At 66.9% G+C, this 112294-nt stretch carries 105 protein-coding genes, 4 tRNA genes and 1 pseudogene (1 of these 110 cut by a window edge); 69 read left to right on the forward strand and 41 right to left on the reverse strand.

Features of this window, described 5'->3' with window-relative positions; genetic code table 11:
- The 5 genes from AC3WVS_RS22870 to AC3WVS_RS22890 all read right to left on the reverse strand — a co-directional run.
- Positions 1-128: SDR family NAD(P)-dependent oxidoreductase (locus AC3WVS_RS22870; protein ID WP_492320552.1), on the reverse strand; the 128-nt coding region annotated here is incomplete at its 3' end.
- 56 nt (positions 129-184) lie between these two features.
- The gene (locus tag AC3WVS_RS22875) at positions 185-1147 is read right to left on the reverse strand and encodes a Bug family tripartite tricarboxylate transporter substrate binding protein (protein WP_492320451.1); all 963 of its coding nucleotides are present in this window, start codon (positions 1145-1147) and stop codon (positions 185-187) included.
- A gap of 31 nt (positions 1148-1178) precedes the next feature.
- Positions 1179-2420: a CaiB/BaiF CoA transferase family protein gene (locus tag AC3WVS_RS22880; RefSeq protein ID WP_492320452.1), complete on the reverse strand. Its 1242-nt coding sequence runs from the start codon at positions 2418-2420 to the stop codon at positions 1179-1181.
- Between the two features lie 20 nt (positions 2421-2440).
- Entirely contained in the window at positions 2441-3817 is a 1377-nt protein-coding gene (locus AC3WVS_RS22885) for an MmgE/PrpD family protein (RefSeq protein WP_492320453.1), read from the reverse strand.
- Between the two features lie 16 nt (positions 3818-3833).
- Entirely contained in the window at positions 3834-5000 is a 1167-nt protein-coding gene (locus AC3WVS_RS22890) for an acyl-CoA dehydrogenase family protein (RefSeq protein ID WP_492320454.1), read from the reverse strand.
- A 255-nt stretch (positions 5001-5255) separates the two neighbouring features.
- Between AC3WVS_RS22890 and AC3WVS_RS22895 the strand changes: the two genes are divergently transcribed.
- The 11 genes from AC3WVS_RS22895 (at position 5256) to AC3WVS_RS22945 (ending at position 17146) form a co-directional block, all read left to right on the forward strand.
- Positions 5256-6317: a MaoC family dehydratase gene (locus AC3WVS_RS22895; protein ID WP_492320455.1), complete on the forward strand. Its 1062-nt coding sequence runs from the start codon at positions 5256-5258 to the stop codon at positions 6315-6317.
- A gap of 45 nt (positions 6318-6362) precedes the next feature.
- Positions 6363-7355 carry an HpcH/HpaI aldolase/citrate lyase family protein gene (locus AC3WVS_RS22900; protein ID WP_492320456.1) on the forward strand — a complete coding sequence of 331 codons (993 nt, stop codon included), beginning with the start codon at positions 6363-6365 and terminating at the stop codon, positions 7353-7355.
- An 83-nt stretch (positions 7356-7438) separates the two neighbouring features.
- The gene (locus AC3WVS_RS22905) at positions 7439-8230 is read left to right on the forward strand and encodes a GntR family transcriptional regulator (RefSeq protein WP_492320457.1); all 792 of its coding nucleotides are present in this window, start codon (positions 7439-7441) and stop codon (positions 8228-8230) included.
- A 343-nt stretch (positions 8231-8573) separates the two neighbouring features.
- Positions 8574-9332, forward strand: coding sequence for an IclR family transcriptional regulator (locus tag AC3WVS_RS22910; protein ID WP_492320458.1), 759 nt, complete (start codon positions 8574-8576; stop codon positions 9330-9332).
- A gap of 192 nt (positions 9333-9524) precedes the next feature.
- Positions 9525-11150, forward strand: coding sequence for an ABC transporter substrate-binding protein (locus AC3WVS_RS22915; RefSeq protein WP_492320459.1), 1626 nt, complete (start codon positions 9525-9527; stop codon positions 11148-11150).
- Positions 11151-11183: 33 nt separating this feature from the next.
- A complete protein-coding gene (locus AC3WVS_RS22920; protein ID WP_492320460.1) occupies positions 11184-12155 on the forward strand; it encodes an ABC transporter permease in 972 nt (323 codons plus the stop codon).
- 51 nt (positions 12156-12206) lie between these two features.
- Positions 12207-13163, forward strand: coding sequence for an ABC transporter permease (locus tag AC3WVS_RS22925; RefSeq protein ID WP_492320461.1), 957 nt, complete (start codon positions 12207-12209; stop codon positions 13161-13163).
- Positions 13164-13173: 10 nt separating this feature from the next.
- Entirely contained in the window at positions 13174-14136 is a 963-nt protein-coding gene (locus AC3WVS_RS22930; protein ID WP_492320462.1) for an ABC transporter ATP-binding protein, read from the forward strand.
- On the forward strand, positions 14133-15092 hold the full coding sequence (locus AC3WVS_RS22935) for an ABC transporter ATP-binding protein (protein WP_492320463.1): 960 nt from the start codon (positions 14133-14135) through the stop codon (positions 15090-15092). Before AC3WVS_RS22930 ends, AC3WVS_RS22935 begins: the two co-directional genes overlap by 4 nt.
- Before the next feature lie 165 nt (positions 15093-15257).
- Entirely contained in the window at positions 15258-16295 is a 1038-nt protein-coding gene (locus tag AC3WVS_RS22940; RefSeq protein ID WP_492320464.1) for a porin, read from the forward strand.
- A gap of 2 nt (positions 16296-16297) precedes the next feature.
- Complete coding sequence (locus tag AC3WVS_RS22945) at positions 16298-17146, forward strand: N-formylglutamate amidohydrolase (protein WP_492320465.1); 849 nt, start codon at positions 16298-16300, stop codon at positions 17144-17146.
- A gap of 13 nt (positions 17147-17159) precedes the next feature.
- Here AC3WVS_RS22945 and AC3WVS_RS22950 read toward each other — a convergent pair whose 3' ends face one another.
- Genes AC3WVS_RS22950 through wrbA form a run of 3 tightly spaced genes read right to left on the reverse strand, consistent with a single transcriptional unit; the run spans position 17160 to position 19604 of the window.
- Positions 17160-18578, reverse strand: a complete 1419-nt coding sequence (locus AC3WVS_RS22950; RefSeq protein ID WP_492320466.1) for an FAD-binding oxidoreductase — start codon at positions 18576-18578, stop codon at positions 17160-17162.
- A 19-nt stretch (positions 18579-18597) separates the two neighbouring features.
- The gene (locus AC3WVS_RS22955) at positions 18598-19005 is read right to left on the reverse strand and encodes a DUF2069 domain-containing protein (RefSeq protein WP_035817523.1); all 408 of its coding nucleotides are present in this window, start codon (positions 19003-19005) and stop codon (positions 18598-18600) included.
- Complete coding sequence (gene wrbA / locus AC3WVS_RS22960; protein ID WP_340529997.1) at positions 19002-19604, reverse strand: NAD(P)H:quinone oxidoreductase; 603 nt, start codon at positions 19602-19604, stop codon at positions 19002-19004. The genes AC3WVS_RS22955 and wrbA overlap by 4 nt, the downstream gene beginning before the upstream one ends.
- Positions 19605-19770: 166 nt before the next feature.
- Here wrbA and AC3WVS_RS22965 point away from each other — a divergent pair, with 166 nt between their 5' ends.
- The gene (locus tag AC3WVS_RS22965) at positions 19771-21117 is read left to right on the forward strand and encodes a YihY family inner membrane protein (RefSeq protein WP_492320467.1); all 1347 of its coding nucleotides are present in this window, start codon (positions 19771-19773) and stop codon (positions 21115-21117) included.
- A gap of 29 nt (positions 21118-21146) precedes the next feature.
- Here AC3WVS_RS22965 and AC3WVS_RS22970 read toward each other — a convergent pair whose 3' ends face one another.
- From AC3WVS_RS22970 to AC3WVS_RS22980, 3 genes are all read right to left on the reverse strand, one after another.
- A complete protein-coding gene (locus AC3WVS_RS22970) occupies positions 21147-21464 on the reverse strand; it encodes an Mpo1-like protein (protein WP_492320468.1) in 318 nt (105 codons plus the stop codon).
- A 102-nt stretch (positions 21465-21566) separates the two neighbouring features.
- The gene (locus AC3WVS_RS22975) at positions 21567-22391 is read right to left on the reverse strand and encodes an alpha/beta fold hydrolase (RefSeq protein WP_492320469.1); all 825 of its coding nucleotides are present in this window, start codon (positions 22389-22391) and stop codon (positions 21567-21569) included.
- Complete coding sequence (locus AC3WVS_RS22980; protein WP_013956298.1) at positions 22391-23701, reverse strand: O-acetylhomoserine aminocarboxypropyltransferase; 1311 nt, start codon at positions 23699-23701, stop codon at positions 22391-22393. Before AC3WVS_RS22980 ends, AC3WVS_RS22975 begins: the two co-directional genes overlap by 1 nt.
- 239 nt (positions 23702-23940) lie before the next feature.
- Here AC3WVS_RS22980 and AC3WVS_RS22985 point away from each other — a divergent pair, with 239 nt between their 5' ends.
- The 5 genes from AC3WVS_RS22985 to AC3WVS_RS23005 all read left to right on the forward strand — a co-directional run bounded on the left by AC3WVS_RS22985 (position 23941) and on the right by AC3WVS_RS23005 (position 29668).
- Positions 23941-24387: a CBS domain-containing protein gene (locus tag AC3WVS_RS22985; RefSeq protein WP_013956299.1), complete on the forward strand. Its 447-nt coding sequence runs from the start codon at positions 23941-23943 to the stop codon at positions 24385-24387.
- Positions 24388-24537: 150 nt separating this feature from the next.
- Positions 24538-26436, forward strand: a complete 1899-nt coding sequence (locus AC3WVS_RS22990; RefSeq protein WP_492320470.1) for an MFS transporter — start codon at positions 24538-24540, stop codon at positions 26434-26436.
- A 27-nt stretch (positions 26437-26463) separates the two neighbouring features.
- Positions 26464-27186, forward strand: a complete 723-nt coding sequence (locus tag AC3WVS_RS22995; RefSeq protein WP_492320471.1) for a glutathione S-transferase C-terminal domain-containing protein — start codon at positions 26464-26466, stop codon at positions 27184-27186.
- A gap of 85 nt (positions 27187-27271) precedes the next feature.
- Positions 27272-28381 carry a chorismate synthase gene (aroC, locus tag AC3WVS_RS23000; protein ID WP_010813124.1) on the forward strand — a complete coding sequence of 370 codons (1110 nt, stop codon included), beginning with the start codon at positions 27272-27274 and terminating at the stop codon, positions 28379-28381.
- A gap of 12 nt (positions 28382-28393) precedes the next feature.
- A complete protein-coding gene (locus tag AC3WVS_RS23005; protein WP_492320472.1) occupies positions 28394-29668 on the forward strand; it encodes an MFS transporter in 1275 nt (424 codons plus the stop codon).
- Here AC3WVS_RS23005 and AC3WVS_RS23010 read toward each other — a convergent pair.
- Positions 29590-30696: an NAD(P)/FAD-dependent oxidoreductase gene (locus AC3WVS_RS23010; protein WP_492320473.1), complete on the reverse strand. Its 1107-nt coding sequence runs from the start codon at positions 30694-30696 to the stop codon at positions 29590-29592. The genes AC3WVS_RS23005 and AC3WVS_RS23010 overlap by 79 nt on opposite strands.
- Before the next feature lie 37 nt (positions 30697-30733).
- Positions 30734-31447, reverse strand: a complete 714-nt coding sequence (locus tag AC3WVS_RS23015) for a FadR/GntR family transcriptional regulator (RefSeq protein WP_492320474.1) — start codon at positions 31445-31447, stop codon at positions 30734-30736.
- A gap of 242 nt (positions 31448-31689) precedes the next feature.
- On the opposite strand from AC3WVS_RS23015, the gene AC3WVS_RS23020 reads away from it, so the two are divergent.
- From AC3WVS_RS23020 to AC3WVS_RS23030, 3 genes are all read left to right on the forward strand, one after another.
- A complete protein-coding gene (locus AC3WVS_RS23020) occupies positions 31690-32577 on the forward strand; it encodes a flagellar brake protein (RefSeq protein WP_492320475.1) in 888 nt (295 codons plus the stop codon).
- Between the two features lie 89 nt (positions 32578-32666).
- Positions 32667-33776 carry an esterase/lipase family protein gene (locus AC3WVS_RS23025; RefSeq protein ID WP_492320476.1) on the forward strand — a complete coding sequence of 370 codons (1110 nt, stop codon included), beginning with the start codon at positions 32667-32669 and terminating at the stop codon, positions 33774-33776.
- Complete coding sequence (locus AC3WVS_RS23030; protein ID WP_492320477.1) at positions 33763-34812, forward strand: lipase secretion chaperone; 1050 nt, start codon at positions 33763-33765, stop codon at positions 34810-34812. Before AC3WVS_RS23025 ends, AC3WVS_RS23030 begins: the two co-directional genes overlap by 14 nt.
- 74 nt (positions 34813-34886) lie before the next feature.
- Here the strand turns inward: AC3WVS_RS23030 and AC3WVS_RS23035 are convergent, their stop codons facing one another.
- Positions 34887-36575 carry an electron transfer flavoprotein-ubiquinone oxidoreductase gene (locus AC3WVS_RS23035; protein WP_492320478.1) on the reverse strand — a complete coding sequence of 563 codons (1689 nt, stop codon included), beginning with the start codon at positions 36573-36575 and terminating at the stop codon, positions 34887-34889.
- A 311-nt stretch (positions 36576-36886) separates the two neighbouring features.
- Between AC3WVS_RS23035 and AC3WVS_RS23040 the strand changes: the two genes are divergently transcribed.
- The 5 genes from AC3WVS_RS23040 to AC3WVS_RS23060 all read left to right on the forward strand — a co-directional run bounded on the left by AC3WVS_RS23040 (position 36887) and on the right by AC3WVS_RS23060 (position 41378).
- Positions 36887-37672 carry an SDR family oxidoreductase gene (locus AC3WVS_RS23040; protein WP_010813116.1) on the forward strand — a complete coding sequence of 262 codons (786 nt, stop codon included), beginning with the start codon at positions 36887-36889 and terminating at the stop codon, positions 37670-37672.
- Between the two features lie 270 nt (positions 37673-37942).
- Entirely contained in the window at positions 37943-38545 is a 603-nt protein-coding gene (locus AC3WVS_RS23045; protein ID WP_492320479.1) for a TRAP transporter small permease, read from the forward strand.
- On the forward strand, positions 38542-39846 hold the full coding sequence (locus AC3WVS_RS23050; RefSeq protein WP_492320480.1) for a TRAP transporter large permease: 1305 nt from the start codon (positions 38542-38544) through the stop codon (positions 39844-39846). Before AC3WVS_RS23045 ends, AC3WVS_RS23050 begins: the two co-directional genes overlap by 4 nt.
- 49 nt (positions 39847-39895) lie before the next feature.
- Positions 39896-40924: a DctP family TRAP transporter solute-binding subunit gene (locus AC3WVS_RS23055; RefSeq protein WP_492320481.1), complete on the forward strand. Its 1029-nt coding sequence runs from the start codon at positions 39896-39898 to the stop codon at positions 40922-40924.
- A gap of 52 nt (positions 40925-40976) precedes the next feature.
- Positions 40977-41378 carry an acyl-CoA thioesterase gene (locus AC3WVS_RS23060; protein ID WP_340529975.1) on the forward strand — a complete coding sequence of 134 codons (402 nt, stop codon included), beginning with the start codon at positions 40977-40979 and terminating at the stop codon, positions 41376-41378.
- A 15-nt stretch (positions 41379-41393) separates the two neighbouring features.
- Here AC3WVS_RS23060 and AC3WVS_RS23065 read toward each other — a convergent pair whose 3' ends face one another.
- Positions 41394-41939, reverse strand: a complete 546-nt coding sequence (locus AC3WVS_RS23065) for a LuxR C-terminal-related transcriptional regulator (protein WP_018310311.1) — start codon at positions 41937-41939, stop codon at positions 41394-41396.
- Between the two features lie 182 nt (positions 41940-42121).
- On the opposite strand from AC3WVS_RS23065, the gene AC3WVS_RS23070 reads away from it, so the two are divergent.
- The 3 genes from AC3WVS_RS23070 to AC3WVS_RS23080 all read left to right on the forward strand — a co-directional run bounded on the left by AC3WVS_RS23070 (position 42122) and on the right by AC3WVS_RS23080 (position 44081).
- A complete protein-coding gene (locus AC3WVS_RS23070) occupies positions 42122-42823 on the forward strand; it encodes a CoA transferase subunit A (RefSeq protein WP_492320482.1) in 702 nt (233 codons plus the stop codon).
- An 11-nt stretch (positions 42824-42834) separates the two neighbouring features.
- The gene (locus AC3WVS_RS23075) at positions 42835-43473 is read left to right on the forward strand and encodes a CoA transferase subunit B (RefSeq protein ID WP_010813109.1); all 639 of its coding nucleotides are present in this window, start codon (positions 42835-42837) and stop codon (positions 43471-43473) included.
- A gap of 224 nt (positions 43474-43697) precedes the next feature.
- Positions 43698-44081 (forward strand): putative zinc-binding protein, encoded by a 384-nt coding sequence (locus AC3WVS_RS23080; protein ID WP_492320483.1) that lies wholly within the window; start codon positions 43698-43700, stop codon positions 44079-44081.
- A 37-nt stretch (positions 44082-44118) separates the two neighbouring features.
- On the opposite strand, the gene AC3WVS_RS23085 is transcribed toward AC3WVS_RS23080, so the two are convergent.
- Together AC3WVS_RS23085 and AC3WVS_RS23090 are read right to left on the reverse strand one after the other, a co-directional pair.
- Complete coding sequence (locus AC3WVS_RS23085; protein ID WP_010813108.1) at positions 44119-44601, reverse strand: DUF411 domain-containing protein; 483 nt, start codon at positions 44599-44601, stop codon at positions 44119-44121.
- A gap of 10 nt (positions 44602-44611) precedes the next feature.
- The gene (locus AC3WVS_RS23090) at positions 44612-45388 is read right to left on the reverse strand and encodes a 3-hydroxybutyrate dehydrogenase (RefSeq protein WP_492320484.1); all 777 of its coding nucleotides are present in this window, start codon (positions 45386-45388) and stop codon (positions 44612-44614) included.
- Between the two features lie 205 nt (positions 45389-45593).
- Here AC3WVS_RS23090 and phaZc point away from each other — a divergent pair, with 205 nt between their 5' ends.
- From phaZc to AC3WVS_RS23160, 14 genes are all read left to right on the forward strand, one after another.
- Positions 45594-46475, forward strand: coding sequence for a 3-hydroxybutyrate-oligomer hydrolase PhaZc (phaZc, locus tag AC3WVS_RS23095; RefSeq protein WP_492320485.1), 882 nt, complete (start codon positions 45594-45596; stop codon positions 46473-46475).
- Between the two features lie 44 nt (positions 46476-46519).
- Complete coding sequence (locus tag AC3WVS_RS23100; protein ID WP_010813105.1) at positions 46520-46882, forward strand: RidA family protein; 363 nt, start codon at positions 46520-46522, stop codon at positions 46880-46882.
- Between the two features lie 15 nt (positions 46883-46897).
- Positions 46898-49117 (forward strand): RelA/SpoT family protein, encoded by a 2220-nt coding sequence (locus AC3WVS_RS23105; RefSeq protein WP_492320486.1) that lies wholly within the window; start codon positions 46898-46900, stop codon positions 49115-49117.
- 21 nt (positions 49118-49138) lie between these two features.
- Positions 49139-49215, forward strand: a tRNA-Val gene (locus tag AC3WVS_RS23110).
- Between the two features lie 361 nt (positions 49216-49576).
- Entirely contained in the window at positions 49577-51484 is a 1908-nt protein-coding gene (thrS, locus tag AC3WVS_RS23115) for a threonine--tRNA ligase (RefSeq protein ID WP_454749836.1), read from the forward strand.
- 48 nt (positions 51485-51532) lie between these two features.
- Positions 51533-52054, forward strand: coding sequence for a translation initiation factor IF-3 (gene infC, locus AC3WVS_RS23120; protein WP_078195944.1), 522 nt, complete (start codon positions 51533-51535; stop codon positions 52052-52054).
- A gap of 167 nt (positions 52055-52221) precedes the next feature.
- On the forward strand, positions 52222-52419 hold the full coding sequence (rpmI, locus tag AC3WVS_RS23125; RefSeq protein ID WP_006575466.1) for a 50S ribosomal protein L35: 198 nt from the start codon (positions 52222-52224) through the stop codon (positions 52417-52419).
- Positions 52420-52447: 28 nt separating this feature from the next.
- Complete coding sequence (rplT, locus tag AC3WVS_RS23130; RefSeq protein ID WP_008650487.1) at positions 52448-52804, forward strand: 50S ribosomal protein L20; 357 nt, start codon at positions 52448-52450, stop codon at positions 52802-52804.
- A gap of 238 nt (positions 52805-53042) precedes the next feature.
- On the forward strand, positions 53043-54074 hold the full coding sequence (gene pheS, locus AC3WVS_RS23135) for a phenylalanine--tRNA ligase subunit alpha (protein ID WP_010813101.1): 1032 nt from the start codon (positions 53043-53045) through the stop codon (positions 54072-54074).
- A 57-nt stretch (positions 54075-54131) separates the two neighbouring features.
- Positions 54132-56579, forward strand: coding sequence for a phenylalanine--tRNA ligase subunit beta (pheT, locus tag AC3WVS_RS23140; RefSeq protein ID WP_492320487.1), 2448 nt, complete (start codon positions 54132-54134; stop codon positions 56577-56579).
- Between the two features lie 101 nt (positions 56580-56680).
- Positions 56681-57091, forward strand: a complete 411-nt coding sequence (locus AC3WVS_RS23145; RefSeq protein ID WP_037024300.1) for an integration host factor subunit alpha — start codon at positions 56681-56683, stop codon at positions 57089-57091.
- A gap of 116 nt (positions 57092-57207) precedes the next feature.
- Positions 57208-57633 (forward strand): MerR family transcriptional regulator, encoded by a 426-nt coding sequence (locus tag AC3WVS_RS23150; RefSeq protein ID WP_492320488.1) that lies wholly within the window; start codon positions 57208-57210, stop codon positions 57631-57633.
- 55 nt (positions 57634-57688) lie between these two features.
- A tRNA-Pro gene (locus AC3WVS_RS23155) sits at positions 57689-57765 on the forward strand.
- 141 nt (positions 57766-57906) lie between these two features.
- Positions 57907-58218: a hypothetical protein gene (locus AC3WVS_RS23160; protein ID WP_492320489.1), complete on the forward strand. Its 312-nt coding sequence runs from the start codon at positions 57907-57909 to the stop codon at positions 58216-58218.
- Positions 58219-58769: 551 nt separating this feature from the next.
- Here the strand turns inward: AC3WVS_RS23160 and AC3WVS_RS23165 are convergent.
- The 4 genes and pseudogenes from AC3WVS_RS23165 to AC3WVS_RS23180 all read right to left on the reverse strand — a co-directional run.
- A pseudogene (locus AC3WVS_RS23165) lies at positions 58770-59045 on the reverse strand (BrnA antitoxin family protein); the annotation flags it as partial.
- The gene (locus AC3WVS_RS23170; protein ID WP_492320490.1) at positions 59029-59199 is read right to left on the reverse strand and encodes a BrnT family toxin; all 171 of its coding nucleotides are present in this window, start codon (positions 59197-59199) and stop codon (positions 59029-59031) included. The pseudogene AC3WVS_RS23165 and the gene AC3WVS_RS23170, both read right to left, overlap by 17 nt.
- Positions 59200-59398: 199 nt before the next feature.
- The gene (locus tag AC3WVS_RS23175) at positions 59399-59905 is read right to left on the reverse strand and encodes a cupin domain-containing protein (RefSeq protein ID WP_492320491.1); all 507 of its coding nucleotides are present in this window, start codon (positions 59903-59905) and stop codon (positions 59399-59401) included.
- Positions 59906-59948: 43 nt separating this feature from the next.
- Positions 59949-60209 carry a hypothetical protein gene (locus tag AC3WVS_RS23180; protein WP_492320492.1) on the reverse strand — a complete coding sequence of 87 codons (261 nt, stop codon included), beginning with the start codon at positions 60207-60209 and terminating at the stop codon, positions 59949-59951.
- A gap of 304 nt (positions 60210-60513) precedes the next feature.
- On the opposite strand from AC3WVS_RS23180, the gene AC3WVS_RS23185 reads away from it, so the two are divergent.
- The 4 genes from AC3WVS_RS23185 (at position 60514) to AC3WVS_RS23200 (ending at position 61838) form a co-directional block, all read left to right on the forward strand.
- A complete protein-coding gene (locus tag AC3WVS_RS23185; RefSeq protein ID WP_234788122.1) occupies positions 60514-60822 on the forward strand; it encodes a DUF6566 family protein in 309 nt (102 codons plus the stop codon).
- Between the two features lie 40 nt (positions 60823-60862).
- Positions 60863-61096: a hypothetical protein gene (locus AC3WVS_RS23190; protein ID WP_492320493.1), complete on the forward strand. Its 234-nt coding sequence runs from the start codon at positions 60863-60865 to the stop codon at positions 61094-61096.
- A 91-nt stretch (positions 61097-61187) separates the two neighbouring features.
- The gene (locus tag AC3WVS_RS23195) at positions 61188-61376 is read left to right on the forward strand and encodes a hypothetical protein (RefSeq protein ID WP_492320494.1); all 189 of its coding nucleotides are present in this window, start codon (positions 61188-61190) and stop codon (positions 61374-61376) included.
- A 102-nt stretch (positions 61377-61478) separates the two neighbouring features.
- Positions 61479-61838, forward strand: coding sequence for a hypothetical protein (locus tag AC3WVS_RS23200; RefSeq protein WP_492320495.1), 360 nt, complete (start codon positions 61479-61481; stop codon positions 61836-61838).
- 17 nt (positions 61839-61855) lie between these two features.
- On the opposite strand, the gene AC3WVS_RS23205 is transcribed toward AC3WVS_RS23200, so the two are convergent.
- Together AC3WVS_RS23205 and AC3WVS_RS23210 are read right to left on the reverse strand one after the other, a co-directional pair.
- On the reverse strand, positions 61856-66712 hold the full coding sequence (locus tag AC3WVS_RS23205; RefSeq protein ID WP_492320496.1) for an NAD-glutamate dehydrogenase: 4857 nt from the start codon (positions 66710-66712) through the stop codon (positions 61856-61858).
- Between the two features lie 168 nt (positions 66713-66880).
- Positions 66881-67435, reverse strand: a complete 555-nt coding sequence (locus AC3WVS_RS23210; protein ID WP_492320497.1) for a MarR family transcriptional regulator — start codon at positions 67433-67435, stop codon at positions 66881-66883.
- Between the two features lie 394 nt (positions 67436-67829).
- On the opposite strand from AC3WVS_RS23210, the gene scpC reads away from it, so the two are divergent.
- The gene (gene scpC, locus AC3WVS_RS23215; protein ID WP_492320498.1) at positions 67830-69347 is read left to right on the forward strand and encodes a succinyl-CoA:acetate CoA-transferase ScpC; all 1518 of its coding nucleotides are present in this window, start codon (positions 67830-67832) and stop codon (positions 69345-69347) included.
- Positions 69348-69428: 81 nt separating this feature from the next.
- Here scpC and AC3WVS_RS23220 read toward each other — a convergent pair whose 3' ends face one another.
- From AC3WVS_RS23220 to AC3WVS_RS23230, 3 genes are all read right to left on the reverse strand, one after another.
- Positions 69429-69788 carry a hypothetical protein gene (locus AC3WVS_RS23220; protein WP_479941575.1) on the reverse strand — a complete coding sequence of 120 codons (360 nt, stop codon included), beginning with the start codon at positions 69786-69788 and terminating at the stop codon, positions 69429-69431.
- Positions 69789-70107: 319 nt separating this feature from the next.
- Complete coding sequence (locus AC3WVS_RS23225) at positions 70108-71085, reverse strand: tripartite tricarboxylate transporter substrate binding protein BugE (protein ID WP_492320499.1); 978 nt, start codon at positions 71083-71085, stop codon at positions 70108-70110.
- A 341-nt stretch (positions 71086-71426) separates the two neighbouring features.
- Positions 71427-71502 (reverse strand) — tRNA-Lys (locus tag AC3WVS_RS23230).
- A gap of 150 nt (positions 71503-71652) precedes the next feature.
- Here AC3WVS_RS23230 and AC3WVS_RS23235 point away from each other — a divergent pair.
- Positions 71653-72561, forward strand: coding sequence for a LysR family transcriptional regulator (locus AC3WVS_RS23235; protein WP_492320500.1), 909 nt, complete (start codon positions 71653-71655; stop codon positions 72559-72561).
- A 133-nt stretch (positions 72562-72694) separates the two neighbouring features.
- The gene (locus tag AC3WVS_RS23240) at positions 72695-74083 is read left to right on the forward strand and encodes an 8-oxoguanine deaminase (protein WP_492320501.1); all 1389 of its coding nucleotides are present in this window, start codon (positions 72695-72697) and stop codon (positions 74081-74083) included.
- Between the two features lie 115 nt (positions 74084-74198).
- Here AC3WVS_RS23240 and AC3WVS_RS23245 read toward each other — a convergent pair.
- Positions 74199-74274, reverse strand: a tRNA-Lys gene (locus AC3WVS_RS23245).
- Positions 74275-74500: 226 nt separating this feature from the next.
- Here AC3WVS_RS23245 and AC3WVS_RS23250 point away from each other — a divergent pair.
- Positions 74501-74764 carry a DUF1488 family protein gene (locus AC3WVS_RS23250; protein ID WP_010813081.1) on the forward strand — a complete coding sequence of 88 codons (264 nt, stop codon included), beginning with the start codon at positions 74501-74503 and terminating at the stop codon, positions 74762-74764.
- A gap of 220 nt (positions 74765-74984) precedes the next feature.
- Here the strand turns inward: AC3WVS_RS23250 and AC3WVS_RS23255 are convergent, their stop codons facing one another.
- From AC3WVS_RS23255 to folD, 5 genes are all read right to left on the reverse strand, one after another.
- The gene (locus AC3WVS_RS23255; RefSeq protein ID WP_492320502.1) at positions 74985-76775 is read right to left on the reverse strand and encodes a SulP family inorganic anion transporter; all 1791 of its coding nucleotides are present in this window, start codon (positions 76773-76775) and stop codon (positions 74985-74987) included.
- Between the two features lie 19 nt (positions 76776-76794).
- The gene (gene hpaR, locus AC3WVS_RS23260) at positions 76795-77313 is read right to left on the reverse strand and encodes a homoprotocatechuate degradation operon regulator HpaR (protein WP_340529922.1); all 519 of its coding nucleotides are present in this window, start codon (positions 77311-77313) and stop codon (positions 76795-76797) included.
- Positions 77314-77399: 86 nt separating this feature from the next.
- Entirely contained in the window at positions 77400-78230 is an 831-nt protein-coding gene (gene xth, locus AC3WVS_RS23265) for an exodeoxyribonuclease III (protein ID WP_492320503.1), read from the reverse strand.
- Positions 78227-80311 carry a M3 family metallopeptidase gene (locus AC3WVS_RS23270; protein WP_492320504.1) on the reverse strand — a complete coding sequence of 695 codons (2085 nt, stop codon included), beginning with the start codon at positions 80309-80311 and terminating at the stop codon, positions 78227-78229. The genes xth and AC3WVS_RS23270 overlap by 4 nt, the downstream gene beginning before the upstream one ends.
- Positions 80312-80414: 103 nt before the next feature.
- Positions 80415-81266, reverse strand: a complete 852-nt coding sequence (gene folD, locus AC3WVS_RS23275; RefSeq protein WP_492320505.1) for a bifunctional methylenetetrahydrofolate dehydrogenase/methenyltetrahydrofolate cyclohydrolase FolD — start codon at positions 81264-81266, stop codon at positions 80415-80417.
- Between the two features lie 159 nt (positions 81267-81425).
- Between folD and AC3WVS_RS23280 the strand changes: the two genes are divergently transcribed.
- Positions 81426-82106: a hypothetical protein gene (locus tag AC3WVS_RS23280; RefSeq protein ID WP_492320506.1), complete on the forward strand. Its 681-nt coding sequence runs from the start codon at positions 81426-81428 to the stop codon at positions 82104-82106.
- Positions 82107-82209: 103 nt separating this feature from the next.
- Here AC3WVS_RS23280 and AC3WVS_RS23285 read toward each other — a convergent pair whose 3' ends face one another.
- Both AC3WVS_RS23285 and AC3WVS_RS23290 read right to left on the reverse strand, forming a co-directional pair.
- Positions 82210-82842 (reverse strand): response regulator transcription factor, encoded by a 633-nt coding sequence (locus AC3WVS_RS23285; RefSeq protein WP_010813074.1) that lies wholly within the window; start codon positions 82840-82842, stop codon positions 82210-82212.
- 170 nt (positions 82843-83012) lie between these two features.
- Positions 83013-85598: a PAS domain S-box protein gene (locus tag AC3WVS_RS23290; protein ID WP_492320507.1), complete on the reverse strand. Its 2586-nt coding sequence runs from the start codon at positions 85596-85598 to the stop codon at positions 83013-83015.
- Positions 85599-86021: 423 nt separating this feature from the next.
- On the opposite strand from AC3WVS_RS23290, the gene aceE reads away from it, so the two are divergent.
- From aceE to amrS, 7 genes are all read left to right on the forward strand, one after another.
- Complete coding sequence (aceE, locus tag AC3WVS_RS23295; protein WP_492320508.1) at positions 86022-88709, forward strand: pyruvate dehydrogenase (acetyl-transferring), homodimeric type; 2688 nt, start codon at positions 86022-86024, stop codon at positions 88707-88709.
- Between the two features lie 167 nt (positions 88710-88876).
- Positions 88877-90541: a dihydrolipoyllysine-residue acetyltransferase gene (gene aceF, locus AC3WVS_RS23300; RefSeq protein ID WP_492320509.1), complete on the forward strand. Its 1665-nt coding sequence runs from the start codon at positions 88877-88879 to the stop codon at positions 90539-90541.
- A gap of 73 nt (positions 90542-90614) precedes the next feature.
- On the forward strand, positions 90615-91292 hold the full coding sequence (locus AC3WVS_RS23305) for an MFS transporter (RefSeq protein ID WP_492320510.1): 678 nt from the start codon (positions 90615-90617) through the stop codon (positions 91290-91292).
- 33 nt (positions 91293-91325) lie between these two features.
- Positions 91326-93104, forward strand: coding sequence for a dihydrolipoyl dehydrogenase (lpdA, locus tag AC3WVS_RS23310; RefSeq protein ID WP_492320511.1), 1779 nt, complete (start codon positions 91326-91328; stop codon positions 93102-93104).
- Positions 93105-93417: 313 nt separating this feature from the next.
- Positions 93418-93855 (forward strand): universal stress protein, encoded by a 438-nt coding sequence (locus AC3WVS_RS23315; RefSeq protein ID WP_492320512.1) that lies wholly within the window; start codon positions 93418-93420, stop codon positions 93853-93855.
- Between the two features lie 93 nt (positions 93856-93948).
- Positions 93949-94143: a hypothetical protein gene (locus AC3WVS_RS23320; protein WP_492320513.1), complete on the forward strand. Its 195-nt coding sequence runs from the start codon at positions 93949-93951 to the stop codon at positions 94141-94143.
- The gene (amrS, locus tag AC3WVS_RS23325; RefSeq protein ID WP_492320514.1) at positions 94140-95228 is read left to right on the forward strand and encodes an AmmeMemoRadiSam system radical SAM enzyme; all 1089 of its coding nucleotides are present in this window, start codon (positions 94140-94142) and stop codon (positions 95226-95228) included. The genes AC3WVS_RS23320 and amrS overlap by 4 nt, the downstream gene beginning before the upstream one ends.
- 241 nt (positions 95229-95469) lie before the next feature.
- Here the strand turns inward: amrS and phaP1 are convergent, their stop codons facing one another.
- Positions 95470-96048 (reverse strand): TIGR01841 family phasin PhaP1, encoded by a 579-nt coding sequence (phaP1, locus tag AC3WVS_RS23330; protein ID WP_011615034.1) that lies wholly within the window; start codon positions 96046-96048, stop codon positions 95470-95472.
- A gap of 340 nt (positions 96049-96388) precedes the next feature.
- Here phaP1 and AC3WVS_RS23335 point away from each other — a divergent pair, with 340 nt between their 5' ends.
- The 5 genes from AC3WVS_RS23335 (at position 96389) to pbpG (ending at position 100994) form a co-directional block, all read left to right on the forward strand.
- Positions 96389-97309: a histone deacetylase family protein gene (locus AC3WVS_RS23335; protein WP_492320515.1), complete on the forward strand. Its 921-nt coding sequence runs from the start codon at positions 96389-96391 to the stop codon at positions 97307-97309.
- Complete coding sequence (locus AC3WVS_RS23340) at positions 97306-98232, forward strand: DMT family transporter (RefSeq protein ID WP_492320516.1); 927 nt, start codon at positions 97306-97308, stop codon at positions 98230-98232. The genes AC3WVS_RS23335 and AC3WVS_RS23340 overlap by 4 nt, the downstream gene beginning before the upstream one ends.
- A gap of 56 nt (positions 98233-98288) precedes the next feature.
- Positions 98289-98768, forward strand: coding sequence for an acyl-CoA thioesterase (locus tag AC3WVS_RS23345; RefSeq protein WP_492320517.1), 480 nt, complete (start codon positions 98289-98291; stop codon positions 98766-98768).
- Positions 98765-99487: a nitroreductase gene (locus AC3WVS_RS23350; protein WP_492320518.1), complete on the forward strand. Its 723-nt coding sequence runs from the start codon at positions 98765-98767 to the stop codon at positions 99485-99487. Before AC3WVS_RS23345 ends, AC3WVS_RS23350 begins: the two co-directional genes overlap by 4 nt.
- Before the next feature lie 283 nt (positions 99488-99770).
- Positions 99771-100994: a D-alanyl-D-alanine endopeptidase gene (gene pbpG / locus AC3WVS_RS23355; RefSeq protein WP_492320519.1), complete on the forward strand. Its 1224-nt coding sequence runs from the start codon at positions 99771-99773 to the stop codon at positions 100992-100994.
- Positions 100995-101063: 69 nt separating this feature from the next.
- On the opposite strand, the gene AC3WVS_RS23360 is transcribed toward pbpG, so the two are convergent.
- The 3 genes from AC3WVS_RS23360 to AC3WVS_RS23370 form a co-directional block, all read right to left on the reverse strand.
- Positions 101064-102476 (reverse strand): FAD-binding oxidoreductase, encoded by a 1413-nt coding sequence (locus AC3WVS_RS23360; protein ID WP_492320520.1) that lies wholly within the window; start codon positions 102474-102476, stop codon positions 101064-101066.
- Positions 102477-102491: 15 nt separating this feature from the next.
- Positions 102492-103241 carry a FadR/GntR family transcriptional regulator gene (locus AC3WVS_RS23365; RefSeq protein ID WP_492320521.1) on the reverse strand — a complete coding sequence of 250 codons (750 nt, stop codon included), beginning with the start codon at positions 103239-103241 and terminating at the stop codon, positions 102492-102494.
- 139 nt (positions 103242-103380) lie between these two features.
- On the reverse strand, positions 103381-104166 hold the full coding sequence (locus tag AC3WVS_RS23370) for an IclR family transcriptional regulator (RefSeq protein ID WP_013956405.1): 786 nt from the start codon (positions 104164-104166) through the stop codon (positions 103381-103383).
- A 235-nt stretch (positions 104167-104401) separates the two neighbouring features.
- Between AC3WVS_RS23370 and AC3WVS_RS23375 the strand changes: the two genes are divergently transcribed.
- The 3 genes from AC3WVS_RS23375 to AC3WVS_RS23385 are packed head-to-tail and all read left to right on the forward strand — an operon-like array spanning position 104402 to position 106835.
- Positions 104402-105127 carry a (Fe-S)-binding protein gene (locus AC3WVS_RS23375; protein ID WP_492320522.1) on the forward strand — a complete coding sequence of 242 codons (726 nt, stop codon included), beginning with the start codon at positions 104402-104404 and terminating at the stop codon, positions 105125-105127.
- Positions 105128-105156: 29 nt separating this feature from the next.
- Positions 105157-106569, forward strand: coding sequence for a LutB/LldF family L-lactate oxidation iron-sulfur protein (locus AC3WVS_RS23380; RefSeq protein WP_492320523.1), 1413 nt, complete (start codon positions 105157-105159; stop codon positions 106567-106569).
- Positions 106566-106835 carry a hypothetical protein gene (locus tag AC3WVS_RS23385; protein WP_492320524.1) on the forward strand — a complete coding sequence of 90 codons (270 nt, stop codon included), beginning with the start codon at positions 106566-106568 and terminating at the stop codon, positions 106833-106835. Before AC3WVS_RS23380 ends, AC3WVS_RS23385 begins: the two co-directional genes overlap by 4 nt.
- A gap of 18 nt (positions 106836-106853) precedes the next feature.
- Here the strand turns inward: AC3WVS_RS23385 and AC3WVS_RS23390 are convergent, their stop codons facing one another.
- On the reverse strand, positions 106854-107741 hold the full coding sequence (locus tag AC3WVS_RS23390; RefSeq protein WP_492320525.1) for a LysR family transcriptional regulator: 888 nt from the start codon (positions 107739-107741) through the stop codon (positions 106854-106856).
- Between the two features lie 194 nt (positions 107742-107935).
- On the opposite strand from AC3WVS_RS23390, the gene AC3WVS_RS23395 reads away from it, so the two are divergent.
- The 3 genes from AC3WVS_RS23395 (at position 107936) to AC3WVS_RS23405 (ending at position 110879) form a co-directional block, all read left to right on the forward strand.
- Positions 107936-108937 (forward strand): ornithine cyclodeaminase family protein, encoded by a 1002-nt coding sequence (locus AC3WVS_RS23395; protein ID WP_492320526.1) that lies wholly within the window; start codon positions 107936-107938, stop codon positions 108935-108937.
- Positions 108934-109758, forward strand: coding sequence for a phosphate/phosphite/phosphonate ABC transporter substrate-binding protein (locus tag AC3WVS_RS23400; RefSeq protein ID WP_492320527.1), 825 nt, complete (start codon positions 108934-108936; stop codon positions 109756-109758). Before AC3WVS_RS23395 ends, AC3WVS_RS23400 begins: the two co-directional genes overlap by 4 nt.
- Before the next feature lie 143 nt (positions 109759-109901).
- Positions 109902-110879 carry a Bug family tripartite tricarboxylate transporter substrate binding protein gene (locus AC3WVS_RS23405; protein ID WP_492320528.1) on the forward strand — a complete coding sequence of 326 codons (978 nt, stop codon included), beginning with the start codon at positions 109902-109904 and terminating at the stop codon, positions 110877-110879.
- A 94-nt stretch (positions 110880-110973) separates the two neighbouring features.
- On the opposite strand, the gene AC3WVS_RS23410 is transcribed toward AC3WVS_RS23405, so the two are convergent.
- A complete protein-coding gene (locus AC3WVS_RS23410) occupies positions 110974-111768 on the reverse strand; it encodes an ABC transporter ATP-binding protein (protein ID WP_011615050.1) in 795 nt (264 codons plus the stop codon).
- Between the two features lies 1 nt (position 111769).
- Positions 111770-112294: the 3' portion of an ABC transporter permease gene (locus AC3WVS_RS23415; RefSeq protein ID WP_492320529.1), read on the reverse strand. It continues 372 nt past the right edge of the window; 525 of the gene's 897 nt are visible here — the last part of the coding sequence; its start codon lies beyond the right edge, outside the window; the stop codon is at positions 111770-111772.

Consider the following 112294-nt stretch of genomic DNA (forward strand, 5'->3'; position numbering starts at 1 on the left):
ATCGACACGCCGAGGTCATTGACCACCACCTTGGCGCCGGCGGCGGCCAGTGCCAGCGCGATGCCGCGCCCGATTCCGCCACCGGCGCCCGTTACCAGCGCCACCTTGCCTTGCATGGATCCACTCATTTTGCTGCTCCTGAACATAAGAATTGATGGTTTCACGCGCTGCGAGCGCCGCGGGCCTATTCCGGCCGGATCCCGGCTTTGGCGGCCACGCCGCGCCACAGCGCGAGGTCGCGCGTGATGTGCTCGGTCAGCTCCGCGGGCCCGGTCAGCATGGGCTCATAGCCGGCCTTGCGGATGCTTTCTTCGTAGGCCTTGTCGCGGCCGAGCGCAAGGTTGGCCCGGGTGAGTGTGTCCACCACCGTGCGCGGCAGGTTGGGCGGCCCCAGCACGGCAAACCAGCCACTCATGCTGTAGTGCCTGATGCCGGCTTCGGCCATGGTCGGCACGTCGGGCAGCGCCGGGCTGCGGCGGGCCGACGTCACGGCCAGCGCCCTTACGGTGCCGCCGCGGATCTGTCCCACCGCGGTGCCGGTAGCGTCGAACATGAAGTCGATCTTGCCGCCGAGCAGGTCGGTGGTCGCCTGCGCGCTGCCCTTGTAGGGCACATGCAGCATGGTGGTGCCGGACATCTGCGCCAGCAGTTCGGCACACAGATGGTTGGACGCGCCGATGCCGGCGGAGCCGTAGGTAATGCCGTTGCGCTTCGCTGCGGTGCGTGTCAGGTCGGCAACGCTGCGCACCGGTGAGCCGGCTTTCACCAGCAGGACGTTGGCATAGTCGCTGACCAGACCGATCGGGGTGAAGCTCTTCACGGGATCATAGCCAACCGCCTTTTGCACCACTGGCACCATCGTCATCATCGGACTGGTGACAAAGATCAGCGTATAGCCGTCGGGATCCGCATGCGTGACCATGTTGGCAGCGATGCCGCCGGTGGCGCCGGCGCGGTTATCGACGATCACCGGCTGCTTGAGGATCTCGCCCAGGCGCGCGGCGTAGCTGCGGGCGGCTACGTCGGTGGGGCCGCCGGCGCCAAAGCCGACCATCAGGCGGATCGGGCGTGAGGGGTAGGCTTGCGCGTGGCTGGCCGTCGCCGCCGCGGCGAGCATCAGCCCGGTGAAGAGTGCTTTCAGTTTCATTGTGTCTCCTGTTGACGGGTGTGTGGTGACGTCAGCGGATTGCCCCCGCCGCGCGCATGCCCCCGATCTCTTCCTGCGCATAGCCCACCGCCAGCAGGATCGCGTCGGTGTGCTCGCCAAGCATGGGCGCGCGCTGGCGCACCGCGCCGGGGGTGGCGCTGAGCTTGATCGGCACGCCGGCGATCTTGACCGGCGTGGCCGAGCCCGGCTGCTCAACGTCGACCAGCATTTCGCGCACACGGTAGTGCGGGTCCGAGAAGATCTCCGCCGAGGTGTAGACCGGACCGAACGGCACCTTGCCGCCCAGGCACTGTGCGATCTCCTCCTTGGTGCGCGCCGTGCTGAAGGCCTCGATGGCGTCAATCACTTGCTGCGCGTTGCGCACGCGCGCGGCGTTGGTGGCGAAGCACTCGTCGGTGGCCATGTCGGGCCGGCCGATGGCATGGGCCAGCCTGGCCCAGAAGGCGTCGGTGGCGCAGGCGATCGAGACATGGCCATCGCGGGCGCGGAACAGGCCGAACGGGCACAGCAGGGGGTGGCGGTTGCCTTCCGGCGCAGGCACGGTGCCGGTGTAGGAGGTCTGGTAGACGATGCGCTCGCACATGGCCAGCACGGCGTCCGTCATGGCCACGTCGACGAACTGGCCTGCGCCGGACTCGCGGGCGCGATGCACCGCGGCCAGGATGCCGATGCACAGCATCAGCGCCGGCACGGTGTCACCCACGCCGGGGCCGATCTTGGTGGGCGTATCGCGGTCCGGGCCGGTGATTCCCATCATGCCGCCCATGGCCTGCGAGACCACGTCATAGGCCGGCCATTGCGCATAGGGGCTTGCGCCGCTGCGCGGATCGCCGAAGCCGCGCACGGTGCCGTAGACCAGGCGCGGATTGGTCTCGCGCAGGGTCTCATAGGCCAGCCCTAGGCGCTCCATCACGCCGGCGCGGAAGTTCTCGACCACGATGTCGGCGCGGTCGATCAGCTTGCGCACGATCTCGCGGCCCGCCTCGGTCTTCAGGTCGACGGCGATCGATTGCTTGTTGCGGTTCACGCTCTGGAAATAGCCGCCAAAGTCGCGCAGCGTGTCGTCGGCGCAGAAGGGGCCGGTGACGCGCGTGCCGTCGCCGGTCATGGCTTCGACCTTGATGACTTCGGCACCGTGGTCGGCCAGCACCTGCGTGCAGAACGGGCCGGCCAGCATCTGGGTGAGGTCTACCACGCGCAGGCCGGCGAGGGCGCCAGCGGGCTTGGAAGCGGACGGTTGTGATTGCTGCATGCTTGACTCCGAGGGGTGGCTCAGGCGGAGGCGCCGGCCATGAAAGCGTGGATGCGGGGATACAGCGCGGCAGCCGGCAGCGCATCGAGTTCCTCGACGAAGGTCCACAGCGCTTCCGCTTGTGCCGCGCCGACCAGGGCCGCGGCCTTGGTCCTGAGCTTGGCGGCCTTGTGCGCGAAAGGCATCGGATCGCTCAGTTCGACGTGTGTGGTGTGGACGTTGCTGGCGCGCGTGTCGACGCGCGCGTGGCAGGCCGTGTCGGCAATCGCCGGATCGGCTTCGATGATCACGCGGCGGGCGAGGCCGAGCAGCATGGGGTCTTCGCAGCGCGCGTCGGCAAATGAATCGAGCGCAGCGGTGTCGATGCCGGCCAGTATCATCGCCGCGGTCAGCGACAGGCTGAACTTGGCTTCCAGGCCGGTGCGCGGCCGTTCGATGCAGCAGACCGGCAGCCACTGCGGGTCGATGCGCAGCGTGACCCGTTCGATGTCCTGCGCATGCAAGGCGTGGTCCGCGCGCAGCGCCAGCAGCGCCTCCAGGGCAGGGTGGGTGCCGTGGCAACAGGCGTGGAACTTGTATTGCACATCGGCAAAACGGAAGACGTCCGGCAATCCGTCGAAGGGGGCAGCCACGTTGCCTTCGCGCGCGCCGTGCGTGGCCGCAAAGCCGCCGGCGCACTCGATTGCGTCGGGACGCGAAATGAAGCCGAGGGCCGCAAGCGTGGCCGCCTCGACCCCACTGGATGCAGCCATGCCGGCATGGAAGGGCTTGCTCATGGTGCCGAACTGGCATTTGAGGCCGCTCGCCCGGGTGGCGGCCAGGCCAAATGCGTAGCCAGCCTGCGCCGCATCGAGCCCGAGCAGGCGCGCGCTTGCCGCCATGGCGCCAAAGGCGCCCGAGGTGGCGGTCTGGTGGAAGCCGGCGTTGTAGTGCGGCCGGCCCAGCCACCCGCCCACGCGGCAGGTCACCTCGACGCCGGTCAGGAAGGCTTCCAGCACGGCCTTGCCGTCAGCCTGCTGTTGCTCGCCGAGCGCCAGCGCGGCGGGCAACACGGCGACGGTCGGGTGCCCGACAAAGTCGAAGTGGGTGTCGTCGTAGTCCAGTGCATGCGAGACCGCGCCATTGAGCAGCGCCGCTGCGCGCGCCGGCACACGTTCGGCCATGCCGAAGGCGCTGGCCCGCGGGGCGCCGGCTTCGCCCCGGACCAGCCCGCGCACCGCCTGACTGACGGGCTCGCTGGCGCCGGCCAGCGCCACCGCGAAGAAGTCATAGACTGACAGGCGGGCAATGCCGAGCGCCTGCTCGGGAAAGCGCAATGCGCGGTCGACCGCGAAACGCGCCGCCTGCCGGCTGATGCCGGCGCCGGCAAGATCCGTCGATGGCGTGGAGGCGTGCATGGTCAGGCTCCGGCGTTCAGGCTTCGACCTTGCCCAGCATCGCATCGGAGATGATGCGCATCTGGATCTCGGAGGTCCCCTCGAAGATCTTGGTCAGGCGTGCATCGCGCCAGTAGCGCTCGGCCGCGAAGTGCGTGGTGTAGCCGGCGCCGCCGTGGACCTGCAGGCCTTCGCTGGTGACGCGCTCCGACATCTCGCTGGCGAACAGCTTGACCATGGCCGCTTCGGTGGAGCAGCGCTGGCCGTCGTCGATCTGCTCGCACACGGCGTAGAGCAGCGCGCGCGAGGCTTCGATCTGCGTGGCCATGTCCGCCAGCTTGAAGCGGATCGCCTGGAAGTTGCCGATGGGGTTGCCGAACTGGGCGCGCTCGCGTGCGTACAGGATGGCATCTTCCAGGCTGCCCTGGGCCAGCCCGATCGAGCGCGCGGCGGTGTGGGCGCGGGCGGTTTCCAGGCCGGCTGTGGTCAGGTAGAAGGCTTTGCCTTCCTCGCCGACCATCTTGTCGGCCGGCACGCGGCAGTTGTCGAAAGCCAGCTCCCAGGTGCTCCAGCCGTAGTAGCCGATCTTGGGGATGGGGCTGCCCTTGACACCCTCGGGCAGCTGGCCGCGCGGCTTTTCGATCATGAAGGCGGACAGGCCACGGTGGCGGGCCTTGGGGTCGATCACGGGGTCGGTGCGGCAGACCACCAAGATGAAGTCGGCCTCGTCGGCGAAGGTGCACCAGTACTTGCTGCCGGTAATGACCCAGTCGTCGCCGTCGCGCACGGCGCGGCACGAGATATTGGCCACGTCGGAGCCGGCGTTGGGCTCCGACAGCGAGAATGCGCCGAGGAATTCGCCGCGCGCCATGCGCGGCAGGTAGTCCGCCTTCTTCTCGGGCGACAGGCCCTTGAGCGCGCCGATCAGGCCGTTGCCGCGCGCGATCATGCTGCCCACGCTCATCCAGCCGCGCGACAGCTGCTCGGCCACCAGGCAGTACTCATAGGCGCCCAGGCCCAGGCCGCCGTATTCCTCGGGAATCAGGATGCCGAAGTAGCCCAGTTCGGCCATTTCATCGATCAGCTCGCGCGGGATCTGGCCTTTCTCGGGGTCCAGCTTGTTGGCGATTGGCAGGACGCGGTCCATGGTGAATTGCCTCGCGGCGTCCTGGATCATGCGCCGCTCGTCGGTCAGTTTTTGCACGTTGCGCTCCTTTGGTCGGTTCCTGCGATGTCCGGTATCCGGCTTTATGTACGTACATAGTAAGAGATAAGAGCGCTTGGGTGACAAGTCAAATCGGCCGGGCCACCCGTATTGGGTGGGATAATTTCCCCTAATTTTCCCGGATACCTTCAACCTTCTCCCGATCATTGACAGACGTAGTCGCTCCGTCCATTATGTACGGACATAGTGATAGTGGGAGACGAGATCTTCCGCCAGTCGAGGAGAGAAGGAGCCATGCAGAAGAACCGGAGCGGCAATTTTTTTGAAGACTTCCGCGTGGGCATGCGCATGCGCCACGCCACGCCGCGCACGCTGACCGAAGGCGACCGCAGCCTGTACATCGGCCTGACCGGCAGCCGCGCGGCGCCGGGCACTGCCGACACCAATGCGGCGCAACTCGGGCTGGCGCGCCGGCCGCTGGAAGACCTGCTGGTGTTCAACACTGCGTTCGGCAAGACCGTGCCGGACATCTCGCTCAATGCCGTGGCCAACCTGGGCTATGCCGATGTGCGCTTCCTGGCCCACGTTTATCCGGGCGATACGCTGTCGGTGGAGAGCGAGGTGATCGGCCTGAAGGAGAACTCGAACCGCAAGAGCGGCGTGGTCTATGTGCGCTCTACCGCGCACAACCAGCACGGTGAAGCGGTGCTGACCTGGATTCGCTGGGTCATGGTGCACAAGCGCGACCACGCCGCCGCCTGCGGCGAGGCCGTGTTGCCCGCGACGGGGCCGGTGGTGCCGGCAGCGCGGCTCTGGCATGGCGGCTACGGCCCCGGCGTGCGCGAGATCTGCGCCATGACCGGCGTGCAGGACCTGTGGGAAGACTACGCGGCGGGCGAGCGCCTTGACCACCCCGGCGCGATGACGGTCAACGACAGTGACCATAGCATTGCCACCCGGCTCTACCAGAACACGGCCCGGGCGCATTTCGACGGCTTTGCGATGGCGGCCAGGGGCGGCCAGCGCCTGGTATATGGCGGCCACATCATCTCGCTGTGCAAGGCGCTCTCCTATGACGGCCTGGAGAACGGCCTGTCGATGCTGGCGATCAACGGCGGCAGCCACGTCAATCCCACCTATGCCGGCGACACCATCGCCTGCGCCACCCAGGTGGTGGAAAAGCTCGACCTCGGGCTGGCGCATGTCGGCGCGCTGCGCCTGCGCACCATCGGCATCAAGAACGCAGCAGCCGGCACGGTGGTGTTTCCGCCCGCCGCCGACGGCAAGCCCGCCCATCCGGCCAACGTGGTGCTGGATCTCGACTACACCATCGCCATGCCGCGCCGCGGCCGCTGAGCCGGCTTGCGTACCCATTCCAACATCCGCTTCCAGGAGCCATCCATGACCACCACCCATCCGCGCGACGCGCTGTTTGCCGGCGAGAAATCCTTCCCGGTGCTGGCCGCGTGCGAGCACTTTGCCGGCAGCGAAAAGCTGATCGGCAAGGCTTTCGACCTGCAGATCGAGTACGGCCCCGTCTTTGACGTGACCTGCGATTGCGAAGACGGCGCCGCCGCCGGCCAGGAGCGCGAGCACGCCGCCATGGTGGCGCGCATGATCGCGTCGGAGCGCAACCGCCACGGCCGCGCCGGCGCGCGCATCCACGATCCCGCGCATCCGGCCTGGCGGCAGGACGTCGACATCATCGTGGGCGAGGCCGGCAGCCGCCTGGCCTATCTCACCGTGCCCAAGGCCACCAGCCACCAGCAGGTGGCCGAGGTGATCGGATACATCGGCCAGGCCGCGCGCAAGGCCGGGCTTGGCCGCGAGATCCCGGTCCACGTGCTGGTGGAAACGCACGGCGCGCTGCGCGATGTGTTCCAGATCGCGGCGCTGCCCAATATCGAGGTGCTGGACTTCGGCCTGATGGATTTTGTCAGCGGCCACCACGGCGCCATCCCGGCGGCGGCGATGCGCAGCCCCGGCCAGTTCGAGCACGCGCTGCTGGCGCGCGCCAAGGCCGACATGGTGGCCGCGGCGCTGGCCAACGGTATCGTGCCGGCGCACAACGTCTGCCTGAACCTGAAGGATGCCGAGGTGATCGGCGGCGATGCCACGCGCGCGCGCAACCAGTTTGGCTTCCTGCGCATGTGGAGCATCTATCCGGCGCAGATCCTGCCCATCGTCAATGCCATGCGTCCCGATTTCACCGAGGTGGAGGACGCGGCCGGCATCCTGTGCGCGGCGCAGGACGCGGACTGGGGCCCGATCCAGTACCAGGGCGAGCTGCATGACCGTGCCACCTATCGCTATTTCTGGGGCGTGCTGGAGAAGGCCAAGGTCACCGGCATGATGGTGCCGGCCGAAGCCGACAAGCGCTTCTTCGCGGCCTGAGGCGCGCGGTCCCGGGGTGCCGCCGCTTGCCTTACAATGCGCGGACCCATTTTCATGGAGCGGCCCGGGGCCAGCTCATCGCCATGCGCAACCAACTGAACGACAAGCGGGCGGAAGCACCGGTGGCTCCTGGCGGGGCGGCCTCGACCCGCTATGCCGAGCTGGCCAGCACCCTGGTCCGGGATATCGTCGAGGGCCGCCGCGTGGTCGGCAGCCTGCTGCCGACCGAGCATGAGCTGGCCGGGCAGCATGGGGTCAGCCGCCATACGGTGCGCGCGGCGCTCAAGCTGCTGCAGGACTGGGGCTATATCTCGCGCAAGAAGGCGGTGGGGACCATCGTCGAGAGCGCCAGTCCCGAGGCCTCGTACACTCAGTCGTTCGGCACCGCCGAAGATCTGGTGCGGGTGGCAGCCACCGAGATCCGCAGCATCGAGGCGGTGCACAGCGTCACGCTGGACCGCGCCGAGGCCCGCCTGCTGGAGGCGCCGATCGGCAGCGAATGGCTGCGTTTTTCCGGCACGCGGGTCGATGCACGCAAGGGCAGCACGCCGGTTGCGCACGCCGACATCTACATCGACGCCTCGCTGGCGCACCTGGCCGATACCATCCGCAACAACCCCAAGCTGCTGGTCAGCGCGCTGATCGAACGCGATTGCGGCGTGGCCATCGCCGAGATCCGGCAGGTCATCCACGGCGTGCTGATCGATGGGCGGCTGGCAAGGGTGTTGGGCGCCGAGCCGGGTTCGCCCGGCCTGCGGCTGATCCGCCATTACAAGGACGCGCAGGGCAGGATCCTGGAGATCACCGACACGATCTATCCGGCGGACCGGGTGACCGTGGCGTTCCAGCTCAAGCGCAGCCGGGTGCAGGTCTAGGCCGCGTTGCGGGACGCTGGTGATTGCCTCGGGCGCGCGGCCTCATGCGCGCCAGAATGCGGCATTGCCTGGCGGAACTCCACCGTCTGGCGGTCAGAGTACAGCGCCCGGCTGCATGCCGAGCGCTTGCAGCGCGCGGGTACTGCCGATCAAAAGCCGGGGCTTGCGTTCGAAATTCCCAGTTGGGGGATTCGCAGGTGATGCGCTCATCGCCGGAGGCTGCCGGATTCATCTTCCTTCGCGGCGCTCCTGAATCGCCTGTCCGTGTGACGCAGTGCATACCGCATGCTTGTGGCGGCTACAATCCGCGATGGGACATTTATGAACATGGCAAGAAGGATCGATGACTTACATCGTTGAAGCGGTGGACGAAGCGCTGGGTTTGCTGATGCTGGTGGCCGAGCATCCGTCGCTGGGCGTGACCGAGCTGGCCAGGCGCGCCGGACTGACCAAGGCGCGCGCCTTCCGCCTGCTGACCACGCTGGAGCACCGCGGCCTGATCGCGCGCGAGTCGCCGGCGGCGGTCTACAAGCTCAGCTACAACGCGCTGCTGGTGGGCAATGCCGCGCGCGAGCAGTTCGACCTGGTCAAGCTGGTGGCGCCGCGGCTGGCGGCGATCGGCGCGGCCTGCGGCGAGAACGTGATCGTGCGCGTGCGCGACGGGCTGGAGTCGGTGTGTGTGGCGCGGCATGAGTCGACCCAATCGGTGCGCGTGCATACCGAGATCGGCAACCGCCGGCCGCTGCATGTGGGGGCCTCCGGCAAGCTGCTGCTTGCCTTCGCCGCGCCCGAGGTGCTGGACGCCGTGCTGGCGCACCAGCTGGAACGTTTCACCGCCAAGACCATCATCGAGCCGCAGTCCCTGCGCGACGAGCTTGCGGCGATCCGCGCCGCCGGCTATGCCGTATCGCTCGGCGAGCGCGATGCCGATGCTGTCTCTGCCGCCGCGCCGCTGCGCGACCACAGCGGCGCGGCAGTGGCGTCGCTGAGCATCGCCAGCCCGGCCAGCCGGACCACGCAGGAGGCGCTGGACCGGCATGTGGCGATGGTGGTGGCGGAGGCCGCCGCGCTGTCACGCGCGCTCGGCCATACCGGCGGCTGAATCCGGCTGGGCGCGGGGCAGGACCGCGCAAATCCCCGATATCTCAAAAGCGGCGCTTCGGCGCCGCTTTTTCTTTGCCCGCGCGAATCACAGGGGGTAAACCCTGCTTATCGACAGTGGCCTCGATGTCTTATTCTTCGATACGCGGTATCACTGAATGAAACAATGTTTCGACAAACAAACCAGATCCCCATGTCTCAGCTTGCTGTCCACCTGGCGTCGCGTATTGCGGCTGCCCTGGCCACCCTCGCGCTGCTCGCGGCCGGCCACGCCGCGCATGCCGCCGACCTGCGCATCGGCTACAAGGCCGAGATCAGCGCCGCTGATCCCCATGTGCTGGACGCCGCCGGCCGCAACCTGTGGGGCCACGTGTACGAGACCCTGGTCGGACTGGACAATGCGCTGCGCCCGGTGCCCCAGCTGGCCACGGCATGGCGCCAGCTGGACGATCGCAACTGGGAATTCCAGCTGCGCCCGGACGTGCGCTTCAGCAATGGTGAGCCGTTCACTGCCGAGGACGCACGCTATTCGATCGAGCGCGCCATGAAGCTGCCCGGCGCGCGTACCTTCCGCACCTACCTGAAGTCCGTCGCGGCGGTGGAGGTGACGGGGCCGCTGACGCTGCGCGTGCGCACGCGCTCGCCCAACCCGGTGCTGCCGCAGAACATCGGCATGGTGGCGATGCTGCCGCGCTCGCTGGGCAAGTCCGTGCGCGAGGCCGACTTTGCCCATGGCAGTGCCAGCATCGGCACCGGCCCTTACCGGCTGGTGGCCTGGGAGCACGGCCAGCAGCTGACGCTGGCGCGCAATCCGGGCTACTGGGGCGCACCGCAGCCTTGGCAGCGGGTGGTGTTCCAGTTCATCCCGAAGGAGCCGGCGCGGGCCTCGGCGCTGCTGTCGGGGCAGGTGGATGTGATCGACGCCTCGTCGGCCAGCATCGCCGAAGCCTTTGCGCGCACCAACGGCCGTATCCGCACCGTATCGGCGACCTCGTACATGCTGAATTACCTGCAGCTGGACCAGGCGCGCGCGGTGTCGCCTTATGTGCAGGACAACGCGGGCCAGCCGCTGGCGGCCAATCCGTTGCGCGATGCCCGGGTGCGCCAGGCCATCAGCCTGGCCATCGACCGCGACCTGATCGCGGCGCGCGTGACCAGGGGCGATTCCGTGCCGGCCGGGCAGATGGTGCCGCAGGGCTTCTTCGGCTTTGCCCCGGCGGTGCCGGCGCCGCGTGCCGATGCCGCGCGGGTGCGCCGCCTGCTGGCCGAGGCCGGCTATCCCGAGGGCTTCCGCCTGACGCTGCATTGCCCCAACGACCGCTACCTGAACGACGCCAAGACCTGCGAGGCGGTGGGGCAGATGCTGACCCGCGCCGGCATCCGCACCGAGGTGCGCACGCTGCCGTATTCGGTCTACATCACCCGCGCCACCTCGGGCGGCGAGGGCGGCAAGCCTGAGTTCAGCGCCTTCCTGCTGGGCATCGGCGCGGTCAGCGGCGATTCACTGGAGCCGCTGGTGGCGGTGGCGCATGCGCAGGACAAGGCCGCCGGGCTGGGCGCCAACAACCGCAGCGGCTATGCCAACGCGGCAGTGGATGCGCTGATCGAGGAATCGATGCATACCATGGCGCCGGCGCCGCGCGACCAGGTGCAGCAGCGCGCGGCCGAGCAGCTGGCCGCCGACGCGGGCATCGTGCCGCTGCATCACCTGCGCGCCGCGTGGGCCTATCGCGACGGGCTCGCGGTGCAGCCGCGCAGCGACGGCTTCACCTATGCCAGCAATATCCGCCCGGCGCCGCCCGCCGCCCCGCAACGCTGACCCGCGCCACGGACTCTCCCGCCCTTAACCATCATGTTCGAAACCCTTCTCAAACGGCTGCTGCAGAGCCTTGCGGTGCTGTGGATCATGTCGGTGCTGACCTTCTGCGCGGTCAACCTGATCGGCGACCCGGTGCACCTGCTGGTCAGCCCCACCGCCACCGAGCAGGAAATCACCGAGGCGCGCCACGCGCTCGGCCTGGACCTGCCCATGCCGCAGCAATACCTGCGCTTCCTGCAGGGCGCCCTGCACGGCGACCTGGGCGATTCCTTCATCTACAACCGGCCGGCGATCGAGCTGATCGTCAGCCGCGTGCCGGCCACGCTGGAACTGGCCGTGACGGCGCTGCTGCTGTCGCTGGGCATCGGCATCCCGATGGGCGTGTTTGCGGGCCTCAAGCCGCATAGCCGGCTGGCGCGGATGCTGATGGCGTGCTCGCTCGGCGGCGTGATCATGCCGACCTTCTGGATCGGCATGATCGGCATCCTGGTGTTCTCGGTGAACCTGGGCTGGCTGCCTTCGGGCGGGCGCGGGCCGGTCAGCACGGTGCTGGGCGTGCCGCTGTCGGTGACCAGTTGGGAAGGCATGCGCTTTCTGCTGCTGCCGGCGCTGACGCTGTCGCTGTTCAAGATCTCGCTGGTCGCGCGCCTCACCGAGGCCGGCACGCGCGAAGTGGCCGGCCAGGAGTACATCAAGTTTGCCCGCGCCAAGGGCGTGGGCGGCGCGCGGCTGGTGCTGCGCCACGTGGTGCCCAATGTGCTGATCCCGATCGTCACCGTGGTCGGCCTGGAGTTCGGCCACCTGATCGCGTTCTCGGTGGTGACCGAGTCGGTGTTCTCCTGGCCCGGCATGGGCAAGCTGATCATCGATTCGGTGCTGGCGCTGGACCGCCCGGTGGTGGTGGCCTACCTGCTGGTCACGCTGGTGCTGTTCGTGGTGCTGAACCTGGTGGTCGACCTGCTCTACGTGGTGCTGGACCCGCGCCTGCGGCACAAGCCGGCCTAGACCCCGCGTCCGCTGCCGCTTTTCTCCCTCCAAAATAACGAGACTGAACCGATGTCCCTGCCTGTATCTGAAGCCGACACCGCCGTGCCCGCGCTTGCGCCGGCCGCGGCGGAACCGGCGCCTGCCGCCGCGCCGCCTGCGGCACGGCCCTCGCTGCTGCGGCGCTTTTGCGCCAAGCGCGTCTCTGCCGCCGCGCTGGCATTGCTGGTGGCGCTGCTGCTGGTGGCCGCGCTGGCCCACGTGATCAGCCCGCAGAATCCCTATGACCTCGCCACGGTTTCGGTGATCGATTCCGAACTGCCGCCGGGCAGCATCGGCTACGAAGGCCAGCCGCACTACTGGCTGGGCACCGACGGCGCCGGGCGCGACCTGCTCAGCGCCATCTTCTATGGCATCCGCATCAGCGTGGGCGTGGGCGTGATCAGCGCGGTGGTGGCGCTGATGGTGGGTAGCGCCGTGGGCCTGGCCGCGGCGTACTTCGGCGGGGTGGCGGATGCCGCCATCATGCGCGTGGTCGACCTGCAGCTGAGCCTGCCCGCGGTGCTGGTGGCGCTGATCCTGCTGGCGGTGCTGGGGCAGGGCGTGGACAAGACCCTGCTGGCGCTGGTGATCGTGCAGTGGGCCTACTTTGCCCGCACCGTGCGCGGCGCGGCGCAGGTGGAGCGGCGCAAGGAATATGTCGAGGCCGCGCTTGGCCAGGGGCTGCCGGCGCTGCGCGTGATGTTCCGCCATATCCTGCCCAACTGCATGGCGCCGCTGGTGGTGACCGGCACGCTGCAGATCGCGCATGCGATCACGCTGGAGGCCACCATGAGCTTCCTCGGCATCGGGCTGCCGCGCACGCAGCCGTCGCTGGGCATGCTGATCGCCAATGGCTTCGAATACATGCTGTCGAACAAGTACTGGATCAGCATCTTCCCGGGCGTGGCCCTGGTGCTGCTGATCGGCTCGATCAACCTGGTGGGCGACCGCCTGCGCCGCGTGCTCAATCCGCGGCTGGAAGGGTAAGGAGCCCGGCATGGCACTACTGGAAGTTACCGGCCTGAGCACCAGCTTCGCGTTCGCGCGCGGGGCCGTGAAGGCGGTGGATGGCGTGTCGTTCGCGCTGGAGCCGGGCGAAATTCTCGGCATCGTCGGCGAGTCCGGCTCGGGCAAGTCGGTGACGGCGTTTTCGCTGATGAACCTGCTGGACCCGCCCGGGCGCGTCACTGGCGGTTCGGTGCGCTTCAAGGGGCAGCAGCTGCTGGCGTGTTCGCCGCGCCAGTGGCAGGCGCTGCGCGGCGACCGCATCGCGATGGTGTTCCAGGACCCGATGATGTCGCTCAACCCGGTGATGCGCGTGGGCGACCAGCTGGTCGAGACCGTGCTGGTGCATCACCGCCGCACCCGCGCGCAAGCGCACGCGCAGGCAGTCGACGCGCTCACGCGCGTGGGCATCCCGGCGCCGGAGGAGCGCATGCGCGCCTATCCGCATGAGCTGTCGGGAGGCATGCGCCAGCGCGTGGCAATCGCCAATGCGCTGATCAACCGCCCGGACCTGATCATTGCCGATGAGCCCACCACCGCGCTGGACGTCACCATCCAGGCGCAGATCCTCTACGAGATGAAGCAGCTGGTGCGCGAGACCGGTGCCGCCGCGATCTGGATCAGCCATGACCTGGCCGTGGTCAAGGACCTGGTCGACCGCGTCTGCGTGATGTACGCGGGCAGGGTGGTGGAGCAGGGCCCGGTCGCCGACCTGATCGAGCGGCCGCTGCATCCGTACACGCGCGGGCTGCTGGATTCGCTGCCCACGCCGGAGATGCGCGGCGCAACCCTGCGCGCGATTCCGGGCGCGGCCCCGGCGCTGGCCGCGCTGCCACCGGGCTGCGCCTTTGCGCCGCGCTGCCAGCGCGCGCAGGACGCATGCCGCCAGGCGCCCGCCGAAACCACTGTGCGCGGCCGGACGCTGCGCTGCTTTTATCCCCTGGAGGTGGCATGACAGTCATGCTCGAAGCGCGCAACCTGCAGAAACGCTTCTCCATGAAGCCCGGCCTGCTGGGACGCATGGCCGGAAAGCCAGTGCAGGCGGTGCATGCCGTCAATGATGTCTCGCTGCAGGTGAAGAAGGGCGAGGTGCTGGGCGTTGTCGGCGAGTCCGGCTGCGGCAAGTCGACGCTGGGCCGCATGCTGGCGGGGCTGCTGCCGCAGACGGGCGGCGAGATTGCGTGGGAAGGCAAGCGCGCCGATATCGCGTCCGCCGGCTATCACCGCGCCGTGCAGATGGTGTTTCAGAACCCCTATGCCTCGCTCAACCCACGGCTGCGTATCGGCCAGGCCATTACCGAAGGCGCGGTCTATCACGGCATGGTCAAGCGTGCGCGCGCGGCGTCGTTCGCCGGCGATCTGCTGCAGCAGGTGGGGCTTGATCCCAGCTATGCCGAGCGCTTTCCGCATGAATTCTCCGGCGGCCAGCGCCAGCGCGTGGCCATTGCCCGCGCACTGGCGCTGCGCCCGCGCCTGCTGATCTGCGACGAGGCCGTGTCCGCGCTCGACGTCTCGGTGCAGGCGCAGATCATCAACCTGTTCATGCAGCTGCGGCGCGAGCACGAACTGACCTATGTCTTCATCAGCCACAACCTGGCGGTGGTGGAGCATATGTCGGACCGCGTGGTGATCATGTACCTGGGCCGCATCGTCGAGAGCGGCGCTGCGCGCGACGTGTTCGCTGCGCCCAACCATCCCTATACCCGTGCCCTGCTGGCCGACGCGCCGCGCCTGGGCGCCAGCCCGCCCGCGCACCAGCCGATCCGCGGCGAACTGCCCAGCCCGCTGGCGCCGCCCACGGGCTGTGCCTTCCATCCGCGCTGCCCGCATGCGAGCGCGCGTTGCGCGGCCGAAGTGCCGGTGCTGCGCGATATCGGTGGGCGGCTGTCCGCCTGCCACTTGAATGACTAGATAGCCGCCGCCCGGCCGGCCCACGCTCCCCCTGTGCATCGATGCCATCCCGCCGCGCGCGCGGCGGGCGGGGAGCGTGCGCGCTGCGCGGACAGACAACGCGGCAGTTGGGATCACCCGAGGGGGAATTGTGCGTTGGCACACAACAAGAGAGGGAGCAGAAGCATGAAGGGTATCCAGACCAAGAGCGCGCTCGCACGCGCCTGCATCGGCGGCGCGCTGGCGCTGCTGTCGGCGGCGGCCGACGCATCGGTGACGCTGTATGGCCGCCTCGACACCGATATCGAATACCAGAAGGGGCCGGACGGCCGCGCCACGCAGATGGTCGACAACGCCTCGCGCTGGGGCATGCGCGGCAGCGAAGACCTGGGCGGGGGCTTGCGCGCCGCGTTCGGGCTGGAGCAGGGCTTTGCCGCCGACAGCGGTACGGCCACCAACCCGCAGTTTCGCAATGCCTTTGTCGGACTGCAGGGAGGCTTCGGAGCGATCGCGATGGGGCGGCTGGATTCTGCCACCATCGTCGGATCGCCGATCTATTCGCAGGTGACGCAGAACATCGACTTCGTCATCCATGATGCGGGCGCCACCGCCATCGGCACCAAGGTGCTGAACGCGCGCAACCGTGTGTCGAACGCGCTGGGCTATATGACGCCGGAGTTCGGCGGCTTTTCAGTGCGGGCGCGCGTGAACCTGGCGGGACCCGATCCGGCCACGCCCAACGCCAGGTCGCCGGTGCAGGCCGAGGATGACTTCCGCCAGTACGACCTTGGCCTCAACTACGCTGCCGGCAACTTTGCCGCGGGCGTGGGCTATTCGCGCGATGCCAAGACCGGCGGGCTGGTGGCCAATGATTTCCGCGACAAGGTGCAGGCCGCGGCGTCGTACGACTTTACCGTGGTCAATATCTACGGCATCTATGGGCGCGACCGCTACGCGGGCACTGCCGCCACTCGCACCGACGTGCCTTACTGGCTGGTCGGCTTCACCGTGCCCTATGGCGCCCACAAGCTCACCGTGAACTACATGGAGCGCGCGGTACAGCGCGACCCGCAAGGCCGGCTCAAGAAGGTGCAGGCCGGCTATGGCTACAGCCTGAGCAAACGCACCATGCCCTATGTCTTCTTCGATCGCGAGGATCCCAACTCGCACAAGCCCGGTGACACCGTGACCACGGTCGGCATCGGCATTCAGCACAAATTCTGATAATGGCCCTTCCTTATTCGCTGACTGAACCGGCCGGCGCGGCGCTGCCGCTGGTGGTGGACTCCCCGCACAGCGGGCTGGTGCATGCCGAGACCCTGCCGCTGGCGGCGCCCGCCGAAGCCCTGCTGACGGGCTGGGACGCCTATGTCGACCAGTTGTTCGCGCATGCGCCGATGGTGGGCGGCACGCTGCTGTGCGCGGGCTTTCCGCGCTGGATGGTGGATGTCAACCGCGCCCGCGACGACATCGATCCGGCGCTGATCGACGGCGCCATGCCCTATGCGGTGCAGCCCAGCGACAAGTCCGGGCGCGGCATGGGCGTGCTGCGCCGGCTGGCGCTGCCGGGCGTGCCGGTGTACGCCGCGCGGCTGTCGCCGGACATGGCGGAATACCTGCTGAAGACCTACTACGATCCCTACCACGCAGCACTGTCCGGCCTGCTGGCGCAGCATCATGCGCGCTCGGGCGCGGTGTGGCATATCGACTGCCATTCGATGAAATCGCGCGGCAATGCGATGAACGTGGACAATGGCGCGGAGCGGCCTGACTTTGTGATCAGCAACGGCGACGGCGCCACCTGCTCGCCGGTGTTTATAGAGCTGGTGGCGCAGTGCCTGCGCGGCTACGGCTACCGGGTGGGCATCAACTGGCCATACAAGGGCGCGGAGCTGATCCGCGCCTATGCCGACCCGGCGCGCGGCTGCCACAGCCTGCAGATCGAAATCAACCGCGCGCTCTATATGGACGAGGCAAGGTTCGCGCAGCACGGCGGCTTCGCCGTGCTGCGCGGCCATCTCGACCAGTTGCTGGAGGCGGTGGCGGCATATATCCGCGAGGCACTGGTGCGATGATGGCGCGGCGCGCTCAGATCACCTTGCCCGGATTCATCAGCCCCTGCGGATCGAGTGCGCCCTTGATCGCGCGCATCATCGCCAGCTCGACCTCGCTCTTGTAAAGCCGGTTTTCCTCGCGCTTGAGCTGGCCCAGCCCGTGCTCGGCGGAAATCGATCCGTTATGCGAGCGCACGCTGTCGTGCACGATGCGGTTGACCTGGTCCTGGTGCGCCAGGAATTCTTCGTGGTCGACGCCTTCCGGCGGCGACACGTTGTAGTGCAGGTTGCCGTCGCCGAGGTGGCCGAAGGTCACCATGCGCGCACCGGGGAAGGCGTTCTGCAGCAGCGCGTCGGTGGTCTCGATAAAGTCCGCCACGCGCGACACCGGCACGGCGATATCGTGCTTGATGTTCTTGCCGTCTTCCACCTGCGCCAGCGGGATATGCTCGCGCAGGTTCCAGAAATCGCGCGACTGCTGCACCGATTCCGCCACCACCGCGTCGGCGACCACGCCGGCATCGAAGGCGGCCGACATCATGGTTTCGAAGATGCCGCGCGCATGGGCTTCGCTTTCGCTGTCGGACAGTTCCAGCAGCACCAGCTGCGGGTGGATGTCTGCGAACGGATAGCGCAGCTGCGGGAAGTGCCGCGTCACCAGCGTCATGCTGAGCGCGGACATCAGCTCGAACCCGGTCAGCATGGCGCCCGCATGCGACTGTGCGATGGCCAGCAGCGCCAGCGCGGCACGCGGGCTCTGCACCGCGGCCAGCGCGGTGACCGAGGCGCGCGGCAGCGGGAACAGCTTCATCACCGCCGCGGTGATGATGCCGAGCGTGCCTTCGGCGCCGATAAAGAGGTCGCGCAGGTCGTAGCCGGTGTTGTCCTTGCGCAGCCCGCGCAGGCCGTGCCAGATCTCGCCCGACGGCGTCACCACTTCCAGGCCCAGGCACAGCTCACGCGTATTGCCGTAGCGCAGCACCGCGGTGCCGCCGGCATTGGTCGACAGGTTGCCGCCGATGGTGCAGCTGCCTTCGGCCGCCAGGCTCAGCGGAAACAGCCGGCCGTGCTCGCGCGCCACCTCCTGCAGGTGCTGCAGCACCACGCCGGCCTCGACCGTGATGGTGTTGTTGAGCGGATCGACCTGGCGGATGCGGTGCAGCCGCTGCAGCGAGACCACCACCTGCTCCTGCCCGGCCACCGGCGTGGCGCCGCCGCACAGGCCCGTGTTGCCGCCTTGCGGCACCACGGCGATCTTGTGCGCATGGCAGGCATGGACCACCTCCGCGACCTCCTCGGTGGTGCCGGGGCGCAGCACCGCCAGCGCCTCGCCGCGATAGCGCTTGCGCCAGTCGGTCAGGTGGGGTGCCTTGTCGGCTGCATCGGTCAGCACGTGCTGCGCACCCAGCGCGGCGCGGCACAGTGCGAGGAAGGAGTCTTGAGGCGAGGTCATGGCGATGGCGGAGTGAGGGTCAGGACTTGGGCGCGGCTGGCTTGCCCGCCGCCCGGGCGCGGCGCTTGTAGGGGCGCAGGTACAGGATGGTGCTGGTGAAGAACACCAGCGTCAGCGCCACCTCCACCCACGCCAGCGTGGACGAGGGCGCGCGGTCGCTGGTGGCGCGCACGATGCCCTCGGTGAAGAACAGCAGGATCAGCATCGACGACCACTGCATGGTGTAGCGGTTGCGCGTGAGCACGCCGCGCAGCGGCAGCAGCAGCGGCAGGAACTTGATGATCAGCCACGACCCGCCAGGGCGCAGCGGCGCCAGGAACCATTCCCAGGCAATGCACAGCACCATCAGCGCCAGCAGGCTGCCCACGCTGAACCGGTACAGCCAGGGACTGTGCAGCGCCTGGTCGCTCTCGGGGATGGGGCTCATGCCGCGCCTCCCGCCAGGCGCAGCGCGGTCTGCGCCAGCCGCCGGCCCATGGCGATGGCCAGTCCCGATTCGTCTTCCGTGACCGGGCCGCGGTTGTCGCCGTGGGCATGGTGGCTGGGGCCGTAGGGTGTGCCGCCCGAGGCCGTGGTCATCAGGCCCTTCTCCGAATACGGCAGGCCCAGGATCAGCATGCCGTGGTGCAGCAGCGGCAGCATCATCGACAGCAGCGTGGTTTCCTGCCCGCCGTGCAGGCTGCCGGTGGCGGTGAAGACGCAGGCCGGCTTGCCGGTCAGCGCACCCGACAGCCACTGCGCCACGGTGCCGTCCAGGAAGTACTTCATTGGCGCGGCCATGTTGCCGAAGCGGGTGGGGCTGCCCAGGGCCAGGCCGGCGCATTCCTCCAGGTCGCGCAGCTCGGCATAGGGCGGGCCGTCGGCCGGGATATCGGACGCGGTGGCCTCGCACACGGTGGAAACCGGCGGCACCGTGCGCAGCCGGGCCTGGGCGCCGGGGACGCTGTCGATACCGTTGGCAATCAGTTCGGCTAGTTTGCGGGTGCTGCCGTGGCGGCTGTAATACAGGACGAGGATGTCGGTCATGGAGCGGGATGGCCGGCGGTGGCGGGGTGGTGTTGCGCGAAAGGTGCCGGAAGCAATGCGCGTATTATAGATGCGCCCCCCGCGCCATCTCCCATCGGCTTCGCGCCCCCGGTGCCGCGGGCCGCCTGTTTATCCGTCAGAACCAGATCCAGGAGGTTGTTTGCGCATGATTGGACCTCGCGTTGCCCGCCTGCGCCGGGAATGGAACCTGCAGAAGGTACGCGCCCTGGCGCGCTATGCGCTGCGCCGCGCCGGCGAAGACCGGCTGCCGCAGGTCTCGGCCAGCCTGACCTTCACCACCGTGCTGGCGGTGGTGCCGGTGCTGACGGTGGCGTTCGCGCTGCTGGCCGCGTTCCCGGTGTTCCGCGACTTCCGCAACGCCATCGAGGCGTTCCTGTTCCAGAACCTGATCCCCGGCAACGTCAGTGAATCGATCCAGCGCTACCTCGGCATGTTCGCCAAGAGCGCGCGCGGGCTGACCGCAATGGGCCTGGGCGGGCTGATGGTCACCTCGGTGCTGACCATGCTGACCGTGGAAGACGCGCTCAACGCGATCTGGCGCGTCAAGCAGCGCCGCCCGCTGGCGCAGCGGGTGCTGGTGTTCTGGGCGGTGCTGACCTTCGGGCCGGTGCTGATCGGCGCGAGCCTGTCGATCAGCTCCTACCTGATCTCGGTCTCGGCGGGCTATGTCGGCACCATGCCGGTGGGGCTGGGGCTGCTGGTGGGCGCGACGCCGGTGCTGCTGTCGGCGCTGGCCTTCGCCTTCCTGTACACGGCGGTGCCCAATGCGTATGTCGAATGGCGCGATGCCATCGTGGCTGGCCTGGTGGCGGCGGTCGCGTTCGAGTTCGCCAAGCGCGGCTTCGGCTATTTCATCACCGAGATCCCGGCCTACACCGCGGTCTACGGCACCTTCGCCGCGTTGCCGCTGTTCCTGCTGTGGATCTACCTGAGCTGGCTGGTGACGCTGCTGGGTGCGACCATTGCCGCCAACCTGCCGGTGATCCGGCAGGGCTACTGGCGCCGCCGCACCTTTGCCGGCAGCGAGTTCTTCGATGCGCTGGGCGTGCTGCTGCTGCTCTACCGCGCGCGCGACGAGGTGCCGCGCAGCGTTGGCGAACTGGACTTGGGCCGCAAGCTGCGGGTCGAGGCCGATTACCTGTCGGACCTGCTGGGCAAGCTCAAGGCCATGCATCTGGTCGGGCGCTTGCAGCAGGAGCGTGGTCAGGCCCATTGGGCACTGCTGTGCAATCCGTCACAGGTGACGTTGCGCACGCTGCATGACCGGCTGGTGCTGAACCTGCCGCGGCTGCCGCGCACCGCGCTGGCGCAGCAGCTGCAAGGGGCGGATGCGCTCAAGTCGGTCCTGGACAATCCGCAGCTGGATCAGACGCTTGAGGCGGTGTTCCGGCAGCAGCCGGCCAATCTGCCGCCGACTGAAGGGGATGGGGGGAGCCACCCTCAGCGGCGCACGCTGGAAGTGGTGCCGCCGGGCTGGCATGGGCAGGTGTAAGGCCCGCCCCCCTGCGGCAGTGAGGTTGCTTAGAACGGAATCTTGCCGCGCCAGATATCGGCATACATCACCCAGTCTCCCATCAGGCTGTAGAGCGGATGCCGGAACGTAGCGGGCCGGTTCTTCTCGAAACCAAAGTGCCCGACCCAGGCAAAGGCATAACCTGCCAGCACAGCGGCCAGCAGCCACCATGCATTGCCGGTGACCACCAGCGCCACCAGGCACAGCAGCGCTACCGTCGACCCGGCAAAATGCAGGCGCCGGCAGGTACGGTTCTGGTGTTCGCTCAGGTAGTAGGGATAAAAGGCCGCGAAGTTCTCGAACTCGCGCGCGCGGGCGTGGGCCATGGCTGTCTCCGGCAGGTCTTGTTTTGTGCAGTGTAGACCTTCTGCACCGGGGTGTCGGGACGCTGGCCGCCGGCGTGGCCGGCCAGCCATCCGGGGCCAGGCTCAGCCGGCCGCGACCACCTTGCGCGCAAAGGCCGCGAGCGCGTCCAGCACTTCATCCGGGCGTTCGCCCATCAGCGCGTGGCCGCACGGCACCGTGACCAGGCTTGCCTTGGCCATCTTGCCGGCCAGCGCCTGGGCTGCCTTGGGCGACGTCATCATGTCCTTGGTGCCGGTGATGAAGAGCGCCGGGCAGGCCACTGCGGCGGCGGCCTCTTCGCCATGGGCGTAGGCATTGCAGGCCGAGAAGTCATTGTGGAACACATGGGCCTGCGGGTTGTTGCGCGACACGCGTTCCATCAGCCGCTGGCTGCCGCCGTGCATCCACGCGCCCGGCCCCGGCGAAGACGGCTTGTTGGCCAGGCTCGAATGCGACCAGGTGTTGACCATGGCGATGGCGTCGCCTTCGCGGTTGAGCGAGGCGTCCAGCAGCGCGTCCGAGACCTTCATCGGGTAGGCCGTCGCCAGCAGGCCGATGCCGCGCACCGCCTGCGCATGCCGCGCCGCACATTCGAGTGCGATCAGCGAACCCATGCTGTGGCCGAACACGAAGGCCGGCGCCTTCACGCCGGCGGCCGCCACCAGCGCCATGACCCAGTCGGCCATGGCCTCGACGGTGGCCAGCGGCGCGCCCTTGCTGCGGTTGTGGCCCGGCAGGTCCACCGCCAGCACCGAGAAGCCGTGGTTGGCAAACCAGCGCGTCTGCAGGGCCCACACGCTGTGGTCGTTCTGCGCGCCGTGGACGAACACGGCACAGGGCAGGGCGGGATCGAAGGGTTTGCCGCCGGTATAGGCGTAGGCCGGCTGGCCGGCAATGGTCAGTTCCATCAGGCTTGCCCTCCCTTGCCGCTCATCGCTTTCTCGGCCGCCTTCAGGCCGCGCTTGAGATCGTCGATCAGGTCATCCGGGTCTTCCAGCCCGATCGAGAGCCGGATCGTGCCCTCGGTGATGCCGGCCGACTGCAGCGCCGCCGCGTCCATGCGGAAGTGCGTGGTCGAGGCCGGGTGGATCACCAGGGAGCGCGCGTCGCCCACATTGGCCAGGTGCGAGAACAGCGACATGCTCTCGATGAAGCGCTGGCCGGCCACGCGGTTGCCCTTCAGGTTGAAGCTGAACACCGCGCCGCAGCCGCGCGGCAGCAGGCGCTTGGCCAGTTCGTAGTCGGGGTGCGATTCCAGTTCCGGGTAGGACACCGACTCCACCATCGGGTGCGAGACCAGGAACTGCACCACCTTGCGGGTGTTGTCGACATGGCGGCTCATGCGCAGCGGCAGCGTCTCAACGCCCTGCAGCAGCTGCCAGGCGGCCATCGGGTTCATGCAGGCGCCGAAGTCGCGCAGGCCCTCGCGGCGCGCGCGCAGCAGGAAGGGCGCCACCGTGCTTTCCTCGGTGAACACCATGTTGTGGAAGCCCTCGTACGGCTCGGACAGTTCCGGGAAGCGGCCCGAGGCCTCGAAGTCGAAGGTGCCGCCTTCCACCAGCACGCCGCCGATGGTGGTGCCATGGCCGCCCAGGAACTTGGTGGCCGAGTGGTAGAGCAGGCCGGCGCCGTGGTCGAACGGGCGCAGCAGGTAGGGCGTGGTGAAGGTGGAATCCACCAGCAGCGGGATGCCGTTGTCCTGGCCCAGTTGCGCCAGCGTCGGGATGTCCAGCACGTCCAGCCCCGGGTTGCCCAGGGTCTCGCCGAACAGCAGCCGGGTATTGGGCCGGATCGCGGCGCGCCAGGCGTCGATGTCGCGCGCCTTGACGAAGGTGGTCTCGATGCCGAAGCGGCGCAGCGTGTAGTGCAGCAGGTTGTGCGAGCCACCGTACAGCGCCGACGAGGCCACCACGTGCGAGCCCGCGCCCATCAGCGTGGCCACCGCCAGGTGCAGCGCGGCCTGGCCCGAGGCCGTGGCGATGGCGCCGGCGCCGTTCTCCAGCGCGGCGATGCGCTCTTCCAGCACAGCCACGGTGGGGTTGGAAATACGGGAGTAGACGTGCCCCGCGCGCTCCATATTGAAGAGCGACGCGGCGTGCTCGCTGTCGCGGAACACGAAGGACGTGGTCAGGTGGATGGGGGTGGCGCGGGCCCCGGTTGCGGGGTCTGGCGCGGCGCCGGCGTGCAGTGCCAGCGTGTCGAATCGGGTTCCGGACATGATCGGTCGGCCTTGAGTTGTCTCCGGCCAGCATCGTAGCACCGTGCGCGCGCCGACGCCCGCAAACCGGCCTCCCGCTTTACTTTGACGGCGGGTTTGGGCTAGGATCGGCCAACGGGGCGCCGTGATGCAGCGCGCGCCCGCACACCCATAGACAGATAACAATGTGACCGGTATCGCCCCCTGTGCCCCCGGCCGGAGCGATGCCCTCAGTTTGAGCGCAGGCAGCGGAGACCAACATGAAAGTCAGCGACATCCTCCAGATCAAGGGCAATACGCTCTATACCGTGACGCCTGACACCTCCTTGCTGGTAGCCGTCCACACCATGGCCGAGCACGATATCGGCTCGCTGGTGGTGATGGAATACGGCGACCTGGTCGGCATGCTGACCTTCCGCGAGATCATCGAGACGCTGGCCCGCAACAATGGCAACGTCGGCAGCACCAGCATCCGCAAGGTGATGGACGATGCGCCGCTGACCTGCACCATGGAGACCGACGTCAACGAGGTCCGCCGCATGATGCTGGAGCGTCACACCCGCTACCTGCCGGTGCTCGACAACCGCACGCTGATGGGCGTGATCTCCTTCTACGACGTCGCCAAGGCCGTGGTCGAGGACCAGAGCTTCGAGAACAAGATGCTCAAGGCCTATATCCGCGACTGGCCGGAAGAGCGCGCCGAGTGATGGCGCCGGGCCGCCCGGCCTGAAGCTTCCTTCGGAAATACCCTCGATTGGCGCCACGCGGCCGTGGCAGGGTGGCGGCCGGGCGCCGGCTCCGGCAAACTTGCCGGCGTTCCCACTTCCGCGGCGGTCCGCTGACCGACCGGCCCATCCATGAGCCAACCCAGCCAGTTCCGACTGCTCGGCCTGCGCCGCTTCGCCCCGTTCTTCTGGACCCAGTTCCTCGGGGCGATGAACGACAACGTCTTCAAGGTCGCCTTCACCTCGCTGGTGACCTACCACACGGCGCTGTTCGAGGGCGTTGAGGCGCGCAGCGCGGCCTTCCTGATCTCGGCCATCTTTATCGCGCCGTTCGTGCTGTTCTCGGCCACCAGCGGGCAGATTGCCGACAAGCTGGAGAAGTCGCGCCTGATCCGGCTGGTCAAGTCGCTGGAGATCGCCATCATGGTGCTGGGCCTGGCCGGCTTTGCCTGGCACAGCGCGCCGCTGCTGTACGCCGGCACTTTCCTGATGGGGCTGCATTCCACGCTGTTCGGGCCGGTCAAGTTTGCCTACCTGCCGCAGCACCTGGATGAAAGCGAACTGGTCGGCGGCAACGGCATGGTGGAGATGGGCACCTTTGTCGCGATCCTGATCGGGACGCTGATCGGCGGCGAACTGGCCGGGCTGCAGCAGGGCGGAACCATCGTGGGGCCGATGTACGTGGGCGCGGTATGCGTGGTGATCGCCGTGGCGGGGCGGCTGGTGTCGGGCCGCATCCCGGTTTCGCCGGCGCCGCAGCCGGACCTGCGCATCAACTGGAACCCGTTCTCCGAGACCTGGCGCAACCTGGTGCTGGCGCGCGGCAACCGCACGGTATTCCTGAGCCTGCTCGGCATTTCGTGGCTGTGGTTCCTGGGCGCCACCTTCCTGACCTCGTTCTTCAGCTATGCCAAGGATGTGCTGGGCGGCGACCAGAACGTGGTGACGCTGCTGCTGGCGGTGTTCTCGCTGGGCATCGGCACCGGTTCACTGCTGTGCGAGCGCCTGTCCGGTCGCCATGTCGAGATCGGGCTGGTGCCGTTTGGCTCGATCGGCATGACGGTGTTCGCGGTCGACCTGTACTTTGCCAGCCAGGGGCAGGCACCCGTGGCGCTGAGCGGCATCGGCGGCTTCCTGGCCGAGCCGCGCCACTGGCGCGTGCTGGCGGACCTGTTCCTGCTGGCCATGTTCGGCGGCTTCTACAGCGTGCCGCTGTACGCGCTGATCCAGAGCCGCAGCGCGCCCACGCACCGCGCCCGCATCATCGCCGCCAACAACATCCTGAACAGCTTCTTCATGATTGCCGCTTCGCTGCTGGGCGTGGCGATGACGCAGGCGGGCTACAGCATCCCGCAGCTGTTCCTGGTGGTGGGGCTGCTCAATGCGGTGGTGGCGGTCTACATCTACTCGCTGGTGCCGGAATTCCTGCTGCGCTTTATCGCGTGGATCCTGGTCCATACCCTCTACCGGCTGCGCCGCGTCAATGCTGAGCGCATTCCCGCCGACGGCCCGGCCGTGCTGGTCTGCAACCACGTCAGCTTTGCCGACGCGGTGGTGCTGATGGCCTGCAGCCCACGTCCGGTGCGCTTCCTGATGGACCACAACATCTTCAGGGTGCCGCTGCTGTCGTGGTTCTTCCGCCAGGCCCGCGCGATCCCGATCGCGCCGGCGCACGAGAATCCGGACATGCTCAGGCGTGCCTATGACAGCGTGGCGCAGGCGCTGGGCGAGGGGGATCTGGTCTGCATCTTCCCCGAAGGCAAGATCACCGCCACCGGCGAGATCAACCCGTTCAAGCAGGGCGTGCAGCAGATCATCCGGCGCACGCCGGTGCCGGTGGTGCCGATGGCGCTGCGCGGGCTGTGGGGCAGCTTCTTCTCGCGCAAGGGGGCACCGGCGATGTCGCGGCCGTTCCGGCGCGGCATCCTGAACCGGCTGGAACTGGTGGTGGGCGAGCCCGTGCCGCCCGAGGCCGCCACCCCGGAAGGGCTGCAGCAGATGGTGCAGGCCCTGCGCGGCGACTGGCGCTAACTCCGTTGTGCGGAACCCGAGTCCACGATGATCACGCTCTACACCTTTGGCCCCGCCTTCGGGCTGCCCGACGCCAGCCCCTTCGTCACCAAGGCCGAGATGCTGCTCAAGCTGGCCGGACTGCCTTACCAGGCGCGCCGCGGCAGCCTGCGGCGCGCGCCCAGGGGCAAGCTGCCCTACCTGGACGACATGGGCCGGATCGTGGCGGATTCCACCCTGATCCGCTGGCATATCGAGAAGACCTACCACATCGACTTCGACGCCGGCCTGAGCGCGGCCGAGCGCGGCATCGCTTGGGCCGCCGAGAAGCTGATGGAAGACCACCTGTACTGGGCGGTGGCGCGGGTGCGCTGGCTGGACCAGGCCAACTTCGACAAGGGGCCGGCCCTGTTCTTCCGCGGCGTGCCGGCGCCGGTGCGCGGCCTGGCCGAGCGCCTGGTGCGCTACAAGGTGCGCAAGACGCTGTGGGGGCAGGGTCTGGGCCGGCATAGCGAAGAAGACCTGGTGGCGCTGGCCAGCAAGGGCGTGACCTCGATCGCCGACATCCTGGGCAACAAGCCCTACCTGATGGGCAACGCGGCATGCGGGGCCGACGCCACGCTGTTTGCCTTTGCCGGCAGCCTGCTGTGCCCCGTATTCGACACTCCGATCCGCACCGCGGCCGAGGGGCATGCCAACCTGGTGGCCTATATGGAGCGGATGCGCGCCGAGTTCTACCCCGAACTGGCCCCGGCAAGCGCCGCCGCCTGAGCCTGCCGGGCCGCCCTGCGGCCGCCCGAGCCCCGCCATTGGCCTTACAATGGAGGCCTTCCCCAATTCCTGTGCGGTTTCCACCATGTCCGGCAATACCCTTGGCCTGCTTTTCACTGTTACCACCTTCGGCGAATCGCACGGGCCCGCCATCGGCGCGGTGGTGGATGGCTGCCCGCCGGGCATGGCGCTGACCGAGGCCGACATCCAGGGCGACCTGGACCGCCGCCGGCCCGGCACCTCGCGCCACGTCACGCAGCGCCAGGAACCCGACCAGGTCGAGATCCTGTCCGGCGTGTTCGAGGGCAAGACCACCGGCACCCCGATCTGCCTGCTGATCCGCAATACCGACCAGCGCAGCAAGGACTACGGCAATATCGTCGAAACCTTCCGCCCGGGCCATGCCGACTACACCTACTGGCAGAAGTACGGCATCCGCGACCATCGCGGCGGCGGCCGCTCGTCGGCGCGCCTGACCGCGCCGGTGGTGGCGGCCGGGGCGGTGGCCAAGAAGTGGCTGCGCGAAAAGTATGGCACCGAGATCCGGGGCTATATGTCGCAGCTGGGCGAGATCGCAGTGCCGTTCACGGACTGGTCGCACGTGCCGGAGAACCCGTTCTTCGCGCCCAACGCCGACATCATCCCCGAGCTCGAAACCTATATGGACGCGCTGCGCCGCGACGGCGACTCCGTCGGCGCGCGCATCGAGGTGGTGGCCAGCAACGTGCCGGTGGGCCTGGGCGAGCCGCTGTTCGACAGGCTCGACGCCGATATCGCCCACGCCATGATGGGCATCAACGCGGTCAAGGGCGTGGAGATTGGCGCCGGCTTCGACAGCGTGGCCCAGCGCGGCAGCGTGCATGGCGACGAGCTGACCGCCGAGGGCTTCCGCACCAACAATTCCGGCGGCGTGCTGGGCGGCATTTCCACCGGCCAGGACGTCACCGTGTCGCTAGCGATCAAGCCGACGTCTTCCATCCGCACCCCGCGCGAATCGATCGACAAGGCCGGCAATGCCGCCACCGTCGAGACCTTCGGCCGCCACGACCCGTGCGTGGGCATCCGCGCCACGCCGATCGCCGAGGCCATGCTGGCGCTGGTGCTGATCGACCACGCCCTGCGCCACCGTGCCCAGTGCGGCGACGTCAAGGTCGATACGCCGCGCATTCCCGCGCAGGCCGGCCAGACCCCCTGACCTGACCTCGCGTTGGCCACGCCTTTCGCGGGCGGCGGTGCCACTGGCGCCGGCCGCCCCGACTACGCCCGTTTCGGGCTCTTCTATCTTGGCTATTACGGCTACGTCGGCCTGATCTCGCCGTACGTCAGCCTGTATTTCGCCGACCGCGGCTTCAACCCGGTGCAGATCGGCGTGCTGATGGCGAGCTTCCAGGTCAGCCGCATCGTCGGGCCCTACCTGTGGGGCTGGCTGTCCGACGTGATGCACACGCGCGTGCGTATCCTGCGCGTGAGCGCGTTCACCTCGTTGCTGGCCTTCCTGATGCTGCCGGGTGTCGGCAGCTACGGCGGCATGATGGCGATGATGCTGACGCTGAGCCTGCTGACCAGCGCGATGTCGCCGCTGGGCGATGCCCTGACCATCTCCACGCTGCGCCGCTACGGCGCCTTCGACCATAGCTACGGCCGCATCCGCATGTTCGGCTCGGTCGGCTTTATCGGCGCGGTGCTGGCCGGCGGGGCGTTGTTCGAAGCAGTCGGCATGCGCGCCTTCCCGTGGGTGGCCAGCGCGCTGCTGGCGATCCTGGCCGGCGTGGTGCTGACCATGCATGACGCCGCCGACGACGGCCCGCGCACGGCGCCGCCGCGCGCCTTGCCGCTGCTGCGCCGTCCGGACGTGGCCTGGTTCCTGGCGTCAGCCTTCCTGATGATGTTCGCGCACGCGGCGCTCTATGTGTTCTATTCGCTGTGGCTGGCGCAGCTGGGCTACAGCAAGTTCGCCATTGGCGTGATGTGGACCATCGGCGTGGTGGCCGAGATCGTTTTCTTCTACTACCAGGGCCTGCTGTTCGCGCGCTATGCGCTGCGCACGATCCTGGCCGGCACCTTCGTGCTGGCGGCGCTGCGCTTCGGCCTGACCGGCTACCTTGCCCAGTTTGCCTGGCTCATGGCGCTGGTGCAGGTGCTGCACGCGGCCACCTTTGCCGCGCACCACAGCGCCAGCCTGAAGCGGTTGCAGGCCTGGTTTGCCGGGCCGCTGCAGGGGCGCGGGCAGGCGCTGTATACGGGCATTTCCTACGGCGTCGGCGGCACGCTGGGCGGGCTGGCGATGGGCTGGACCTGGAACGCGCTGGCGCCCGAGCATACCTTCGGGCTGGCCGCTATCGCCGCGGCGGCCGGCGCGTTCTGTGCGGTGATGAGCTTCCGCGCGAAAGGCGATGGCGCGGTTCAGGCCAGCGCCGCGCAGACCCGCTCGGCGATCGCCAGCGACGAGGTCAGCCCCGGCGACTCGATGCCGAACAGGTGAACCAGCCCCGGCACGCCATGCACGGCGGGGCCGTCGATGCGGAAGTCCGCGGCAACCTCGTGCGGGCCGCTGATCTTGGGGCGGATGCCGGCATAGCCGGGTTGCAGCGCGCCGTCGGCCAGCCCCGGCCAGTAGCGGCGCACTTCGTCATAGAAGCCGTCGGCGTCGGCCGGATCCACGCCGTATTCGATGTCGTCGATCCAGCGCACATTGGGGCCGAAGCGCGCCTGGCCGCCCAGGTCGATGGTCAGGTGCACGCCCAGCCCGGCCGCCTCGGGCACCGGGTAGATCAGCCGTGAGAACGGCGCGCGCCCGGCCAGCGTGAAATAGCAGCCCTTGGCGTAGTACTGCGGCGGGATATGGGTCTCGGGCATGCCGTCGATGCGGCGCGCCAGTTCCGGCGCGGTCAGCCCGGCCGAGTTCACCACCGTGCGCGCCAGCAGCGTGGTGGCGCTGCCATCCTCGCTGCCGATCTCCAGCCGGATGCCGTCCGCCGTCACCGCGCCGCCCAGCACCGGCGACTGCACCGCCAGCATCGCGCCGGCGTTTTCCGCGTCGCCCAGCAGCATGGTCATCAGGCCATGGCTGTCGACAATGCCGGTCGACGGCGACAGCAGCGCGGCATGGCACTGCAGTTGCGGCTCCAGCGCCTGCGCCTCGGCGCGGCTGACAAGGCGCAGGTCGTCCACGCCGTTGGCCGCCGCCTTGGCGCGGATGCCTTCGAGCGTTGCCACCTGGGCCTCGCTGGTGGCAACGATCAGCTTGCCGCAGCGCTGGTGCGCCACGTGGTGGCTGGCGCAGTAGTCGTACAGCATGGCCTTGCCGCGCACGCACAGCTGTGCCTTGAGCGAGCCGGCCGGATAGTAGATGCCGGCGTGGATGACCTCGCTGTTGCGCGCGCTGGTGATGGTGCCGAAGGCGTTCTCGGTTTCCAGGATGATCACTTCGCGGCCCTGCAGCGCGAGTGCGCGCGCCACCGCCAGTCCCACCACGCCGGCGCCGATGACGACGCAATCCACTGTTTCCATGGTTGTTCCTTGCTCCAATGTCTGTGTGTTGGGGGGCTCAGGCGGTCAGGCCAAGGCGGGCGGCGGCGGCCGCAAGGTGCTGTTGCGCGGCACTGCGGGCGGCCGCGGCATCGCCGGCGGCAATCGCTTCGGCCAGCGCCGCGTGTTCCTGGTCGGCGGCGCGCGGCGCGCCTGTCGTCACACGCAGCCGCGCGGTGTTCTCCCAGGCGCGCTGGCGCGCGGCCAGCATCTGCTGGCTGACGAAATCGGTCAGGCCGGTAAAGCAAGGGTTGTGCGCGGCTTCCGCAATGGCATGGTGGAAGGCCATGTCGGCCGCCGCAGCGCTGGCCATGTCGCCCTGGCCGTCGGCCTGTGCCTGCATCGCCGCCAGCGCGCCGCGGATGGCATCGATATCGGCATCCGTGTGCCGCTGCGCGGCCATTTCGGCGCAGGCGGTTTCCACTACCCGGCGCAGTTCGAACAGCTGCGCCAGCGTCGGGCCGCCGTCGGGCGCGCTGGCCACGCGCCATGCCTGGCCGCCCGGGGTCTCCGACACATAAGCGCCCGAGCCCTTGCGCGTCACCAGCACGCCATCGGCCTTCAGCTGGGCGATGGCCTCGCGCACGATCGGCCGGCTCACGCCGAAGTTATCGGCCAGGCTCGTCTCTGCTGGCAGGCGCGCGCCCGCGCCGTAGCGGCCGGCGAGGATGTCGTCGTGCAGGGTCTGGGCGATGCGGCTGGCGAGCGAGGCCGGGCGGGGCAGGATGGTCATGGTTTTGATATGTCAGGCTGTCAGACAGCTTTTGGAGATTTTCGGCTCAACTTTGCGAGACGTCAAGGTCTCCGTAGGGAGCGAATGCTACACATGCGTTTCTGCTCAATCGCCGAGGGCTTAATTTCGCCGCTCCGGCGCCGATAGAAGCCTGATACAGGTGGCGGATCCTGCGCGTCGGCTCCGCCCAAGGCTTGCCATGCCCCGTTGGCATCCAATGCGGGGGCCTACTGCGAACAGCCATGATCCAGCTCACACCTAACGATCTTCCCGTCGGATACCCACTGCCCTGGTCATTGCTCGATGGCGAGGGCAACCTGGTGCTCGGCAGCGGCAGTGTCATTCCCGATGAACGCGACCTGGCGCTGGTGTTCCGCCATGGCGTGGTCTGCCGCGAAGATAGCCACGACGATGCCGATGACGAACTGCGTCCGACCACCGGGCCGCTTGGCCTGCAGGTCGGCACGCTGCTGCATGTCAAGCATGAGGGCGAGGCCGCGCGCCCGGCCGCGAGCCGCCTGATCGGTTTTATCGAGCAGGGCCTGTTTGTCACCTGGCCGCAGCTCGGCGGGCGCGACCTGCCGCTGCAGGCGGGCGATGCCGTGCTGCTGCGCGGCTTCTCCGGACACGCCATCCACAGCTTCACCTCGACCATCACCGCCGTGTGCCGCAGCCCGTTTCGCTACCTGGTGCTGTCGGCGCCGGTGCAGAAGCACGCAACGCCGGTACGCAAGGCTGCGCGCGTGCCAACCCGGCTGGCCGCCTACCTGACCGAGCCCGGCGATGACGACGGCATCGACACCGGCACGGCGCGGCTGGCGCTGCTGTCCGACCTCAGCACCGGTGGCGCGCTGGTGCAGACCACCGCGCCGGCGCCGGCGCCGGGCAGCCGCGTGCGGCTGCGCTTCAAGATGCGCACGGCGTCACTGGACAGCGAGGTCACCATCGATGGCTGGATCCGCCTCGCACCCCCCGGCGCGGCCAGCGACGATGCCGACTTCCCGGCCTTCGGCGTGGCCTTCGACGTGCTGGCCGAGCGCGAGCTGACGCTGCTGCAGTGCTACATCTACGAACAGCTGCTTTCCAGCACCCGCATGCCCTTGCAGCCCGCGGCTGTAGCGGCCGTTTAGAGGGAATCCGCTAATGTTTTGATTGTCTCGTCGGGGCGGCCAGTCTTTACTGCTTCCAACATAAAAAGTCCCACCACCGAGGAGACAAGATGGAGCACAGCGGACACCACGCGTGCGGACGACGCACGCCCGCGCTACGCGAGCAGAAGGCCGGCAAGGCCTTGCGCAGGCTCGCAGGCACAGCCCCGCTGGTCGCAGCGGCCATGCTGGCGCAGCCAGCATCAGCCCTGGCCGCGAGCGGCGACTACGCGAAGACGCGTTACCCGATCGTGCTGGTCCACGGACTGACCGGCGCGGCCAAGATGGGTGGTGTGCTCGACTACTGGTATGGCATCCCCGAAGTGCTGCGGGCCAACGGCGCGCAAGTCTATGTGGCCACGGTGCCGTCGTTCAACAGCGACGAAGAGCGCGCCCTGGCGCTGCAGGCCTATGTGCGCGCGGTCAAGCTGGAAAGCGGCGCAGACAAGGTCAACCTGATCGGCCACAGCCAGGGCGGGCCGACCTCGCGCATGCTGGCGGCGATGTCGCCGCAGGACGTGGCCTCGGTCACCACCGTCGGCAGCCCGCATCGCGGCAGCGAAGTGGCCGACACCGTGCTGGACCTGATCAATGGCGTCAACAGTATTCCGATCGCCGGGCCGGTACTCGTCGGCATCATCCAGGGCGTGTTCGATACGGTGGGCTGGTTCAATGGCATCGGCAACGGGCAGGCGCTGGACCAGGATGCGCTGGCCTCGCTCAGGATCCTGACCACGCGCGGCGCCGCCGAGCAGAATGCGCGCCTCAATGCCACGCTGGTGCCCGGCACGAAATCGGCACTGGGGCCGGATTGCAATACTGCTGGCGCGGTGTCCGAGCAACGGCAGGCGCGCGATGCCGCGGGCAACCTCGTCACTCATACCCAGGCCGCGTATTCCTGGACCGGGCAGGGTGGGCCGTTCAGCCTGCTGCGCTCCAACCTGCTGGACCCGACCACGGTGATGATGTCGGCCTCGGCCGGGCTGATGGACCTGAAGGGCGCCGGCCCCAATGACGGGCTGGTCTCGGTCTGCAGCAGCAAGTGGGGCCGGGTGCTGGCCACGGGCTACTACTGGAACCATCTCGACGAGGTGAACCAGATGGCCGGCTTGTACCAGGACGTCGATCCGCGCACGGTCATCCTCAGCCACGCCAACCGGCTGCGCAATGACCAGCTCTGAGCGCTCGCCGCGGCCCTGGCTGGCCTTGATGCCGGCCGGCGCGGCGGCGGCCGCGGTGTACTGGCTGACGATGCCGTCTGGCCCGGTTGCCGTGCCGCAGCGCCCGGCAGCGATCACCACCGCTGCGAGTCCTTCGGCGACATCGGCAGACGCCGGACCCGCCGGCGTGGCTGCCTTGCCATCGCTGTCCGGCGTCGACGTGCCCGCGGGCCCCGAACTCGACGCGCAAGGCAACCTGCGCCTGACGCGCGCGCTGCGCACCTACTTCGACTACTTCCTCAGCGCCCGCCACGACGCCGGCGGCGCCGACGCGCTGGACCGGCTGGTGTACGACGATATCCGCCGCCGCGTGCCGCAGCCCGCGGCAGGGCAGGCGTGGCAGCTGTGGCAGCGCTACCTGGCTTATCTTGCCGAGATTCAAGCGCTGGCGGCGCGCAAGCCGCAGGCGGATACGAACGGCACGCTGGATGCGGCACAAGTGCAGCAGCTGCGCGCGCTGCAGGCCGGGCGCAACGGCGCGCGGCAGCACCTGCTGCCGGAGGTGGCGGCAATCTGGTTCGGCGACGAGCAGGCGTATGACGATGCCATGCTGGCGCGGCTCGACATCGCGGCGCAATCCGGCCTGGATGACGCGCAGCGGCGGCAGCGGCTGGCCGAACTCGAAGCCACGCTGCCCGAGCCACTGCGTGCGGCACGGGAGGCCAGCGCGCGTCCGCAGGCGATCAGCGACACCATCGCCGGCATGCAGGCCGCCGGCCGCAGTGCGCAGGACATCGGTGCGGCGTTGGCGCAGGCCTACGGTGCCGAGGTGGCGCAGCGCTACCAGCAGCAGGCGCAAGCCGGGCAGGCCTGGCAGCAGCGCTACGACGACTACGCCGCGCGGCGCGCGCAGATCGAGTCATTCGCGGGGTTGTCGGAGCAGGACCGCCGGCAGCAGCTGGATGCGCTGCGCAGCCAGGCCTTCGGCAATCCCGCCGAGGCGCTGCAGGCCGAGGTGGTCGACAAGGCGATGGCCGCGCGGCGGCAGGCACGATAGCCGCGCTGCATCGCCCAAAGAAAAACGGCACCGGGTTTCCGGTGCCGTTTTTTTCTGCCGCTGGCGCGGCAGGCTTACATCCCGACGTAGTTCGGACCGCCGCCGCCTTCCGGCGTCACCCAGACGATGTTCTGGGTCGGATCCTTTATGTCGCAGGTCTTGCAGTGCACGCAGTTCTGCGCGTTGATCTGCAGGCGCTCCTTGCCCGACGTCTCGTCCTGCACGAACTCATATACACCTGCCGGGCAGTAGCGCGACTCGGGGCCGGCGTACTTGTCCCAGTTGATGTTGACCGGAACGCTGGCGTCCTTGAGCGTCAGGTGCGCCGGCTGGTTCTCTTCATGGTTGGTGTTGCTGATGAACACCGAGCTGAGGCGGTCGAAGGTCAGCTTGCCGTCCGGCTTCGGATACTCGATCTTCTGGCACTCGGCCGCCGGCTTCAGGTACACATGGTCCGGCTTCACGCGGTGGATGGTCCACGGCGGGTTGCGGATGCCCAGCTTGGGCAGCAGCCATTGCTCGATGCCGGTCATCAACGTGGCGGTGGTGCGGCCCTTCTTGAACCACTGCTTGAAGTTCTTGGCCTGCAGCAGTTCCTTGTGCAGCCAGCTCTGCTCGAACGCGGCCGGGTAGGCGGCCAGCTCGTCGTGCTGGCGGCCGGCCTGCAGCGCGTCATAGGCGGCCTCGGCGGCCATCATGCCGGTCTTGATGGCGGCGTGGCTGCCCTTGATGCGCGAGGCGTTCAGGTAGCCGGCATCGCAGCCGACCAGCGCGCCGCCCGGGAACACGGTCTTGGGCAGCGACAGCAGGCCGCCGGCGGTGATGGCGCGCGCGCCGTAGGAGAGGCGCTTGCCGCCCTCGAAGTACTGGCGGATTTCCGGATGCGTCTTGAAGCGCTGGAATTCCTCGAACGGCGACAGCCACGGGTTGGTGTAGTCCAGGCCGACCACAAAGCCGACCGCGACCTTGTTGTCTTCCATGTGGTACAGGAACGAGCCGCCGTAGGTGGCGGGGTCGAGCGGCCAGCCGGCGGTGTGCACCACCAGGCCGGGCTTGTGCTTGGCCGGGTCAATCTCCCACAGCTCCTTCAGGCCGATGCCGTAGCTCTGCGGATCCTTGCCGGCATCGAGCTTGAATTTCTCGATCAGCTGCTTGCCCAGGTGGCCGCGCGCGCCTTCGGCGAAGATGGTGTACTTGGCATGCAGTTCCATGCCCAGCTGGAAGTTGTCGGTGGGCTCGCCTTCCTTGTTGATGCCCATGTTGCCGGTGGCCACGCCCTTGACCGAGCCGTCTTCGTTGAAGAGCACTTCGGCGGCGGGGAAGCCCGGGAAGATCTCAACGCCCAGCGCCTCGGCCTGCTGGCCCAGCCAGCGCACGAAGTTCGACAGGCTGATGATGTAGTTGCCTTCGTTGTGGAAGCACTCGGGCAGCAGGGCCGGAGGCGTGCCCTTGGAGCCGGACTCGTTCAGGAACAGGAACTTGTCTTCGGTGACTGCCTGGTTCAGCGGCGCGCCCAGTTCCTTCCAGTTCGGGATCAGTTCATTGAGGGCGCGCGGGTCCATGATGGCGCCCGACAGGATGTGGGCGCCGGGCTCGGAGCCCTTTTCCAGCACGCACACGTTGACGTCGGCGCCTTTCTCCTGCGCGAGTTGCTTCAGGCGGATGGCGGTGGCCAGGCCGGCGGGGCCGCCGCCGACGATGACCACATCGTATTCCATGGCTTCGCGCGGGCCGAACTGCTCCAGGAGCTGTTGCTGATCCATTGTCTCTAACCCTCTATTTCTTTGCTGCTTGCTTGCAATTGTGGGAAATGCGGTGATCGTTTTGCCGAGAACCGGGCCAGCGCGCGGACGGGAGCCGCGGGTGGGTGAGTTGGCAGCGATTTGGGGTCCAAAGACTCCCGGATCGCGCGTTTTCCCTCTTTCCCTTTGCTGGTCAAGTTCTTAGAATCTCCGGCATTGTCCGGGACTCGCCACCCACAGGCAAGGATTTTTTTGGAACGGTCGTTCTTTTTTTTGATATGCTGCCTTCTGCTCCCGAATAGGCCGGAGGAGCTCCCGCACAAGAGGTAATCATGGGTTTGTCGATCAATCTGGAAGGCAAGGTCGCGCTGGTCACCGGCGCTTCAAGCGGGCTGGGCTCGCGTTTCGCGACGGTGCTGGCCGCCGCCGGCGCCAAGGTGGTGCTGGCCTCGCGCCGCACCGAGCGGCTCAAGGAACTGCGCGCGGCGATCGAGGCCGAGGGCGGCAGCGCCCATGTGGTGCGGCTGGACGTCACCGACCCGGACAGCATCCGCGCCGCGGTGGCGCATGCGGAGACTGAGGCCGGCTCCATCGACATCCTGGTCAACAACTCCGGCGTGTCGACCACGCAGAAGCTGACCGATGTGACCGCCGATGACTTCGATTTCGTGTTCGACACCAATACCCGCGGCGCCTTTTTCGTCGCCCAGGAAGTGGCCAAGCGCATGATCGCGCGCGCCAAGGGCGCCGAGCGCAACGGCAGCCCGCTGCCGCAGGCGCGGATCGTCAATGTCGCGTCGGTGGCGGGGCTGAAGGTGCTGTCGCAGATCGGCGTGTATTGCATGAGCAAGGCGGCCGTGGTGCACATGACCAAGGCCATGGCGCTGGAATGGGCGCGCCATGGCATCAATACCAATGCGATCTGCCCGGGCTATATCGATACCGAGATCAACCACCACCACTGGGACTCGGACGCGGGCCAGAAGCTGATCCAGATGCTGCCGCGCAAGCGCCTGGGCAAGCCGGAGGATCTCGACGGCCTGTTGCTGCTGCTGGCATCCGACCAGTCGCAATTCATCAACGGGGCTGTCATCACCGCCGACGACGGCATGGTCTGACCGCCTGATCGCTGACCCGGGGGCGCAAGGCCCCAGCTTCCCGGTTGCGCGCCAAAAGCGCCGTGGGATGGCCGGTTTGCACACCCCAGGGCTTATCCGGTCCCCTTGGGTGCGCCGTAGTCAGCACACATCAATCATCAAAGAAAATTCGTGCGTGGCGGGCCAGTCTTGGCATAATCCGCCATGTCTGCAGATTAAGTCTTTACATACAAATAGAAAAACGCCGCGGTGGCCGCATGGCCCGAGCGGCCCGGACCGGAGGCCGGGGAGATGGAGCAACAAGAAGAGGCACGGCGCAACGCCGTGCCGCAACACGTCGTCGATTCCGCGGTGATCCCGCAGGCGGCCGACGAAGCGCAGGACGCTGATTTCCGGGTATCGCCCCGCATCGAGGACTGGATTGGCGTGATCGTGATGGTGCTGCTGGTCGGCATCACCTTCGCCAACGTGGTGGTCCGCTATTTCACCGACGAGTCGTTTGCCTGGACCGAGGAGTTCTCGGTCTTCCTGATGATCGTGCTGGCGCTGGTCGCCGGCAGCGCCGCGGTGGCGCGCGACCGTAATATCCGCATCGAATTCTTCTTCGAACGCGGCAGCGAGGCCCGCCAGCTGCGCCTGGCGTTCCTGTCGGCGCTGGCCGTGGCGGTGATGTTCATCGCGCTGGCAGTGCTGGGCGCACGCATTACCTGGGATGAGTACTCCTTCGGCGAGACCTCGCCGGGCATCGGCGTGCCGAGCTGGTGGTACTCGATCTGGCTGCCGGTGCTGTCGGCCGGCATCGCGCTGCGCGCGCTGGGGCTGGTGCTGCGCAACGTGCGCGCGCTCAAGGCGCTGCATGAAGGCAAGACCACCACGACGGAGAAGGCGCAATGACGTTCGTCGCCATCACTTTGTTCGTGGTCTTTATCGGCCTGATGCTGCTGGGCGTGCCCATCGGCGTGTCGCTGGGCCTGGGTGGCCTGGTTGCCATCGGCCTGTCCAACCTCGACACCCAGATGTTTGGCCTGCTGGCCGTGCCGCAGAACTTCTATGCGGGGCTGGCCAAGTATCCGCTGCTGGCGATCCCGATGTTCGTGCTGGTGGGGTCGATCTTCGACCGTTCCGGCGTGGCGCAGCGGCTGGTGACCTTTGCCATCGCCATCGTTGGCCGCGGCCCGGGCATGCTGCCGCTGGTGGCGATCCTGGTGGCGATGTTCCTCGGCGGCATCTCGGGCTCCGGCCCGGCCAACGCGGCCGCGGTGGGGGGCGTGATGATCGCGGCGATGTCGCGCGCCGGTTATCCGGGCTCGTACAGCGCCGCGGTGGTGGGCGCGGCAGCCGCGACCGACATCCTGATCCCGCCGTCGGTGGCCCTGATCATCTACAGCGTGCTGGTGCCCGGTGCATCGGTGCCGGCCTTGTTCGCCGCGGGCATGATCCCCGGCATCCTGGCCGGCGTGGCGCTGATCGTTCCGGCGGTGTGGCTGGCGCGCAGGCACAGCATGGGCGCGATCGAGGCCGCGCTGGCGCGCCCGCCGTTCTGGAAGAGCCTGCGCGAGGCCGCGTGGGGGCTGGTGGCGCCGTTCCTGATCCTGGGCGGCATGCGCGCCGGCTGGTTCACGCCGACCGAAGCCGCCGTGGTGGCGGTGGTCTACGGCCTCTTCGTCGGCATGGTGGTGTACCGCAGCATCGGCATGCGCGACCTGTTCACGATCTTCCAGGAGGCGGCCGAGACCTCGGCGGTGATCCTGCTGGTGGTGGCGCTGGCCGGCATCTTCGCCTATGCGCTGTCGACGCTGGGCGTGATCGACCCGCTCGCGCACGCCATCGCCAATTCCGGCCTGGGCGAGTACGGCGTGCTGGCGCTGATCGTGCTGCTGCTGATGACGGTGGGCATGTTCCTGGATGGCATCTCGATCTTCCTGATCTTCGTGCCGCTGCTGCTGCCCATTGTCAATGCCTTCCACTGGAACCCGGTGTGGTTCGGCGTGGTGCTGACGCTGAAGGTGGCGCTGGGCCAGTTCACGCCGCCGCTGGCCGTGAACCTGATGGTGTCGTGCCGGATTGCCCGGGTGCGCATGGAAGAAACCGTGCCCTGGGTGATCTGGATGCTGCTGGCGATGTTTATCGCCATGCTGATGGTGCTGGCCTATCCGCCGCTGGCGACCTGGCTGCCTGAGTACCTCGGCTACTGATGTTCCGCATTCACCAACAAGAATTGACGCTTTCCCGAGAGGAGATGAAATGAAACGTCGTGCCCTGATGCTCGCAACGGCTGCCGCCATTGCCGCTTCCGCCTTCGCCCCCGCCGGCGCAATGGCCCAGACCTACAAGTCCGAGTACAAGATGTCGCTGGTGCTCGGCCCGGCCTTCCCGTGGGGCAAGGGCGGCGAGATCTGGGCCGACCTGGTCAAGCAGCGCACCAACGGCCGCATCAATATCAAGCTGTACCCGGGCACCTCGCTGGTGGCCGGCGACCAGACCCGCGAGTTCTCGGCGATCCGCCAGGGCGTGATCGACATGGCGGTGGGCTCGACCATCAACTGGTCGCCGCAGGTCAGGGAACTGAACCTGTTCTCGCTGCCGTTCCTGATGCCCGACTACAAGGCGCTGGACGCGCTCACGCAGGGCGAAGTCGGCAAGTCGATCTTCACCACGCTGGAAAAAGCCGGCGTGGTGCCGCTGGCCTGGGGCGAGAATGGCTTCCGCGAGGTGTCCAACTCCAAGCGCGAAATCCGCAAGCCGGAAGACCTCAAGGGCATGAAGCTGCGCGTGGTCGGTTCGCCGCTGTACATCGAGACCTTCAACGCGCTGGGCGCCAACCCGACCCAGATGAGCTGGGCCGATGCGCAGCCGGCGATGGCCTCGGGCGCGGTCGACGGGCAGGAGAACCCGCAGTCGGTGTTCGCCGCCGCCAAGCTGTACACGGTGGGCCAGAAGTTCGTCACCACCTGGGGCTACGTGGCTGACCCGCTGATCTTCGTGGTCAACAAGCAGATCTGGGAAAGCTGGACCCCGGCCGACCGCGAGATCGTGAAGCAGGCCGCCATCGACGCCGGCAAGCAGGAAATCGCGCTGGCCCGCAAGGGCCTGGCCGAGCCGGGCGCGCCGGCCTGGAAGGACATGGAGGCGCACGGCGTCAAGGTTACGCACCTGACGCCGGCCGAGCATGACGCCTTCCGCAAGGCCACCGCCAAGGTCTACGACAAGTGGAAGAAGCAGATCGGCACCGAGCTGGTGACCAAGGCTGAAGGCGCGATCGCCAAGCGCTAAGCCACGCAGAGGGCCCGCCAGACTCGGCGGGCCTGTTCTTTTGGAGGCTGTGATGAAGCACGTCTATACGGTGGTCATGCCGATCCGCTGGGGCGACATGGATGCCATGGGCCATGTCAACAACACCGTCTATTTCCAGTACCTGGAGCAGGCGCGCATCGAGTGGTTCGCGTCGCTGGGCCGTGGCGGCAAGGATGCAGGCGGGCAGGGGCCGGTCATCATCAATGCGCACATGACTTTCCTGAAGCAGCTGCGCTACCCGGGCGACATCGAGTGCCGCGTCTACGCCGGCCAGCTCGGCCGCACCAGCTTCGAAACCCGCATGGAAATCCGCCGCACCGACCTGCCCGACGTGGTCTGGGCCGAGGGCGGGGCCAAGGTGGTGTGGTGCGATTACACGCAGGAGAAGTCGGTGCCGGTGCCGGCAGAGATCCGCGCGATCATCGAGGGCTGACGCCCGCCACGGGGCTCAGTGGTTGACCAGCCGCTGCACCAGGTCCACCGAGGTACTGGCCCCGTACTTCTTCATCAGCCGCGCCCGGTAGATGTCCACCGTGCGCGGGCTGATCGCCAGCAGCTTGCCGATCTGCTTGCTGGTCTTCCCCTCCACCAGCTGCGCCGCGATCTCGCGTTCGCGCGCGGTCAGCTCGGCCGTGACCTGGCGCTTCTGCGACAGGTCCTCGAAAGTCCAGATCCCGGCGCCCAGCGGTTGCGTGCGGTCCAGCGCGCGCCCGGTGACATGGCACCAGAACAATTCCCCGCCGGCGCGCTTCATGATGCGCTCGTCCGAGTACATGCCGCGCGTGCCCATGATCGGCGCAATGCGCGCGCCGGTGCGCTCGAACTCGTCGGCGGTGGGGTAGAGCACCTGGAACGACTGGCCCAGCAGCGCTTCGCGCGTGGTGCCGAAAATGCGGCAGACCTCCTCGTTGCAGTCTTCGATCACGCGTTCGCGTGACAGCACCAGGCCCACGGGGGCGAGCTGGAAGGCGGTCTGGTAGTCGATTGCGGGCATCTGCTTATGTATTTTTACGTAATGGCGTAGCCGGCTGTGCTTGCGTATGCTGTCGGTCGGACGAGTTGCGGCGACTGTCGCCCGCCTGTTGCCGATTGTACCGTTACAATTTCCCTGCGTCGCCCGCCGCACAACCCGGTGGCGGGAAGAGCGACAGGGAACTACCGAGGAAGGAGCGAAGCATGAACAAGGTCTACGCCAGCGCCGCAGAAGCGCTTGCAGGCGTCGTCCGCGACGGCCAGACGATCGCCGTGGGCGGTTTCGGCCTGTGCGGCATCCCCGAGGCGCTGATTGCCGCGCTGCGCGACAGCGGCGCCAAGCAGCTGACCTGCATCTCCAACAACGCCGGCGTCGATGGCTTCGGCCTGGGCCTGCTGCTGGCCACGCGCCAGATCAGGAAGATGATCTCGTCCTACGTGGGCGAGAACAAGGAGTTCGAGCGCCAGTACCTGGCGGGCGAACTTGAGCTGGAATTCACGCCGCAAGGCACGCTGGCCGAGAAGCTGCGCGCCGGCGGCTCGGGCATCCCGGCCTTCTTCACCAAGACCGGTGTCGGCACCATCGTCGCCGAAGGCAAGGAAATCCGCGAATTCGACGGCCAGCAGTACGTGATGGAGCGTTCGCTGACCGCCGACGTGGCGCTGGTCAAGGCATACAAGGCTGACAGGGCCGGCAACCTGGTGTTCCGCCGCACCGCGCGCAACTTCAACCCGATGTGCGCCATGGCGGGCAAGGTCACCATCGCCGAGGTCGAGCATATCGTCGAGACCGGCGAGCTGGATCCGGATGAAATCCACCTGGCCGGCATCTTCGTGAAGCGCCTGGTGCTGAACACCACCCCCGAGAAACGCATCGAGCAGCGCACCGTGCGCGCGGCCAGCTAAGGAGACGCATCATGGCATGGACACGTGACGAAATGGCCGCGCGCGCCGCGACCGAGCTGCAGGACGGTTTCTACGTCAACCTGGGCATCGGCCTGCCGACGCTGGTGGCCAACTGGGTGCCCGAAGGCATGGAAGTGTGGCTGCAGTCCGAGAACGGACTGCTAGGCATCGGCCCGTTCCCGACCGAGGACGAAGTCGACGCCGACATGATCAACGCCGGCAAGCAGACCGTGACGACGCTGCCGGGCTCGTCGATCTTCTCGTCGGCCGACTCGTTCGCGATGATCCGCGGCGGCCACATCAACCTGGCGATCCTGGGTGCGATGCAGGTCAGCGAGAAGGGCGACCTGGCCAACTGGATGATCCCGGGCAAGATGGTCAAGGGCATGGGCGGCGCAATGGACCTGGTCGCCGGCGTCGGCCGCGTGGTGGTGCTGATGGAACACACCGCCAAGAAGAAGGACGGCACCGAGGACATCAAGATCCTGAAGGACTGCAACCTGCCGCTGACCGGCGTGGGCGTGGTCAACCGCATCATCACCGACCTGGGTGTGATCGACGTGACCGACGAAGGCCTGAAGCTGGTGGAAACGGCTCCGGGTGTCAGCCGCGAGGAAATCCAGGCCAAGACGGGCGCTCCGCTGCTGTAAGCGGGCTGAGCTCCGAAGCCTGGCAGGGCCCCTGAGGTGCGATGCGCCGCAGGGGCTTTTTTTCGGGTCGCTTCGCTTTGGAATTGCCCGGCCGGGCTACGCCAGCCGGCTGCACTCCCTAGCTCTTCCGGCGAATAGCCCGGCAACATCGCTGCGCACTAAGCTGGCTGCTCTCCGGCAAGGCGCAGACCCTGCCGCGGTCGAACCCTCACGGAAGGTGCGCCATGCCGGCTTCCCCGAACCAATCCTTGCCACTGGTCTACGCCTGCTCCGGCTGCTCCAGCGTCGCGCAACTGGCCAATGCCTGCGCGGTACGGCTCGACCGCGGCGGCCGTGCCGAAATGTCCTGCATCAGCGGCGTGGGCGGCGGCGTGCCGGCGCTGACGCGAGTGGCGCGCTCGGGGCGGCCGATCCTGGCGCTGGATGGCTGCCCGCTGGCCTGTGTCAAGGCCTGCCTGGCCAGCGTGGGCGTGGCGGCGGACCGGCACCTGGTGCTGAACCGACTCGGCGCGACCAAGCGCCAGCACGGCGCATGCACCGAGGCCGAGGAACAAGCGATCTGGGGAGAGGTAGAGGCGGCACTGGCGAGCCTGGCCGCCGCAGGCTGAAGCCCGGACGCGCCGTGGCGCGCCCGGTAGCCGCAGGTCAGCCTGCCTGCTTGTTGTAGCTGGCGAACACCGAAGCGGCGCCGTCCGCTTTTACGATCAGCACGTCGAAGGGGTCCTTGCGCGGACCCTGTTCCATGCCGGGCGAGCCGACCGGCATGCCCGGCACGGCCAGGCCGACGGCCTTGGGTTTTGCGGCCAGCAGCTTGCGGATATCCGCCGCCGGCACGTGGCCCTCGATGGCGTAGCCGCCGATATACCCGGTGTGGCAGGAGCCAAAGCGTTCCGGCATGCCGAAACGCTTGCGGTACACGCCGGTGTCCTCGACATCATGCACCGTCACGGTGAAGCCGTTGCTGCGCAGGTGCTTGACCCAATCCTCGCAGCAGCCGCACAGCGGGCTCTTGTAGACGTCGATGGCAAGCGGCTTGGCGGCTTGCGCCAGCGCGCCGGCCACCGGTGCCAGCGCCCCGGCCGAGACCGCGCCCAGCGCCAGCGCGCGCAGGAAACTGCGTCGTTGCATCGCTTGCTCCTTACTGCGCCACCCAGCCACCGTCCATGTTCCAGATCGCGCCGCGGACTTGGCGGGCTGCTTCGGACGACAGGAACACGGCCAGCGCGCCCAGCTCATCGGGCGTGACAAACTGTCCCGAGGGTTGTTTCTCCAGCACCAGCTCGCGCTTGGCCTGTTCCACCGGAATGCCCTCCTTCTGCGCGCGGGCTTCGACCTGCTTCTGCACCAGTGGCGTCAGCACCCAGCCCGGGCAGATCGCGTTGGCGGTGACGCCGGTCTGCGCGGTTTCCAGCGCGGTCACCTTGGTGAAGCCGACGATGCCGTGCTTGGCCGCCACGTAGGCGGACTTCTGCGCCGAGGCCACCAGCCCGTGGGTGGAGGCGACATTGATGATGCGGCCCCAGTCCTTCTGCTTCATGCCGGGCAGCGCCAGGCGCGTGGTGTGGAAGGCCGAGGTCAGGTTGATGGCGATGATCGCGTCCCAGCGCTCGGGCGGGAAATCCTCGATCGCGGCCACGTGCTGGATGCCGGCGTTGTTGACCAGGATGTCGGTGCCGCCGAAGTCGGACTGCGCGTAGCGCATCATGTCTTCGATCTCGGCCGCCTTGCTCATGTCAGCGCCGTGGTAGCCGACCCGGATTCCCTGGCCGGCCTGCGCGATCTCTGCCTTTGCGGCGTCCGCGTCACCAAAGCCGTTGACGATGATGTTGGCGCCCTGGGCCGCCAGCGCTTTCGCGATGCCGAGCCCGATGCCGCTGGTCGAGCCAGTCACCAGTGCGGTCTTGCCGTTGAGCATGTAAGCCTCCGTCGAGAGAAAGGGATGCCACAGAAGGGATGCCACAGGGTTGGCGGAGCGCGCCGTGGCGGTGCGCGGCCGCGCATGCGGGGCGCTGACACTGTGCTGTGGCATTGTACCCGCTGCGGCGTACAATCCAGCTTTGCTCAACCTCCGGCAGCGCCGTCTTTTTGCGGTCCGCGGTCCGGTTCGTCAGGGAGTCCAGATGTCTGCCAGTCCGCGTCTCGGTTTTGTCCAGTGCATCAGTCCGGCGGGCCTGCACCGCATGGCCTACCACGAGTGGGGCGACCCCGCCAATCCGCGCGTGCTGGTGTGCGCGCATGGGCTGACGCGCACCGGCCGCGATTTCGACGCCGTCGCCAGTGCGCTGTGCGGCGATTACCGCGTGGTCTGCCCCGATGTGGCCGGGCGCGGCCGCTCGGAATGGCTGGCCGATGCCAACGGCTACGTGGTGCCGCAGTACGTGTCCGACATGGTTACGCTGATTGCGCGGCTCAATGTGGAGAAGGTGGACTGGTTCGGCACCTCGATGGGCGGGCTGATCGGCATGGGCCTGGCGGGGCTGCCGAAATCGCCGGTGCGCAAGCTGCTGCTCAACGACGTGGGCCCGAAGCTGGCGCCGTCGGCGGTGGAACGGATCGGCGCCTACCTGGGGCTGCCGGTGCGCTTCAAGTCCTTCGAGGAAGGCCTGGCCTACCTGCAGACCATCGGCGCATCGTTCGGCCGCCATACGCCCGAGCAGTGGCGCGAGCTCAACGCCGCCATCCTGAAGCCGGTGCAGGGCACCGACGGCCTGGAATGGGGCTTGCATTACGATCCGCAACTGGCGGTGCCGTTCCGCAAGTCCACGCCCGAGGCCATTGCCGCCGGCGAGGCCGCGCTCTGGCGCAGCTTCGAGGCCATCGAAGGCCCGGTGCTGGTGGTGCGCGGTGCGCAGTCGGACCTGCTGCTGCGCGAGACCGTGGCCGAAATGGTGGCACGCGGCAAGCATGTGAGCTCGGTGGAAGTGCCCGACGTGGGCCATGCCCCGACCTTTGTCGATCCGGCGCAGATTGCGATCGCCCGGCAGTTCTTTACCGGGGCCTGATTGCATCGCATGCCGGCCTTGTTTTTATCAGTCAACGCATTGTCATGAGTAACCTTGAACTGAAGCGCGCCCACGTGGGCAAGCGGTTGTCCGAATACGCGGTCTATAACGGCGTGGTGTATCTCGCCGGTCAGGTGCCCGAGGTCGATCCCAAGGCCGATATCCGCGGCCAGACGCGCGAGGTCCTCGGCCATATCGACCGGCTGCTGGCCGAGGCCGGCAGCGACAAGACCCGCATCCTGTCGTGCCAGATCTTCCTGACCAATGTCGACCAGATCGGCGAGATGAACGAAGTCTGGGACGCCTGGGTGCCGCAAGGCAACACGCCCCCGCGCGCCACCGTCGAAGCCCGCCTGGCCAATCCCGATTACCTGATCGAAGTGGTGGTGACCGCTGCGCTCAACTGATGCAGGCGTTGTGACATGGTGACGTCCACCGACCTGACCGGTCGGGTCGCGGGCATTCCGGATGCCGAACTGGTCGAGCGCGCACTGGCCTACGTGCGCGAGCATGGTGCCGAGGTCGCGCTGCCCACCGGCGAGACCGTGCAGTCGCACGCGCAGGGCATGCTGCGCATTCTCGACGGCCTGCGCGTCGACGACGCCGCGCGCGCCGCCGCCTGCCTGTTCGGGCTGGTGGCCTTCGTGCCCGGCACCGAGGCCGAGATCGCGCCGCGCTTTGGCGACGAGGTGGCACGGCTGGTCGACGGTGTGCGGCAGCTGCTGCGCATCGGCGCCATTGCCGGCAGCCGCCCCGATGCCGAGCCCTCGAAGAACGAAGCGCAGGCGCGCCACGAGCAGGTCGAGGCGCTGCGCAAGATGCTGCTGGCGTTTGCGCAGGATATCCGCGTGGTGCTGGTGCGCCTGGCCTCGCGGCTGCAGACCCTGCGCTGGCTGGCCGAGACCAAGCAGGCGCCGCTGCCCGGCGTGGCGCGCGAAACGCTGGACATCTACGCGCCGCTGGCGAACCGCCTCGGCATCTGGCAGATGAAGTGGGAGCTGGAGGACCTGGCGTTCCGCTTCGAGCAGCCCGATACCTACAAGCGCATCGCCAAACTGCTGGACGAGAAGCGCATCGAGCGCGAAGGCTATATCGGCAGCGCCATCGAACGGCTGCAGTCCGAGCTGGCGACCGCCGGCATCCGTGCCGAGGTCAGCGGGCGGCCCAAGCATATCTACAGCATCTGGAAGAAGATGCGCGGCAAGGAGCTGGATTTTGCCGACCTGTACGATGTGCGCGCCTTCCGCGTGATCGTCGACGATATCAAGGACTGCTACACGGTGCTCGGTATCGTCCACCATATCTGGCAGCCGATCCCGCGCGAGTTCGACGACTACATCTCGCGGCCCAAGGCCAACGGCTACAAGTCGCTGCATACGGTGGTGATCGGCGATGACGGGCGCGCCTTCGAGGTGCAGATCCGCACCCACGAGATGCACCACTTCGCGGAATACGGCGTGGCCGCGCACTGGCGCTACAAGGAAGCGGGCAGCCGCGGCTATGCCGGGCAGTTCTCCGCCAGCGAGCGCTATGACGAGAAGATTGCCTGGCTGCGCCAGCTGCTGGCGTGGAAGGACGATGCCGACCACAGCGTGGCGCACGACGAATCATGGGAGCAGATCAAGCACGCCGCGATCGACGACCACATCTACGTGCTGACGCCGCAGGCGCGCGTGGTGGCGCTGCCGCAGGGCGCCACCGCGGTGGACTTTGCCTACTACCTGCACAGCGACCTCGGCCACCGCTGCCGCGGCGCGCGCGTGGACGGCACCATGGTGCCGCTGAACACGCCGCTGAAGAACGGCCAGACCGTGGAGATCATCGCGGTCAAGCAGGGCGGCCCGTCACGCGACTGGCTCAACGCGGACCTGGGCTACCTGGCCAGCAGCCGCGCGCGGGCCAAGGTGCGGGCCTGGTTCAATGCGCTCGATTCGCAGGAGACCATCGCCCAGGGCCGCGTGCTGATCGACAAGACCCTGCAGCGCGAAGGCAAGACCGCGGTCAAGCTGGAAGACCTGGCCACGCGGCTGGGCTTCAAGACGCCGGAGGACCTGTTTGCGGCAGTGGCCAAGGACGAGTTCAGCCTGCGCCACGTGGAGCACGCGCTGCGACACCCGGAGGGCGAGGTCCAGGTGCCGCTGAGCGAGGAAGACGCTGTCACCAAGAAGAGCCGCGCGACCAGCGTGGCGCGCGGCGCCAAGAGCGGCGTGCTGGTGGTGGGCGTGGATTCGCTGATGACGCAGATGTCGCGCTGCTGCAAGCCGGCGCCGCCGGACGACATCGTCGGCTTTGTCACGCGCGGGCGCGGGGTGTCGATCCATCGGCGCAGCTGCCACACCTTCCAGCAACTGGCCGGGCGCGCGCCGGAGCGGGTGATCCAGACCGAGTGGGGCCAGAAGAGCCACGCCGCGGTCTACCCGGTCGACATCCATGTCGAGGCGATCGATCGCCAGGGGCTGCTGCGCGATATCTCCGAAGTGCTGTCGCGCGAGAAGATCAACGTCACCGGCGTCAAGACGCTCTCCAGCAAGGGCGTTGCGCGCATGCAGTTCACTGCCGAAGTGTCCGAGGCCACGCAGCTGCAGCGCGCGCTGCAGTTGATCGAAGACGTGCAGGGGGTGTTGCAGGCGAAAAGAAAGTGATGCTATACTTGCGCCTTCGCTAGGCTCGTAGCTCAGCTGGTTAGAGCACCACCTTGACATGGTGGGGGTCGTTGGTTCGAGTCCAATCGAGCCTACCAACGAATTGCAGTAAAGCAGTAAAAAGAAGTGCGGCAAGTCCGATTCAACCCCATACGGAACGGAAGGGCATCATGGTTATGACACCGCGAACTACTACCGCTGGCAAGCGACAGTAGTCGAGGTGCGCCTTCGACCCGGTTGGATCGGGTTTGACAAAGAGAAACGCGGCCTTGGCCGCGTTTTTTTTCGTCTGTCGCCTGCCAGCGCCCTGATAAGCTGCCGCGTTTCCGGTGCCGCAGGGCAGGGCAGCAAAGAATAAATCGCCGGTCCCGCAGACATTCAGGGCCGGTGCCACAAGATGCAGTTTGATCCGCTCGGGCGAAGCGCAAGACGCCGCCGGCGGAATCCTGGAGAGTCGAAATGATCGCAATCACGCTGCCGGATGGGTCCCGCCGCGAGTTTCCCGGCCCGGTGACGGTTGCCGAAGTCGCGCAGAGCATTGGCGCCGGCCTGGCCAAGGCCGCGCTGGCCGGCAAGGTGGACGGCCAGCTGGTCGACACGAGTTACAAGATTGATCGCGATGCGGGGCTGGCCATCGTCACGGACAAGGACGCCGATGGCGTCGATGTGATTCGCCACTCCACGGCGCACTTGCTGGCCTATGCCGTCAAGGAGCTCTATCCGGAAGCGCAGGTGACGATCGGCCCGGTGATCGAAAACGGCTTTTACTACGACTTTGCCTACAAGCGTCCCTTCACGCCCGAAGACCTGGCCGCCATCGAGAAGAAGATGACGGAACTCGCCCGCAAGGACGAGAAGGTCGTGCGCGAAGTATGGAACCGCGACGAAGCGGTGGCGCTGTTCGAGTCGATGGGCGAAAAGTACAAGGCCGAGATCATCGCCTCGATCCCCGCCGACCAGGAAATCGGCCTGTACCGCGAAGGCAGCTTCGTCGACCTGTGCCGTGGCCCGCACGTGCCGTCCACGGGCAAGCTGAAGGTCTTCAAGCTGATGAAGGTGGCCGGCGCCTACTGGCGCGGCGACGCCAACAACGAGATGCTCCAGCGCATCTACGGCACGGCCTGGGCCAGGAAGGAAGACCAGGAAGCCTACCTGCACATGCTGGAAGAGGCCGAGAAGCGCGACCACCGCAAGCTGGGCAAGACGCTCGACCTGTTCCACCTGCAGGAAGAGGCGCCCGGCATGGTGTTCTGGCACCCGAAGGGCTGGCAGGTGTGGCAGGCCGTCGAGCAGTACATGCGCGGCCGCCTGACGGACGCCGGCTACGATGAGGTCCGCACGCCGCAGGTGATGGATCGTTCGCTTTGGGAAAAGTCCGGCCACTGGCAGAACTACAAGGAGAACATGTTCGTCACGGAGTCGGAGAAGCGCGATTACGCGATCAAGCCGATGAACTGCCCGGGCCATGTGCAGATCTTCAACCACGGCCTGCGTTCGTACCGCGACCTGCCGCTGCGCCTGGCCGAATTCGGCGCCTGCCATCGCAACGAGCCGTCGGGCGCGCTGCACGGGCTGATGCGCGTGCGCGGCTTTGTGCAGGATGATGCGCACATCTTCTGCACGGAAGAGCAGATCGTGGCGGAGGCCAAGGCCTTCAACGAACTGGCGTTCTCGGTCTACGACGACTTCGGCTTCAAGGATGTGAAGGTCAAGCTGTCGCTGCGCCCGGACCAGCGTGCCGGCTCGGACGAGATCTGGGATCACGCCGAAGAGGGCCTGCGCCTGGCGCTGCGCGCCTGCGGCGTGGATTGGGAAGAGCTGCCGGGCGAGGGCGCGTTCTACGGCCCCAAGGTCGAGTACCACATCAAGGATGCGATCGGCCGCTCGTGGCAGTGCGGCACGCTGCAGCTTGACCTGGTGCTGCCGGAGCGCCTGGATGCCGAATACGTCTCCGAGGACAACTCGCGCAAGCGCCCGGTGATGCTGCACCGGGCCATCCTGGGTTCGTTCGAGCGTTTCCTGGGCATCCTGCTGGAAAACCACGCCGGTGCGCTGCCGGCCTGGCTGGCCCCGGAGCAGGTGGTGGTCATGAATATTGCGGATTCGCAGGCGGAATACGCCGAAAGCGTCGTGCAATTGCTGCAAAAACAAGGGTTTAGGGCCAAGGCTGATTTGCGTAATGAGAAAATTACGTATAAAATCCGCGAGCATTCGCTTCAAAAGGTTCCCTACCTGCTGGTAGTGGGCGACAAGGAGCGGGATGCCAGTCAAGTGGCCGTGCGTGCCCGTGGCAACGTGGATCTGGGTGTGATGCCCGTCTCCGCGTTTGTTGAGCGTCTGCAAAACGACGTCGCCAGCAAAGCCTGATGGGTGGTGAGCACGGCTTGTTTTTTTGTCTTCTTGAGGTAACGCAACATCGCTACGGACAAAGGTCATCGCATCAACCGGGAAATCAGCGCGCCTGAGCTGCGCCTGGTAGGGGTTGATAACGAACAGCTCGGCATCGTCAAGTTCATGGACGCGCTCCGGCTGGCTGAAGATAAGGACTTGGACCTGGTCGAGATCGCGCCGAACGCGGTTCCGCCCGTCGCCCGGATCATGGATTACGGGAAGTTCAAGTACGAGGAAGCCAAGCGCGCCCACGAGGCGAAGCTGAAGCAGAAAATCATCCAGGTCAAGGAAGTCAAGTTCCGGCCGGGTACGGATGATGGCGACTACAACGTCAAGCTGCGCAACCTGAAGCGCTTCCTGGAAGACGGCGACAAGACCAAGATCACGCTGCGGTTCCGTGGTCGCGAGATGGCGCACCAGGAAATCGGCGCGCGCATGCTCGAACGCCTGAAGGCGGACCTGGAAGAAATCGGCCAGGTCGAGCAGATGCCGAAGATGGAAGGGCGCCAGATGGTGATGGTGCTCGCCCCCAAGAAGAAGAAGTAATTCCTGCGCGGTGCAGCGGCCGGGATGCCAGGCATCCCGGCGTTGCTTCGCGCGGAAGTCGCGCGTGGTCCGCAAGGGCCGCTGTGCAACAACAAGTGGATGCGGGTCTTGCAAGCGTCGGCGTGAGCCGTCCACCTGCATGCATGTCATATGAGCTGGAGTTTTTCATGCCGAAGATGAAGACGAAGAAAAGCGCCTCCAAGCGCTTTACTGCCCGTCCGAACGGTTCGTTCAAGCGTGGCCAGGCCTTCAAGCGTCACATCCTGACCAAGAAGACCACCAAGAACAAGCGTCAACTGCGCGGTACTCAGGACGTCCATGAGACGAACCTGAAGTCGGTGCGCGCGATGATGCCTTACGCATAACCCCTGACGAAAACGAAAGGAGAATTACATGCCTCGAGTAAAGCGTGGGGTCACTGCACGGGCCCGTCACAAGAAAGTCATCGATGCTGCCAAGGGTTACCGCGGCCGTCGCAATAATGTCTACCGCATCGCCAAGCAGGCGGTCATGCGTGCTGGCCAGTACGCGTACCGCGATCGCCGCAACAAGAAGCGCGTGTTCCGCGCTCTGTGGATTGCGCGTATCAATGCCGCGACGCGTGAGCATGGCATGACCTACAGCGTGTTCATGAACGGTCTGAAGAAGGCCTCGATTGAACTGGACCGCAAGGTGCTGTCGGACATGGCTATTCACGACAAGCCTGCCTTTGCCGCCATCGTCAACCAGGTGAAAGCCACCGTTGCCTGATGCCGGCTGCGGCAGCGCGTAAGCGCTGCCGGGCAAGCACCGACCGCAAGGTCGACCGCCGACCGCAAGGTCCGCTGAAACGGGGCTCCTCACCGAGCCCCGTTTTTATTTCGAATGCCGTTTCAGTTGCCGCTATCCGGTTGCCGAGACCGCATTCGAAACGAACACCGCACGTAGTGCCAACCCACGTCGGACCGGTGCGTACCGGCCCGACGCCAAAAATCCCACGACCGCCGCCATGTCTCAGGATCTGGATCAAATTGTCGCCGATGCCCAGGCCGCCTTCGCCGCTGCCAACGACAACGCCACGCTGGAAAACGAAAAGGCCCGCTTCCTGGGCAAGACCGGCGCGCTGACCGAACTGCTCAAGGGCCTCGGCAAGCTCGACCCGGAAACCCGCAAGACGGAAGGCGCCCGCATCAACCAGATCAAGCAGCAGGTTGAAGCTGCCCTGCAGGCACGCCGCCAGGCGCTGGCCGATGCGCTGATGAACGCGCGCCTGGCCGCCGAGGCCATCGACGTCACGCTGCCTGGCCGTGCGGTCAGCCGCGGCAGCCTGCACCCGGTGATGCGCACGTGGGAGCGCGTCGAGCAGATCTTCGGCTCGATCGGTTTCGATGTGGCCGACGGCCCCGAGATCGAGACCGACTGGATGAACTTCACCGCGCTGAACAATCCGGACAACCATCCGGCGCGTTCGATGCAGGACACGTTCTACGTGGATGGCCGCGACAGCGAAGACAAGCTGTTGCTGCTGCGCACGCATACCAGCCCGATGCAGGTCCGCTACGCCAAGATGCATGTCGAGAAGTACGCCGGCAAGGCGATGCCGCCGATCAAGGTGATCTGCCCGGGCCGCACCTACCGTGTCGACAGCGACGCCACGCACTCGCCGATGTTCAACCAGGTCGAAGGCCTGTGGATCGGCGAGGACGTCAGCTTTGCCGACCTGAAGGGGGTGTACACCGACTTCCTGCGCAAGTTCTTCGAGCGCGATGACATCCAGGTGCGCTTCCGCCCGTCGTACTTCCCGTTCACCGAGCCGTCGGCAGAGATCGACATGGCCTTCGGCAACGGCAAGTGGCTGGAGATCTCCGGTTCGGGCCAGGTGCATCCGAACGTGCTGCGCAACATGGGCCTCGATCCCGAGCGCTATATCGGTTTCGCGTTCGGCTCCGGCCTGGAGCGCCTGACCATGCTGCGCTATGGCATCAACGACCTGCGCCTGTTCTTCGAGGGTGACGTGCGCTTCCTGCGCCAGTTCGCCTGACGCGCCGCCGTCCCCTCGTCAACGACCACACAGAATACTTACCGGATCAGAAGCGCCATGCAATTCTCGGAATCCTGGCTTCGCACCTTCGCCAACCCTGAAAAGATCTCCACCGACGCGCTGTCGCACACGCTGACCATGGCCGGCCTGGAAGTGGAAGAGGTCGGCTCGGTCGCGCCGCCGTTCGACAAGGTGGTGGTCGCGCGCGTGCTGTCGACCGAGCGCCATCCCAACGCCGACCGCCTCAACGTGTGCCAGGTCGATGCCGGCACCGGCGAGACCCTGCAGATCGTCTGCGGCGCGCCCAACGTCAAGCCCGGCATCCTGGTGCCGTGCGCACTGGTCGGCGCCGTGTTGCCGCCGTCCGAGGATGGCGGCAAGCCGTTCGAGATCAAGATCGGCAAGCTGCGCGGCGTGGACAGCTACGGCATGCTGTGCTCGGCGCGCGAACTCAAGCTGTCGGAGGACCACGGTGGCCTGATGGTGCTGCCGGAAGACGCGCCGGTCGGCCAGGACATCCGCCAGTACCTCGACCTGGACGACCAGGTCTTTGTCATCAAGCTGACGCCGAACAAGGCTGACTGCCTGTCGATCCACGGCGTGGCGCGCGAAGTGTCGGCGCTGACCGGCGCTGCGCTGAACCTGCCGGAGATGACGCCGGTGGCGGTGACGATCCAGGACAAGCTGCCGGTCAAGGTGTCGGCGCCGGACCTGTGCGGCCGCTTCTCCGGCCGCGTGATCCGCGGCGTGAATGCGCGCGCGGCCACGCCGGCATGGATGGTGCAGCGCCTGGAGCGCTCGGGCCAGCGCAGTGTTTCCGCGCTGGTCGATATCTCGAACTACGTGATGCTGGAACTGGGCCGTCCGTCGCACGTGTTCGACCTGAGCAAGATCCACGGCGGCCTGGACGTGCGCTGGGGCCGCAAGGGCGAGAAGATCAAGCTGCTCAACGGCAATACCATCGAGGTCGACGAGCAGGTCGGCGTGATCGCCGATGACAAGGAGATCGAAAGCCTGGCCGGCATCATGGGCGGCGACAGCACCGCCGTGACGCTGGACACCACGGACATCTATCTCGAGGCCGCATTCTGGTGGCCCGCTGCGATCCAGGGCCGTGGCCGCCGCTATAACTTCTCGACCGATGCCGGACACCGCTTCGAGCGCGGTGTGGACTACGCTACCACGGTCGAGCATATCGAGCGCATCACCGCGCTGATCCTCGAGATCTGCGGCGGACAGGCCGGCCCGGTGGACGACCACGTGGTCAACCTGCCGCAGCGCAAGCCGGTCAGCCTGCGCGTGGCGCGCGCCGAGCGCGTGCTGGGCATCGAGCTGTCGCCTGCGGCCATCGCCGATGTATTCCAGCGCCTGCAGCTGCCGTTCACGCGCACCCAGGGCGCCGAGGGCGAGGTGTTTGAAGTCACGCCGCCGAGCTACCGCTTCGATATCGAGATCGAGGAAGACCTGATCGAGGAAGTGGCCCGCATCTATGGTTTCGAGCGCATCCCGGCCCGTCCGCCGATCGCCGAAAGCGAGATGCGCCCGACCAACGAGGCCCGCCGCTCCAGCCACGTGGTGCGCCATGCCGTGGCCGCGCGCGACTACCAGGAAGTCATCAACTTCGCCTTCGTCGAAGAGAAGTGGGAGCGCGACTTCGCCGCCAACGACAACCCGATCCGCCTGCTGAACCCGATCGCCAGCCAGCTGGCGGTGATGCGCTCGACGCTGATCGGCGGCCTGGTCGACAAGGTGCGCTACAACCTGAACCGCAAGGCTGCGCGCGTGCGCCTGTTCGAGGTGGGCCGCGTGTTCCATCGCGACGCCAGCGTGAAGGATGGCGGCCTGACGGTGGCCGGCTACGATCAGCCGATGATGGCCGCGGGCATTGCCTATGGCCCGGCGTTCGAAGAGCAGTGGGGCATCCCCGCGCGCAACGTCGACTTCTTCGACATCAAGGGCGATGTCGAGGCACTGTTCCATCCGCGCGTGCCGCGCTTCGAGCCGGTGTCGCACCCGGCGCTGCACCCGGGCCGCGCCGCGCGCGTGCTGCTCGACGGCAAGGCGGTGGGCGTGGTCGGCGAGCTGCATCCGCGCTGGCTGCAGGAATACGAGCTGACGCACGCCCCGGTCGTGTTCGAGCTGGCGCTTGACGCGCTGCGCGACACCGGCCTGCCGGTGTACACCGAGATCTCCAAGTTCCCGGCCGCCGTGCGCGACCTGGCCATGGTCGTGAAGCAATCGGTGCGCGTGCAGGACCTGCTCGACGCCATGCGCGCGGCACTGGAAAAGCAGGGCTACGGCCGCTACTGCCAGAGCCTGGTGCTGTTCGACGAGTTCCGTCCCAAGGGCGCTTCCGCTGCCATTGGCGCGGACGAGAAAAGCCTTGCGTTCCGGGTGACCTTGCAAGATACTGGGTCGACCCTCCAGGACGAAACCGTCGACAGCGCAGTGCGCTGCATGGTCGACGCGCTGACAGAGGCCTTCCAGGCCCGGCTGCGCGGCTGAGCCATCGCCAGTACGCAACAAGTACGCGACGGACACACGATAAACAAGGGCGCCCGGGCTTGCCCCGGGCGGATCGCCAGACACACACTTGAGCGATCGACATGAATGATCGAGACGCGAATTCCATGACCGCTGCAGCACTGGGTGAGATGAGCGACCGGCAGGCTTCCTCCCTTGACGACGCGATGCCGGATGCGCGCGCGACCGAAGTTCCCACGCTGACCAAGGCCGAACTCGCCGAGATGCTGTTCGACCAGGTGGGCCTGAACAAGCGCGAATCGAAGGATATGGTCGAGGCCTTCTTCGACGTCATCCGCGAAGCGCTGGAGCAGGGCGACAGCGTCAAGCTGTCCGGCTTCGGCAATTTCCAGTTGCGCGACAAGCCGCAGCGGCCCGGCCGCAATCCCAAGACCGGCGAAGTCATTCCAATCACCGCTCGCCGCGTGGTCACGTTCCACGCCAGCCAGAAACTCAAGGGCCTGGTGGAAGAACGCGCGGGCATCGTCGGCTGACGCGTCACCCGAACGGCGGATTGCTTCCCGAAGCCGGCATCGGTATGCTTCTGGGCGCGCACCTGGTGTGCGCCAACCGCATGGCCGGCATGGCCTGACGCTCGTCTACACACCACATGTCGGACAAATCCAGCGATCGCATCGCGTTGCCGCCGATTCCGGCCAAGCGCTACTTCACCATCGGTGAGGTGAGCGAGCTTTGCGCCGTCAAGCCGCACGTCCTGCGCTATTGGGAACAGGAGTTCACGCAACTCAAGCCCGTCAAGCGCCGCGGCAACCGCCGCTACTACCAGCACCATGAAGTCCTGCTGATCCGCCGCATCCGCGAACTGCTCTACGAACAGGGCTTCACCATCAACGGCGCGCGCAATCGCCTCGATGAAGGCCGTCATCACAGTGGGGCAGCGGCAGCGCCTGAGGCCGCAGAGGCTGGCGAAGAAAATGCGGCGGCATTGTCGGTCGACATCGGCGGCCTGCGCAATGAACTGGTCGAAGTGCAGCACCTGCTCGCGCAACTGCGGGAGATCGCGAAGCACGGATAATTTCGACGTCGGGAGCTAGTCATACGGGAAATGCTTCTGTTATAATCTTTTGCTTCGGGGCGTAGCGCAGCCTGGTAGCGTACCTGCATGGGGTGCAGGTGGTCGGAGGTTCAAATCCTCTCGCCCCGACCAGACAGAACCCGCTTGGTGAATAGCCAGGCGGGTTTTTTATTTTCTGCGTGGAAATGGCCGGCCAGTGCGGTAACGCTTTGATACAGCCGTCGCCGATGCCCGTTGCTATGCTCTGCCATCCTCCCGACCGATTCCCCACTTATGTTCCGAAAGCTCTGTGTGGCTACCCTTGCGCTCCTCTGGCTGACGGCCGCGGCTGCCGCACGCGCCGATGACCGCGGCTACCCGAGCGCATATCGTGGCGGTGAGTACCAAGAGAAATTCCGTAGCGGCCCTTGTGAAATCGAACGCGAACAGAAGCGCGATGGCGAATACAAGGAAGAGCGCAAATGCAAGGGCGGCCCGCGTGGCTATGAGCGGAAGCAGAAGTACCGCGACGGCCCTTGCCTGATCGAGCGCGAATGGAAGGACGACGGTGAATACGAAGAGAAGGTCGAATGCAAGCGTGGATAAGTGCATGACCTTTCGGCCCGCCATGCGCGGCGCTGGCTGTTACTGCGAAAAGCAGGCCCGCTTTCTACCTAACCTGTTGCAACGATAGCGATCGCTGCTGTCGTTCTTACTTTTCCTGTGGAGCTTGCGCCATATATGCGCAACGCACGCAAGCACTCGGACGCCCGGGAAGGGCAGGTCGCCGATTGCATCAGCGAGCTTGGTTGGACGCGGCCGGTGCTGGCTGACTCCGGGTAGCCCGCCAAGCTGCCCTATTGGACCGCATCCAATACTCAGGCATGGTGTGGCTCTGACATAGGCCAAAGGTCTTCTCGCTGGACCAGGGAATCGGCTTCGCTGTCGGTGAGACTGTCACTCACAAAGAACTCGCGGCGTTCGACGTTGTTTCCAATGGCACGTTCGAGGGTTACCCGACGATACGTTGCCTGATGCGCAGGGTCGTTCGCGAAGGCTGTTACCGGGCGATAGGTGAGAACGGATGACAAGGTGTTGGGGTTGTCACGGACCGTGGTTCCATGCAGTGGGCCCCCAACGTAGGTAATGTCCATGGCCTGTTGAAGCGCAACGTTCAGCGTTGCGTTCATCAGCGTCTGCCAACCTTCCCCGCTGGCGCGGAATGCATCCAGTATGTCCGCGTCATAGCGAATGCTCACCAGTTCCTTGGTGCTGGCGAGCCTGGGTCGACCGCGGCCGCGCTTGCCGAGCGGCTTCATGGCCTGCATCTCTTTCGCCGAGACCTCGTACGTGTCCGGATCCGCAGCGATGCCGCGGTTGATGGCCGCGTCCTCTTCGTCGGTCGGCACGACGATCTTAGGCTTGGTCGACATAGTTCCTTGCCTCGCGTTTGTTGGCCTTGCGCAGGCTGATGATATGCATTGCATTCCCGCGCTGGGTGAACACCACGCAATAGAGGCGCTCATCAATGACGCCGAGTGATGTCCATACAGAATAATTGTAGCTGCAAATAATGGGTGGACCCAAGATTATCTGTGCTGCAGGATATGAATCCGCATCCTGAGTGCCTGTTGGGCTATACGCGCTGCTCGACCGTTGCCAGAAAAGGCGGCGAGATACCCGGGTTCTCCCGTCATGGCGCGCCGGTACCCTGGCTTAGACTGGTCCCGCTGTACTCACCAGCCCGCCCGCACCCCGCCGCCGCGGGCTGTTTTTTGGGTGGAGGCTAGCGCGCCAGCCTGCGCAACAGCGCGTCATGTCCGCATGCCAGGCCGGCAAGCGCCGTTGCGTCGGCCAGTTCGAATTCGCTGAACTGGAAGGCTGGTGCCACGGTGCAGCCGACCAGGGCGAAGTCCATGCCATCGGCCATATCCACGCGTTCGGCGGCAAACCATTGGCCGGCGGGCACCATTGCCTGGAAGGCCGCGCCGGGATGCCGCAGCGGGTCGCCCAGGCGCTGCGTGACGATGGTGCCGTCCACGATCCGGTGCACGTCCACGGGGGAGCCTGCGTGGTAGTGCCAGAGTTCGTCGGACCGGATGCGATGCCACGCGGAATAGTCGTTGCCGCACAGCATGTAGTGGATCGCGGTGCAGGCTGCGCGTGTGCGGCCGTCCTGGCAGACGACCTGCTCTTCGCCGCGATAGGTTTCGCGGTAGTAGCCGCCTTCCGGATGCGGCTGCAGGTCGAGCGAGCGGATCAGTTGGCTGGCGGTCGGGCTGAGGTCTGGCATGTGGGCAAGCGGCGTGGCGCATCGGCGATGCGGAAGCCGTAGCTTAAAGCAGTGCGAAGCGTGCCTGGCCGGGGCCGACGAGGGTGGGGCGGCTGACCGGGTAGCGGTGACGGGTGCCCTGGGCGTCGAAGGACAGGAAATCCGGCGTCCAGCGCAGGGCCTGCAACTGGAGTGGCTCGATGCCGTCGACGAGGATGGCGCCGGCGTCCACGCAGACACTGCCGCAAGGCAGGCGCAGGGATTCGCTGTCGTCGCCGAAGTAGTAGGCCTCGAGCAGGATGGAATCGGACTGGTACAAGGGCATGGGCAGTATCCGAATACTGTATGGATGTACAGTATAGCTCTGGCCAGCGCTTCGGTCATCCCCGACGATTCTCATTTTCGTGCGCCGCCACACCCTGCGGCGCTGTGCCATTGCCGCGTGGAAGTTGGTGGCAAGCGGTGTCGGCCTGTATTGGTATAACCTGAAAGCGATGCCGGTCGCACAGCATGGTCGTGCCAGGACCGGCAGGGTCGCTGCGGGGGATGCCATGGCGAGGTGCGGGAGCAGGGCTTGCTGGTTTGGTTTGGGCGTGGTGCTGGGCGCGGCGGTGGGCGGTGCCTGCGCCATGCTGGTGCGCACGGCCGCGGAGCGGCGGGTGCTGCGCCAGCCCGATGTGCCGCTGGTGCCGTCCGATCCCACCGCGGATCAGGCGCTGACCGATACTGCCACTGACGTGGTGGAGTACGGCGGCTTCGTGATCCACGTGTATTGCCACGCGCTGGGCATGGGGCGATTCAAGGCCCTGTGCGATATCTGGGAGTCGGGCGCCGTGGTGCTGGAGGGCGGCGCGCCGCCGGCCACGCACGCCACGCCCGAAGATGCGCGCGCCGCGGCGATTTCGTGGGCGCGGCAATGGGTGCAGCACAATGGCTGAGGGCGCCGGCGCGCAATCATCGCCATGACAGGAGATGCCGATGCACGCCTGTGACCTGTGTCATCAGCTGGTGGGCGAACCGTCCAGCGTGCCGCCACACGAGCACCTGGCTGCCTCGGGCATTGCGGCCATGAGCAACCGGTGCAAGGTCGACAGCCGCTGGCGCTGCACCGGCTGCGGCGCCTGGATGTACCAGAGCACGGCATTGGGTGAGCCGCCGAATATGTGGCGAATGGGCGCGCGCCCGGTCGACTGGCCTGATAATCACGGCTGAGCAGGCATGGCCGCGCCGCCACCGGGCAGTGCGGCCATGCCCCGTATCGCGCCCGGCTCAGGCTCTCGGGCGTCTGTTTCAAGGAGATTTCATGTTTGTTTGTGGGAACCAGGCTTGCGGTGCGCGCTGGGAGCCGAATGAGGTGCAGATCCGCAATGAAGGGCAGGGTCCCGTGTTCCGTTGCCCGCAGTGCGGCGCACGCAATCACGTCCAGGCACGCATCGCGCGCGACGGCAGCACGGTCTACCGCCAGGTGGCGGCGAAGCCGGTACCGCGCTAGCCCGGATCGGCGGACGGCAAGCCATGTCACCCCACGCATGTGGGGTCAAATCCACATGGTTGCCGCCTTAAGCTTGCTCAGGCGGGACCGTTATACACAATCATGGACTTTGCCGACCTTCCTCAAGACTCTGCCTCCAATGCTGAACGCATGGGCTGGGCGAACGCTTCGCCGGAAGTGATCGCCAAGGTATTGAATTCAGCACTGGCAGCGCAGGACCTCTCAGGGTTTGCCGCGCTGCTGTCGGATATCGCGCGTGACCGCGGCCTCAAGGGCGAGCGTGCCGCGCACCAGTCGATCTACGACATGCCGTACGCCAGCCTGCTGCCCAGGCAGAAACACCTGCTTTCCGATGCCTTCGACCTGCTGGTCCTGCTCGGGCTGGAACTGCGCCCGCGTGGCGCCGGCGCCGGCATCGGTGACGATGCGGACCTCGACACGGACGCGGAAGCAGACGAATAAGCGCGGGCTGGCCAGCGCTATGCGCGTTCCAGCATGCCGATCTCGCGCACCGCGACCGACAGCATCGACAGCCCCGCAGCCCCCGAGGCGCGCTGGTCGGCCAGCATGCGCGTAAAGCGTTCCAGCGCGCCATGACGGCTGGAGCGCCAGGCATCGATCATGGCTTCGGGCGTATCCAGTTCACCCGCCTGTGACAGCACGCTGACGGTCAGTGCGCGCTTGAGCCGCCCCAGGTCTTCCAGCGTGGTGGTGCGTGCCAGCAGGTCCCAGTGCGTGTCCGATGGCAGCGCCAGCGCGCGCTCGCGCAGCCAGCTGAAGCTCAGGTGGCTGTCCAGCGCGAAATAAACCCCCGCCACCAGGTCCAGGCTGCGTTCGCATGCGGTGGCCACTTCGGCGATATCGAGCGCGGCGGCGGAGATCTCGCTGCCGGCCACGCGCACAGCCAGCGCTTCGTCGACCCCTGCATCCGTCAAGGCCCGGGTGCGCTCTGACAGTGCCGTCGCATCGGCCGGCGGCAGCAGCCGCGGCAGTTGCGGGGCCAGCCATTGCGCGGCCTGGGCAAAGCGCGCCAGGTCCTCGGCGGCCTTGCTGCCGCTGCGCAGATAGCGGATGAACCACAGGCACGCGCGCTCCAGCAGCAGCGCCACGGCCCCGAACATGCGCGCCTGCTCGGCATCGGCCACACGGTTGTCCAGCGCATCGATCTCCTGCCACAGGGTGGTCAGGCCGAAGACATCGCGTGCGATCAGGCAGGCGCGCACGATATCGGCCGGGCGTGCGTCGGTCTCTTCCATGATCCGGTGCACGAAGGTGGCGCCGATACGGTTGACCAGCATATTGGTCAGGTGCGTCGACAGGATCTCGCGCCGCAGCGGGTGGCGCTGCATCGCGTCGGCGTAACGCTGGCGCAGCGGCACCGGGAAATAGTCCGACAGCAGTCCGGCGACCAGCGTGTCTTCCGGCACGTCGGAGGCCAGCAGTTCGTCGTACAGCCACATCTTGCTGTAGGCAAGCAGCACGGCACGCTCGGGCGATGCCAGGCCTTCATCGGCCAGCTTGCGCTCGGCGATTTCTTCCTCCGAAGGCAGGAACTCCAGCGGCCGGTTGAGCCGTCCGGCGCGCTCCAGCCAGCGCACCAGGCGCGCCTCGCCGTCGAGCAGCGCGGGGCTGCTGCGCCCGGCCACGGACAGTGCCTGGGTCTGGTAGTAGTTGTCCTGCAGCACCAGCAGGCCGACCTCGTCGGTCATCTCGGCCAGCAGCTTATTGCGCTGCTTCTCGGTCATTTCGCCGTCGGCAACCACCAGCCCGAGCAGGATCTTGATATTGACCTCGTGGTCCGAGCAGTCCACCCCGGCCGAGTTGTCGATGGCGTCGGTGTTGATGCGCCCGCCCTTGCGCGCGAACTCGATGCGGCCCAGCTGGGTGAAGCCGAGGTTGCCGCCTTCGCCGACCACCTTGCAGCGCAGGTCATTGCCGTTGACACGCACCGCGTCGTTGGTGCGGTCGCCGGCCTGCAGGTGGGTTTCCTGGCTGGACTTGACGTAGGTGCCGATGCCGCCGTTGTAGAGCAGGTCGACCGGCGCCATCAGGATGGCGTGGATCAGCTCGGCCGGCGACAGCGTGGCTGCCGTGACCCCCAGCACCGCCTGCACCTGCGGCGACAGCGCGATGGTCTTGGCGCTGCGCGGATAGATGCCGCCGCCGGCGGAGATCAGCGTGGCGTCGTAGTCGGCCCAGCTGGAGCGGGGCAGGCCGAACAGCCGCGTGCGCTCCTGCAGGCTCCTTGCCGTGTCCGGGTCGGGATCGAGGAAGATATGCCGGTGGTCGAACGCCGCCACCAGCCGGATATGCGGCGACAGCAGCATGCCGTTGCCGAACACGTCGCCCGACATGTCGCCGATGCCGGCCACGGTGAAGTCCGTGGTCTGGATATCGACACCCATCTCGCGGAAATGCCGCTTGACCGATTCCCACGCACCGCGCGCGGTAATGCCCATCTTCTTGTGGTCATAGCCGACCGAGCCCCCGGACGCAAAGGCATCGCCCAGCCAGAAGCCGTATTCGGCCGAGATCGCGTTGGCGAAGTCGGAGAACGTCGCGGTGCCCTTGTCGGCGGCGACCACCAGGTAGGGGTCGTTGTCGTCGTGGCGCACCACCTCGGGTGGCGGCACCAGCTGGCCGCCGACGAGGTTGTCGGTCAGGTCCAGCAGCCCGCGCAGGAAGGTCTGGTAGCAGGCAATGCCCTCCTGCAGGAATGCATCGCGGTCGGTGGGCGGGGGCGGGCGCTTGACCACGAAGCCGCCCTTGGAGCCCACCGGAACGATCACCGTGTTCTTGACCATCTGCGCCTTCATCAGGCCCAGCACTTCAGTGCGGAAGTCCTCGCGCCGGTCTGACCAGCGCAGTCCGCCGCGGGCCACGCGCCCGCCGCGCAGGTGCACGCCCTCAACGCGCGGCGAGTAGACCCAGATCTCGAACATCGGGCGCGGCTCGGGCAGGCCGGGGACCAGCGCGGGATTGAACTTGAACGACACATACGGGCGCGGCTGGCCTTCCTCGCCGCGGTGGAAATAGTTGGTGCGCACGGTGGCGTTGATCACGCCCAGGAAGAGCCGCAGGATGCGGTCCTCATCCAGGTTGGGCACCTTGTCCAGCGCCGCGCCGATATCGGCCAGCAGCTTGTCGCAGCGCGCCTGGCGGGCGGTGTCGGTGGCGACCTCGCTGAAGGTGTCGAAGCGCGCCACGAACAGGCCGACCAGCATGGCGGCAATGGCCGCGTTGCCGGTCAGCGCGCGCTCGATATAGGCGTCACTGAAGGTCGAGCCCACCTGGCGCAGGTAGCGGGCATAGGCGCGCAGGATGGTGACGTCGCGTGCGGCCAGCTCGGCGCGCAGCACCAGGCGGTTGAAGTCATCGTTCTCGATCTCGCCGTGCCAGGCGCGCGCGAAGGCATCCTCGAACAAGGCCTTGACGCGCGCGATGTCGAATTCCGCCGCGCTGCCGCTGTCGGCAATCTCCAGCCCGAAGTCGTGCACCCATACCGGCGCGCCGCTGTCGGGTTCGATCAGGTAGGGGCGCTCTTCATCCACGCGCACGCCCAGGTGTTCCAGCATGGGCAGGCTGTGCGACAGCGCGATCGGCTCGCCGGCACGGTACACCTTGAAGCGGAACACCCCCGGCGCGGCCTCGATCGGCCGGTACAGGTTCATCGCCATGCCGTTGCCGCGCAGCGCGTGCTCCATCAGCTCGATATCGCGCACCGCGGTGCGGGCCGGGTAGTCCTCACGGTAGCCGGCGGGGAACGAGCCGCCGTAGCGCTGCAGCAGCCGGTTGCCTTGCTCTTCGCCGTGGCTTTCATGCAGGGCTTCAGCGAGATCGTCCTGCCAGCGGCGGCTGGCGTGCACGATGCGCGCCTCCAGCTCGCGCGTATCAACGTGCGGCATGGTGCCGGGCTCGCCGCGCACGGTGAGCTGGATGCGCGCCAGCGGCGACTCGGACAGCAGTGGCGTGAACTCGCAACTGGTGCCGTGGAAAGCCGCGGTCAGCAGCTTCTGGATCTTCTGGCGCAGGTCGGTGTTGTACTTGTCGCGCGGCACGAACACCAGGCACGAGACAAAGCGGTCGAAGCGGTCGCGCCGCACAAAGAGCCGGGTGCGCTGGTGTTCCTGCAGCCGCAGGATGCCGGTGGTGATGTCGAACAGTTCGTCCTCGGTGGCCTGGAACAGTTCATCGCGCGGATATTGCTCAAGGATGGTCACCATCGACTTGTACAGGTGCCCCTTGGCCAGGAAGCCCGCGCGCGCCAGGATATTGGCGCACTTGCGCCGCACCAGCGGAATTTCCGCGATCGGCGCCATATAGGCAGTCGAGGTGTACAGGCCGACAAAGCGCCGCTCGCCGAACAGCTGCCCGTTTTCATCGAGCAGCTTGACGCCGATATAGTCGAGATAGCCCGGCCGGTGCACGGTGGCGCGCGAATTGGCCTTGGTCAGGAAGATCGGCGAGGCCCCTTCGATGATCGCGGTGGCCGCGGCGGGCAGCAGCGTGAGGTCTTCGGCATCAGGCTCGCGCAGGCTTTCGCGCAGGATGCCCGCGCCCGAGCCCGGCACGCCGCGCAGGAAGTAGCGGCCGTCCTGCGACACCAGCTGGTAGTCACGCTGGCCGAGGAAGGAGAAGTGGTCATCCATCATCCAGTCCAGGAAGGCGCGCGCTTCGGCGCTTTCCGGCGAGGCCGCGTCGGGCGCCTGCGCCATCGCGGCGATGGTGGCCTGGGTGATGTCGCACATCTTCGGCCAGTCTTCCACCGCCGCGCGCACGTCGACCAGCACCTGCGCAATGGCGCTGCGCAGCGCTTCCAGCCGCGCGGCCTCGCCGCTGCGGTCGATCTCGAAATGGATAAACGATTCCAGGCGCGAACTGTCCCCGGTCTCGCCGGCGCCGCCCGGGGCGATCCGCTCGATGCCGCCGCGCGCGTCGCGCCAGACCCGGAACACGGGATGGATGGCCGAGTGCAGCGCCAGTCCCTGCCGGTTGATCTCCATCGTCACCGAGTCGACCAGGAAGGGCATGTCGTCATTGACGATCTCGACCACGGTGTGGTCCGAATGCCAGCCGTGCTCTTCCAGGTTGGGGTTGTAGACGCGGATGCGCGCACTGCCGGGGGTGAATTTCTGGGCGGTCTGCCAGTGCGCCATCACGGCGCCGTAGAGATCGTCGACGTCGCGCTGGAGCAGGTCCTCGGCGTCGGCCTGGTCGTAGTAGTGCAGCAGGAAGGGCTCGACCACGGCGAACATCGCCGCCGGCAGCCGCTCGCGCGCGAAGCTGGCCAGTTCGTCCAGCAGGTGCGCGACCTTGTCTTCGTTCTCCTGCGGCATGATCCCTCCTCGCGGTGTCGATGGGCGGCCCGCGGCATGTGCCGGGGCATGCTCATACTTTAGGAAAAAACCGCTTGCCCGGCGCAAGAAAAGTGGCGGGTATGACGATGGCGCGTGAAGAAAGGTGGGCGGCTCCCGCTGCTGCCCGCGGGACGGCTTGCGCGGCGCTCAGAGGCGCGTGGCGGCGAGGGTGGGGCAGGAGGTGGGGCGGTGCGCGACCGGCGGCAGGCCGGGGCAATGCGAGGGCGCGGCAGCCGTCTCCTGCCGGGCGGCTTCGGTGCCGGCGCGAACCTGGCGCGTGGTGTGGTCGCTCAGCGTGGTCTTCATCCGCTCCAGCAGGGTGCCCAGCGCAGCACGCTCTTGCGGACTGAACGCTGCCACCGACACGCTGTGCAGCGCGCTGAGGGCCTGCGCGGTGCGCTGCAGCCGGTTGGCTGCGCTTGCTGCAATGCGGGGCGCCTGGGTGCCGGCGTATTCGATCCAGCCGTCGCGCTGCAGTTCATCCAGCATCTTCTCGGAACGAGCGGCATCGATCGGCATCGGGCCCGTCAAGGGCGAGCCGCGCACGAACGCATCCTGGCGGATGGCCCGCAGCAGCAGCCACTGGGCGTAGTTCAGGCCAGAGGCGCACAGCGTCTGTTCCAACGCACCCTGCCAGGCGGTTACGGCATCAACCAGGGCAAGGACAACCGGCTCGCTGGGTTCGAGGGGTCTTGGCTGCATGAATGGCGTCTCCTGTTTTGGTTTGCCGCCACTGCGATGCGCTGGCATCCGTCGTGCGGGTACCAGGGGCCGGAGCATGGCCGGCCCGGGCGGCACGGACGCCGCAGCCTCTCTGGCGGGGCACGGTCGACCGATGGGCCAGACACTACCAGAATCTTTTGCCGGAATTGTGACAGGTCGGGAATGCCCTGTGGCACCACAGGGACATAGTATCCCGCACGACCCCTGGCATGGCTTTGACTATGAATAAAGCGACTGGAAGCCATGACTTTAAATCACAGCCAGAATATATGCGGCTGGCTACACTGCCTGCCGGAGACCCCGCCAACGAGCCTTCAGGCCAGCAGGGGCGCGCGGCGCGGGCACGGGCCCGGCCGCCAGACCGGAGATAAGGATGTACAAGGAACGCATTCGCCTGGCCAGGCTGCACGACAAGGTAGTCTCGGCCGACGAAGCCGCCGCGCTGATCCGCGATGGCATGACGGTTGGGATGAGCGGTTTCACGCGCGCGGGCGACTGCAAGGAAGTCCCGTTTGCGCTGGCGCGGCGCGCGGCCACCGAGCCGCTGCGCATCACCCTGATGACCGGCGCGTCGCTGGGCAATGACATCGATCGGGTATTGGCCGAGGCGGACGTGATTGCGCGCCGCCTGCCGTTCCAGTCCGACGCGACGCTGCGCCGCAAGATCAACGCAGGCGAAGTGATGTTCATCGACCAGCACCTGTCCGAGACCGTGGAGCAACTGCGCTCCGGCCAGATCGCACCGGTGGACGTTGCCGTGGTGGAAGCGGTGGCGATTACCGAGCAGGGCGGCATCATCCCCAGCACCTCGGTCGGCAACTCGGCCAGCTTCGCCATGCTGGCGCGCAAGGTGATCGTCGAGATCAACCTGAACATGCCGCTGGAGCTGGAAGGGCTGCACGACATCTACTTCCCGGTGCAGCGCCCGTACCGCCAGCCGATCCCGCTGATTGCGCCCGAGCAGCGCATTGGCCTGCCGTATATCCCCATCGATCCCGAGAAGATCGCGGCCATCGTCATCACCGCCAAGGACGATAGCCCGTCCAACGCGCTGCCGCCGGATGCCGATACCCGCAATATCGCCGGCCATCTCAACGATTTCCTGCTGCGCGAAGTCCGCGCCGGCAGGCTCTCGCCCTCGCTGCAGCCGCTGCAGGCGGGCATTGGCACCATTGCCAACGCGGTGTTGCACGGCATGGTCGATTCACCGTTCCGTGACCTGCAGATGTATTCCGAGGTGCTGCAGGACAGCACCATCGAACTTCTGGATGCGGGGCGGCTGGCGTTTGCCTCGGCCTCTTCGGTGACGCTGACGCGCGAGGTGTACCAGCGCTTCCTGTCGAACCTGGACCGCTATCGCTCGCGCCTGCTGCTGCGTCCGCAGGAGATCAGCAACCATCCTGAGATCCTGCGCCGGCTCGGGCTGATTACCATCAACACGGCGCTGGAGTGCGACATCTACGGCAACGTCAACTCCACGCATGTGGGGGGCACGCACATGATGAACGGCATCGGTGGCTCCGGCGATTTTGCGCGCAATGCGCACCTGTCGGTATTCGTGACCAAGTCGGTGGCCAAGGGCGGCGATATCTCGAGCATCGTGCCGATGGTGGCGCACGTGGACCATACCGAGCACGACGTCGACATCATCGTCACCGAGCACGGCCTGGCCGACCTGCGCGGCCTGGCGCCGCGCGAACGCGCGCGCACGGTCATCGACAACTGTGCCGACCCGCAATACCGCGAGCTGCTGGGCGACTACTTCCGGCGCGCCAGCACCCATGGCGGCCAGACCCCGCACCTGCTGGAAGAGGCGCTGTCCTGGCATGTCGGCTTCCGCGACCGCGGCACCATGCTGCCCGCGCAGCCGGCCCAGGCGATGGCTGCCTGAGCGCCGCCTCCGCCAAAAAGCAAAACAGCCCGCGCAAGCGGGCTGTTTGCCTTGGTGCCGCCGGTTGGCGGCGGGGCAGGCTTACTGCGCCTTGCCGCCCTGGCTGGCAGGCGCCTTGGCGCCATCGGTGTACGGATCAGCCTTGCCGGCCTTGGCGCCGTCGGTGTACGGATCGAACTTGCCGGACTTGGCGCCATCCGTGTTCGGGTCGAACTTCTTGCCCGAGTTGGTCAGGTCCGACTTGGTCGATTGCTTGGCGCCATCGGTGTACGGGTCGAACTTGCCGGATTTGGCGGGGTTCTGGTTCGGGCTGGCCTTCTTGGTGTGGCTGCCACCGTAGAGATCGCCGCCTTCGGTGTAGTTCTTCTGCGCATAGACCTGCGTCGCGCCCAGCGCGGCCAGTGCTGCAACGATCAGGGTCGAAACGGTCTTCTTCAGCATCTTGCTTATCCTCGCGATTGACGGTCGCGCAGCACCTGCGCGAATCCGGTTTTGGGGCCGAGCTTGGCCGGTGACGGCCGGGCACATGTGGCGGAACACCCGGTTAATGTACCGAGTCAGCGCTTGTCCGCAAAGTGAAAGTTTCTTCTACAAGTATTGAATACCGATGGCGTTGCCTGCGTACTGCGCCGGATCAAATGCAACGATCCTGGGACAGATGTGGGTGACTGATGGCACATTTTCAACCGGCAGCCATAAAAAAACCGGCTGCCAGGTGGCAGCCGGTCATGACCCCTCGCGGGACGGTTTCGCCGTGCGGTTATTCCAGTGTGATGTTCTGGTCGCGTGCGATCTTCTTGCGCAGGTCCAGCTCGCGCTTGATCTGGGCGGCGTACTGCGCCGGGGTGTTGCCGTCGGTGTAGGCACCGCTGTCGGCCAGGCGGCGCTTGACGTTGGGGTCCTGCAGCGCCTTGACCGCGGCATCATGCACGCGCGTGATGATTGCCGTGGGCGTGCCGGCCGGGGCCACCAGTCCGTACCAGGCCATGTTGTTCATGTCCTTCATGCCGGCTTCGGCAAAGGTCGGCACGTCTGGCAGGCCCTCGACCCGCTTGGGCGCCGCCACTGCCAGCGCGCGCAGCTTGCCGGCCTGGATATGCGGCATCGACGACGGCAGGTTGTCGAACTGCGCGTTGACCTGGCCGGCCAGCGTGTCGTTCAGCGCAGGGCCCGATCCGCGGTAGGGGATATGGACCATGTCGGTCTTGGTAATGTCCTTGAACAGCTCGCCGTCCAGGTGCGAGATGCTGCCCTTGCCGGCCGAGGCGTAGCTGTACTTGCCGGGGCTGGCCTGCAGCATCGCGACGAACTCCTTCAGGGTCTTGGCCGGCACCTTCGGGTTGACCGTCAGCACGTTCGGCACGTTGACCAGGTTGGTGATCGGCGCGAAGTCCTTGAGCGGGTCGTACGGGTTCTTGGGGTTGGTGGCGGGGTTGGTCGCCATCGTGCTGACGGTGGCGATGCCCAGCGTGTAGCCGTCCGGGGCGGACTTGGCGAGCGCGTCGGCGCCGATAGCGCCGCCACCGCCGCCGCGGTTTTCCACCACCACCGGCTGGCCCAGCTCGCGGCCGAGGCCGTCGGAGACCGCGCGCGCAACGATGTCGGTGGTGCCGCCGGCCGCGAACGGAACGATCAGGCGGATCGGCTTGTTGGGGTAGGACTGGGCCTGGGCCAGGCCGTGGGCCAGGCCAAGGGCCGCGATGCAGGCGGCTGCGCCGGCGTTGATAACTGCTTTCAAGGAGTGCCTCCGTTCTTCTTTCACTGATTCGCCAGGCAGGCTGCAGGCGTTTCTTCGGACCCAGACCTTTCGTCTGCGCCCCGCGCTGTCACGGATCCCCGCGCTGGCATGACCGGGCCGTGCCGGGATGCGGCGACGGCCGGCACCTTGCGATAGTTCCGCGATACGGAACTATGTTCCACAATGTGCGCGGATGCGATTCAACCGGGAAAGCGGGCGCAGGGGAATTGGTGAGAACCCGCGTATCAAGAAACCGGCAGCGATGCCGACCGCGCGCGCAAAGCAGCGCGGCGGAAATGAAAAAAGCCGGAAGCAAGGCTTCCGGCTTTTCCTGAATTCGCTGGTGGGGCGTGAGTGACTCGAACACTCGACCTACGGATTAAGAGTCCGCTGCTCTACCAACTGAGCTAACGCCCCAACGAAGAAAAAGATTGTAGCAAGGTATCGGATAAGACGCAATAGCCTTCGCGCAATTTTTGCGAGCCAGGCTGCACTGGCCGCTACAATGCCAGGCCACCGCGCGCATCCCGCCGCGCGGTGGTTCCGATCCACCAGCTTGCCCAGCCCATGCACGCCAGAGTCCTGCGCTATCTCGACGAGGTCGTCCGCCGCGGTTCGATCCGCAAGGCGGCCGAGCAACTGCATGTGGCGCCGACCGCGGTCAACCGCCAGATCCTGGACCTGGAGGCGGAACTGGGCGCGCCGCTGTTCGAGCGCATCAACAAGCGGCTGCGGCTGACGCCGCTGGGCGAGATGGTGCTGGCCCACGTGCGCCAGACGCTGCGCGAGCACGATGCGCTGCGCGAGCGCATCGAGGACTTCAAGGGTGCTCGCCGCGGCGAGGTCACCGTGGCGGTCACGGCCGGCCTGGCGGGCTCGCTGATGCCGTCGCTGGTGCATGACTTCCGCCAGCGCTACCCGGGCATCGTGGTGCGCGTCGCCGACCTGCCGGTGGCCGACATCATCGCGGCGGTGGAGCAGGGCGACGCCGACCTGGGCCTTGGCTATGACCTGCCTGAGCTGCCCGCCTTCCGCGCGCTGGCCACCAGCGACTGGCAGATCGGCGCGGTGGTGCCGCCGGGCCATGCGCTGGCGGCCCGGCAATCGGCGCTGCTGAGCGAATGCGTCGGCTATCCGCTGATCCTGCCGGCGCCCTCGCTGTCGATCCGCGCCATCCTTGACGCGGCCTTTGCCCGCAATGCGATCGAGGTCTCGCCGGTGGCGGAGTCCACCTCGACCGCGCTGATCCGGCAACTGGTGATGCTGGGCACCGGCATCGCGCTGCTGAACCCGCTCGATGTGATGGAAGAGCGCGCCCGCCAGGCGCTGGTCTACGTGCCACTGCGCGACCGCCACCTGCAGGGCCAGACGCTGACGCTGGTGGCGCGCGCTCGCGGCCCGCTCAGCGCCGCGGCCGAGTTGATGGCCGAGCGCATCGGCGACGCGCTGGCGGTGTTGTTCGCGCAGGCGCGCTGAGCAACAGGGTGTCTCGGGTGTCCACTTTTTGTGGACAGGATGATCGGAATTCTGCGCTTGGGGGATGGCACCTCGCCACCGTAGACTGGCGGCCATCCCGTCCCCCAATTCGTTTTGCAGAAGGAATTCCGCCATGACCCTGATTGCCCTGAACGCCGACGTGCTGGTCACCATGGATGCGCAGCGCCGCGAGATCCGCGATGGCGCCCTGGTTGCCGAAGGCCCCGCCGTGCACTGGGTCGGTCCCACCTCGGAACTGCCGCCGCAGTACCGGCGCATGGTCGACGACGGCAGCGCGCAGGTGCTCGACATGCGCGGCCGCGTGGTCACGCCCGGCTTGGTCAACACCCACCACCACATGTACCAGAGCCTGACGCGTGCGGTGCCAGCGGCGCAGGACGCCGAGCTGTTCTCGTGGCTGACCAACCTGTACCTGCTGTGGTCGCACCTGACGCCGGAAATGATCGCGGTGTCGACCAAGACTGCGATGGCCGAGCTGATGCTGTCCGGGTGCACCACCTCCAGCGACCACCTCTACCTGTTCCCGAACGGCTCGCGCCTGGATGACTCGATTGCCGCGGCGCAGGAGATGGGCATGCGCTTCCACGCCGCGCGCGGCTCGATGAGCGTGGGCCGCAGCAAGGGCGGCTTGCCGCCGGACGTGGTGGTGGAAGAGGAGGCCGCCATCCTGCGCGACAGCCAGCGGCTGGTGGAGCAGTACCACGACAGTGCGCGCCACGCGATGCTGCGCGTGGTGCTGGCACCGTGCTCGCCGTTTTCGGTGTCGCGCGACCTGATGCGCGAATCGGCCAATATGGCGCGGCACTATGGCGTGTCGCTGCACACGCACCTGGCCGAGAACGACAACGACATTGCCTACTCGCGTGAGAAATTCGGCCTGACGCCGGCCCAGTATGCCGAGGACCTGGGCTGGGTCGGCCGCGATGTGTGGCATGCGCACTGCGTCAAGCTGGACGACGAGGGCGTCGCACTGTTTGCCCGCACCGGGACCGGCGTGGCGCATTGCCCGTGCTCGAACATGCGGCTGGCGTCCGGCATTGCACCGGTGCGGGCCATGCGCGATGCCGGCGTGCCGGTGGGCCTGGGCGTGGACGGCAGCGCGTCGAACGACGGCGCGCATATGCTGGGCGAGGCGCGCCAGGCCATGCTGCTGCAGCGCGTTGGCTACGGGCCGGCCGCCATGAGCGCGCGCGAGGCACTGGAGATTGCCACGCTGGGTGGTGCGCGCGTGCTCAACCGCGACGATATCGGCGCGCTGGCGCCGGGCATGTCGGCGGATTTTGTCGCCTTCGACATGTCGCAGGTCGGCTTTGCCGGCGCCGGCCATGACCCGGTGGCGGCGCTGGTGTTCTGCACGCCGGCCAATGTCGCGGCGAGCGTGATCAACGGCAGGGAAGTGGTGCGCGACGGTGCACTGCTGACGGCCGACCTGCCCAACGTGCTGCTGCGCCATCGCGCGCTGGCACGTACGCTGTTCGAGCGGGCCAGCCAGGGCGCCTGATGCACGGACTGCTGTGGCGTGGGCATGTGCCTGCGCCGCAGCGGATAAGCCAATCAAGCAAGCGCACAAAGCAAAAGGCCGGAAGCATTGCTGCTTCCGGCCTTTCTGTATTCGGTGGTGGGGCGTGAGTGACTCGAACACTCGACCTACGGATTAAGAGTCCGCTGCTCTACCAACTGAGCTAACGCCCCAACGAAGAACGAGATTTTAGCATGATTTCCGGCGCTGTCAAATGTTTGATGCACTTGCCGGAACAACCCCCGTCGTTGTGACCGGGAGGCGCACATACGCGCGGATGGAACTCGAAGGCGGCCGTGATGGTCTTCGCAATGAGCGCATTCGCATGGGCTCTCTCCATACGATTTTGCCGGAGCCATGTTAGGATGTTTCTCCACTTGCATATGGAGGGCTGCACCGATGGAAATCAAATTCCAAGAGCAAGAGCGCTACGACATCAATAATGAAGGCTTGTTGTTCCAGGCACTTGTCAATGGCGAGAAGGTGACTTGCGTGGTGACACGCGAAGCACTGTGGGAAGGCTTCAGTGCCGACCAGGTACTGTCGCTGGAAGAGGCATTCCGTGCCGGCCGCGAAACCATCGAACGCGCCGCCGTGGTGCTGATCGAGCAGGGCGCGCCCCAGCCAATCGTCGTCAAGCGCGCCCACGTGGCGCCGATCTGATGCGGATGGATGCCCCGGCCAGGCCCCGGCATGCCGCGGGCGCCCATCTGTTATCAGGTTCCCAGACGTAGGGCCGTCCGGCCTTGCGTGCCAAGCCGGCAACGCCGGCACAGGCAGATTCCCGGTTTTCCCGTTTCAGTTTCCTGGTTTTTCCTGCAGCGTACTGTTGCTGAACGCTGGTGCGCGGCCGCCGCTCATGCCGGCGTGCCGGCGCTTCAGTTCATTGTGCTGCCGGGGCTGCGGCGCCAGGCCGTGACGCGCACTCTTCAAAGATCCGCACGGTGCATTGCGCGCAGATGTCCGGCGAGAGCTCGCCGACGATCGTGTGCAGCGCCTGCCGCTTGGTCGGGAAGATATGGTCGGCCCCGAGCTTGTCGGTAAAGCCGGTCTGCGCCCAGGTCTGCAGCACCTGCGTGCGCGGGCGGTGGAAGTACAGGTCGCCGCCCAGCGCGCGCCGTTCGGCGAGCTCGTTTTCCCACATCTCGGCACCGGCCAGGTCGATGAAGTTCATGCTCTTGGTCATCGCCAGCAGGTGCGTCTGGCCGGCGTTGACCGTGCGCAGCCAGTGCAGGCGATCCGTCACGTACTGCACCGCGCCGAAATAGATCGCGCCTTCCATGCGCAGCAGCTTCAGTTGCGGGCATTCCGGCTGCGGGCGGCGCAGCTCGTCCAGCGGCGTGAAGCGCCGGCCGGGATCGTCGGCATCGGGCACCAGGCTGCGCACGGCCGGCCGCGAGGTGCGGTACAGGTAGGCCACCAGCGACAGCACGGTGCCGAGCAGCACCGCCATCTCCAGCCGGATCACCAGCGTGGCGGCGAAGGTGCCGATGGCAATGGCGAACTCCGTGCGGCTGAGCGTGAAGATGCGGCGCAGCCGCGCGGTGTCGAGCAGGCCCCACGCCACCAGCAGCAGCATCGCGGCGATCGCCGCCATCGGGATCTGTGCCAGCAGCGGGGCGCTGACGGCCACCAGCGCCACCAGCCACAGCGCCGAGAACACGCTGGCCAGCGGCGTGCGCGCGCCGGCTTCGAAGTTGGGCACCGAGCGGTTGAGCGAGCCGCACGAGATATAGCCGGAGAAGAAGCCGCCCGCGATATTGGACAGGCCCTGGCCGATGAACTCGCGGTTGGCGTCGATATGCTGGCCCGAGCGCAGCGCCACCGCCTTGGCGATCGAGATCGACTGGCCCAGCGCGACGATGGTCAGCGCCGAGGCGATGCCCAGCAGGTCTGGCAGCTTGCGCCAGTCCACATCGGGAAGGTGGAAGCGCGGCAGCGCCGACGGGATCGGCCCGACCACGTTGACATGGTGGGCGCCGCCCGCGCCGGACTGGTTCAGCAGCAGCGCCACGGCGTAGCCGGCCAGCAGCCCCAGCAGCATGAATGGCAGCCGCCGCCACAGCCGCTTGCACAGCAGCGTCACCACCAGCGTGACCGCGCCTACGGTGGCCGCGCCCCAGTTGATGGCGTCGATGTTCTCGAACAGGTGGCGCAGCACGCCGAATGCACTGGTGCCGGTCGGCACCGCCAGCCCGAACAGGTCCTTGAGCGCATACAGGCCGATCAGCGTCGCGGCGCCGCAGGTGAAACCGAGCAGCACCGACGGCGAAATAAAGTTGGCCAGCGTGCCCAGCCGCAACGTGCCCACGGCGAGCTGCATCACGCCCACCACGATGGTGACCGCCAGCGCCAGCCCGATATAGGCCGGGCTGCCGGCAAACGCAAGCGGGCTCAGCATCGCGAACAATGCCAGCGAATTGGCGTTGGTCGGCCCCGACATCACGTGCCAGCTCGAACCGAACAGCGCCGCCACGATGCACGGCACCACCGCGCTGTAGATGCCGTATTGCGGCGGCAGGCCGGCCAGCGTGGCGAAGGCCACGCCCTGCGGCAGCACCAGCACGGCGCCGAGCAGGCCGGCCACCAGGTCGGCGCGCAGCGTGGTCTTGTCGACGCGCTGGCTCCATGGGAACAGGCGCGGCAGGAGTGATCCGGGATGGGACGCGGGCATCGGCAATGAAGGGGCAGGCTCAGCCGGCCTCGCCGCCGCGCCCAGGCGGTGGCGAGGCAACGGATTCGGGCGGGGTGGATTCGGGCAGGTTCGGCTGCGGCGCCAGGCCGGCCAGCATCGCGTCGAGCGCGCGGTAGACCTCGGTCAGACGCTCGGGGCCGAGTCGCTGCGCCAGCTCCTGGTAGCGTGCATCGACCAGCGGCTCCATTTGCACGATGATGGCGCGCGCCGACGGCGTCAGGCTGACCAGCTGGCGGCGCTGGTCGGTGGCAGAGCGGGTCCGTTCGACCAGCCCGGCGTCTTCCATGCCGCACAGCATGCGGGTCAGGCTGGGGCTCAGGATCAGGCAGGCTTCGGCCAGCTGGTTAGGCTCCATCGGCTCGCGCTCGTTGAGCGTGCGCATCACGCGCCATTGCTGCTCGGTGATGCCGAACTGCCGCAGGATCGGGCGAAAGCCGGCCAGCAATGTCTCGCGCGCTTGCAGCAGCAGGTGAGGAAGGTTGCGGTGGCGGAACATGGCCTGGCGGGTGTGGCTCATGCCCGCAGTGTAGCGGGCGCGGCGCCGCGCGGCGAGCGGGGCTTGTGCGGACTTGCCTGAACCCGCGCGCGGCGCCAGCGGCGCGCTCAGCTGCAACTGAGCGTGGCGACCACCGGCGTGTGGTCAGATGGCTGCTCCCACGTGCGCGGCACGCGGTCGATCACGCAGGCGCTGCAGCCGCTGGTCAATGCCGGCGACAGCAGGATGTGGTCGATGCGCAGGCCCGCATTGCGGCGGAACGCCATCATGCGGTAGTCCCACCACGAGAAGGCCTTCTCCGGCTGCTCGAACTGGCGGAACGCATCCGCCAGGCCGAGCTCCACCAGCGCGGCAAAGGCGGCGCGCTCCTGCGGCGAGACCAGGTTCTGGCCTTCCCATTTCTTGGGGTCGTGCACGTCGCGGTCTTCCGGCGCGATATTGAAGTCGCCCAGCAGCGCCAGCTTCGGGTAGCGCTTCATTTCTTCGCGCAGCCAGGCCGTCATTGCATCCAGCCACTTGAGCTTGTAGACGAACTTGTCCGAGTCCGGCGCCTGCCCGTTGGGAAAGTAGGCGCAGACCAGCCGCAGGTCGCCGTATGTGGCAGCGATCACGCGCTGCTGCGCGTCCTCGAAGCCGGGGATGTTGCGCACCACGTCGGCGGGGCCGGGCATGCTGGCGTCGCGGGCGAGGATGGCCACGCCGTTGTACGTCTTCTGCCCGGTGTAGATGCTGTGGAAGCCCGCGTTCTCCAGTTCGGCGAGCGGGTACTTGTCGTCCGGCAGCTTCAGTTCCTGCAGGCACAGCGCGTCGATCGGCGCGCCGGCCTGGTCCTGCTCGGCCAGCCATTGCAGCACCTGCGGCAGGCGCACCTTGAGCGAGTTGACGTTCCAGCTGGCAATGCGAAGCGGGCCGCTGGCGGGCAGGGCGGCCGCGCTCATGCTGCCATCCCGCCGTGGCGCAGCAGCGCGTCGATCTGCGGCGCGCGGCCGCGGAACGCGACAAACGAGTCCATCGCCGGACGGCTGCCGCCGACCGACAGGATCTCGCGCTGGTAGCGCGCACCGGTCTCGCTGTCGAGCACGCTGCCCGACAGCTGCGCGGCTTCCTCGAACGCCGCGTACACGTCGGCCGACAGCACCTCGGCCCACTTGTAGCTGTAGTAGCCCGCCGCATAGCCGCCGGCGAAGATATGGCTGAAGGTGTTCGGCCAGCGCGACAGCGGATGCTGCGGCACCACGTGCACGCGGTCGTTGATCTGGCGCGACAGGTCCAGCACCGAGGTGGCGCCGGCCGGGTCGAAGTCGGTATGCAGGTGCATATCGAACGACGAGAACACGATCTGGCGCAGCGTCATCATGCCGTTCTGGAAGTTCTTGGCGGCCAGCATGCGATCGAACAGGGCGCGCGGCAGCGGCTCGCCGGTCTCGACATGCTGCGTCATGCCGGTCAGCACTTCGTACTCCCAGCAGAAGTTCTCCATGAACTGCGACGGCAGCTCCACCGCATCCCATTCCACGCCGTTGATGCCCGACACGCCGAGCTCGCCCACCTGCGTCAGCATGTGGTGCAGGCCATGGCCGAACTCATGGAACAGGGTGATCACCTCATCGTGCGTGAACAGCGCGGGCTTGCCGCCCACCGGCGCCGAGAAGTTGCAGGTCAGGTAGGCCACCGGCGTCTGCACGCCGCCTTGCTCCAGCACCTTGCGGCCGCGCGCGTCGTCCATCCAGGCGCCGCCGCGCTTGCCTTCGCGCGCGTACAGGTCGATGTAGAACTGGGCCAGCAGCGTGCCGTCGGCGGTGGTGACGCGGAAGAAGCGCGCGTCCTTGTGCCAGGTCTGCGCCTGCTCAGGCTCGATGCGCACCGAGAACAGCTTCTGCACCACGCCGAACAGGCCCTCGAGTACCTTCGCTTCCGGGAAGTACTGCTTGACCTCTTGCTCGGAGAACGCATAGCGCTGCTGGCGCAGCTTCTCCGAGGCATAGGCGACGTCCCACGGCGCCAGTTCAGGCAGCCCCAGCTCTGCCGCGGCAAAGGCCTTCATTTCGGCCCAGTCCTTCTCGGCGTAGGGGCGCGCCTTGACGGCGAGCTCGTCGAGGAACTTCAGCACCTCGGCCGGCGATTCGGCCATCTTCGGCACCAGCGAGACTTCGCCGTAGCACTGGTAGCCCAGCATCTGCGCCTCTTCGCGGCGCAGGGCCAGCTGCTCGCGCATATTGGCGGTGTTGTCCCAGTCGGCCTGGCCCTGGCCATGCTGCGGGCCCAGTTCCGAGGCGCGCGTGACATTGGCTTCATACAGGGTCTGGCGCAGCGCGCGGTCGTCCGCGTACTGCAGCACCGGGAAGTAGGACGGGAAGTGCAGCGTGAATTTCCAGCCGGCCTTGCCATCCTTCTCGGCGGCATGGCGGGCGGCTTCCCTGGCGTCGTCGGGCAGGCCGGACAGTCGGGCCTCGTCCTCGACATGCAGCGCGTAGGCGTTGGTGGCATCCAGCACGTGGTCGGAGAAGGCCTTGGACAGCTGGGCCTGCTGCTCCTGGATCTCGGCGAAGCGCGGCTTCTTGTCTTCAGGCAGTTCGGCACCGCCCAGGCGGAAGCCGCGCAGTTCGTTTTCGATCAGCTGGTGGCGCGCCGCGCTCATGCCTGCGAACTCCGGGCTGGCAGCCAGCGCCTTGTACTTGTCATACAGCGCCAGGCTCTGGCCGAGCGAGGACCAGAACTCGGTCATGCGCGGCAGGTTCTCGGCGTGAGCCTTGCGCAGTTCGGGCGTATCGGCCACGGCGCTCAGGTGGCTGACCACGCCCCAGGCGCGGCCCAGCGGCTCGGTGGCCGCTTCCAGCGCCTGCACGGCGTTGCCCCAGTCGGCGGGCGTGGCCGGATCTTCAGCGCGGGCGACGGCCTGCTGTGCGCTTTCCAGCAGCACGTCCAGCGCCGGGCTGATGTGCTCGGGCCGGATCTCGGCAAAGCGGGGCAGGTCGGAAAAGTCCAGCAGAGGATTGGTAGCGTTGGCGGCTTGGTCCATGGCGTGTTCTCGGTTGGCTGGCCTCGATCGGGCAATCATCCCGCAGATGGGGCCGGGGCGCCGGATTTTCCAGGGCCCCGGGTGGCGTATCGTACGCGCGGCCTCAGCCGGCGGCGCGCTCGGCGGCTTCCAGCGTATTGACCAGCAGCATGGTGATGGTCATCGGGCCGACGCCGCCCGGCACCGGCGTGATGTAGCCGGCGACTTCACGCACGCCGGCAAAGTCGACGTCGCCGCACAGCTTGCCGTTGTCGTCGCGGTTCATGCCCACGTCGATCACCACCGCGCCCGGTTTGACCATGTCGGCGCTGATCAGGTTGCGTTTGCCGACCGCGGCCACCACCACATCCGCGTCGCGGGTGTGGGCGCCGATGTCGCGCGTCTTGCTGTTGCAGATGGTGACGGTGGCGCCGGCCTGCAGCAGCAGCATCGCCATCGGCTTGCCGACGATATTGGAGGCGCCCACCACCACGGCGCGGGCGCCGCGCAGCGGGAACTGGACCGATTCCAGCATCTTCATGCAGCCGTAGGGCGTGCACGGGCGGAACAGCGGGGCACCGGTCATCAGCGCGCCGGCATTGGCCACATGGAAGCCGTCGACATCCTTTTCCGGGGCGATGGCTTCAAGCACCTTGTGGCTGTCGATATGCTTGGGCAGGGGCAGCTGCACCAGGATGCCGTGGATGTTCGGGTCCTGGTTCAGGGCGTCGATGCGGGCCAGCAGTTCCGCCTCCGACAGGTCGGCCGGGTAGCGGTCGAGCGAGGAATGAAAGCCGTTGTCCTGGCAGGCCTTGACCTTGTTGCGGACGTAGACCTGGCTGGCCGGGTCCTCGCCGACCAGGATCACGGCCAGGCCGGGCCGGTGGCCACGCTCGGTCAGGCGGGCGGCGCGCAGGGCGGCTTCGGAGCGGATTTGTTTGGCAAGGGCATTGCCGTCGATCAGTTGGGCAGGCATGGAGGCAGGGCGGGTTTGTGGCCGGGAGGTGGAGGTGCCGCCGCGCGCCGGAGCGCGGGTTGGGCTAAAGGCGGAATTATAAAGGTTGCGTGGGGCTTGCCGCACGGAGCTTGAGCGGGTGCAAGGCCAGGCGGGGGCAGCGCTGGTAGCATCGGCCGCATGCACACCGCGCTTCCATCCCTGCTGTCCCATCCCTTGCTGCTGTTGCTGTCCCTGGCGGGGCTGCTGTGGGCGCTGACGCGCCGGCCCTGGCAGCTGCTGCGGCGCAATGCGCTGCAGAACGCCTGGCTGGGTGCGATGGTGCTGGTGGCGCTGCTGTGGACGTTGCGCGCCACGCTGGTCGGCGGGCTGGTGATCCAGTTGCTCGGCGCCACGCTGATGGTGACGCTGTTCGGGCTGCCGCTGGCGCTGCTGTCGCTGTTCGTGGTCGACGTGGTGTCGCTGTTCGGGCTCGAATACCTGGCCGGGCATGGCTGGGCCCAGTTCGACTGGCCCTCGCTGTGGGTGCGCTACGTCTGGCTGGCGCTGCTGCCGGCGCTGATCTCCGCGGCGTTGCAGGCGATGATGCGGCGCCTGCTGCCGCGGCATCCGTTCGTCTTTATCCTCGGACACGGCTATTTCACGGCCGGGCTGGCCGCGCTGGGCGCCAGCGCGGCCGAGGCCGGCTGGCGCCACCTGACGGCACCGGGCCTGCCATGGAGCGTTGCCGATACCCTGACGGCAGCCGTCATCCTGGCCTTCGGCGAGGCCTTCCTGACCGGCATGCTGGTGGCGATTTTTGTGGTCTATCGGCCACAGTGGGTCGTCACGTTCCGGGACGAGGAATACCTGGACCGATGACGGGGCTGACGGGATGCAGGGGCGGCGCCGGACGGCGCGCGGAGAGGGCAGCCGGTGCGGCCGCGGGGCCGCACCGAGTCAGGCAGAGGCAGGCGCCAGCCGCTCAGCTGTTGCGCGACAGCGCCAGGCGCAGCAGGTCGGCGACGGTGTTGACGTTGAGCTTTTCCATGATGTTGGCGCGGTGCGCCTCCACGGTCTTGATGGAAATGCCCAGGTCATCGGCGATCTGCTTGTTCAGGCGGCCGGCAACGATGCGCTCGAGCACCTGCTGCTCGCGCGTGGTCAGCTTGCCCAGCAGGTCCTTGGCGGCGCGCTGCTCGCGTGCGGCGGAATGGTCGGTGCGGGCCTTGGTCAGCATGCGCTCGACCAGTGCGCGCAGCTCGGATTCATCGAAGGGCTTTTCGATGAAGTCGATGGCGCCGCGCTTCATCGTCGATACCGCCATCGGCACGTCGCCGTGGCCGGTGATAAAGACGATGGGAATGTCGATCTGCTCGGCCAGCATGCGCTCCTGCAGTTCCGGGCCGCTCATGCCGGGCATGCGCACGTCAAGGATCAGGCACGACACCTGGCTGGCATCGTAGGCGGCGAGGAACTGCTCGGCGCTGGTGAAGCTGCGCACCTGATAGCCATTGCCCTCCAGCAGCCAGGTCAGCGAGTCGCGCATGGCTTCATCGTCGTCGACGATGAACACGGTCTCGCCGCGGTGGGGCGTGGGGTTTGGCGTTGCGGTCATGTAGTCTCCTCGGGACAACAATTCATTGCTGCGAAGTGTAACCGGCAGCGGCCCTCTGTGGCGAGACAGGCCCCCCACATCCGTGGGGGAAACGGGGCGGGCCGGCTTTTTCTGGAATCCTTGGGCATGCCCGGGCGCGAAGGCCCCGGCAACAGGGCCTGTGCTTCGGCTTAATGCTCGGCCAGCGCCGATTGCAGCGGCAGCATGATTTTAAATGTACAGCCGATGCCGTCGGCATTGTTCTCCACCCACAGGCGGCCCTGGTGCGACTCGATGATCGAGCGGCAGATGTTCAGCCCCATGCCCATGCCGTCGGACTTGGTGCTGAAGAAGGGCTCGAACAGGCGCTCCTTGGTGGCTTCGTCCACGCCCGGGCCCTGGTCGATCACGTCGATATGGACGTTGTCGCCGATCTCGCCCGGCTCCACCCGCGCGTGCAGGCGCACCACGCCGCCGGCGTGCAGGGCGGGCAGGCCGGCCATGGCCTCGACCGCGTTCTTGAGCAGGTTCACCAGCACCTGCTCGATCAGCACCGGGTCGACATAGACCGTCAGCGGCGGGGTCGGCAGGCGGGTCAGGATGGTGACGCGGCGGCGCGTGGCCTCCAGGTCGGCCAGGCCTACCGCGTCGGCGACGATGTCGTGCAGCGCGGCCTCGCGCCGCTGCGGCTGGCTGCGCTTCACGAAGCCGCGGATGCGGCTGATGATGGTGCCGGCGCGCACCGCCTGGGCCGAGGTCTTCTCCAGCACCGGGATCAGGTCCTCCGGCGTGCTGCGGCCCGAGTGCAGCCGCGCCACCGCGCCCATGCAGTAGTTGTTGATGGCCGCCAGCGGCTGGTTCAGCTCATGCGCCAGCGACGAGGCCATCTCGCCCATGGTGGTCAGGCGGCTGGTGAACTGCAGGCGCTCTTCATGCTGGCGCGCCATTTCCTCGGCGGCCTTGCGCACGGTGATGTCGGTGGCGATCTGCATCTGCGCCAGGTGGCCGTCGACCCACTGGATATAGCGGCGGCGCACTTCGAACCATTTCTGCATGTCCGGCACGAACACTTCGCGCGCATCCGATGCGTACGGCATCAGCTCGGACGCCGGCAGGCCGGCATAGGCGTCGACATAGTCGGTGTTGTCGCTGGAGACCTGGTCCTTGTCGAGGTCGTCGCCGGCCAGCTTCAGGTGGCCCTCGGCCTCCCAGCCGAACAGCTGGCGGTAATAGCGGTTGGCAAAGAGCAGCTCCGCCTTGTCGGTGGCCAGCACCGACACCGCGGCGTCCAGGCTTTCCAGCACCGTGGTGAAGCGGTCATGCGCGGCGGCCAGTTCCTCGCGCGCGCGCTTGGGCTCGGTGATGTCCGTCATCGAGCTCATCCAGCCGGTATGGCGGCCGCGGCTGTCCACCAGCGGCGACACGTACATGCGCGCATAGAAGCTGCTGCCGTCGCGGCGCATCACGCGCATCTCGTAGCCGCCGGCGGGCGACTTGCCCTGCAGGGTCAGGTCGATCTGCTTCTGCATTTCCTGCTGGTCGTTGGGCGGCCAGTAGGGGAAGGGCGGCAGGCGCCCGACCAGGTCGTTCTCCTGCCAGCCGGTCATGCGGCAGAAGGCCGGGTTGACATAGGTGATGCGGCCGTTCAGGTCGAGCGCGCGCAGGCCGATCAGCATCGAGTTTTCCATCGCGCGCCGGAACGAGGTCTCGGCCAGCAGCGCGCGCTGCGCCTCGGAGCGGCGGCTGGTGTGGCGCCACATGCTCCACAGGCTCCACAGCAGGAAGCACGACAGCCCCACCACCAGCCACAGCAGCATGTTGTTGGGCAGGTTCGACGCCGGCGGGTAGGCATCGGCGCGCAGCGACAGCGAGTGGCCCGGCGGATCCAGCAGCACCTCGTACGACAGCGCGTTGCCCGGCACCGGCCGCAATGAGGTGCTGGCGCGGGTCTGGTTGTTCTTGTCGATCAGCGAGAAGCGGTAGCGCTCGGTCAGCTCGGGCGGCAGCAGGTGCGTCAGGATGCCGTTGATCGAGTACAGCGCGCCAAGCGTGCCGAGAAACTCGTTGTCGCGCACGATCGGCACTTCCATCAGCATGAAGCTGTCGCCGCGCTCGTTGACCAGCGGGCGCGAATAGACCACGCGCTGGGTCTCGCGCGCGGCGTCGAAGGTGTCGAGCACTTCCGGTTCGAGCGGCTGGTCCTGGTTCTCGCGCAGGCGGCTGGCGAATTCCGAGGTCGATGGCAGCGACCAGCGGCCGCGCTTGGTGGCATCGAGCCAGTTGATGAAGACGATCTCGGGGTTTTCGCGCAGGATTTCCTGCGCCGCGGTGCGGTAGGCGCCTTGCTCAAGCTGCGCGGCGGCGATGTCGCGCGCCAGCGAGGCCAGCTGGTCCTGGTTGCTCAGCAGCGACAGGCGCACGCGCTGCTGTGCCCAGGCCGCGTCGCGGTACAGGGCGTCGCGCTGCTGCTGGCGCTCGGTCTCGTGCAGGGACCACAGGATCACGCCCATGGCCACCGTGAACAGTACGATGGCAACCAGCGGGATGAACATGAACCAGCTGGTGGCCACCAGGTTGCGCCAGCGCAGCCACCACAGCCCGCGCGGTGCGGCCACGGGGGCGCCGTCGTCGGGGCCCAGCGGCTCGATCGGCCCCAGTCCGGCAGCCGGCGAAGGGGCGTGCGCGGGATCGCCTCCGGCCGCCTTGGCTGACCCCGACGCGTCGGGAGGAAGCATGGCTGCACGCAGGCTGGAAAGGAGTCGGTCGAAAAACGGCATGGGAGGGATTGACGGCTGACCGACCAGTGTACCGAGATTATTGCGGTGCGTCGCTTGGGGAAAGCGCCAATGAAAACATTGCTGCTGCGGCCGGGGCGGGCAGGCTTATGGCGCATGGCGGGCCAGCCGGGCAGTGATTCTTGGTGCGCTGCCGCATAATTCCACATTATAAAAAACGATACCGCAATTTGAAAATTTCACTTGTGCTGAACTTTGGGCTTCCATAGAATCGGTTCGACCCAAGAATGCGGGCGGCAGCCATGCGCCTGCCGCGCGGAGAAACCGGAACAGGTTTCCCGGCGGCGGCCCCGATGCAAGGCGGCATGGTGCCGGATCCGCAAGTCGGTGCGAGTCATACGTAAAGTCGTGTCCGGGCGCTGCCAGCGCGGGCGCGGATGCAAAGAATTCACCCAGGAGACAGTCATGTCCGCCGTACCAGAGCAGATTCTCGGCGCCTCGAGCGCCAACGACGCCGATCCCCAGGAAACCCATGAATGGCTCGACGCCCTGCAGGGCGTCCTGGCCGCCGAAGGTCCGGCGCGCGCCGCTTTCCTGATCGACAAGCAGATCGAATACGCACGCGTGAACGGCGTCACCCAGCCGTTCCACGCCGAGACGCAGTACATCAACACGATTCCGGTCGAGCAGCAGGCCCGCATCCCCGGCGACCAGGACATCGAGCACCGGATCCGCTCGTACACCCGCTGGAACGCCATGGCGATGGTGCTGCGCGCCAACAAGCACACCAACGTCGGCGGCCACATCTCGTCGTTCGCCTCGGCGGCCACGCTGTATGACGTCGGCTACAACCACTTCTGGCGCGCCCCGTCGGAAGCCAGCGGCGGCGACCTGGTGTTCGTGCAGGGCCACTCGGCTCCGGGCGTGTATTCGCGCGCCTTCCTGCTCGGCCGCCTGACCCAGGACCAGCTCGACAACTTCCGCCAGGAAGTGGACGGCAAGGGCATCTCGTCCTACCCGCACCCGTGGCTGATGCCGGACTTCTGGCAGTTCCCGACGGTGTCGATGGGCCTGGGCCCGATCATGGCCATCTACCAGGCCCGCTTCATGAAGTACCTGGACAGCCGCGGCCTGGCCAAGGCCGGCGACCGCAAGGTCTGGGCCTTCCTGGGCGACGGCGAGACCGACGAGCCCGAATCGCTGGGCGCGATCGGCATGGCCGGCCGCGAGAAGCTCGACAACCTGGTCTTCGTCATCAACTGCAACCTGCAGCGCCTGGACGGCCCGGTGCGCGGCAACGGCAAGATCATCCAGGAACTGGAATCCGAATTCCGCGGTGCCGGCTGGAACGTGATCAAGGTGGTGTGGGGCAGCAAGTGGGATTCGCTGCTGGCGCGCGACACCAAGGGCCTGCTGATGAAGCGCATGATGGAATGCGTCGACGGCGAGTACCAGACCATGAAGGCCAAGGACGGCGCCTACGTCCGCGAGCACTTCTTCAACACGCCTGAGCTGAAGGCGATGGTGGCCGACTGGTCCGACGACGACATCTGGCGCCTGAACCGCGGCGGCCACGATCCGCACAAGATCTACGCCGCCTACAAGTCCGCCAGCGAGCACAAGGGCCAGCCCACGCTGATCCTGGCCAAGACCATCAAGGGCTATGGCATGGGCGACGCCGGCCAGGCCATGAACGTGGCCCACCAGCAGAAGAAGATGCCGGTGGACGCGATCCGCAAGTTCCGCGACCAGTTCAACCTCCCCGTTGCCGACGACCAGCTCGAAGAGGTGCCGTACATCACCTTCCCGGAAGGTTCGAAGGAACTGGAATACATGCGCCAGGCGAGGCAGAACCTGGGCGGCTACCTGCCGGCCCGCCGCCAGAAGGCCGAAGCCCTGCCGGTCCCGCAGCTGTCCGCGTTCGACGCGCTGCTCAAGGCCACCGGCGAAGGCCGCGAAGTGTCCACCACCATGGCCTTCGTGCGGATCCTGAACACGCTGCTGAAAGACAAGCAGATCGGCAAGCACGTGGTGCCCATCGTGCCGGACGAGTCGCGCACCTTCGGCATGGAAGGCCTGTTCCGCCAGGTCGGCATCTGGAACCAGGAAGGCCAGAAGTACGTGCCGGAAGACCATGACCAGCTGATGTTCTACAAGGAATCGCAGACTGGCCAGGTGCTGCAGGAAGGCATCAACGAAGCCGGCGCCATGTGCGACTGGATCGCGGCCGCCACGTCGTACTCGACGCACGGCGTGCAGATGATCCCGTTCTACATCTACTACTCGATGTTCGGCATCCAGCGTATCGGCGACCTGTGCTGGGCCGCTGCCGACATGCGCTCGCGCGGCTTCCTGCTGGGCGGCACCGCCGGCCGCACCACGCTGAACGGCGAAGGCCTGCAGCATGAAGACGGCCACTCGCACGTGTTCCACGCCGCGATCCCGAACTGCATCTCGTACGACCCGACCTTCCAGTACGAGCTGGCGGTGGTCATGCAGGACGGCCTGCGCCGCATGTACGCCGAGCAGGAAGACGTCTACTACTACCTGACGGTGATGAACGAGAACTACGAGCATCCGGAAATGCCGGCTGGCGTGGAGCAGGACATCGTCAAGGGCATGTACCAGTTCCGCAAGGGCGTCGAGAACAGCAACGCGCCGCGCGTGCAGCTGCTGGGCTCGGGCACGATCTTCCGCGAGGTGATTGCCGCTGCTGACCTGCTCAAGAAGGACTGGGGCGTGGAGTCGGACCTGTGGGGCTGCCCGAGCTTCACCGAACTGGCCCGCGGAGGCCACGACGTCGAGCGCTTCAACCTGCTGCACCCGACCGAGACCCCGCGCGAATCGCACGTGGCCAAGAGCCTGAAGTCGGCCCGCGGCCCGGTGATCGCCTCCACCGACTACGTGCGTGCGTTTGCCGAGCAGATCCGTCCGTTCGTGCCGCGCCGCTACGTGGTGCTGGGCACCGACGGCTTCGGCCGCTCGGACACGCGCGAGAAGCTGCGCCACTTCTTTGAAGTGGACCGCTACTGGGTCACGCTGGCCGCGCTCAAGGCGCTGGCCGACGAGGGTGCGATCGGCCGCGACAAGGTTGCCGAGGCCATCAAGAAGTACAACCTCGACCCGAACAAGCCCAACCCGATGTCGGTCTGATCCGGCAGCCTGCACCAACCCCCGCAGTACGGCAACGCCGTGCCGCGGGCGCCCCGGCCAGATGCCGGACGGCGCCTTGCGGCATGGCGGCGTGACAGAAGCGGGCGGCGAAGGTAATCTCGCCGCTTGCGGATGTCGCGCGTGCCGGCCTGCCCAGGAGACACTGAATGAGTCAAGCGATTGAAATCAAGGTGCCGGATATCGGCGACTATGACGCCGTTCCCGTCATCGAAGTGCATGTGAAACCCGGCGACAGCATCAACGCGGAAGACGCGCTGGTGACGCTGGAATCGGACAAGGCCACCATGGACGTGCCCTCGCCGCAGGCCGGCGTGGTCAAGGACGTCCGCATCAAGGTGGGCGACAACGTGTCCGAAGGCTCGGTGCTGGTGATGCTGGAGGCGGCCAACGAGCCCGCCGCCACCGCACCTGCCCCTGCTGCCGCAGCACCGGCGCCGGCCGCCGCAGCCCCCGCACCGGCTCCTGCCCCCGCAGCAGCCCCAGCCGCGGCCCCGGCCGCTGGCGGTGGCGGCACCATCGAGGTCAAGGTGCCCGATATCGGCGACTACGACGCCGTGCCGGTCATCGAAGTCCACGTCAAGGCGGGCGACACCATTAACGCCGAAGACGCCGTGGTGACGCTGGAGTCCGACAAGGCCACCATGGACGTGCCGTCGCCGCAAGGCGGCGTGGTCAAGGAAGTCAAGGTCAAGGTCGGTGACAACGTCGCCGAAGGCACGCTGCTGCTGATCCTGGAAGGCGCCGCCGCAGCCGCCGCCCCGGCAGCTGCCGCCGCGGCACCGGCTCCGGCTGCCAGCGCGCCCGCACCGGCACCGGCCCCCGCAGCCGCCGCCCCGGCACCGGCCGCAGCACCTGCTGCCGCGCCGGCCGCCGCTGGCGTAACCGGCAAGGCCGCCCACGCCAGCCCCTCGGTGCGCAAGTTCGCACGCGAGCTGGGCGTGGACGTGTCGCGCGTGCCGGGCACCGGCCCCAAGGGCCGTATCACCCAGGAAGACGTGCAGGGCTACGTCAAGGGCGTGATGAGCGGCCAGGCCGCCGCGCCCGCACAGGCCGCCGCGGCTGGCGCCGGTGGTGGCGAGCTCGGCCTGCTGCCGTGGCCGAAGGTCGATTTCACCCGCTTCGGCGAGGTCGAAAGCAAGGCCCTGTCGCGCATCAAGAAGATCTCGGGTGCCAACCTGCACCGCAACTGGGTCATGATCCCGCACGTCACCAACCATGACGAAGCGGACATCACCGAGCTGGAAGCCTTCCGCCTGCAGCTGAACAAGGAAAACGAGAAGTCCGGCATCAAGGTGACGATGCTGGCGTTCATGATCAAGGCCACGGTGGCGGCGCTGAAGAAGTTCCCGAACTTCAACGCGTCGCTCGATGGTGACAACCTGGTGCTGAAGAAGTACTTCAACATCGGTTTTGCCGCCGACACCCCGAACGGCCTGGTCGTGCCGGTGATCAAGGACGCCGACAAGAAGGGCGTGCTGGAGATCAGCCAGGAAATGAGCGAGCTCGCCAAGCTGGCCCGCGACGGCAAGCTCAAGCCGGACCAGATGCAGGGCGGCTGCTTCTCGATCTCTTCGCTGGGCGGCCTCGGCGGCACATATTTCACGCCGATCATCAACGCGCCGGAAGTGGCCATCATGGGCGTGTGCAAGTCGTACCAGAAGCCGGTGTGGGACGGCAAGCAGTTCGCGCCGCGCCTGACGCTGCCGCTGTCGCTGTCGTGGGACCACCGCGTCATCGACGGTGCCGAAGCGGCGCGCTTCAACACGTACTTCGGGCAACTGCTGGCGGATTTCCGCCGGATCCTGCTGTAAGCGGGGTTGCGCCGGGCAGGCCAGGCCGTCGGCCTGCCCGCCCCGGCGCACCACGCGCAACCGGGAGCGAGCCATGACTACCTGCGTGGTCGTGAGGAAGGGCGCCGAGGTGGCCATCGCGGCAGACGCGCTGGTGACCTTTGGCGACACGCGCCTGTCGCGCGCCTATGAGCGCAACCAGAAGGTGTTCCCGGTGGGCGATGGCTTTATCGCGCTGGCCGGGACCACCGCGCACTTCCCGGTCATGCGCACGCTGCTGGCGGGGCTTGGCGAAGAGTGCCGGCTGGGCTCGCGCGATGACGTGTTCCGCACCTTCCTGAAGGTGCATGAGAAGCTGAAGTCGGACTATTACGTCAACACCAAGGAAGACGAGGACGATCCCTACGAGTCGTCGCAGATCGTATGCCTGATCGCCAATCCGGCGGGCATCTTCGGCGTCTACTCGTACCGCGAGGTGTTTTCGTTCGACCGCTTCTGGGGTATCGGCTCGGGCCGCAACTACGCGCTGGGCGCGATGCATGCGGTCTATGACCGGCCGGACCTGGATGCGGGCGAGATCGCGCGCATCGGCGTCGATGCAGGCGTGGAGTTCGACAAGAGTTCGGCGGGGCCGATCGAAGTGCACACCGTGCGGCTGCACGAGGGTGACGCCGCACCGGCGCCGGCGCCTGGCGGTGCCTCGGGCGGCAATCCGGCAACCGGCAGTACGGCACCCGACAGCGTGGCAACCAACAACGACGGCGCGCCCTGAAGCCGAGAGGCGGGCGCGCATAGAGGAGCAAACATGAGTGTGATCGAAGTCAAGGTGCCGGATATCGGCGATTTCGACGCGGTGGAAGTGATCGAGGTGCTGGTCAAGGCCGGCGACACGGTCGAGGTGGAACAGTCCCTGATCGTGCTGGAATCCGACAAGGCCAGCATGGACGTGCCGTCGTCGGCCGCCGGCAAGGTGGTCGAGGTCAAGGTCAAGGTCGGCGACAAGGTCGGCCAGGGCGCGGTGATCTGCACCATCGAGGCCCAGCAGGCCGCGGCCGCCCCGGCGCCCGCGCAAGCTCCGGCACCGGCGCAGGCTCCCGCACCCGCGGCGGCGGCCCCGGCTCCTGCTGCCGCCAGCCACAGCGGTGGCGCCGATATCCAGTGCGAGATGCTGGTGCTGGGCGCCGGCCCCGGCGGCTACTCGGCCGCCTTCCGCGCCGCAGACCTGGGCATGAATACCGTGCTGGTGGAGCGCTACAGCACGCTTGGCGGCGTCTGCCTGAACGTGGGCTGCATCCCGTCCAAGGCGCTGCTGCACAATGCCGCGGTGATCGACGAAGCCAAGGCGCTGGCCGCCCACGGCATCCTCTTCGGCGAAGCCAAGATCGACCTGGACGGCCTGCGCCACTACAAGAACCAGGTGGTCGGCAAGCTCACCGGCGGCCTGGCCGGCATGGCCAAGGCGCGCAAGGTGCAGGTGGTGCGCGGCATCGGCAACTTCCTCGACCCGCATCACATGGAGGTCGAGCTGACCGAAGGCGAGGGCAAGCGCAGCACCGGCAAGAAGACCGTGATCCGCTTCGAGAAGGCCATCATCGCTGCCGGCAGCCAGGCGGTGAAACTGCCGTTCATTCCGGAAGATCCGCGCATCGTCGACTCGACCGGCGCGCTGGAGCTGCCCGAAGTGCCTAACAAGATGCTGGTCATCGGCGGCGGCATCATCGGCCTGGAAATGGCCACGGTGTACAGCACGCTGGGTGCCGACATCGACGTCGTGGAAATGCTCGACGGCCTAATGAACGGCGCTGACCGCGACCTGGTCAAGGTCTGGGAAAAGAAGAACAAGGACCGCTTCGGCAAGGTCATGCTGAAGACCAAGACCGTCGGCGTGGAAGCCAAACCGGACGGCATCTACGTCAAGTTCGAAGGCGAGGCCGCGCCGGCCGAGCCGCAGCGCTACGACCTGGTGCTGGTGTCGGTGGGCCGCTCGCCCAACGGCAAGCGCATCAGCGCAGAGAAGGCCGGCGTGGCCGTGAGCGAGCGCGGCTTTCTCAACGTCGACAAGCAGATGCGCACCAATGTGCCGCATATCTTTGCGATCGGCGATATCGTCGGCCAGCCGATGCTGGCGCACAAGGCGGTGCATGAAGCCCACGTTGCCGCTGAGGCCGCGCATGGCGAGAAGGCTTACTTCGATGCCAAGCAGATCCCGTCGGTGGCCTTCACCGATCCGGAAGTGGCCTGGGCCGGCCTGACCGAAGACGAGTGCAAGGAGAAGGGGATCAAGTACAGCAAGGGCGTGTTCCCCTGGGCGGCTTCGGGCCGCGCCATCGCCAACGGCCGCGACGAAGGCTTCACCAAGCTGATCTTCGACGAGGAAACCCATCGCGTGATCGGCGGCGGCATCGTCGGCACGCATGCGGGCGACCTGATCAGCGAGGTCTGCCTGGCGATCGAGATGGGCGCCGATGCGGTGGATATCGGCAAGACCATCCATCCGCACCCGACGCTGGGTGAATCGATCGGCATGGCGGCGGAGATCTATGAAGGTACGTGTACTGACGTGCCGCCGCCGCGCAAGCGCTGAGCGCCGTTCGCTGCAAGCGAGAAAGCCCGCCTGGCCAGGCGGGCTTTCTCATCGCCAATTATGCAATTAACCGCCAGCATTTGCCGGCGTCCGCGAGGTCTGCCTGCCAGCACCGCTCGCGTCGGCGGCCAAGGTGCAGATTGCGACAGGAGGTGCAAGACCTTCGCTGCCTATACTGAATTCAGCCGCCATGCACCCCAAGGCGACCGAGGCCGGCGCTGCATATTCGGGCGCGGCCGATCGCTGCCGGATGCCTGCTGGCGGGATCCGGTGGCCCCCGGTGGCTACCGTTCAGCTGACAAGGAGGCACGACGTGTTCAGGCATCTTCTTGTTGCGGTAGACGGCTCCGCTCTGGCCGAAGCGGCCTTTCGCAAGGCACTGGCGTTCGCGCAGGAGACGCAGGCCAGCATTACGGCGCTGCGCGCCTGCCCGGATTTTCACATCACGACTTACCACACCGAAATGCTCACCGACACGCGAGAGCAGTTCGAAGAGGCTGTCCTCGAGGACGCATCGAAATACCTCGACGGCATCGCGCGAGAGGCCGCCGCGGCAGGCGTGCCCTGCGACACCAGCAGCGTGGTCGACGATCATCCCTACGATGCCATCATCAAGGCTGCAGAAGAAAACGATTGTGACCTGATTGTCATGGCGTCTCATGGGCGCCGGGGTGTGAAGGGGCTGTTGATTGGCAGCGAAACCCTGAAGGTACTGACCCACAGCAAGATTCCGGTGCTGGTCTATCGCTAGATGTCGCGTGAATGGGCCGCCGGCATTGATGACGCCGGATACGTTCGTGATGCCACCATGGTTGCCTGTCATGGGCGCCATAAAGGATCTGCCATGAGCACTCGCCGCTATGTCGTGATGATCGACCAGCCCAGGGACGTTGCCGACGAGCAGATGGCAGAGTACATCAAGCATGCCATCGCCGGATGGGGTGCCGGATTGCCCCCGCCTCCGGCGGACAGCCCGTTCTTCGACCTGGATGTCTTGTCGGTAACCGTGATCAGCAAGCCGCACAAGGACCATTTATGAAGGATGTGCCCGGTTCAGGGAGCTATGCCGGCCGCTACTGGCATTTCCTGGATGACGGCCGCATGCAATGCGACCTGTGCCCGCGCCACTGCCGCCTGCATGGCGAGCAGCGCGGCGCTTGCTTCGTGCGCCAGCGGGTCGGCGATCGGATGGTGCTGACCGCCTATGGCCGCTCGTCGGGCTTCTGCATCGACCCCATCGAAAAGAAGCCGCTCAACCACTTCTACCCGGGCTCCGCCGTCCTGTCGTTCGGCACGGCCGGCTGCAACTTGGCCTGCAAGTTCTGCCAGAACTGGGATATCAGTAAATCGCGCGAGATGGAGACCCTGGCCGATGCGGCCATGCCCGAAGCGATCGCCGCATCGGCGGCGGCGCACGGTTGCAAGAGCGTGGCCTTCACCTACAACGACCCGGTGATCTTCGCCGAGTACGCCATGGACATAGCCGATGCCTGCCACGAACTGGGCATCAAGGCGGTGGCGGTGACCGCAGGATATATGGGCGCCGAGGCGCGGCGTGATTTCTACGCCAGGATGGATGCGGCAAACGTCGACCTGAAAGGCTTCAGCGACGCGTTCTATGTTGCCTTCACCGGGGCGCACCTGCAGCCGGTACTGGAGACGCTCCAGTACCTGAAGCACGAAACCGATGTCTGGCTCGAGATCACGACGCTGCTCATTCCCGGCAAGAACGACAGCGATGACGAGATTCGCGCCGAGGCCCGGTGGATTGCCAGGGAGCTTGGTCCCGACGTGCCGCTGCACTTCACCGCATTCCATCCGGACTACAAGATGCGCGACGTGCCGCCGACACCATGTTCCACCCTTGCGCGCGCCCGCAAGCACGCGCTGGCGGAGGGACTGCATTACGTCTACACCGGCAACGTCCACGACACCGCCGGTGCCACCACCCATTGCCCCGCTTGCCGCGCGCAGCTCATCGTGCGCGACTGGCACGCGATCGAAAGCTATCGCCTGACTCCCACGGGAACTTGCCCGGACTGCCTTGCGCAGATTGCGGGACGTTTCGGGAATTTTGAGCGTCAGTTCGGGCGGCGGCGGATTCCTGTGCGCATCGGGGAATAGGGCGCAAGCTGGTGGAAAGGTGAAGAACAAAAAAAAGCCCGACCTGTAGAGGTCGGGTTTAACGATACCTTTGGACAAGGAGACCGCGGTACCGAGGAGACATCGGCAGACAAGGCAGCGCCGATGCAGCTCAGTCAGGGCACTACCTTCATCGTTGGCAAAGCACACCGCAAACGCCAGGCGTCGATATGCTTTGCCAACGGACCGGCCGCAGCCGGTCCATCTTCAACGCAGGCAGCTATCAGGCAGCCGTCGTCTTCTTCGCCGTGGCCGTACGGGCCGTGGCGCTGGCTTGCTGGGCAGCCTTGGTGGCAGCCGTTGCCGCAGCCTGGAAGTTGGTTTCAGCGATTTCGACCGCTTGCTTGGTCGCCTTCTGCACCGACTCGTAGGCGTTGTTGGCAGCGGAGATCGCCGACTTCACGATGGCCACGGTCGATTCCGAACCGGCCGGGGCGTTCTTGGCGAGGTTCTCGACCAGCGCTTGCACGTTCTTCGAGCCTTCGGCCAGTTGGGCCTCAGCTACCTTGGTGAACTCGCTCTGGGTTTCCGAAGCGATTTCATACAGGTGGCGGGTGTAGGCCAGGGTCTTTTCGGCAACCGGCTGCACGGCTGCGGCCTGGATGGCCAGCAGTTCCTGCGCGTCCTTGGCCGACAGCGCCTTCTTGGCGTTGTCAACGCCTTCTGCGAACGAAGTCTTGACGACCTGCAGGTTCAGCTCGACGAGCTTTTCGACGCCTTCAAACGCCTTGGTGGTCAGGCCGAACAGCGTTTCGAGGTTGGCCTTTTGCGCTGCTGCAACTTGTTCCGGGGTGAGGATCATTGCTGGTCTCCAGTGGTGAACTTCAAGGTCTAGCAAATTAAGCCGCCTAGATGTCAGGGCCGTGACGGTGTTGTGCCCGATTCGGCCAGCCCAGGCGTGTGGGTGGGTCAAGGCGCATTTTTTATTTGGTGCGCCGCAACAATTCCTATTTTAGAGCTGCACGATTCAATGTCAAGCGGATTTTGTGCAATGCACAAACAACGTTGCTGGCGATACACGGGTGCGGCCGTGACGCCACTTCGGGGGGCTCCGGGCGATGGCCGGGCAGGGGTGCTACCATCGCAGATTGCCCGCGCCGGGAACCAACAAAGACGTGAACAGAACCGCCCAGGCCACTTCCATGCTCGCTTTCTACGCCGACCATTTTGTGCTGCCACTGCCACCCGGGCACCGTTTCCCGATGCGCAAGTACAGCATGCTGCGCGATGCCGTCGCGGCGCAGGTGCCGGGGCTGCGCCTGGTGGAGGCGCCGCGCGCGGGCGACGATGCCTTGTTGCTGGCGCACACGCCCGGGTACGTGCAGGCCGCGTCAGCCGGCACGCTCGACGCGGCGCGCCAGCGCGAGATCGGCTTCCCGTGGTCCGAGGCCATGGTGGAACGCTCGCGGCGCTCCGCAGGCGCCACCATCGAGGCCTGCTGGACGGCGCTGCGCGAGGGCATTGCCGTGAACCTGGCGGGCGGCACCCACCATGCGTATGCCGACAAGGGCGCCGGCTTCTGCGTGTTCAACGATGCCGCGATTGCGGCGCGTGTGCTGCAGCGCGATGGCGCCGTGCGCCGCGTGGCCGTGGTCGACCTGGACGTGCACCAGGGCAACGGCACCGCGTCGATCCTGCAAGGCGATCCGTCCGTGTTCACGCTGTCGCTGCATGGCGAGAAGAACTATCCGTTCCGCAAGGAGGCCAGCGACCTGGACGTCGGCCTGCCGGACGGCTGCGACGACGACACCTATGCGCAGGCGCTGCAGGCGGCGCTGGACACGCTGTTCAGCCGCTTCGATCCCGAGCTGATCATCTACCTGGCCGGCGCCGATCCGCATGAGGGCGATCGCCTCGGGCGGCTCAGGCTGACCCTGGCGGGCCTGGCACGGCGCGACCGGCTGGTGTTCGATGCCGCGCATGCACGCCAGTTGCCGGTGGCGGTGGCGATGGCGGGCGGCTACGGCAACCAGATCGAGGACACAGTTGCGGTCCACGCGCAGACCGTAAGCCTGGCCGCGCAATATCACGCGCGCCATGCACAGGCGCTGCTGGCCACATGAGCGGCGTGATGGAGCAAGGCGGCGCAGCAGCGTCAAGCGCCCGCACCACGCTGTGGGTGGCGTCGATGCCGTGGCTGTTCGTGCTGATCTGGAGCACCGGCTTTATCGTCGCCAAATACGGCATGCCGTATGCGGAGCCGATGACCTTCCTGTTCCTGCGCTTTGCCGGCGTGGTGGTGCTGATGGTGCCATTCGTGCTGCTGGCGCGCGTGCCGCTGCCGCGCCTGCCAGGCAAGGCGCCAACGGACTGGCGCGCGGTCGGGCATATCGCCGTAGCGGGGCTGCTGCTGCAGACGGGCTACCTCGGTGGCGTCTGGGCTGCGATCAAGCTTGGCATGCCTGCCGGCGTATCGGCGCTGATCGTCGGCATGCAGCCGATCCTGACCGCGCTGATCGCCACGCGCATGGGTGAGCGCATCGGCGCGCGCCAGTGGCTGGGCCTGCTGCTCGGCATCGCCGGCGTGGCGCTGGTGGTGGCCAACAAGCTCGGTGCCAGCGGACTCACACCGGCAAGCCTGGCACTGGCGGGTGGCGCCTTGCTCAGCATCACCGTCGGCACGGTCTACCAGAAGCACTTCTGCCCGGTGTTCGACCTGCGCATGGGCTCGGTGATCCAGTTCGCCGCTGCGGCACTTGCGTGCGTGCCGTTCATGTTCCTCTTTGAAACCCGCGCAGTGCAGTGGAGTGCCGCGATGCTTGGTGCCATGGCGTGGTCGGTGGTGGCGCTGTCGATCGGCGCGATCTCGTTGCTGTTCCTGCTGATCCGGCGGGGCGCGGCCACCAAGGTGTCGAGCCTGATGTACCTGACGCCGCCCACTACCGCGGTGATGGCCTGGCTGCTCTTCGGTGAGCGCTTTCCGCCGCTGGCCGCTGCCGGGATGGTGCTCGCGGCGCTTGGTGTCGCACTTGTCATCCGCCGGTAGTGTCGCGTATGCGGCTACTTCAGTATTCCTATCCCATCCTGTCCCGTCCACGTCTCATGAAACCGCAAGCCGAGTCGCGCAGTACCTATCCGTACTTCCAGCCGATCACCACGCGTTGGATGGATAACGATGTCTATGGCCACGTTAACAACGTTGTCTACTACAGTTACTTTGATACCGTGGTGAATACCTACCTGATCCGGCAGGGCGTGCTCGATGTCACGTCGGGCGACACGATCGGGCTGGTGATCGAGACGCAGTGCAACTACTTCTCGTCGCTGAGCTTTCCCGAGACCGTGGTGGCCGGCCTGCGCGTGGCAAGGCTGGGTACGTCGAGCGTGCGCTATGAGGTCGGGCTGTTCAGCGGCGACAACGAGACCGCCGCCGCGCAGGGGCATTTCATCCACGTCTATGTCGATCGCGCCACGCGCCGGCCGGTGCCGTTGCCGGAGCCGCTGCGCGAGGCGCTGCTGCCGTTGGTGATGACCGACGCGGTGACGGGCGGGCAAGGGGAAGAACGGGGCAACAGGAGATGAACAAGATGTCCCACGAGGTGCAATTCGGTTCGCAGGATGCCGTGGACTGCGTGGATCGCGCGATCCTGACGCGGCGTTCGGTGCGGGCCTTTCTCGATACGCAGGTGTCGCGCCGGACCGTCGAAGAAATCCTGGCCGTAGCCAGCCGTGCGCCGTCGGGCACCAATACGCAGCCGTGGCGCGTCTATGTGCTGTCCGGCGAGGCCAAGGCCAAGCTGTGCGCCGATGTGCTGGGCGCTTACGAAGACCCCGAGCGCGACAGCAAGTACCTGGAAGAGTATCCGTACTACCCACGCGAGTGGGCTGATCCCTACTTGTCGCGGCGGCGCAAGGTGGGCTGGGACCTGTACGGGCTGCTTGAGATCAGCCGCGAAGACAAGGCGCGCATGCATGAGCAGCACGCGCGCAATTTCCGTTTCTTCGATGCGCCGGTGGGGATGATCTTCACCATCGACCGCATCATGGAGCAGGGCAGCTGGCTGGACTACGGCATGTTCCTGCAAAGCATCATGGTCGCCGCCCGGGCGCGCGGACTTGATACCTGTCCGCAGGCGGCGTTCACGCAGTTCCACAAGATCATTGGCAGCCACCTGCGGCTGCCACCGGAGGAAATGGTGGTATGCGGCATGTCACTGGGTTTTGCCGACCCGGAAGCGATCGAGAACCAACTGATGACGGAACGTGAGCCGGTCAGCGGGTTCGCGCGTTTCCTCTCATAGCAAAGTTTGAGAAAAGTTTGTATCAATGTGTAACGATGAGTGCCGATATACAAGACGACGTCCGTGTATTGGCTGGGAGTGTTCCAAGGGGCAGCAAGGTGAACCCGGGTACGCCTGGGGCAAGCCAGAGGCGGTTCGCATGCAAACGTGACCTTTTGGTTGCTTTTTCCACAATGTGGAAATGTTTGCAAATCGAACTTTAAGGAGCGTCTGTAAGTCTTTAATCTTGCTAACAATTTCTTTCTTTCCTACACTAGCGCCATTCCTATGCGCTGAACGAATCATGTTCCGGTCTGATTCCATTTTTTCCAGATTCTTCGGCTCCGCACCCCTGTCCGCTGTTGCCACTGCGGTCCTGGTATCGGTGTCGATGGTCGCGGCACCTGTGGCCGAAGCGGCCACCAAGTCCGCAACTACCCAAAAAACGTCCAAAAAGCAGGCAAAATCGGTTAACGCCGAGAAAAAGAGTGCTTCGAAGGCTGTTGCCAAGAGCTCGCGTAGCGGCAAGGTTGCCAAGCGCGAAGCAAGCAGCACACGCAAAGTGGTGGTGCTGAAAAATGGCAAGCGCCATACCGTCGTGGCCCAGCGCGCCGCACCCGTGCGCGCCGCCTTCACCCCGGCCAAGCCGTCGCTGGGCGAAGCCATGGGCTTGCGCGACACCGACGACGCGCTGGCACTGCGTTCCAGCGTGGCACTGGTGATGGACCAGAACTCCAACGAGGTGCTGTTCCAGAAGAACGCCAGTGCGGTGCTGCCGATCGCTTCGATCACCAAGCTGATGACCGCGCTGGTGGTGATGGACGCCCGCCTGCCGATGGACGAAGTGCTGACCATCTCCGAGGAAGACCGCGACACCGAAAAGCACAGCGGCTCGCGCCTGCGCTTTGGTACGCAGCTGACGCGCCAGGAGCTGCTGCTGCTGGCGCTGATGTCGTCTGAGAACCGCGCTGCGTCGGCGCTGGGCCGCAACTACCCGGGCGGCCTGCCGGCCTTTGTCCAGGCGATGAACCGCAAGGCCCGCGAGCTGGGCATGAACGACAGCCACTTCGTCGATTCCAGCGGGCTGTCGAGCAGCAATGTGTCGAGCGCGACGGACCTGGTGCGCATGGTCAACGCGGCGTACCGCAACCCGACCATCCGCGAGTTCTCGACGCAGACCGAGCATGAGGTCAACGTGCTGGGCCGCACCCAGCACTACGTCAGCACCAACCGCCTGGTGCGCGGCGGCAACTGGGAGATCGGCCTGCAGAAGACCGGCTTTATCTCCGAAGCCGGCCAGTGCCTGGTGATGCAGGCCAAGGTCCAGGGCCGCAACGTGGTGATGGTGTTCCTGGACTCGGCCGGCAAGCTGTCGCGCTTTGCCGATGCCAACCGCGTCAAGGACTGGCTGGAGCATGCGCCGTCGCCATCGTCGCCGCAGCGTGGTTTCCCGTCGTCGCCGAACCTGACACAGGCTCCGGGCGGCGCGCACGCGATCCTGGCTTCGCAGCAGTCGCGCGGCATCTGATACGGAATGCCTGACCGGAAAAAAACGCGCCGTGCCACGGCGCGTTTTTCTTTCTGGCGGCCGCGGCCGTCAGAGCAGCTTGCCTGGGTTCATGATCCCGGCCGGGTCGAACACGGCCTTGATCTCGCGCATCAGCCGCAGTTCCAGCGGGTCCTTCATGGCCAGGAAGGCATGGCGCTTGAGCTGGCCGATGCCATGCTCGGCGCTGATGCTGCCGCCGTAGCGCATTACTTCGTCCAGCACCGCGTCGGTCACCGCATCGCCTTGCGTGGCCGCCCAGTCCTTGGGCGCGCCGGCCGGGCGCGAAAGGTTGTAGTGCAGGTTGCCGTCGCCGAAGTGCCCGAAGATAAAGGGCCGGATGGCGGGATCGAGCCCACGCAGCCGCGTTTCCATCGAGGTCATGAAGGCCGGGATCTGCTCGATCGGCAGCGAGATGTCGTGCTTCAGGTGCGGGCCGTCGGCGCGCTGCGCCTCGGAGATTTCCTCGCGCAGTTTCCACAGCGCCTGCAATTGTGCGAGTGAGGCAGACACGGCTGCATCGAGGCACAGCTCGCGCTCCAGCGCTTCGCCGATAACGCGTTCGAGCAACGCGTTCAGCGCATCTTCGTCCGTGGTGTCGGCCAGTTCCACCAGTACGTAGGCGGGGTAGCGTTGCGCGAACGGCTCCTGCACGCCCTCTGCGTGCGTGAGCACCAGGTCCAGGCAATCGCCGGTAAAGAATTCGAACGCCTGCAGGCGCGCGCCGCATTGCTCAAACAGCAGTTCATAGAGTGCCAGCGACTGCGCCGGCGAGGCCACCGCCGCCAGCACCACACTGCGCGTGTCGGTGCGCGGGAACAGCCGCAGCGCGGCCGCGGTGATTACGCCAAGCGTACCTTCGGAGCCGACCAGCAGCTGCTTCAGGTCATAGCCGGTATTGTCCTTGCGCAGCGTGCGCAGGCCATGGAAGACCTCGCCGTTGGGCAGCACCGCTTCCACGCCCAGCACCAGTTCGCGCGCCATGCCATAGCGCACCACGTTCACGCCGCCGGCATTGGTCGCAAGGTTGCCGCCGATCTGGCACGAGTCTTCGGCGGCCAGCGACAGCGGCAGCAGCCGGTTGGCGTCTTGCGCCGCGCGGCGCAGGTTGCCGAGGATGCAGCCGGCCTCGGCAACCATGGTGTTGGCGATGGTGTCGAGCGAGCGCACCGCGTTCATGCGGTCCAGGCTCAGCACCACGTTCCGCGCCTGTGCATCGGGCGTGGCGCCGCCGCACAGGCCGGTATTGCCGCCGCGCGGCACCACCGGCACCGCGGCCTGCTGGCACAGCGCCAGCGCGCGCGAGACTTCGTCCACGGTGCGCGGCCGCAGCACGGCCTGGGCCTGGCCGCGATAGATGCCGCGCCAGTCGGACAGCCACGGGGCGATGTCGTCGGGGTTGGTCAGGACGGTGTCGGCGCCGAGGGCCTCGGTGAGCCGCTGGGCGAATTGGCCGGTTTGCATGATGGCGGTGTCGTCTCAGGAAAGGGAAGGGGAGCTGGCTGCGTGCGCTGGCGACGCTTCATCGGCGCGCGCGCGCAGCGCCAGGCCAAGCCGGCGCGCCGCGCATTGCAGGTGCATCACCGCGGCCGCGCGGGCGGCCGCGGCATCGCCACGGCGGATGGCATCGACGATCGCTTCATGCTCGGCATGCACGGTCTCGGCCAGGCCTGCCTGGCGCAGCGTATTGGCGCGCGCGGTGGCCACGGCCTGATGCAGCTGCAGGTTCAGGTACTGCAGCAGCTGGCGGTAGTAGGGGTTGTGCGTGGCGGCGGCAATGCCGATATGGAAGGCGGCGTCGATATCGGCCGCCGGCTGCGGGTCATAGAGATGAGCGCGCAGCCGCTGCAGCAGTGCACTCAGTGCGGCCACGTCCACATCGGTGCGGCGCACGGCGGCCAGCGCCGCGGCGGCGCCTTCCAGGTCGATGCGCAGGTCGTACAGGTCGGCCAGCCCGCTGGCGTCGATATCGGGTTCGCGTGGCAGCTGGAATCCCGCCGCGCCGGTACGCGAGCGCACCGTGCAGCCGACGCCCTGGCGTGACTCGACGAAGCCCTGCGAACGCAGGTGCTCGGTGACTTCGCGGATCACCGCGGCGCTGACGCCGTACTGCTCGGCCAGCTGCCTGCCGGTCGGCAACCGGCTGCCGACCGGGTAGGCGCCGCTTTCGATATCGGCGCGCAGCTGGCGGGTGACCTGTTCGGTGAGGGTGACGGCACGGGTTCGCATGGGAGCCGATTATAAGGTTTGCTGGTTATCTGAAAACTAAGGGTAAACCATTGAATTGAGATGGCCGCAGCCCCAAAGCAAAACGCGCGGGCTGCCATGATGGCAGCCCGCGCGTTGGCGGTGGCCGGCGATTCGGTCTTCAGGCGGCGGCTTCGGTCACGTAGCCCATGCCGCGCGAGATTTGCAGCGCCGTGTCCTTCAGGTTTTGCAGCCAGCTGTCCTGCAGCCGGTCGGCCGGCGCCGACAGCGACAGCCCGGCAACCAGCCGGCGCGAGTCGTCATAGATGCCGGCGGCAATGCAGCGCACGCCCAGTTCCAGCTCTTCGTTGTCGCGCGCATAGCCGTTGGAGCGCACCCAGCTGAGCTCCCGCTCGAGCTTGGTCAGGTCGGTGATCGAGGTGCGCGTATGCCCGGCCAGCCCGGTGCGGGTGGCGTAGTTGCGCACGCGCGCGGCTTCGTCCGCGGCCAGGAACAGCTTGCCGACTGAGGTCAGGTGCAGCGGCGCGCGGCCGCCGATGGCGCGCACCACCTGCATGCCCGAGCGCTCGCTGTAGGCGCGCTCGATGTAGACGATTTCATCGCCCTGGCGCACCGACAGGTTCACGGTCTGGCCGGTGACGCGGTGCAGCGCGCGCATCGGCGCCAGCGCCGCGTCGCGCACCGACAGGCGTGCCTTGACCAGGTTGCCCAGTTCCAGCAGCCGCATGCCGAGCCGGTAGCTGCCGGGATCGGAACGGTCGACAAAGCGGCAGGCCACCATGTCGTTGAGGATGCGGTGGGCGGTGGAGGGATGCAGCCCCGTGGCCAGGGACAGCTCTTTCAGGCTGACCGGGTCGGCGTGCTGCGCGAGCGCGTCCAGCAGGGTCATCATGCGCTCGATGACCTGGATGGACGTCTTGCCGGGTGACTTGTCTGCGTCGGACATAGATGGAAAAAAGAGAAATGTTGCCTTGCGGCATTTTTAAGCGTCTGCCTGATTCTATCTCGCATTGTGAAAATTTCAATAGGTGAAATGACATTACCGTAAGAATCGCCCGGTGATGTTGCTCCCGGAAGTGATGTGCATTGCACCGGATTCACGCCCTTGCTGAACGGTTTGTGCGCCACGTGCGACGCAAACGCGCATAATTGCGGGGTTTCGGGGTCTGGAGAAGTCGACAATGCGAGTTGGTCTGTTCGCCACCTGCCTGGTGGACCTGATGCGTCCGGAAATCGGGTTTTCGGTGCTCAAGCTGCTGGAAGCCGCCGGCTCCGAGGTCATGGTGCCCGAGGCGCAGACCTGCTGCGGCCAGCCGGCCTACAACTCGGGCGAGCGCGCGGTGTCGCGCGACCTCGCGGAGAAATTCCTGCGCGAGTTCGAGATGTTCGACTACATCGTGGTGCCGTCAGGCAGCTGCGGCGGCATGATCCGGCAGCATTACGGCGACCTGCTGCACAACGATCCCGAACTCAACGGCCGCTACGAGCGCCTGCGCGGACGCGTGTTCGAGCTGACGGATTTCCTGGTCAACGTGGCCAGGGTGCAGACGCTGCCGTCGTCGTTCTCGGGCCATGTCACCTACCACGATTCCTGTTCCGGCCTGCGCGAGCTGGGCGTCAAGCAGCAGCCGCGCGAGCTGCTGTCGCGGCTGCCGGGCGTGCAGCTGACCGAAATGAAGGATTGCGAAGCCTGCTGCGGTTTTGGCGGCACCTTCTCGGTCAAGTACGGCAATATCTCGACTGCGATCGTCGACGAGAAGTGCGCCAACATCAAGGCCAGCGGCGCCGATACGGTGGTGCTGGGCGACCTGGGCTGCATCCTCAATATCGAAGGCCGCCTGCGCCGCACCGGCGACAGCAGCACGCGCGTGCTGCATATCGCCCAGGTGCTGGCGGGCGACGCCTGACATCCGCTGAAATCCGGGGAATCGCCACGATGCAAGTCCACAGCATGGAATTCAAGGCGCGCGCCGGCCAGAAGCTGGCCGACCAGCGCCTGCAGCAGAACCTGAAGAAGCTTTCGACCAAGTTCGTCACGGCCCGCGCCGACGCGATCCTCGACATCGACTTCGACGCCACGCGCGAGGCACTGAAAGAGCGCCGCAACCGCGCGCTGGAAAACCTCGACGTCTGGCTCGCCACCTTCGAAGAGAACGCGACCAGGCGAGGCGCCACGGTGCTGTTTGCCGAGACCACCGCCGATGCCGCGCGCCTGGTGGCCGAGATCGCGCAGAAGCACGGCGTGAAGAAGGTCATCAAGAGCAAGTCCATGGTGACCGAGGAAATGCGCCTGAACCAGGTGCTGGGCGAGATGGGCGTGCAGAGCATCGAGACCGACCTGGGCGAATACATCCTGCAGATCAACGACTCGGAACCGCCGTCGCACATCATTGCGCCGGTGGTGCACAAGGACAAGGACGAGATCGCCGACCTGTTCGCCAGGGTCCACCACAAGCCGCGGCTGACCGAGATCCCGGAGATGACGCGCGAGGCGCGCGAAGTGCTGCGGCCCGAGTTCCTGAGCGCCGACATGGGCGTCACCGGCGGCAACTTCATCATTGCCGAGACCGGCTCGGTGGCGGTGGTCACCAACGAGGGCAACGAAGGCATGTGCACGGTGCTGCCGCGCGTGCACGTGGCCGTGACCGGCATCGAAAAGGTGCTGCCGACGCTGGAAGACCTGGCCACGGTGATGCGCCTGCTGCCGCGCTCGGCCACCGGCCAGGCCATCTCGAACTACTTCTCGCTGCTGACCGGCCCGCGCGCCGAGGGCGAGCGCGACGGCCCCGAGCATATGTATTTCGTGCTGGTCGATGGCGGCCGCACCGGGCTGATCGGCGGCGACTTCCAGGAGATGCTGCGCTGTATCCGCTGCGGCGCCTGCATGAATCATTGCCCGGTGTACCAGAAGATCGGCGGCCATGCCTATGGCTGGGTCTACCCGGGCCCGATGGGCAGCGTGCTGACGCCGAGCTATGTCGGCCTCGCCAATGCGATCGACCTGCCGCAGGCGGCGACCATGTGCGGCGAGTGCAACCGCGTGTGTCCGGCCTCGATCCCGCTGTCCGACTTGCTGCGCAAGCTGCGCGAGAAGCAGATGGAGCGCGGGCTGCGCCCGTGGCAGGAACGCTTCGCGCTGCAGGTGTGGGGCTACGTCGCCAAGCGCCCGGAGCTGTACGCCTTTGCCACTCGCATCGGCGCCTGGCTGCTGGGCCGCATGGGCGGCAGCAACAAGCTGATTGCCAGCCTGCCGATGGCGGGCAAGGGCTGGACCGAAACCCGCGACATGCCGGCCCCGTCGGGCCGCACGTTCCGCGAACTGTACAAGGAAAGGAGGGCACGTTCATGAGCGCAACCAACCGCGAAGCCCTGGCGCGCATGCGTGCCGCACTGGACCAGCACCTGGCGGGATCGATGCCCGCCGCCGACCTGGTGCGCGCCTGGCGCGAAGCCGGCAGCGGGCTGGCGCTGCCGCCGGTCTACGGGCAGGCGATGGAGGAGCTGCTGCGCCGGATGGAGATGTCCGCGGTGTTTGCGCAGGACAGCTGCTCGTTCTCCAGCACGGCGGTGACGGAGCAGATGGGGCGCTGGCTGGACAAGGCCGCGACGGTCTGACGCCAGCCACTCAGCGCGTCAGCGCTTCATCATCGCCGTCAGCGTATCGACGAATTCCAGCGACAGCCGCGACAGCGGCTCGGTCTGCATATGGAAAATCTGCACTGAGGCATTGACCTTGGTGCGCACCGGCACCGCGAAAATATTGGGCCAGGCCGCGCCAAACACGGTCATGGCGTCGACCAGCGCGATGCCGGCGCCGGCCTGCGCCAGCGCGCGCGCCACATGCGCCTGTTCAACCTGGACGCGCATATCGGGCTGGTCGCCCTCGTTGCCGAACATCTCATGCACCAGCAGGCCGAACGGGACGTCCGGCCCGTAGCCGATCAGGTCTTCGCCGATCAGGTCGGCCGGGCGCACCCACTTGCGCGCGGCCAGCGGGTGCCCTGCCGGCACCAAGGCCACGATCGGGTTCTTCACCAGCAGTCGTGCTTCCAGGTTGGGATGCACCAGCGGCATGTTCGACACCGCCAGATCCACCTGCCCCGACAGTACCGCGCGCAGCATATTGCCCGGAATCTGCGTACGCACCACCACCCGCACCGCCGGGTGCGCCGCGCGGAAGCCGGCGATTGCACGCGGCAACACGGTCTGGCCCAGGTTGGGGCTGCATGAGATGCGCAGGCTGCCGGTGCGGTTGGCGGCAAGGTCTTCGGCGATCTCGTTGACGCGCTCGATGCCTTCGTAGACCGCATTCACTTCCCCCAGCAAGCGCCGCGCCTCCGGCGTGGGGTAAAGCCGTCCCTTGGTGCGGCGGAACAATTCCAGTCCAAGGCGTTGCTCGGTGTGCGACATCAGCCGGCTGATTGCCGGCTGCGACACATACAGCAGCTTGGACGCACCGCTGATCGAGCCGGTCAGCATGACCGCGCGGAACACCTCGATCTGGCGCAGGTTCATTTTCATGGCATTAACCTGATGTTAAGGCTGGCGGACATATAAGCATATGACAGTCAATGGCGCCATACCTACACTGAATTCCATCGAAACACGCCGAGCCTTTGCAACGCAGGCACGGCACCACATGGAAGCGCGGCGGCCGCGATGCGGTGCAAGAGGCACCGGCAGTGTGCCGGCATAACCCTGGAGGAAAGGACTGTATGAGCGACATCCATCTCACCTATCTCAACGGCAAGGACATCGCACGCCTGGAAATGGCCGACGCCGAGATCCTGGACGCGGTCGAGCAAGCACTGGTGGCGCAAGGCAACGGGCAGACCGTGATCGAGCCGCGCGTGCACCTGATTCCCGACCCCGCCTTCAACGGCCACTTCAATGTGCTGCGCGGCTACGTGGCGCCGCTGGGGCTGGCCGGCGTCAAGATCGTGGGTGACTTCGTCGACAACTACAAGCTTGGCCTGCCATCGGAAATGGCGATGCTCAACCTGTTCGATCCGCGTACCGGTGCTCCGGTGGCGATGATCGATGCCACCTTCATCACCGATGCGCGCACCGGCGCGCTTACCGCGCTCGGGGCAAAGCACCTGGCGCGCCGCAACAGCAAGGTGCTGGGCCATATCGGGGCGCGCGGCACTTCTTACTGGAACGTGCGCCTGCTCGACAGCCTGTTCGACTTCGACGAGATCCGCGTGCACTCGCGCCGCCCGGAAAGCCGCAATGCCTTCGCCGCGCGGCTGGAGCGCGATCTCGGCAAGAAGATCGTGGTGACCGAAGACTGGGAGTCATGCGTGCGCGATGCCGACATTGTGGTCGAGGCTTCGCGCCTGGAGCGCCCGACGCCGATGCTCAAGACCGAATGGATCAAGCGCGGTGCCTTTGTCGTGCCCTACGGCACCATGAGCGCGGTCGAGCTGTCGCTGACCGACATCATGGCCAAGCTGGTGGTGGACGACTGGGGGCAGTGCAAGGGGGGCATGTTTGGCTCGCTGCGCGCGCATGTGGAAGCCGGCAAGCTGTCGGAGCAGACGCTTTATGCCGAACTGGGCGAAATCGCCGCAGGGCGCAAGCCGGGCCGCCAGAGCGATGACGAGACCAACCTGTTCTGGCACCGCGGGCTGTCCCTGAGCGATATTGCGCTGGGCCACGCCATCCTGAAGAAGGCCGAAAGCCGCGGGCTGGGCCAGAGGCTGGTCTACGCATGATCGCCAACGCTCGCATGTACTCGGTGAGCACGCCGGCCGGGCAGGCATGGCGTGCGCTGCTGGCGCACGTGGCCGAGTGCGCCGGCGTGGACCTGCCGTATGTCGAGCACGCAGCACCCGCCCCGGTCAGCGCGCTATGGGCGCGGCCGGATTGTGGCTGCGTGTTCATGTGCGGCTATCCCTATGCCAGCGCGCCGGCCTCGCCGCAACTGCTGGCGGCGCCGGTGCCGTCGCTGCCGCGCTACGGCGGGCGCCCGGTGTATTTCACCGAGTTCATCGTGCGCGCCGATGCATCGGCGCAGACGCTGGCGCTGACCTTCGGCGGACGGCTGGCATGCATGCTGCCTGAGTCAAACTCGGGCTACAACGCACCACGCCACCACCTGATGCGGCTGGCGCCGGCGGGCACGCGCGCGCTGTACCGGGCGACCGAGGTGACCACGCCGACGCCGCGCGAAGTCATCGAAGCGCTGATCGCCGGGCGTGCCGACGTGGGTGTGGTCGACAGCTACGTGCTGGACCTGCTGCGCCGCTTCGAGCCCGCGCTCGTGGCGCAGCTGAGAACGCTGGAGGTCACCAAAGCCGCGCCGATCCCGCCGCTCGTGGCCGCGGCGCAGATCGATCCGTGGCAGAGCGCGCGCGTGCGTACTGCGCTGCTGACGCTGCATGAAGACGCAGCGGGGACGGATCTGCTGGCCATGTTGGGGCTGGCACGCTTTGCCGCGGTGCGGCCCTCCGACTACGCAGTGTTGCCCGCCATGGCGCGCGAAGCCGACCAGGCGGGATTTGCATTGACCGATGCCGGCATGCAGCCGTCTTGAACCGGTGCACGATAACCAGACTGCCGGCGCGGTGGGGGAGCCAAGCCTGATAACTGCCGAATAGGGGAACTGTAATGATTTCCACTGTGAAACCCGCTGTAGAACATGCTGTAAAGCCCGCCGTACGAGCAGATCTGCGGCGTATGGCCATGCGTTGCGTGCTCGCCTGCGTGGCGGCCTGCGCGCCGTGGCTCGCGGCCCCGCCCGCGCTTGCCCAGCCGCAGGGCTATCCCGCCAAGCCGGTGCGGATCGTGGTGCCGTTTGCTGCCGGCGGCCCGGCCGATGTGCTCGGCCGGGCGGTTGGCGAGGGCATCGCCAAGGCCACTGGCCAGAGCGTGCTGGTCGACAACAAGGCCGGCGCGGCGGGCACCATCGGCGTCGACATGGTGGCCAAGGCCGCGCCTGACGGCTATACCCTGGCCGTCGTACCGGTGGGCAATATTGCGGTGAACCCCACGCTGATGCCTAATCTCCCGTACAAGCCGGCAGACCTGGCGCCGGTGGCAATGCTGGCCACCGCCGAAAACGTGCTGGTGGTCAATGCGGCAACGCCGGCCCGGTCGCTGGCGGACCTGCGCAAGCTGGCCACGCAGAAACCGGGCGAGCTGAGCTTCGCGTCGCCCGGCGCGGGCAGCCAGGCCCACCTGGCGGGCGAGTTGCTGCAGCTCGATGCCCATATCAAGCTGAACCACGTCCCGTACAAGGGCATCAGTCCGGCGATGACCGATGTGGTCGGCGGCCAGGTGACGATGATGTTCGCGCCGCTTTCCGTGGCGTTGCCGTATATCCGGGCCGGCAAGCTGCACGCGCTGGGGGTTGCCAGCGCCAGACGTTCGGCGATCCTGCCCGAGGTGCCGACCATTGCCGAACAGGGATTCCCGAAGTTCGAGGCGGTTTCCTGGTACGCGTTGATGGCGCCGGCCGGTACGCCCGCGGAAATCGTGCGCAAGCTCAGCCAGCATGTCGATGCCGTGCTGGCCGACGCCGCGCTCAAGGAAAGACTGGCCACGCTGGGCATGGCGGCGGCCGGCGGCACGCCGCAGCAGCTTGCCGCTGCCATCCAGAAGGAAAGCACGCGCTGGGCCGGCGTGATTCGCCAGCGGAACATCACGATCGATTGAGGGTTGAAGGCGAGGTAGCGCTACTAGCCGGCGCACATATCAAAACAAAACGGGGAGCCGAAGCTCCCCGTTTTTTAATCGCTACAGGTCTTCTTCAACCCAGCAGCAGCGCGTCGTCGTCCAGCTGCTCGTGGCGGGTCTGCTCGAACATCTTCAGCAGGTCCGGCACATCCAGCCCCTTGCGCTTGTCGCCGGACACGTCCAGCACCACCTGGCCCTGGTGCAGCATCACCGTGCGCTGGCCGTAGTCCAGTGCCTGGCGCATGCTGTGCGTCACCATCATCGTGGTCAGCTTGCTTTCCTCGACGATGCGCGCGGTCAGCTCCAGCACGAAGGCGGCGGTCTTCGGGTCCAGCGCGGCGGTGTGCTCGTCCAGCAGCAGGATGCGCGACGGCTGCAGCGAAGCCATCAGCAGGCTCACCGCCTGGCGCTGGCCGCCGGAGAGCAGGCCGATGCGGTCGGTCAGGCGGTTTTCCAGGCCCAGGTTGAGCAGGCGCAGCTTCTCGCGGAACAGCTCGCGCGAGGTGCGGTTCAGCGCCGGGCGGAAGCCGCGGCGGCTGCCGCGGGCCATGGCCAGGGCCATGTTTTCCTCGATCGTCAGCGCCTCGCAGGTGCCGGCCATCGGGTCCTGGAACACGCGGGCCACCAGGTGGGCGCGGTCCCATGCGGGCTGGCGCGTGACGTCGGTATCATCGATGGTGATGCGGCCCGAGTCGACCATCTGGTCGCCGCTGATCGCATTCAGGAAGGTCGACTTGCCGGCGCCGTTGGAGCCGATCACGGCCACGAACTGGCCGCTGGGGATCTCCAGGCTGAGCCCGCGCAGCGCGCGGGTCTCGATCGGGGTGCCCGGGTTGAAGGTGAGTTTCAGGTCTTGTGCGCGCAGCATCTCAGGCGCCTCCGTTCTTGCGGGCGAACAGCTTCTTGCGGGTTGCCGGCAGCACCAGCGCGATCGTCACCAGCGCTGCGGTCACCAGGTTCAGGTCCTGCGCCTTGAGGCCGATGAAGTCGCTGTTCAGTGCCAGTGCGATGAAGAAGCGGTACAGGATGGCGCCCAGCACCACGGCCAGCGTGGTCCAGATCAGGCGGCGTGCCGGCAGGATGGTTTCGCCGATGATCACCGCGGCCAGGCCGATCACGATGGTGCCGATGCCCATGGAGATATCGGAGCCGCCCTGGGTCTGCGCGAACAGCGCGCCGGCCAGTGCCACCAGCGCATTGGACAGCGCCATGCCGGCCAGCGTGGCGCGGCCGGTAGGGATGCCCTGCGAGCGGGCCATGCGCGGGTTGGCGCCGGTGGCGCGCATCGCCAGGCCCAGCTGCGAGCTGAAGAACCAGTCCAGGCCGACCTTGGCCACCACCACCACCACGAGCAGCACCAGCGGGCGCAGCACGTAGTCAGGCAGCCATTCGGG

It is taken from the genome of Cupriavidus sp. CPT47-8839-RL05A (assembly GCF_058792255.1).

Coding starts and splice junctions, on each gene's coding strand:
- AC3WVS_RS22990 (WP_492320470.1), top strand. CDS start 24,538: ATGAGCCAACCCAGCCAGTTCCGACTGCTCGGCCTGCGCCGCTTCGCC.
- AC3WVS_RS23055 (WP_492320481.1), top strand. CDS start 39,896: ATGAAACGTCGTGCCCTGATGCTCGCAACGGCTGCCGCCATTGCCGCT.
- AC3WVS_RS22925 (WP_492320461.1), top strand. CDS start 12,207: ATGTCCCTGCCTGTATCTGAAGCCGACACCGCCGTGCCCGCGCTTGCG.
- AC3WVS_RS23195 (WP_492320494.1), top strand. CDS start 61,188: ATGTTTGTTTGTGGGAACCAGGCTTGCGGTGCGCGCTGGGAGCCGAAT.
- AC3WVS_RS23380 (WP_492320523.1), top strand. CDS start 105,157: ATGCAAGTCCACAGCATGGAATTCAAGGCGCGCGCCGGCCAGAAGCTG.
- AC3WVS_RS23390 (WP_492320525.1), bottom strand. CDS start 107,741: ATGAAAATGAACCTGCGCCAGATCGAGGTGTTCCGCGCGGTCATGCTG.
- pheS (WP_010813101.1), top strand. CDS start 53,043: ATGTCTCAGGATCTGGATCAAATTGTCGCCGATGCCCAGGCCGCCTTC.
- AC3WVS_RS23080 (WP_492320483.1), top strand. CDS start 43,698: ATGCCGGCTTCCCCGAACCAATCCTTGCCACTGGTCTACGCCTGCTCC.
- AC3WVS_RS23385 (WP_492320524.1), top strand. CDS start 106,566: ATGAGCGCAACCAACCGCGAAGCCCTGGCGCGCATGCGTGCCGCACTG.
- thrS (WP_454749836.1), top strand. CDS start 49,577: ATGATCGCAATCACGCTGCCGGATGGGTCCCGCCGCGAGTTTCCCGGC.
- AC3WVS_RS22880 (WP_492320452.1), bottom strand. CDS start 2,420: ATGCAGCAATCACAACCGTCCGCTTCCAAGCCCGCTGGCGCCCTCGCC.
- AC3WVS_RS22950 (WP_492320466.1), bottom strand. CDS start 18,578: ATGACCTCGCCTCAAGACTCCTTCCTCGCACTGTGCCGCGCCGCGCTG.
- AC3WVS_RS22905 (WP_492320457.1), top strand. CDS start 7,439: ATGCGCAACCAACTGAACGACAAGCGGGCGGAAGCACCGGTGGCTCCT.
- xth (WP_492320503.1), bottom strand. CDS start 78,230: ATGAGCGCGGCCGCCCTGCCCGCCAGCGGCCCGCTTCGCATTGCCAGC.
- rplT (WP_008650487.1), top strand. CDS start 52,448: ATGCCTCGAGTAAAGCGTGGGGTCACTGCACGGGCCCGTCACAAGAAA.
- AC3WVS_RS22965 (WP_492320467.1), top strand. CDS start 19,771: ATGATTGGACCTCGCGTTGCCCGCCTGCGCCGGGAATGGAACCTGCAG.
- AC3WVS_RS23025 (WP_492320476.1), top strand. CDS start 32,667: ATGGAGCACAGCGGACACCACGCGTGCGGACGACGCACGCCCGCGCTA.
- AC3WVS_RS23075 (WP_010813109.1), top strand. CDS start 42,835: ATGGCATGGACACGTGACGAAATGGCCGCGCGCGCCGCGACCGAGCTG.
- AC3WVS_RS22900 (WP_492320456.1), top strand. CDS start 6,363: ATGACCACCACCCATCCGCGCGACGCGCTGTTTGCCGGCGAGAAATCC.
- AC3WVS_RS22930 (WP_492320462.1), top strand. CDS start 13,174: ATGGCACTACTGGAAGTTACCGGCCTGAGCACCAGCTTCGCGTTCGCG.
- AC3WVS_RS23085 (WP_010813108.1), bottom strand. CDS start 44,601: ATGCAACGACGCAGTTTCCTGCGCGCGCTGGCGCTGGGCGCGGTCTCG.
- amrS (WP_492320514.1), top strand. CDS start 94,140: ATGAAGGATGTGCCCGGTTCAGGGAGCTATGCCGGCCGCTACTGGCAT.
- AC3WVS_RS23350 (WP_492320518.1), top strand. CDS start 98,765: ATGAACAAGATGTCCCACGAGGTGCAATTCGGTTCGCAGGATGCCGTG.
- AC3WVS_RS23015 (WP_492320474.1), bottom strand. CDS start 31,447: ATGACCATCCTGCCCCGCCCGGCCTCGCTCGCCAGCCGCATCGCCCAG.
- folD (WP_492320505.1), bottom strand. CDS start 81,266: ATGCCTGCCCAACTGATCGACGGCAATGCCCTTGCCAAACAAATCCGC.
- AC3WVS_RS22970 (WP_492320468.1), bottom strand. CDS start 21,464: ATGGCCCACGCCCGCGCGCGCGAGTTCGAGAACTTCGCGGCCTTTTAT.
- AC3WVS_RS23145 (WP_037024300.1), top strand. CDS start 56,681: ATGAATGATCGAGACGCGAATTCCATGACCGCTGCAGCACTGGGTGAG.
- AC3WVS_RS23305 (WP_492320510.1), top strand. CDS start 90,615: ATGACTACCTGCGTGGTCGTGAGGAAGGGCGCCGAGGTGGCCATCGCG.
- AC3WVS_RS23290 (WP_492320507.1), bottom strand. CDS start 85,598: ATGCCGTTTTTCGACCGACTCCTTTCCAGCCTGCGTGCAGCCATGCTT.
- AC3WVS_RS23395 (WP_492320526.1), top strand. CDS start 107,936: ATGAGCGACATCCATCTCACCTATCTCAACGGCAAGGACATCGCACGC.
- AC3WVS_RS23050 (WP_492320480.1), top strand. CDS start 38,542: ATGACGTTCGTCGCCATCACTTTGTTCGTGGTCTTTATCGGCCTGATG.
- AC3WVS_RS23040 (WP_010813116.1), top strand. CDS start 36,887: ATGGGTTTGTCGATCAATCTGGAAGGCAAGGTCGCGCTGGTCACCGGC.
- AC3WVS_RS23345 (WP_492320517.1), top strand. CDS start 98,289: ATGAAACCGCAAGCCGAGTCGCGCAGTACCTATCCGTACTTCCAGCCG.
- AC3WVS_RS23035 (WP_492320478.1), bottom strand. CDS start 36,575: ATGGATCAGCAACAGCTCCTGGAGCAGTTCGGCCCGCGCGAAGCCATG.
- AC3WVS_RS23250 (WP_010813081.1), top strand. CDS start 74,501: ATGGAAATCAAATTCCAAGAGCAAGAGCGCTACGACATCAATAATGAA.
- scpC (WP_492320498.1), top strand. CDS start 67,830: ATGTACAAGGAACGCATTCGCCTGGCCAGGCTGCACGACAAGGTAGTC.
- AC3WVS_RS23090 (WP_492320484.1), bottom strand. CDS start 45,388: ATGCTCAACGGCAAGACCGCACTGGTGACTGGCTCGACCAGCGGCATC.
- AC3WVS_RS23020 (WP_492320475.1), top strand. CDS start 31,690: ATGATCCAGCTCACACCTAACGATCTTCCCGTCGGATACCCACTGCCC.
- AC3WVS_RS23270 (WP_492320504.1), bottom strand. CDS start 80,311: ATGGACCAAGCCGCCAACGCTACCAATCCTCTGCTGGACTTTTCCGAC.
- AC3WVS_RS23240 (WP_492320501.1), top strand. CDS start 72,695: ATGACCCTGATTGCCCTGAACGCCGACGTGCTGGTCACCATGGATGCG.
- wrbA (WP_340529997.1), bottom strand. CDS start 19,604: ATGACCGACATCCTCGTCCTGTATTACAGCCGCCACGGCAGCACCCGC.
- AC3WVS_RS22985 (WP_013956299.1), top strand. CDS start 23,941: ATGAAAGTCAGCGACATCCTCCAGATCAAGGGCAATACGCTCTATACC.
- AC3WVS_RS22885 (WP_492320453.1), bottom strand. CDS start 3,817: ATGCACGCCTCCACGCCATCGACGGATCTTGCCGGCGCCGGCATCAGC.
- AC3WVS_RS23205 (WP_492320496.1), bottom strand. CDS start 66,712: ATGCCGCAGGAGAACGAAGACAAGGTCGCGCACCTGCTGGACGAACTG.
- AC3WVS_RS23045 (WP_492320479.1), top strand. CDS start 37,943: ATGGAGCAACAAGAAGAGGCACGGCGCAACGCCGTGCCGCAACACGTC.
- AC3WVS_RS23360 (WP_492320520.1), bottom strand. CDS start 102,476: ATGCAAACCGGCCAATTCGCCCAGCGGCTCACCGAGGCCCTCGGCGCC.
- AC3WVS_RS22975 (WP_492320469.1), bottom strand. CDS start 22,391: ATGGAACTGACCATTGCCGGCCAGCCGGCCTACGCCTATACCGGCGGC.
- AC3WVS_RS23340 (WP_492320516.1), top strand. CDS start 97,306: ATGAGCGGCGTGATGGAGCAAGGCGGCGCAGCAGCGTCAAGCGCCCGC.
- hpaR (WP_340529922.1), bottom strand. CDS start 77,313: ATGAGCCACACCCGCCAGGCCATGTTCCGCCACCGCAACCTTCCTCAC.
- AC3WVS_RS22895 (WP_492320455.1), top strand. CDS start 5,256: ATGCAGAAGAACCGGAGCGGCAATTTTTTTGAAGACTTCCGCGTGGGC.
- AC3WVS_RS22935 (WP_492320463.1), top strand. CDS start 14,133: ATGACAGTCATGCTCGAAGCGCGCAACCTGCAGAAACGCTTCTCCATG.
- AC3WVS_RS23375 (WP_492320522.1), top strand. CDS start 104,402: ATGCGAGTTGGTCTGTTCGCCACCTGCCTGGTGGACCTGATGCGTCCG.
- AC3WVS_RS23105 (WP_492320486.1), top strand. CDS start 46,898: ATGGTGACGTCCACCGACCTGACCGGTCGGGTCGCGGGCATTCCGGAT.
- AC3WVS_RS22875 (WP_492320451.1), bottom strand. CDS start 1,147: ATGAAACTGAAAGCACTCTTCACCGGGCTGATGCTCGCCGCGGCGGCG.
- AC3WVS_RS23280 (WP_492320506.1), top strand. CDS start 81,426: ATGCACACCGCGCTTCCATCCCTGCTGTCCCATCCCTTGCTGCTGTTG.
- AC3WVS_RS23180 (WP_492320492.1), bottom strand. CDS start 60,209: ATGCCCTTGTACCAGTCCGATTCCATCCTGCTCGAGGCCTACTACTTC.
- pbpG (WP_492320519.1), top strand. CDS start 99,771: ATGTTCCGGTCTGATTCCATTTTTTCCAGATTCTTCGGCTCCGCACCC.
- AC3WVS_RS23210 (WP_492320497.1), bottom strand. CDS start 67,435: ATGCAGCCAAGACCCCTCGAACCCAGCGAGCCGGTTGTCCTTGCCCTG.
- rpmI (WP_006575466.1), top strand. CDS start 52,222: ATGCCGAAGATGAAGACGAAGAAAAGCGCCTCCAAGCGCTTTACTGCC.
- AC3WVS_RS23010 (WP_492320473.1), bottom strand. CDS start 30,696: ATGGAAACAGTGGATTGCGTCGTCATCGGCGCCGGCGTGGTGGGACTG.
- AC3WVS_RS23065 (WP_018310311.1), bottom strand. CDS start 41,939: ATGCCCGCAATCGACTACCAGACCGCCTTCCAGCTCGCCCCCGTGGGC.
- AC3WVS_RS23190 (WP_492320493.1), top strand. CDS start 60,863: ATGCACGCCTGTGACCTGTGTCATCAGCTGGTGGGCGAACCGTCCAGC.
- AC3WVS_RS23320 (WP_492320513.1), top strand. CDS start 93,949: ATGAGCACTCGCCGCTATGTCGTGATGATCGACCAGCCCAGGGACGTT.
- AC3WVS_RS23285 (WP_010813074.1), bottom strand. CDS start 82,842: ATGACCGCAACGCCAAACCCCACGCCCCACCGCGGCGAGACCGTGTTC.
- aceF (WP_492320509.1), top strand. CDS start 88,877: ATGAGTCAAGCGATTGAAATCAAGGTGCCGGATATCGGCGACTATGAC.
- phaP1 (WP_011615034.1), bottom strand. CDS start 96,048: ATGATCCTCACCCCGGAACAAGTTGCAGCAGCGCAAAAGGCCAACCTC.
- AC3WVS_RS23370 (WP_013956405.1), bottom strand. CDS start 104,166: ATGTCCGACGCAGACAAGTCACCCGGCAAGACGTCCATCCAGGTCATC.
- AC3WVS_RS23200 (WP_492320495.1), top strand. CDS start 61,479: ATGGACTTTGCCGACCTTCCTCAAGACTCTGCCTCCAATGCTGAACGC.
- AC3WVS_RS23220 (WP_479941575.1), bottom strand. CDS start 69,788: ATGCTGAAGAAGACCGTTTCGACCCTGATCGTTGCAGCACTGGCCGCG.
- AC3WVS_RS23365 (WP_492320521.1), bottom strand. CDS start 103,241: ATGCGAACCCGTGCCGTCACCCTCACCGAACAGGTCACCCGCCAGCTG.
- AC3WVS_RS22955 (WP_035817523.1), bottom strand. CDS start 19,005: ATGAGCCCCATCCCCGAGAGCGACCAGGCGCTGCACAGTCCCTGGCTG.
- AC3WVS_RS23405 (WP_492320528.1), top strand. CDS start 109,902: ATGGCCATGCGTTGCGTGCTCGCCTGCGTGGCGGCCTGCGCGCCGTGG.
- AC3WVS_RS23175 (WP_492320491.1), bottom strand. CDS start 59,905: ATGCCAGACCTCAGCCCGACCGCCAGCCAACTGATCCGCTCGCTCGAC.
- AC3WVS_RS23235 (WP_492320500.1), top strand. CDS start 71,653: ATGCACGCCAGAGTCCTGCGCTATCTCGACGAGGTCGTCCGCCGCGGT.
- AC3WVS_RS23060 (WP_340529975.1), top strand. CDS start 40,977: ATGAAGCACGTCTATACGGTGGTCATGCCGATCCGCTGGGGCGACATG.
- AC3WVS_RS23160 (WP_492320489.1), top strand. CDS start 57,907: ATGTTCCGAAAGCTCTGTGTGGCTACCCTTGCGCTCCTCTGGCTGACG.
- AC3WVS_RS22915 (WP_492320459.1), top strand. CDS start 9,525: ATGTCTCAGCTTGCTGTCCACCTGGCGTCGCGTATTGCGGCTGCCCTG.
- AC3WVS_RS22995 (WP_492320471.1), top strand. CDS start 26,464: ATGATCACGCTCTACACCTTTGGCCCCGCCTTCGGGCTGCCCGACGCC.
- AC3WVS_RS23070 (WP_492320482.1), top strand. CDS start 42,122: ATGAACAAGGTCTACGCCAGCGCCGCAGAAGCGCTTGCAGGCGTCGTC.
- AC3WVS_RS23400 (WP_492320527.1), top strand. CDS start 108,934: ATGATCGCCAACGCTCGCATGTACTCGGTGAGCACGCCGGCCGGGCAG.
- AC3WVS_RS23410 (WP_011615050.1), bottom strand. CDS start 111,768: ATGCTGCGCGCACAAGACCTGAAACTCACCTTCAACCCGGGCACCCCG.
- aroC (WP_010813124.1), top strand. CDS start 27,272: ATGTCCGGCAATACCCTTGGCCTGCTTTTCACTGTTACCACCTTCGGC.
- lpdA (WP_492320511.1), top strand. CDS start 91,326: ATGAGTGTGATCGAAGTCAAGGTGCCGGATATCGGCGATTTCGACGCG.
- aceE (WP_492320508.1), top strand. CDS start 86,022: ATGTCCGCCGTACCAGAGCAGATTCTCGGCGCCTCGAGCGCCAACGAC.
- AC3WVS_RS23030 (WP_492320477.1), top strand. CDS start 33,763: ATGACCAGCTCTGAGCGCTCGCCGCGGCCCTGGCTGGCCTTGATGCCG.
- AC3WVS_RS23100 (WP_010813105.1), top strand. CDS start 46,520: ATGAGTAACCTTGAACTGAAGCGCGCCCACGTGGGCAAGCGGTTGTCC.
- AC3WVS_RS22980 (WP_013956298.1), bottom strand. CDS start 23,701: ATGTCCGGAACCCGATTCGACACGCTGGCACTGCACGCCGGCGCCGCG.
- AC3WVS_RS22910 (WP_492320458.1), top strand. CDS start 8,574: ATGACTTACATCGTTGAAGCGGTGGACGAAGCGCTGGGTTTGCTGATG.
- AC3WVS_RS23255 (WP_492320502.1), bottom strand. CDS start 76,775: ATGCCCGCGTCCCATCCCGGATCACTCCTGCCGCGCCTGTTCCCATGG.
- AC3WVS_RS22945 (WP_492320465.1), top strand. CDS start 16,298: ATGGCCCTTCCTTATTCGCTGACTGAACCGGCCGGCGCGGCGCTGCCG.
- AC3WVS_RS22940 (WP_492320464.1), top strand. CDS start 15,258: ATGAAGGGTATCCAGACCAAGAGCGCGCTCGCACGCGCCTGCATCGGC.
- AC3WVS_RS23335 (WP_492320515.1), top strand. CDS start 96,389: ATGCTCGCTTTCTACGCCGACCATTTTGTGCTGCCACTGCCACCCGGG.
- pheT (WP_492320487.1), top strand. CDS start 54,132: ATGCAATTCTCGGAATCCTGGCTTCGCACCTTCGCCAACCCTGAAAAG.
- phaZc (WP_492320485.1), top strand. CDS start 45,594: ATGTCTGCCAGTCCGCGTCTCGGTTTTGTCCAGTGCATCAGTCCGGCG.
- AC3WVS_RS23150 (WP_492320488.1), top strand. CDS start 57,208: ATGTCGGACAAATCCAGCGATCGCATCGCGTTGCCGCCGATTCCGGCC.
- AC3WVS_RS22920 (WP_492320460.1), top strand. CDS start 11,184: ATGTTCGAAACCCTTCTCAAACGGCTGCTGCAGAGCCTTGCGGTGCTG.
- AC3WVS_RS23185 (WP_234788122.1), top strand. CDS start 60,514: ATGCTGGTGCGCACGGCCGCGGAGCGGCGGGTGCTGCGCCAGCCCGAT.